Below are 93,140 nucleotides of genomic sequence, written 5' to 3'. Positions count from 1 at the left end.
GGGCCTCTTCGTATTTGGCTTGGGCTGCATCGACGTTCGCTTGCATGGCGGGAAGGGGTTCCCTCCGTTTGGCGGCTTCCGTCACCACCATGTCGTAGATCTCTTGAAATGCGGCAATGTCATCATCGATTTCCGCAATTTTCTCGCGACTTGCGGCGTCATTTGCGGCCTCGAGGTTTTTGAGCGCTTCCTGCATGGCTGCATACGCTTTTTCTTTTGCGGCGGCCGCATCTTCCGTCTGCAAGGCAACTGCACCGGTGGGGGCGCTGGTTTCTGCCGCGATCGCCGTTGCGGGGGCGATTCCCGCGACAAGTGCCGCGGAAAGGGCGATGCCCACGGTTGCTCGTCTTGCTCTTCTTGCGAGAATGTCGTTCATCTCGGCACCTCATTTCAAGGGTCGGCGACTAACTTGGTAGCACTAATGTAAGTATATCAGGCGGTTTGCCCGCCATTGATCGGGCGTGCGCGTATATCCCTTGATTAACAGCCATTAAATCTATCCCTTAAGGAACGCGGCTTGCTAGTGTTGTCTGGGCATTGATGGCTACGTGGTTCAAGAGACGGCGGCGTTGGCATCTGTTTTAACAAGTAAAGAGGCCCGCTTCCTTCGTTTGAGTTGGGGAAGCGGGGCCTCTTTTGATTTTGGGCTTGCGGATTGGCAAAGGCGACGTTCGCTGGTAGCTACCTTGAGTTCTTGATGCGGCGCACACCCGCGGTGGCTATTCCGAGTCCTGTGACGGCGATGCCTGCGAGTGCGATTGCGCTCGGCGCTGTGTCGCCCGTATTTGCAAGCTTGCCGCCTGCATTTGCTTGCTTGGTGGAGCTCGGTCGAGCGTCTTTGCCTGATGTGGGCGAATTGGTGGGCAGCGTTGTTCCGGACGGCTGCGCTGAGCCGGCGGGCGGTGTCGTCTCTGCCGGTTGCGTTATCTCGGGCGAGGTGGCCTTGTCTGCTGCAGCTTTTGCCTCTTCGTATGCTTTGCAGGCGTCGTCATAGGCCGTTTGCGCCTTTTCCAAATTGTCGAGGAGCGCATCTCGCCAGGCTGTGAACTGGTCGATATGGGCTTTATACTTCTCTGCATCACGCTCACGGTCATTAACTTGTCTTTCCTGCCTTTTGAGGCGGTCCTGGGCCTCGCGGAGCTCCATTTCGCAAAAGTCAACTCGCGCTTTTGCCGTTACGATCTCTTGGTGCAACGACTTTATTTGCTGTTTAATAGTTTCGGCAAGCTCCTCGTCGCCGAGTGCTTCGACTGCCTTAAGCTCCTCAAGTTTCATGTCTAATTCTGCTTGGAGCTCGCTTACCCGGTTGATGGCCCCGTCGTATTTGGCTTGGGCTGCATCGATGTCCGCTTGCATGGTGGGAAGGAGTTCCCTCTCTTCGACGGCTTGCGCCGCCATCTTGTCGCGGAGCTCTTGAAAACGGGCAATGTCATCATTGAATCTCGCAATTTTCTCGGGACTTGCGGCGTCTTTTGCGGCCTCGAGGTTTTTGAGCGCTTCCTGCATGGCTGCATACGCTTTTTCTTTTGCGGCGGCCGCGTCTTCTGTCTGCGGGGCGCCCGAATTGCCGTTGGCGGCGCTCGTCTGCGAAACGGCCGCACCGGTGGGGGAACTGGTTTCTGCCGCGATCGCCGTTACGGGGGCGATTCCCGCGACAAGTGCCGCGGAAAGGGCGATGCCCACAGTTGCTCGTCTTGCTCTTCTCGCGAGAATGTCGTTCATCTCGGCACCTCATTTCAAGGGTCGGCGACTAACTTGGTAGCACTAATGTAAGTATACCAAGCGGTCGACCCGACACTGGCTGGGCGTGCGCGTGCCTTTCCGCTTCTTTGGAAACCGAATCCCATTAGAAATGACGAGTTGTTTACGCTTCTTTTGGGGTGGCGGTACTATCATGGTTCGAATTGAATGTGGATGATGATAGGGAGCGCCTATACATGATTGAGCTGCTCAGGCGTTTTGGCGGTAAGTTTCGCCGCTATATGGTGATTGGTCCTGCGTGCAAGCTGATCGAAGTGATCTTTGACCTGCTGACGCCGCTGGTGATTGCCCAGATGATTGATAAGGGTATCGGCGCACACGACGTGAACGCCGTCGTCCACTACGGTATGGTACTTGGCGCCATGGCTGTGATCGGCATCTCGTTTACGCTCGTCTGCCAAAAGATGGCGGCGCTCACCTCGCAGGGCATGGGCACCGACATTCGCGGCGCGCTCTACCAGCACATCAACAAGCTGAGCTATGCCGAACTCGACCGTTTTGGCACGCCGTCGCTCATCACGCGCATTACCAACGACGTCAACCAGGTGCAGCTCGCCGTGGCGCTGGGCGTGCGCATGCTCATCCGCTGGCCCTTCCTGGCGGCGGGCTCCATGGTCGCGGCCCTTGCCATCGACCTTAAGCTCGGCATCATCTTTTTGATTTGCACGCCCGCCATTGGCCTGGTGTTCTGGGTTGTCATGGCGCGCTGTATTCCGTACTACAAGCAGCTGCAGGCAAAGCTCGACCGCATCGCGCTTATCTGCCGCGAAGGCCTTTCGGGCGCTCGCGTGGTCCGTGCGTTTGTGCGTGAAGATCACGAGCGTGAGCGCTTTGCCCAAGCCGCCGATGACCAGGCCAATACTGCCATCGCGGTGGGCAAGCTCTCGTCGATTCTCAACCCCGTCACGTTTCTTGTGATGAACCTGGGCGTGTGCGCCATCCTGTGGGTCGGCGGCATCCAGGTCAACGTGGGCGAGCTCACGCAGGGTCAGGTCATGGCGTTCGTCAACTACATGACGCAGACCCTCACCTCCATCGTGTATGTCGCCAACCTGGTCGTGGTCTTTACCAAGTCGAGCGCCAGCGCGTCGCGTATCAACGAGGTGCTCAATTGCGTGCCGAGCATTACCGATGAGGGCAACCAGCCGGTCGCACTGCCCGAGCCGGGCAATGTCGCTCCCGTTCCTGCGTTGAGCTTTGACCATGCGAGCTTTTCGTTTGGCGTGGGCGCGGCAAATGCCGTGAGCGATGTGACGCTGGAGCTGCCGCTGGGCAAGACGCTCGGCATTATCGGCGGCACGGGCAGCGGCAAGTCCACGCTCGTTTCGCTTATCCCGCGCCTGTACGATGCGAGCGCTGGCAGCGTGAGCGTGATGGGCGCCGACGTGCGCGCCTGGCCGCTCGACCAGCTGCGCCATGTGGTCGCGACCGTCCCGCAGCGCGCGTCGCTGGTGAGCGGCACCATCCGCAGCAACCTGACCTGGCGTGACGAGTCAGCGACCGACGATGAGCTCTGGGCGGCGCTCGATATGGCGCAGGCCAGCGAATTCGTGCGCAACAAGCCGCAGGGGCTCGATGCCCCGGTCGAGGCGGGCGGTAAGAACTTCAGCGGTGGCCAACGCCAGCGCCTGACCATCGCGCGCGCCCTGGTGGGCTCGCCTCAGATATTGATCATGGACGACTCCGCCTCGGCGCTCGACTTTAAGACCGACGCGGCGCTTCGCCATGCCATCCGCGAGCGCAGCGTGCGCGGTGCCGCCGAGGGCGGGCTGCCGCTGACAACCGTCATCGTGAGCCAGCGCGTATCGACCGTGCGCGACGCCGACATGATCTGCGTGCTCGACCACGGCTCGGTCGCGGGCCTGGGCACGCACGATGAGCTGTACGCAAGCTGCCAACTCTACCGCGAGATCTGCCAGTCGCAGCTGCGCCGCGAGGAGCTCGAGGGTCAGCGGGGGAGTGCGTCGCCCGCGTCCGCTCCGACCGCCCCCGCATCCGTCTGCGCAAAGGAGGGCTGCTAAATGAATCCGTACACTTCCTCCGGTTCGGTCGCCACGATGACGGCCAACGTGTCCGGCAACGATAACCTCAACGACCTGGGTGACGGTCCGCGCCAGCCCGGCGACCCCGAGCGCTATCCCGCCGGTGCGGTGACTCGCCGCCTGCTGGGCTATGTTCGTCCGCACCGCGTCTCGTTTGCAGCGTCGTTTGTGAGTGCCGCCGTCTCGGTGATCCTGCAGCTCTACACGCCCATCCTCATTGGCGAGGGCATCGACCTGATCGTTGCCGCGGGCCAGGTGGACTTCGATGCGCTGCTGCCGCTCGTTACCAAACTCGCGCTCGTCGTGGTGGGAGCAGCGTCCTTCCAGTGGCTGCAGGGCTATTGCGTCAACCGCCTGTCCTACGAAACGGTGCGTGACATGCGCGTGGAGGCAAGTGACAAGCTCAGCCGCATGCCGCTCAGCTTTATCGACAGCCATGCCCACGGCGACCTTATGAGCCGCGTGGTCAATGACGTCGACCAGGTGGGCGACGGTCTGCTGCAGGGCTTCACGCAGCTTTTCACCGGCGTTATCACCATCGTGGGCACGCTCGCGTTTATGCTCTCCATTAACCTGGCCATGACGCTCGTGGTGGTGCTCGTCACGCCGCTTTCCATCTTTGCGGCCGGCGCCATCGCCAAGCTTTCCAACAAGAGCTTTACGGCGCAGCAGCGTATTCAAGGGCAGCTCGGTGGTCATATCGAGGAGTACGTAGGCGAGCAGAAGCTTGTCGACGCCTTTGCCTACGGCCCCAACGCCCAAGCGCGCTTCGACGCGCTCAACGCCGAGCTCTATACGGCAGGTGAGCGCGCGCAGTTCATGGGTTCGCTTTCTAATCCCGGCACGCGCTTTATCAACAACATCATCTACGCCGTTGTCGCTGTGATCGGCTGCGTGGGCGTGATCACGGGCGTGCCGGCGGCGTTCACGGTGGGCGGCGTGCAGATTTTCCTGTCCTACGCCAACCAGTACACCAAGCCGTTCAACGAGGTTACCAACGTCATTACGCAGATCCAGACCGCGTACGCCTCGGCGCGCCGCATTTTTGCACTGCTTGATGCCCGCGAGCAGGAGCCCGATGCGCCAGATGCCGTGGAGCTTGCCGCCCCGCAGGGCGAGGTGACCTTTGAACACGTGGACTTTAGCTACGTGCCCGACCGCAAGCTGCTGCAGGATATCTGCATCGATGCCAAGCCCGGCATGCGCTTTGCCCTCGTTGGCCCCACAGGCTGCGGCAAGACAACGCTCATCAATTTGCTGCTGCGTTTTTACGATATCGATGCCGGTCGCATTGCGGTCGATGGCCGTTCCTCGCGTGATTACACGCGCGCAAGCCTGCGCCGCGCCTTTGGCATGGTGCTGCAAGATACCTGGCTGTTCGAGGGCACCGTGGCCGAAAACATCGCCTACGGTTGTCCCGATGCCACACGCGAACAGGTTATCGAGGCCGCCAAGCGCGCGCATGCGCACAAGTTTATCGTGCAGCTGCCAGGCGGCTACGACACGGTGATCGGCGAGGACGGCGGCACGTTTAGCCAGGGTCAAAAACAGCTGCTGTGCATCGCGCGCGTCATGCTCACCGATCCGGCGATTCTGCTGCTGGACGAGGCGACGTCGAGCATCGATACCCGCACCGAGCTGCAGGTGCAGGCGGCATTTGACGAGCTCATGGCCGGTCGCACAAGCTTTGTCGTGGCGCACCGCCTGAGCACCATCCGCAACGCCGACTGCATTCTGGTGATGCGCGACGGCGAGATTATCGAGCGCGGCACGCACGACGAGTTGCTAGCGGCAGGCGGCTTCTACGCCGAACTCTACCGCAGCCAATTCGCCCAGTGAGCAAGCCCGTGGGGCAAATTAATCAGGTTTGTTTGACCCATAGAGCGATCTTGTTATATAGCGTTCTACCAGCGCGTGAAACATTTTGACGATACTCCGTGACACAATTTGACGGCGTTTTGTGAAACAGTTTTTCGGCCATTCGTGAAACGTTCTGCGGCGGTTTCAATCCGAAGTACATACTGTTCGAAATCTGTCCAAAGATGTCGTCTGCGTCGCCAATCGACAGACGGTGGTTTACATCTGTCACGTTAGTACTAAGATATTCATCTAATAAATTGCATTAGTGGCTTTAGTTTTGGGGGAAACGAGGCAACGTGACTATGACGTGCTCTTTGGTGGTTAACAGCAAGAGCGGTAATACCAGGATGGTTTCGGGTGCGATTAAGCGCGCTCTGCAGGCTGCGGGCGTTGAGTTTGTCCATGCCGCGGCGTTGAGCGACGATGCGGATGCAGATCAGGTTGCGCTCGAGGCGCAGGGCGCCTGCGCGGCCGACACGGTGCTCGTCGGTTTTTGGTGTGACAAGGGCGCGTGCACGCCTTCGGTCGCGGCGTTGCTCTCCGCCTTGCACGGTAAGCGCGTCTTCCTGTTTGGCACCTGCGGTTTTGGCGCCGACCAGAGCTACTATCAGCAGATTATTGATCGCGTAACTTCCAATTTGGCCGAGGATGCCGAGCTTGCGGGCTGGGCGATGTGCCAGGGCAAGATGGGTCCTGCGGTCAAGCAGCGCTACGAGGCAATGCTCGAGCAAGATCCCGACAACGCCCGATTTAAGATGCTGCTCGACAACTGGGTTGCCGCGAAGGACCATCCCACCAAGGAAGACCTGGACAACATGGCTGCAGCCGCCAAGAAGGCCGTGCTGGGAGAGTAGCTTCGCCGTTCGCGGTCCTTCGTGCAAAGCAATACAAATGTGAAAGCCTCGAAGTTCTCGAGGCTTTTTTCGTGACACGAGGGCGCCCCTTTATTGATGGAAGGCCTAATAAGCTGATTGCTCTATGCCCGGATGTGTGCGGAGTGGGATGGGATTTCCGGATGGGTGGAGTTGCGGAAGCTGCGTCCCGGAATTTGCCTTTGGAATGGGATGCGGTTTCCCGGTGAAGGGCTCTGTGGAAACTACATCCCAGCATTCGGTCGAGAAATGGGATGTAGTTTCCGGTTGAGGGTCTTGGCGGAAAGTGCGATCCGGAATTTGCGATCGGAGTGGGATGTGGTTTCCCAACGGGGCCACAAGCGGAAACCGCATCCCATTTCGCAAGCGAATTCTGGGACACGGTTCTCAGAGGATTATGGGCTGCGAACTAGATGGGGCTGTCATAAAACTCCGGCAAAGGGGGGTCGGAAATAAATGACACTTCCAGTAGTTTGTTTTAATGTGGGGGGGGGGGGTACCATTATTTTAGTTTCGCAAAAAACGAACCTTCTATGGGGAAGTTGCGTAGGGGGTTAGTCGTAAGTATTGGATAAAACAGACTAATTTGGGGATAAATGACCACTTACGCCAAAATAAGTAGCATTTAGCGATAAAACATTGAAAAATATGTAGCACATCGCTATGTTTTTATTACGAAAAGATTCCAAATTGGCTTATTTCGGACTCACTTTTCAAGCGCCTTGCGGTTCCTGTTGAAACTTGCTGACCTTTGGATGGGTCGAATAGGTCCTCAAGGGGGATGAATTATCACTTTGACGGCGCGTAGACTCAAACGATTTATTACGCTTTTGAGTAGCTTGGCGTTCGCGCTTGTCATAGCCCTTGCCGTTGTTTCTTTTGTGCCTCGCGCATTTGGATACACGCCCTTTGCTGTGCTTTCGGGCTCTATGGAACCCGAGCTTCCCGTTGGCTCCATGGTGTTTGTCCGCCAGGTTGAGCCAACGGATATTGCCGTGGGCGACAATGCAACCTTTTACCGATCGGACGGCGCCGTGGTGACGCACCAGGTGTACGAGATCGACCCTGTGGCGCAGATGATCGGCACGCAGGGAATTGCGAACAAAAATGCAGACGGAAGCATCATGCACGATGCCGAGCACACGCCTTTTTCGAGTGTTATCGGCACTGTTTCTTTTTGTGTCCCTTACCTAGGCTTCGTTAACGCATATTGCACGACGATGCCCGGTTTGCTTGTTGTGGTGGCCGTTCTGGCGCTGCTGATCGCGGCGTCGATAGTGCTCGATCGGATGGTTCCCGACGAGCCTGCGGGCAAGCATACCCGCGTGCATGCGAGGGAGCGGCGTTCATAGCGGCAGGGAAAAGCGTCGGCGGCGGTAGGGGCCGTTGCCGGGGAAACGATTCTCGAAAGGAAGAGAACGATGGAAAACAAGAAGAAAAAGCGCTACGGCATCATTGCCGCCCTGCTGCTGTTGGTGCTGGCTGCCGGCGTGGGTACCTATGCATGGCTGACGGCTACGCAAAGCCTGGAGAACGTGTTTACGGTGGGCAGCTTTGGCCCTACGGACAAAAAACCCGATCCGACCGATCCCGAGAAGCCCGGCACCGAAGTGAATGACGGCAAAGCCTACCTGTTCGAGACCAAGTGGGTTAAAAACTCCAAGATCGTTCCTGGCGCCACCACCGACAAGAACCCCAACGTTGGCATCAAGAAGGGTTCCGACGACGCCTTTGTGTTCATCTATGTAAAGAACGCAATTGTGAAGACAGGCGCCGAAAACGCCCTTAACAAGACCCCGTACTTCACGCTTAACACTACTAACTGGAAGCCGGTTGAGGATGCCGCCGTGGGTGCTAAGACCAACGGTAACGAAGGCCAGTATGTGAGCGGTCTGTTCATGTATGCCAAGAGTGCTACGAGTGGCCCCGCGGTTCTGGGTGCCAAGGACGCCATCGAGGACGTCTACACCGGCGAGCTCTTTAGCCAGGTGATGATTCCCGGCGCAATGACGAGCGAGGATGTTGTCTCGGGCCAGGACGGTGCGGGCAAGAAGATTGAGCCTAAGATTGTCGTTTCCGCCTACATTTTCGGCGCTGACCAGAAGGGTAACGAGACCGACGCTGCCGCTAACGCCCTTAAGCAGGCCAAGGAATGGGCTAAGACTCAGGCTCAGGCTTAATCCCCCCCCACTGAGATCCCGGCCCGCCCCCACCCCTATATTCGGGCTGGGATCTCGGTCCCCCTTTTTATCGACGACTGGCGAACGTAATGCTCAATTATCTTTCCGACAATCAGAAACGCACCTTGGCGCTTGCCGCGATGGCGCTGTTGGCCCTGGCATGCCTGTGTGGCACGCTGGCTTTTACCGTTGATATGGTTCCGGCGAACAACGTTCTATCATTTGGCAGCGTGAAGGTACGAGTCTGCGAATTTACCCTCAACGAGCAGGGCGAGGAGATTCCGTTTGAGGCCAACGAGCACGGGGACTATCCCGACACCAAGGCCAGTGGCTCTGACATCAGCCGCATTGTGCGCGTGGAGAACGCCGGCGCGCAGCCTGAGTACGTTCGCGCTCGTCTATGCATGACGTCAGTGGCACCCGACGGTTCGAGTGCGGATGCCTCGGGCAACGTTGCCTTTAACGTGAACGCGGGCGAGGGGTCCCCGTGGATCGATGGCGGCGATGGGTGGTACTACTACCGCGGATTGGCTGGTCGTGGCGGCATGCTCGACCCCGGCGCCATGACGGAGAGCCTCATGGATTCGTTGCGCTTTGTGGGCGACTACAACGAGGCCGCGCGCGGTGGCTCATTCAAACTCGATATCGACGTTCAGGCCGTGCAGGCCAAAAATCAGCAGGCAAACGATACCGTCCTCGATGTGCTCGACGTCGTGGGCTGGCCGGAGGCGAACTAGCCCATGAAGATTAAGATTGTGAACCGAGGTGTGCTTAGCAGGCTGATTGCCGTGGCGACAATCGCCCTTTGTTGCGTTATGGTGCTGCCGGCGGTGGCGCATGCCGAGGATGCGCCCGAGGCCAAAACCGAATTCCACATCAAAAACGAGGCTGACTTTTTGTCGTGTGTGGCGCTGTCGCGCGAGCGCGATACGTCCGGCTGGCACGTTTATCTCGATAACGACATTGAGCTCGACAGCGACGACATGAAAGACATCGTTGCAAACACCGTTAAGCATCTGTCGTTTGGCAACAAGGAGCATCCGTTTAAGGGCGTGTTCGATGGTCAAAACCACACCGTTGAGGGCCTGAACTACGATAAAGACGCTTTTGACCCCGAGCGCGATACGGGATTTTTTGCCGAGACCAACGGTGCCACCATCAAAAACTTCCTGGTTAAGGACGCCAACGTGTGGGCGGACTTCCGCGGTGGCATTATCGTGGGCAAGGCCGTCAATACGCGCTTCGAAAACGTTATGGTCATGGAGAGCACGCTGCACGTGACCTGCGCCAACAATGCTCTCAACCTCATTACCAACGCAGGCTTTGAGGGCGGTCTCATCGCCGGCGAGCTCGACGGTTGCACCCTCTACAACTGCGAGGTCCGTGGCGGCCGTGCCGTCAACAATACGACCTCGGGCGTGCAGGCGCTCGGCGGTGAGGGCCTGTATATGGCGGCGTTTGCCGGCTACGTTACGAACTCGACTATCGAGTACTGCCGCGTGACGCCGACGCGTAAGGACGACGGCTCGATTGCCGAGAAGGGCATGACCGACGTCACCAATAAGTACGACGTGGCCGTTGGCGCTCTGGGCGGCAATAACGTGTATGCCTCGGGTTTTGTGGGCTGCATGGCGGGTAACGCCAAGATTATCGACTGCTTCTCGACGGCGCAGTGCTACAGCTATGCCGCGTCATATGTGGGCGTCGTCGCCGTGACGCGTGCGTGGACGGGTGGCTTGGCGGGTCGTATTCTAACCGAAAAGGGCAATGAGCTCGTTCGAAGCCATTTTGCGGGCGACTTGAGCTCGCGTCAGTACAATCCCATCGCCGTGATCCCCATCATTCAAAACGATGTGAACCTGGGCGGCATTGCCGCACGTGCCAACAAGGATGATGCCACGGTTACCGAATGCTACTTTAAGCCGAGCGTGAGCCTGAAAGGCAGCAGCCAGGGCAACCCTGCCAAAAAGAAAATCCCCTCGTTTGGCGGCGACGGCACCACCAAGGGCGATGGCTATGGTCCGTGGGATGACGAGCGCTACACCACGCGCGAGCTGTGGGAAGAGCACGACTACGACTTTTGTGCCGGCACCAAGCGCTCGACTGCTAACGACGGGGCCCTGCGTGGCCCGCACACCAATGAGTGGGCGATGGATTACAAGCTGAAAATTCCCGTGCATGGCCAAAGCGTTAAGGCGACGATCGATTTTCCCGGTGCGGGTACCGCGACAATTGCGGCAACCAAGCTCGGTAGTGATCAAGCGACCTCGGATCCGTACGCCTTTGCCGTGAGCGCCGTGCTGGCGGGAACGGCTCAGGGCTTGGCCCAGGGCGATACATCGGTGACGTTTAGGCAGGATACCTCCGCAAAGCCTGATGGCCTGACCAAGGAGAACGGCGGCTACCGTTTTATGGGCTGGTTCCGCGAGCCCGGGGTTAAAGTGAACCGCATCGATCATGACAACAGCTGGTTTAACGGCAAGACCGATGACGCTGCGGTGACTGCCGGCAAGCAGGTCCAGAAGAGCGAGGCGCACGAGAAAACGTCAACCTATACCGCCGATAATGCCAAGGGGGTCGACGGTTTTAAGGGCAATGACCTGTTTATCGCTTCGTACGAGGCGCAGGTGCTGTTCTATAACGTCCAGGGCGAAACGCTCGATTGCCAGAGCGGCACTGCACACGACAAATCGGGCGATTGGTATCGCTACGGCGCGAAGCTCAACCCCGCCGCTCCTACCGATCGTGGCACGCTGTCTTCCAGCGCCACCTTTATCGGTTGGACAACGAAGCCGAGCGAAGAGGCTCAGATGAACGGTGGCTATGCAGCCATTACCTCGACCCAGCTCGCCGAGCTAAAAAATGCCGGCGCGTTCTATCCTGCTGGTACCGAGATTACCGTGCTTGGCCCGACCGACTTCTATCCGGTGTACAGCGACTACGTCTCGAACATCATGACAGTGTTCGAGGGCAATGAACAGGATGAGCTTGAAGATAAGACCCAGCGTGTCGGCGTGGGCAACACCCATGTCGATGTCCAGACTTCCGAGGATGGCGCCAGTGTCTATACAGTGCAGGTGCGCGGTGTAGACAATAAGCCCTTGTCCGATGGGGGCGCGTTGCCTGACGGCTACCGCTTCCTGGGCTGGTACGAAAACAAGCAGACTGCCGATGGGTCCGAGGTCGAGGTGCGCGTAAGCCGCGACCCCAGTTACACGCTTCCCGACAATGTGGACCTGACCGTTCCGCATACCTATACCGCGCGCTTTGAGTACCGCGTGGATTATTACGTCAAGTCTATGACGAACGATGCCTATAAGGAATCCAGACTCCTCTGCTCTGTGTGGAACGGGTACCAAACTTCGTTCAACGAGCAGGTCGGATCGAGCTACGTGCGGGAGAATATCGTGCACTGGGGTCCCGAGCACGTCTATCACGGACTGAAGGAAAACTATAAGGACGAATGCAATGAGGGGCGCTTTGGGGCAGAGACACTCATCGTGGCGCCTTTGAAGGCGTATTCGCATACGGTCAAAAACGATACAGGTGCGGATACCCGAAAAAATGTCATTGCCGATACGGATTTCCCGGGTTCGGGCACGCTGGATGACGAGTGGGTCGCAGGAGCGCTGAAGTTTTACTTTAGGCCGGCGAGCGAGCGATACCGCTTAAATTTCTGGACCCTCGAGCGTCAAGGCGGATACTGGACCTGCGTGGGCAACCCCGTTCAGAGCGAGATTGGCATCGATTCGGAGTATTACATGCGCGCCATGGTGACGACAAGCGTCAGCTTTTATGGCAAGGGCGGTGCCTCGGTTAAGAGTGTCACGCGGCGCTATGAGGCCCCGTTGCTGCTGGGCTCCGATAGCACCTACACCTATAAATATCCGTTTATCCATACCAATCAGACGGTAAACGACAAGCCCGAGGGCGGAAAGAAGGGCGACGTCAATCCCAATCTGACGCTTGAAGCCTCTCCGACCGATGCCGACATGGCCGTGGATGGCTATAAGTTCCTTGGTTGGATTTCGACCGCCGAGGTCCAGAAGGATTCTGACGTCTGGAACTATATCTATGATGTTGCCGGTGACCCCTATGTGACAAGTGATCCGGAAAAAGCGACGCCGTACTTGGCGACCAACGCGTCCAAGGTTACCCAGTGGCAGGATGCCTATCCCGTGTACGTAAAGTACGACGTTAGCTACACCACCAACCTGCACCGCAAGGGCTTTGATGGAACGCCGGGCATCAATGTTCCGCGATTCGACATTACGCCCAAACTTGATCCCCAGCAGAACGGTGACGTGGTGGCTACGGTGAGCCCCGACATTACGACGACGGTGTATGCCGACGGTACTGGTGGCGCCTATCAGCTTAAGAAGCTCGAGATCGAGCTTCCCGACGGAACGGTAAAGAAGCTCGATCCGACGGGCGAAGGCGGCAATACCTATTCCTATACCGTGGAGCCGGGTAAACCCTATACGTTTGTGGCCTACTACACGCCCATTGCGGTGGTGTATCACCTGAACGACACCGATATCGATGGCAAGCTCGCGCAGGAGGGCAATACGCTCGGCAGCCTTAAGGATGGCATGCCGCTGCCGACGTATAACGTTGGCGACATCGATGCTGCAACGAACGCATACAATGCCTTCGTAGGCTGGACGGAAACTAAACCGGCATCCGGCAACGGTTATGTCGTTTGGTCGGACGGCCTCCCCATGGTGAATACAAACACTGTGGTTAACGCCCCCATGGAGCTGTACCCGGTCTACCGTGCCAGCGCGGTAATTGTCCAATCGAATATCGATGCCAATCTGGATAACCCCGATTCCGTGCGTTCTCTTTCGCGCACCGACTCTGGCGATCAAATTTCGCTGGAAGTAAGAGCTGCAGCTGAGGTTGTCGGCAAGGATGGCACCAAGTACGACTTTGTCGGCTGGTCGCGTGACTATGAATCCGATAGTAAATACACTCTGATGACCGAAGACGATAAGTATCCCCTCGAGGGTAGTGAACCCTTTAAGGGCGCGACGTATACCGCGGTGTACAAGGTCACGCCGTATAAGGTGCGCTATCACAGCGTCGACGGGGCGGTCATCTTTACGGCGACGGTCGACTCGGGCGACGAGCGCGCGCAGGACGGTAAGCCTGGCTTTGTCTACACGGTCGATGTTCCCAAAATGGACGAGAGCGGCAACCCTGTGATGGAGCAAAAATCCGTGGCGTACGACCCGGACGCCCACTCCAAGATCGTCGCGCTGCTCGATGAACAGGCTGCTGCCAATGGCGATAAGCGCGAGCTCTTCTTGGAGTGGCGATATGTGGGTGCCGATGGCACTGCAAAGTCTTGGGATGAGTTCAAGGGCGAGCCAGTCAAGGGCGACATGGACCTGTATCCTGTGACGTATCGCGTGGTTGCCAACGATACGTCTGATCCCGCGAGCCCCGTAACTATGACCGCGCAGCTTAAGTGGCTGCTCGATCCCGCCGCGGCCAACACCGTCGGTGACAGTGCCGACAATGCGCCGTTTAAGGTCTGCTTTGCCAAGCCGTTTATGGGGACGCAACTGACTGTTACGGTAACGCAGGCAAGCTACGGCCCTGGTGCAGAGGGCGTTTCTGCGGCGGAAAAGCCTGTGAACGGCAAGTTTGTCTCGCTCTACAGTCTGGGTTCGGGTGGCGGCTCGTTCGACCTGGTCAACCGCCTGGAGTCCAAGAAGACAGGCGAAGGCGAGCAAGGTCCCGGTAATGCCGTGTTCAAATTTACCCAGACTCATGCGCTGACGATCGTTAAAAAGACTACCGACGCCAGCGCAATGGGGCAAACGTTCCGCTTTAAGGTAACGCGAAAGGCGTCGGAGGGTTCTCCTGCCGAGACGCGCATGGTCGAGGTGAAAGTTAGCGAGCAGCGCGACGAAAACGGTGAGGTCTGGTATGTCGGCAGCGTGCAATTTGCTGCTCCGGCGGGCGCCTATACCGTCGAGGAAGACACGGCTTGGGCATGGCGCTACGAGGGTGAACTGAGTACGCCGGGCAAGGCGCCCGGCAAATCTGCCGAGCTCATCATCTCGTCTGCCTCGAGTGCGGGCGACACCGTGGTGACGTGCGTCAACACGCGCGCGAATGACAAATGGGTCGATGGTGGCTCGCGTGCCAAGAATGTTTGGAAAAACGGCACGCTGAAGAAGGAGGACTAGGATGACTAAGCGCAAGCAAATCGTCGCCCTCCTTGTTGGCGTCCTTCTGTTGGCTGGCGCTGCCGGTACCTTTGCTTGGCTTTCGGTTACGGGCGTGCTGGTCAACGAGTTTGGTTTTGGTTCGGTGGCGCCCTCGGTAGATGAGAAGCTCGATGGCAATGTGAAGAGCAACGTCATGATTACAAACAACGGCTCGGCCCCGGCATACCTGCGTGTTGTGGTGGATATCTACTGGCAGGACCAGAATGGCGCGCGCCTGTGGGATGAACCAGTTGCCGGCACCGACTACGTCATTGCGTGGGGCAGTGTGTCCAATGCCTCAACTACTGGCAGTGCCTCGTCTTGGGTTCGCTCGGCCGACGGGTTCTACTACTGGACGTCTCCTGTTGCGCCGCTCGACAAGACGGGCGTGCTCATCAAGGGCGTGTCCGAGAAGAAGGCAGATGGTAAAAACCTAGTTGTTGACATCTCGACCCAAGCGATTCAGTCTACGCCCGACGATGCGGTCACCGAGGCATGGAACTGTACGGTCAAAGATGGCGTGCTGGTGCCGCCGCACGGAGGTGCGTAAGCATGGCTTTACCGATTTTCAAAGACGTTGCGCGTTCCTTGCGTTGTGTGGTCGCGGCCATTTTCTGCGTGGTCGCGCTCGCCGTTCCTGCCCGTGCGTTCGCCGATACGCCCTCGATTGCCTATGACGGAAATGCACGCCAGCTAACGGTATCGGGAGCGACGGACTCCTCGGGGGAGCCCGATCTGTTTCCAGCCTTTAAAGATCTAATGCCCGGCGATGTACGCGAGCAACAGATTGGGGTTCGTGCCACGGGTGTAAAGTCCCAGGTACGTGTGTTTGTGCGGGCTGTTGTCGATCACGAGACGGCACATCTGCTGTCGCCCATTACCCTAACGGCGTCGGCGGCCGATGCGTCTGCCGGTTGGCTCCAGACGGGAACGCCGGGCAGCGTGTTTGCCTATCCCACGCAGGTCGCAACGTTTACGAGCGATGGCAGCACGGTACTCAATTTGCAACTAAGTGTCCCGACGTCGGTGGGCAACGAGCTTGCCGACGCAAACAAGGCAATTCGCTGGGAAATCACCGCCGAAGACGATGGCGAGAAGATCCCCGTACAACCTGCTGGCAGCAAGAAGCCCGGCTTGCTTGGTCTGGCGGCAACGGGCGACAACACGCTCGCTTTGCTTTTGGTGTTGCTGGCGCTTGCCATCATCGCTTTTATAGCCGCGCTTCTTTTGTCCCGGAGGAACAAGCGCTAGGTCCATCTTCTAAACGCAACGCCCTCCTGGGCGGCGGGCACGAAGTTCCCAGCTCTACAGTCCTGCGCAAGACGAAGGCCACATTAAGTGGTCTTCTTTGCGTGCGGAACTCGCGATGAACTTCGTGCCCGCCGCCCGGGAGGGTGTCTCTTTATTGATAGAAGGCCTAATAAGCTGATGATTTCATGCCTGGATGTATACGGAGTGGGACGGGCTTTCCGGATGGGCGGGGTTTCGGAAAGTGTGTCCCAGAATCGGCGCTCAGAGTGGTCCCCACTTTCCGGTTGATGTCTTGTCCGGAAACTATGTCCCGGAATTAAGGCTTGGAATGGGATGCACTTTCCGGTTGAGAGCCTTAGCGGAAAGTGCGACCCGGAATTTTCTCTTGAAGTGGGATGCGCTTTCCCAACAGGCCCTCAAGCGGAAACTGCGTCCCATTCCGAAGGCAGATTCCGGGACACACTTTCCGAATATAAAGAAGGCCACTTAATGTGGCCTTCAACTTATATATGTTGCGGATGCTTTCATGACAAGCCGCGCTTCAACACCGAGGCGTCTGCCTGGCGACGCGGAATGTAAGGTTCATCGCGAGTTCCGCACGAGCCGGAGAGCACTTAATGTGCTCTCCGTGCGAGCAGGACTGTCCGAGCAGGGAACCTTACATTCCGCGCCGCCAGGCAGACGAACCAGTTAAGACGTGTCGCTACTTAATCTTGGTCGTGCCCGGCGCCAGGTTGGGGTCGGTCTCGTTGGCCTCGGTCTGGAAGTGCTCCGTATAGACGTTCTTGCCGTCGCGGAACATCTCGTAGTACTGCATCTTGGCGTAATCCTCGCGCGCCTTGGTGGCGGCTGCGGCAGCGGCGTCGTCACCGGTGACGTTGGAGGAGAGCGCCCAGCGCAGGCTGGCGTCCTCGTAGCCCACGGAGTTGATGGCGGGCAGCGACTCGCGCAGCGTCATATGCGCCTTCTGGTAGTCGGTCAGCGGTGCGCCGATCAGCTGCATGAGCTGGGTGGACAGGTAGTTGGTGGACAGGTCGTCGGTCTCACTCGTCTGGTCGCAACCGGCAACGTCGTAGTTAGCCCAAATGATGTAGTCGGTCTGCCACAGGCGTTCCTGGTGCGTGGCATCATCCTCGCCGGTAAACCACTTGTCGTTGAACTTGGACGGGAAGAACGGCTGATGGTCGCCCCAGAACACCACGACCACTTTGCGGTCGAGCTTGCTCAGGGCGTTGAGGAAGTAGCGCAGCGCCTGGTCAGACTGCTCGATGCACGAGACATACTCGTCGACATCGGAGAGCGTACCGTCCTCGACGGTCTTGGCGTCCAGGTCGGTCGTGTCGATGTTCAGGTGCATCTGCTTGTCGACCGGCAGCAGGCCCGTGTCGTAGCCCGAGTGGTTCTGCATGGTCACGTCGAAGATAAACTGCGGATCGGCGTTCTGGTCGAGCAGCTCCAGAATCTTGTCGTAGGTAGCCTGGTCGGTCACCATGCCGCGCAGGGTATCGGCGCCCTGGAAATCGTTGATGGACAGGAACTGGTCAAAGCCAAAGTCCTTATAGACGTTCTCGCGGTTCCAGTTGGTGGCGTGGTTGGGGTGCATGGCCGTGGTGGAATAGCCGAGCGATTTGAACTGCTCTGCCAGGTTCCCGGTCGTCTCCATGTTGTAGATGGTGTAGGGGTACACGCCCGAGCCCAGGTTGGCCATGGAGTTGCCGGTCATAAACTCAAACTCGGTATTGGCGGTACCGCCGCCGTAGGCGCTCACATAGAGCTTGCCGCGGCTGAGGCAGTTGGACAGGTTCTTAAAGTACTGCGGGCCCTCGTAGCCGGCGCGCATGTTCTGGTAGATGGACAGGTCCGAGAACGTCTCGTTCATGATGGCGATGACCGTGGGCTTCTCGCTGTCGAATTGCTCCTTTGCGGCGGCGCGCTCGTCGCTCTTGGCCGCGTCGGACTTGTCGTAGGCCTTGGCGTACTTTTTGAGCGTGGCCTTGGCATCGTCGACGGAGTAGTCGGCGGGTTTGGGCGGCTTAATGGACTGCGCTGCACTAATAAAGGCAGGCAGGTAGCCCTCGCGCCAGTAGCTCTCGAGCGGGCGCCAGGTGTAGACGGTGATGCCGAGAGTGTTGTAGTAGTCGATGAGCGTGACATGCGCGGTCACGCCGCCCAGGCACAGCACCGCTACGAGCAGGTTGGTGAGCAGCATGCGCTTGGCGTTGGCGGCACCCTTCTGACGGTGCGGTGCCACCAGGCCGGCGTACTCGCACAGCAGCATGGCGATGGCGGTAAAGCCCATGGACAACACGCAGAACAGCGAGATGGAGAAGGTGTAGCCGTTGCCGGCGACCGCGGCGGCGGTGGAGATGGCCGAAAGGTCGCCCGGCTGGATGGGCATGGATTTAAACGTGATGACGAAGAACTCGGCAATGCCCAGGACAAAGAGGGCAAAGGCCAGGACCGCGGGAGCTGCGCCGTGGCGCTGGAATAGGAAGAACAGGCCGGTCATGAGCACGGTGATGATGGCCCACTCGAGCAGGATGCACAGGGGGTAGACCCAGGTAAAGTCGTGGTTGGACGAGACCTCCATGCCCAGCAGCGCAAAGACGCCGGCGAGCAGCAGGCACAGGACGGCGGCGACGAGCGGTTTGCCCACAAAGGCGCCGCGCAGGCGGGCGAGCTTGCCAGTGGGGGCGGGAGCGTCGGCCGAGGCGAACGCAAAGACGCGCGGGGCGATGCGGTCGCGGGCGATGCTGGCCCAAGCGCAGCCGGTGAGGATGGCGTTGGTCAGGATGAGCATCACAAAGGCGAGCGGCTCGTTTTGCGCGACGAGACCAATAGCGCCCCAGACAGTCAAAAAGAGCTGGAACAGGCCAAAGGCGACGCTCCACCCAAGAGCGCTTTTGGCAACGGTGCCCGACTTTGCGCAAACGGCCTTGGCCTCGCGCAAGACAAGGTAGACGGTCGCCGCAAGACCGACGAGCGAGATGGCGGCAGCGAACATGCTGAGACTCCTCACAAACTAAAACCTACGAAAGCGGGGATTTACCCGATTGTTACCAAGATATGCGCAGCAATTGGTGGCTGCGCACACCAACCAGCCATATTAACGCGCGCGTGTGGCGGTGTGGCGCAATGTAGTGGCGACCTGCGCGATAATGGACGGGAATTACACGGAAACGTAAAGGCTTCTTGAAGAAATGGCGAGGGTAGGGCGATGAGCGAGCAGGTTTGCGAGGCGGACATGGGCGGCGACGGAGCTGCGGGCGTGGATACGTACGGCTATCCGGTCGAGACTACGGGCAACGCGGTACTGGACATTTTGGAGCACCGCTCGTCCACGCGCGCTTTTGCGCACGATGACGACGGCCGTCCCGTGGCGGTGACCGACGAGCAGCGGGCGGCGATCTTGCATGCGGCGAGTCGCGCGCCGTCGGCGGGCGCCATGATGATGTATTCCATCGTGAGCATTCGCGAGCAGGCTACGCTGGACCGTCTGGCCGACCTGTGCGATCACCAGCCCATGATCGCCAAGGCGCCCTGGGCACTTATATTTGTGGTCGATTATGCCAAGTGGATCGATCTGTTTGAGCACGTGGGCTGCTTTGAACCCGAGTTTGTCGAGCGCACGGGCAAGGCGCCCCGCCGCGCGCCGGGTTTGGGCGACTTTGCCATCGCGGCGCAGGATGCCGTGATCGCCGCTCAAAACGCCGTGGTCGCCGCCGAATCTCTGGGGCTGGGGAGCTGCTATATCGGCGATATCGTCGAGAACGCCGAGGAAGTTGCCGCACTGCTGGACTTGCCTGCCTATACCATGCCGCTGTCGATGCTCATCATCGGCACGCCCCGTAAGGAGCGCCCGGCAATCGCGCATCCCGTGGTGAACCTGGTGCACGAGGAGCGTTATTGTCGTGCCGACGCCGCGACGATGGATGCGCAGGTGGCCGAGATGGATGCGATGTTTCGCCCGCACGCCCGCGAGGTGGGCGAGCGCGTCATCGACATCTACACCCGTAAGCACACGAGCCCCTTTATGGCCGAGATGAGCCGCTCTATGGAGTGGTGGCTCAAAAACTGGCTCGGAAAATGACGAATGTGACAAAGGGGGCGTCCCTTTGTCACATTCCATATCGCCGCGGTGGCCTAAAGGCCGCATAAATGTTTATCTAGCTGGGAAAACGGTGCCATTAAAATATGGGCTGATTACATATAATCCCGTCGAACGTTAAAATTGGGAGGAAACCGGCTTATGGAACAAAAGGCAAAGGAAGTAGCCTCGCACGCTGCGATTCCTGTGAGCATCTCGGCGATGCTCGTCACGCTGGGCGTGGTGTATGGCGATATCGGCACCAGCCCCATGTATGTAACCAAGGCGCTCGTTGCCGGCAACGGCGGCATCGGAAGCGTCACGCAGGAGTTCGTGCTCGGCGCGCTCTCCCTTGTCGTGTGGACGGTCACGCTGCTGACGACCGTCAAGTACGTGCTGATCTCGCTGCGCGCCGACAACCACGGCGAGGGCGGCATCTTTGCCCTGTACAGCCTGGTCAAGCGCTGCGGCAAGTGGCTCATCATCCCCGCCATGCTGGGCGGCGCGGCGCTCCTCGCCGACGGCATCCTGACGCCTGCCGTTACCGTCACCACGGCCATCGAGGGCCTGCGCACCATCCCGGCGGTCCATGCCGTGCTCGGTGACGACCAGGGTCGTGTCGTCGCCATCACGCTTGCCATCATCATCGCGCTCTTCTTGGTGCAGCGCATCGGCACGGCCAAGATCGGTCACGCCTTCGGCCCCATCATGACGCTGTGGTTTTTGTTCCTGGGCGGCACGGGCCTGTTCTTTGTCTGCCAGTATCCCGCGGTGCTGCTGTGCCTCAACCCGTTGCGTGGCATCGCTTTTCTGCTGAGCCCCAACAACCATGCGGGCATCATGATTTTGGGCAGCTGCTTCCTCGCTACCACCGGTGCCGAGGCGCTCTATTCCGACATGGGCCATGTGGGCCGCGGCAACATCTATGCCACCTGGCCGTTCGTTAAGTGCTGCCTGCTGCTGTCCTACATGGGCCAGGGCGCGTGGCTTATCAACAACGCCGGCAACCCGGAGCTCATGGGTATCGCCGACCTCAACCCCTTCTACCAGATGCTCGCCCCGGGTCTGCGCCCCTTTGCCGTCGGCCTTTCCACCGTCGCGGCCATCATCGCCTCGCAGGCGCTCATCACCGGCGCATTCTCGCTGGTGTCCGAGGCCAGCCGCCTGGACCTCATGCCGCATATGCAGGTCTTCTATCCTGCCGAGACCAAGGGCCAGCTCTACATCCCCATGGTCAATAACGTCATGCTCGTGGGCTGCGTCGTCGTGGTGCTGCTGTTCCAGAACTCGGCGCACATGGAGGCCGCGTACGGCCTGGCCATTACCCTGACCATGATGTGCACGACAATGCTGCTCTTCTTCTATCTGCACGTGGAGCGCAATCTCAAGGTCGCGCCGTGGATCTTTGCTGCCTTCTTCCTTTTGCTCGAGGGTTTCTTCTTTGTGAGCTCGCTCACCAAGTTCTTCCACGGCGGCTACTTCACCATCCTTATGGCCGCACTCATCATGGGCATTATGGTGTGCTGGTACAACGGCACGGCGGTCGAGCAACGTCAGTTTACGCTGCTGCCGCTGCGCAGCTATCTGCCGCAGCTCAAACGCCTGCGCGACGACGATCGCTACGAGCTCATGAGCGACAACATCGTGTACCTGACCAAGGACACCAACACCGACTATATCGACCGCGATATCGTCTACTCGATTTTGGATAAGCACCCCAAGCGCGCTCGCGCCTGGTGGTTCGTGAATGTCGAGACCATGGAGGAGCCGCATACCTTTGCCTACTCGGTCGAGACGTTCGGAACCGACTACGTATTCCGCGTGCATCTGTACCTGGGCTATAAGATCAACCAGCGCGTCAATGCTTACCTGCGCCAGGTTGTTCAGGACCTGGCTGCCAGCGGCGAGCTGCCGGCGCAGACGCACGATTACTCGGTCTACAAGGATCCGGGCAACATCGGTACGTTTAAGTTCGTCATGATCCGCAAGCTGCTGGCGCCCGAAAGCGACGTGGAGCCCAGCGAGCGTACGGCCATCACGCTCAAGTACATCATCCGCCGCGCCGCCGGCACGCCTGCGCGCTGGTACGGCCTGGAGAACTCCAACGTGAGCTTTGAGTACGTGCCGCTGTTCACCAAGTTTAAGGCCGTGAGCAAGATGCAGCGCCTGGCTCCCGACGAGCGTCCGTAGTCGACGTCTGCTGTTTGTCTAGCGACCGCAGGCTGTAAAGGCTATACACTTGGAACCACCACAAGGGGAAACCACCACAAAGGTGCCTGTCCCCTTTGTGGTGGTTTTTGTTTTTGAGAGAGGGGCGGGGCGCTGATGGACGTCCATGCGGACGGCGATATTGCCGAGAACTTTTGGTGGCGGCGCACGACGCTGACGCGTCGCAGCCCTCTGTATGACGCCTGCGTATCGGCGGGGCTGCTGGTCGCGGCGACGATTGCGGGCGCGCTGCTCGACCATCCGGGTCTCGCGCCGAGCATCATGATCGTCTATGTGTTCGCCGTGCAGCTGTGCGCGTTCTTTACCTGGAGCCGCCTGTATTGCCTGCTGAGCTCGGCTGCCGCCGTGGCGCTCTACAACTTCTTGTTTGTTGACCCGCGCTACTCGCTGTCGTTTATCGACCGTGTTTATCCCGGCATGTTCTTCATCATGTTTGCGGTCTCGCTTGTGTCGAGTTCGATCGCGTTGGCCCTGCGCCGCGCCTTGGCGCAGGCCGCCGCCAGCGACCGCCGCACGCAGATGGTGCTCGAGACCAACCGCATGCTGCAGCGCTGTGCCGATCAGCAGCAGATTGTGCACGCCATGGCAACGCAGCTGGCGCGTCTTTCGGGCTGCCCGGTCGTGTGGTACAGCGATGATGCCGATGATGATGACCTGCTGCCGCGCGCGACGTATACGGCCGTGGGCGATGCCGTGCCGGTGCACGAGCTGGCGTCGCAAATGCCGCCGCGGCTCTCGGCGTCCGCCTATGTGGGAACACCACTCGATGCCACCTATGGCGGCTCGGCGTTCTTTGGCATCTACTTGACCGTACGCTCGGGCGACACCATGGTGCGCGCGGGCGACCCCGCCTCGGTTGTGGGCGTGCTGGCTATCGTTGCCGAGTCCGACGTGCTGACGCACGAGGAGCGGACACTTGCCGATGCCATCGTGAGCGAAGGCGAGCTGGCACTCGATCGCGCCCGCGCCATGGAGGCCCGCGAAGAGGCGGCGGTGCTTGCCAAAAACGAGCAGTTGCGCGCCAACCTGCTGCGCTCCATTTCGCACGATCTGCGCACGCCGCTTACCAGCATTTCGGGCAATGCCGACGTGCTGCTCGACCAGGGCTCGACCGGCACCGCCGAGCTCGACGACCAGACGCGCCGCGGCATGCTCCTGTCCATTCGCTCGGACGCGCAATGGCTCAACGCCACCGTCGAGAACCTGCTTGCCATCACCAAGCTCGAGGGCGGCGGTATGCATCTGGCGACTACGCTCGAGCTCATGGACGATATCGTCGAGGAGGCGCTGCGCCACGTAAGTCCGGCCGTGCGCGAGCACGACCTTAAGGTGGTGGCGTGCGATGAGCCGGCGCTCGTTAACGTCGACGCGCGTCTGATGGTACAGCTCGTGGTGAATCTGGTGAACAACGCCATCACGTATACGCCCGCGGGTTCGCATATCGTGATTTCGATTGGCGTCGACGATGGGCACGTGACGTGCTCGGTGGCCGATGACGGGCCGGGCATTGCGCCCGAGGACCGCGAGCGAATCTTTGAATCGTTCTACACCGCCAACCACGGTCTTGCCGACAGCCATCGCAGCGTGGGCCTGGGTCTTTCGCTCTGCCGCTCCATTGCGTTGGCGCATGGCGGTAGCATAGAGGTTGCCGCGGCGGACCCGCAGGGCTCGGTCTTTACGATTGAGCTTCCCGTCGCCGATGTTTCGTTTGATAAGGAGTAGCGCCGTGCCGAACTCTGCCGTAAAACCGCTCATCTTGGTCGTTGAGGACGATCCTGCCGTTCGCAACCTTATCGTTGCCGCGCTCGAGGCGCACGGCCTGCGTCATATGGCTGTGGAGACCGCCCATGCCGCCATCGCCGCCGCCTCGTCGCAGGCACCGAGCATTGTGCTGCTCGATCTGGGCCTACCCGATATGGATGGCGTCAAGGTGGTGGAGTCGGTGCGCGCATGGTCGGGCATGCCGATCATTGTGGTCTCGGCGCGCAGCGAAGACGCGGACAAGATCCGCGCACTCGATGCCGGTGCCGACGACTACCTGACCAAGCCGTTTTCGGTCGAAGAGCTGCTCGCGCGCATTCGCACGACGCTCAGGCGCCTTTCGTATGCGCAAACGGGCGGTGTTGCCTCCGAGGGCTCGTTCGATACCGGTGAGCTGCATATCGATTTTGACGCCGGCATCGCCACGATGGATGGCGAGGAGCTGCACCTGACGCCGATCGAGTACAAGTTGCTCTGCTTGCTGGCACACAACGCCGACAAGGTGCTGACGCACCAGTTTATATTGCACGAGATTTGGGGTACGGCGACCAAGAGCGATCTGGCGAGCCTGCGCGTCTTTATGGGCACGTTGCGTAAGAAGATCGAGTCCGACCCCGCGCATCCGCGCTATATCCAAACGCACGTGGGCATTGGCTACCGCCTAGTCATCCAAGGCTAGATCGCCAACCACCATCCCAATATGAGTTGCGGTGAAATACGGTCTAAATTTGCCTAATTCCAGGCAAAACAGTCCGTATTCCACCGCAACTTTGTTATTTGCCCTTGGGCTTGCTGGCGTAGAACTTCTTCTTTTTGGGCTTGCCGGCGGGGGAGGGTTTGCCGGCAAAGTTGGACTTGCCGTTGCCGGCCTGCGCGTGCGCGGGTACTGTCACACGGGGCTTGCGGGCCTCGGGGTTGCGCAGTTCCTCGACGCGCTCGGCAATTTCCTCGGCGCTAAAGCCGACCTCGGCCATGGCGTCCTCGATGGGCAGGCGGCGCACGATATAGCAGTGGTGCACCTTCTGGTTGCGTGCGAAGTCCTCGGGGATGGTCTGCGCCGTAATGTCCTCCAACACCACGCCCGCGCGGGCGAGCTTGCGCGTCTCGGGGCGGAAGCCACGCAGGTTGCAGCTAAAGATGGCATGGCCGCCCTGCGCGAGCAGGCGCGATACGCCGGCCAAAAGCTCAATATGGTCGCGCTGAACATCCCAGGTGCGACGGCCCATCTTGGACGAGTTCGAGAACGTGGGCGGGTCGACAAAGATCAGGTCCCAGCGGTTGCGCGTCTGGCGCTGGTCGCGAATCCAGGCGAGCACGTCGTCGCGCACAAAGTGATGCTGCGGCCCCACAAAGCCATTCTGGCGCATGTTGCGCTCGGCCCAGTCCAGATAGGTGTTGGAGAGGTCGACCGTCACGGTCTCCTCGACGCCGCCGTCTGCCGCATAGCAGGTGGCGGTGCCGGTGTAGGCAAACAGGTTGAGGAAGCGACGCGCATGCTTGGCGTGCTCGCGCACCAGGTTGCGCGTGACGCGGTGATCCAGGAAGATGCCCACATCCAGATAGTCGTCAAAGTTGACGGCAAAGGTGAGCCCGCCCTCTTCGATGAGCGGGAGGCGACGGCGCGCGATATTGGCGCGCTCGCCCGATGCGCCCTTGCCGGCGCCCTGCTTGCCGTACTGCGAGCCGCCGCGCGAGCGCATGCGGGCCTTGGCGTGCACATGCTCGGCTGGGACATCTAGGATACGCGGCGCGATGGCCAGAATATCGAGCATACGGGCCTGGGCCAGTGCGGGGTCGATGGTCTTGGGCGCGGCGTATTCGGCGATGACGAGCCAGCGGCCCGGAGTCTGTGGACAACCCTCGTACAGATCGATGGCGGCGGAGTAATCGGGCAGGTCGGCATCGTAGACGCGGTAGCAGCTCACGCCCTCGCGCTTTGCCCACTTGCGACGCAGGCGGGCGTTTTTGCGCAGGCGGTTGGCGAACTGCTCCGACTCGGGGATGAGCACGGGCAGCGGCTTGCCGTCGCCCAGGTCGAGCATGGCGGCAGGCTCGGGCATGGGGATATTGGCGGCTTCGTCTTGGGCATCCGCGGTCTGCTCCTCGGCATCTGCGCTGGTCGCAGCTTCGAATGTCGCGGCGGCGTGGTCGAGCGAGGGCCAAACCTCAATAGTCGCCTCTTCGTTGTTGGGCATGACGGCAATGGAGCGCGCGGGCTCGGCATGGAGCGCGCGGGCCAGTAATCCGTCGCGGGTGAGCGCGGCGACCGGCGCCGAGGCAAGCTCGGGCGCGCGGCGCAGCTCGCCGACCAGCGTCATGGCGTCGTGCATGAGCGAAAGCGGCGTTTCGGTGGTGTCTGCGACCACGGCGGCGCCGGCGACAGCGCCCGCATGGTCCAGTACGGTGGCGGACTTGGCGGCGCAAAATTCGACAAAGCGCTTGTAGCCGGCACACTTGACCATGCGCTCAGCGGTCTTGCGGGCGGCGGGGTCGATGTCCACGGCCACGATGCGCACCTGGCGCTCGCGCGCTGCCGCCTCGCGCTCGCGCGCCTCGGCACGCAGCTGCTCCCACAGGGCGGCGTCGTGCAGCTGCCAGCCCTCAAAGCCCCAGTGCTCGCGGGCGGCGCCCGGAGCGCGGTCGGTTAGGATATTCACGGCCTCTAGCAGCAGGCCGCCGCCGGCGCACGAGGCGTCGACCAGCGTGGGCAGGGCTTCGTTCTCGTAATCGTCGGCCGTCAGCTCGCGCTCGCACAGCGCGGTCCAGCCGACCTGCGCCAACACCAGGGCGGCGTAGTCGGGGCGTAGCACGTGCGCGCCCTCGCCGGCGCGAGTCGCGGCGGGCGGCAGGCGCTTGAACAGCGGGTCGCCCGAAAGGTCCAGGCTTATGCTCGCACGGCGCTGGCGTAGCGAAAGCAGCAGGTGGACATCGGGGTCGGCAGCATCGACATCGGCGCGACGGCCTGTGGTCTCGGCCAGGCGATCGCACAATGCGTCCTTGGCGCGCAGGGCAGAGAAGCGCGTGTTGCGCAGCTGCTCGGTCACACCACGGGCAGTGATGGCAATGGTGGCGCCGCAGCGGACGATGTTTTCCCAGGCAATGTCGTAAACGGCATCGTACAGCTCGTCGGCATCCTGTGCCTCAAAGCGTCCGAGCACCACAAACACGCGGCTGGCCAGGCACGACCACAGACAGGCGCGGTAGCCTTCTTCGAGCTCGCCCTCAAACGTAGCGCGGCCCTTCAGGCGGCGGACATGCGAAAGCCCGAGCCACTTGAGCTCGTCGGCGAGTGCGGATTCAAAGCCCTCGGGGCAGCTTGCATAAAATTCCATGGGTGACCTCTCTGGTTGCGTCGCTCCATTATATGATGGATGCTTCGTTTGCCATCGACCTCGAAAGGAACCCATATGATTGATGCGTGCCCCGATTCCGCTGTGCTCTTTTTTGACGTGGACGGCACGCTGACGTCGTTCGACCCCGACGATATGACCGATAAGGACTTCAATGCAATCCATCCGTCGAAGGCTGTTGTCGATGCATTTGGTCGTCTGCGCAATGCGGGTCACCAGGCATTTATCTGCACGGGCCGTCCCTTGTGGCTGGTTGCCGATGGCCTGCGTGCGCTGAACCCGGCGGGAATCGTTGCCATGGCGGGCGCCACGCTCGAGGTCGAGGGACGCGTGGTGCACGAGGATTGCATTGACGAAGGCATTGTTGAGGAGCTCGCGCGCCGCATTACTGTGGCGGGCGGCGAGGCGTTGTTCGAGACGAACGGTGCCACCTATTCACTTGAGCCAGTTGGTGTCGAACAGTCATTTCTGCTAGGCGCCGGCGTGGTGCATGGCGTTGATCAGATGCGCGTCGATGGCCGCTTGCACGTAGGCAAGGTGTGCATTAACGCGTGCAACCTGGCTCGCGTAGCCAACGATGACGGCTTTATCGATCGCAACTTTGAGCTGTGCAATACTGGCGGCCAGAACCGCGAGCTGAGTCCCAAGGGCATCGACAAGGGCGTGGGCGTGGCGCGAGCGCTGGAATACCTAGGTCGCACCGGCAACGCGCGCACCTTTGGCTTTGGCGATTCGGGCAACGACCTGGGCATGCTCGCTGCCGTCGAGACGGCTGTGGCCATGGGCAACGCCATGCCCGAGGTCAAGGCGCTCGCCGACTACGTGACCGACGATGTCGCACACGACGGTACCGTCACAGCGATGCAGCATTTTGGGTTGATTTAATAAATGGCCGGGTCGCCCGCAGTGGGGGCGACCCGGCCATTTGAGCTATTTTGCAATATAGAGCTTGGGATGACTGCGACTGCTCTCGATCGCCGCCGTCATGATGCCCTCGTCGTCTCCATCAACGATGATGCCGTCGAGGTCATCGATCTGCGCGGACTGATAAAAACTGGTTTTGTTGAACTTTCCCTGGTCAACCATCATGTAGCCCTGGTTTGAGTTGGTAAGGTACATATGCTTGATCATGGCCGAGAAGTCGTGCTCGACGGTAAAACCGTGGTCGGGGTGGAATCCGTCGGCACTGACAAACGCCTTGTCGGCATGTAGTTTGCTCATGCAGTCGAGCGTTAGTGCGCCCGCGAGATAGAGGTGGCCCTTGCGCACGGAGCCGCCCAGCAGCACTACCGAAGCATTGGGGAGATTGAAGCTGGCGTAGTTCGCGATTGCAAGATCGCCGGTGATAATGGTGATCTCACGCTTGTCCATGAGGGCCTTGGCGAAGTAAAAGCCTGTGGTGCCGATATCAATTACCAGAACATCGCCATCATCAACAAGAGTTGCTGCGGTTGCGGCGATGGCCTCCTTGGCCTCGACTTGGACATTGATGCGCTCCTCGGGATACGAGATTGCGTTGGAGCGAGAAAGCGATACCGCTCCGCCGCGTACGCGACGCAGCTTGCCTTCGGATTCCAACGAGATGAGGTCGTGTCGTGCGGTGACTTCCGAAACCGAAAAACGGCGAACGATGTCGGATACCGAGATATTTGGCTTTTCGGCCAGCCAATTCATGATAAATCGCTGACGCTCGGCCGGTGAAAGGTCTGAAGTAGATGCCATATGCCGCTCCTTTTGAACAAAAGGTAAAAAGATGCGCCTTTCGTAATCGAAATATAACGTATCGATATGAAAAGAACAAGGCAAATTCGAATGAATCAAAAGAACGGAATGGCATGTCATAAATGCATGCGTAGCAGATAGTTCGCACGTAAACGGGCTATAAAGAGTCTCATTCTGAAGGTGCCGCCCAAAAGAAGTACGTTCACGCCCGATATTCGACCGTTCACGGAAAGTTGACAATTGAGCTTTCGATGGCTTTTGAAATAGTTTATAAAAGAAAGCCGAAAAGCTTTTGAAACAAAGAAGAAAGCTTTCGATAGCAATAGTGCTAGATGAGAAAGGACCGAACATGGCGATTAAGGTGTTTGCCGACGGCGCTAACCTCGAAGGCATGCTTGACATGCATGACAATGGCAACGTTCAGGGCTTCACGACCAATCCTTCCCTTATGAAGGCCGGTGGCGTGACTGACTATCGCGCTTTTGCCAAGACGGTTCTTGAGCACATTACCGATGTGTCGGTCTCTTTTGAGGTATTCGCCGACGACGAGGCTGGTATGGAAGCCGAGGCTCGCGAGATTGCAACCTGGGCAGACAACGTCTACGTTAAGATCCCGGCGCTCAACACCAAGGGCGAGTCCACTGCCGCGCTGGTCAAGCGCCTTTCTGCCGACGGCATCAAGGTGAATGTCACCACGATCTTCACGCCCGAGCAGGTCGACGAGTTTGTCGATGCCGTCTCTGCCGAGACCCCCTCTATTCTGTCCATCTTCGCCGGTCGCATTGCCGATACCGGCGTCGATCCGCTGCCCCTCATGGCGGAGTCCGTAAAGAAGGCTGCCGTTAAGCCTGCTGCCGAGGTTCTCTGGGCGTCTACGCGCGAGGTCCTCAATATCTTCCAGGCGGAGTCCGTTGGATGCCAGATCATTACGGTCCCCAATGCCCTTCTTGCCAAGCGCAAGAATTTCGGGAAAGATTTGCTTGAGTACTCGCTTGATACGGTCAAGGGCTTTGCCCGCGACATCCAGGCACTTGGTTTCCATATCTTGCCCGAGGAGTAGGGGACGAGCATGCTGACCGATCTTCTTAAGCCCGAGCTTGTTGCCTGCCACGTCGAGGCCTCCGATTGGGAGGAAGCGATCAGGGCATGCGGTAAGTTGCTCGTAGGCGCTGACAAATGCGACCAGAGCTATGTTGACGCCATGATTTCATCGGTTCACAAATTCGGCCCCTATATGGTCTTGGAAGAGGGCATCGCCATGCCCCACGCTCAGGCAGATGGCAATGTGAGTGAAGCGGGAATCTGTATCGTCACGCTTGACCCAGCCGTTGCGTTTGGACACGAGGATTTCGATCCGGTTCACGTGCTCGTGGGTATTTGCGCGCCCGACCCCAAGGCTCATCTTGGCTGCTTGGCGGAGCTTTCGCAGATGTTCGAGGACGAGGACTGCGTTGCCAAGCTCAGCGCATGCGATACGCCCGAGCAGGTTTTGGAGACCATGCGTTCATTCTTTTAGGCCTTAATGGCACGGCGATGCGTCGCCGCTTTTGGATAGACGGAAAACCGTCACGTGTAGGAGAGGAAGGTTGCCATGCATATCATCACCGTATGCGGAAACGGCATCGGGTCCAGCCTGATGCTCGCTGGCAAAGTCGAGGAGCTTTGCGAGGAGGAGGGCATCAAGGCCGACGTTGAGTCTATGGACCTGAACGGTGCTTCTTCCGCAAATCCGGATCTGTTCATCACCGTTAAGGAGCTCGCCCCCGAGCTCCACGGCAACGTTGTGATCGTTCGCAGCTATGTGAACAAGAAGAAGATCCGCGAAGACGCCCTCGAGGCAATCAAGGCGGCCGCCGCTAACGCCTAAAGCGGCACAAAAAAGGGCGGTTCCCTGTGGAAGAGGGAAACGCGCCCACGTTAGAGAGAAAGGAAGCGCAGATGCAAGCCATCCTTCCCATACTTGAGTTTATCCAATCGATTCTGACCAAGCCAGCGTGGATCATGGGTCTGTTTGCCTTTGTGGGCCTTGTTGCGCTCAAGCGCCCTGCCCACAAGGTGATGACGGGAACCCTGAAGCCCATTCTTGGTTACATCATGCTGTCTGCCGGCGCTGCTGTTGTCCAGGAGAACCTTGCTCCGCTGGGTACCTTCATCGAGACCGGCTTCCATATCACCGGCGTCGTGCCCAACAACGAGGTCGTCGTTTCGATGGCTCAGAGCGTCCTCGGCGTTCAGACCATGATGATCCTGATTCTCGGCTACGTCGTGAACATTATCATTGCCCGCTTTACCAAGTTTAAGTACATCTTCCTGACGGGCCATCACAGCATGTTTATGGCTTGCCTGCTGTCTGCCGTTCTGCAGGCATCTGGCTTCCAGGATGTCCAGCTTGTCATCGTGGGCGGCATGTTCCTGGGCCTCGTGAGCGCTATGCTTCCCGCCGTTGGTCAGCGTTTCACCGAGAAGGTTACCGATGGCGATGAAATCGCCATGGGCCACTTCGGTTCACTCGCCTATTACATCTCCGCTGCAGTCGGTACGCTTTTTGCTAAGGACGCCGAGGAGAACAGCACCGAGAAGATCGAGGTTCCCGAGAAGTTCTCCTTCCTGCGCGACACCACCATCTCCACGGCTCTTACCATGGCCTTCTTCTACTTGGTTACCGCTTTCGCCGCTTACATCGCAGATCCTGCGGTCGTTACCAAGACCGCTGGCGGCGACGATGTAATCGTCTATGCCCTGACCTGTGCTCTGTCTTTCGCCGTTGGTGTCACCATCGTCTACAACGGCGTTCGTATGATCCTCGCCGACCTGGTCCCGGCTTTCCAGGGCATCTCCAACAAGCTGATCCCCGGTGCCATCCCCGCCGTCGACTGCGCCGTCTTCTTCCCCTATGCTCCCACCGCCGTTATCCTCGGCTTTGTCGCTTCCTTTATCGGTGGCGTGGTCGGTATGTTCATCGTGGGCGCTACCCTGGGCATCTTCATCATCCCGGGCATGGTTCCCCACTTCTTCTGCGGTGCTACCGCAGGCATCTACGGCAATGCTACCGGCGGTCGCAAGGGCGCAGCTCTTGGTGCTTTCGTCAACGGCCTGCTCATCACCTTTGCCCCGGCCCTGCTCCTGCCCGTTCTTGACGTCTTTGGCTTCAAGAACACTACGTTCGGCGACTTCGATTTCTCCGTCATTGGTATTACGCTTGGCCGCGCTGCCGAGGCCTTCGGTACCACTGGTGTCTACGCGATTCTCGCTGTCCTTCTGATCGTCGCCTTCGTCCCCAACTTTATCCACACCAAGGGCGCTGTGATCAATCACGTTGAGGAAGAGTAATCCAGGCATACGTTAAGCCCTAATCGGGCGGAGCTCCGATAACCGGCTCCTGCACGGAAGCGGTGACGTCTCAATCGAGGCGTCACCGCTTTTTGCTTTGGAGCGATTGTGAATATGAGCCGGCGAGGCGCTGCTTCTGTTCCGTGAACGGAATCAAACGCAATGATCGGCAAAAACGTTTTGCCGCTGGGGCGTCGATATAAAAATGGTAAATCTGCAAAACCGTTCGCCGAGAAGATAAAAAACCGCAGTTCACGCCTTGATAAACGTAGATAAAGTGTTTAGCAGTTTATCGGCCGTATGCTAACGAAAGGAATCAGGCAGATGGCAATCAAGGTGTTCGCTGACGGTGCAAACCTCGAGGGCATGCTCGACATGTACGAGAGCGGCAACGTTCAGGGTTTCACGACCAACCCGTCCCTTATGAAGAAGGGCGGCGTGACGGATTACCGCGCGTTTGCCAAGGAGGTCCTGGCCCACATCACCGATGTGTCCGTGTCGTTTGAGGTCTTTGCCGACGACGTCGAGACCATGGAGGTCGAGGCTCGCGAGATCGCTACCTGGGCCGAGAACGTCTACGTCAAGATTCCGTGCGTGACCACCAAGGGCGAGTCCACCGCCGAGCTGGTGCACAAGCTTTCGGCCGACGGCATCAAGGTCAACGTCACCACCATCTTTACGCCTACGCAGGTCGACGAGATGGTCGAGGCCGTTGACGCCGAGACGCCGTCCATCATCTCGCTCTTTGCCGGTCGCATCGCCGACACCGGCGTCGATCCCATTCCGTTTGTGACGGAGTCGGTCAAGACGGCCGCCGCCAAGCCCAACTGCGAGGTCCTGTGGGCATCCACGCGCGAGCTCATCAACATTTACCAGGCGCAGGCCTGCGGTTGCCAGATCATCACGGTGCCCAACAGCATCCTGGCCAAGCGCAAGAACATCGGTCGCGATCCGTACGAGGTCTCGCTCGATACCGTGCGCGGCTTTGCCAAGGATATCGCCGCTTTGGGCTTCCATATCTTGCCGTAACGCGAACACTGGCTGCGCCGCGGGTTGTTCGCCCCGGCCTTTCCTTTCCCTATCGCTCACACGCTTCGCGAGGGTCGCGCTAGGTAAAGGAAAGGCCGGGGCTGCCGACACGAGCTTGCCGGCAAGTTAGCACTCGGCTTCCATATCCTGCCGTAGGCAAAGGTACCCCCGCCTGCGACGTGCAAAATTGAGAGTATTCAGCAAGGTAAAGGCTTTTACCAGCTGGTTGAAGCACGGAACAGCCCCCGTTTTGGCTCTGACGACGCTAAAACGGGGGCTGTTTGTGACTATATTGCCTCTGAGGGGCGTTCGGAGCGGCGGAAATTGCAGAATACTCGCGATTTTGCACGTCGCTACAGGGGGTACCCTTGCTTTGGCGGTTTATTTCCCCTGCACCATGGTGAGCGAGATCTTCTTGCGGTCGCGATCGACCTTTTCGACCCACACCTTGACCGTGTCGCCGACGTGCACCACGTCGCTTGGGTGCTTGACGAAGCGGTTGGCCAGTTTGGAGATGTGCACGAGGCCGTCCTGATGCACGCCCACGTCGACGAAGGCGCCAAAGTCGACGACGTTGCGCACCGTGCCCTTGAGTTCCATGCCGGGTTCCAGGTCGTCGATGGAAAGCGCTGAGCGGCTAAAGACCACTTCGGGCGCGTCGTCGCGCGGGTCGCGACCGGGCTTCTTGAGCTCGTTGACAATGTCGATGAGCGTCAGGGTGCCACAGTCCAGGTCGCTTGCCAGTGCCGAAATGCTGCCCAGACGGCGCTCGATATCGGGCACGCCGCCACGGCTGAGCTCGCTGGTGGCAACGCCGGCGCGCTCCAGGACGGCCGTGGCCACCTCGTAGCTTTCGGGGTGGACGCTTGTCGCGTCGAGCGGGTTCTTGCCGCCGCTGATGCGCAGGAAGCCCGCGGCGTTGAGATATGCCTTGGGTCCCAGCTCGGGGACCTTCTTGAGCTGGCGGCGATCGGTAAAGGCGCCGTTTTCCTCGCGGTACGCCACGATGTTCTTGGCCACGCTCGGCGTGATGCCCGATACGTATCCCAGAAGGCTCGCGCTCGCGGTGTTTACGTCGACGCCCACGCGGTTGACGACGTCCTCCACCACGTGGCCCAGGGTGCGCGAAAGCTCGGCCTGGTCAAGGTCGTGCTGGTACTGGCCCACGCCGATGGACTGGGGCGGAATCTTGACGAGCTCTGCCAGCGGGTCTTGCAGGCGGCGGCCCAGGCTCATGGCGCCGCGCACGGTGACGTCCAGGTCGGGATATTCCTGGCTGGCGAGTTCGGAGGCGGAGTACACCGACGCGCCGGCCTCGTTGACGATGGTGTAGCGAAGGCTGGGCGCCTGCTCGGCAATGAACTCCGAGACGACTTCCTCGGTTTCGCGGCTGGCGGTGCCGTTGCCGATGACGATGGTGTTGACGCCGTCCTTTTTGACGAGGCGGGCGAGCTCGCGCTTGGTGCCGGCGACGTCATGGCGCGGTTTGGTGGGGTAGACCACGCCGTGGTCGAGCAGCTTACCGGTCTCGTCCATGACGGCGACCTTGCAGCCGGTACGGTAGCCCGGATCGAGCGCGAGCACGCGGGCGCCGCGCACGGGGCGTGCCGAGAGCAGGCCTTCGAGATTCTTGGCAAAGACGTTGATGGCCTCGGTCTGAGCGCGGACGGTGAGCTTGGCGCGGGCTTCGCGCTCAAGCGAGGGAGCCATGAGGCGCTTGTAACCGTCGGCGATGGCAACATCGAAGATGGGAGCAAACACGCCCTGGCGTCGGGGCCAACGGCTGCCGAGGCGCTCCGTGGCGGCAGCGCCGTCGACGTTCACGCGCACGCGGAGCTTGCCCTCGCGCTCACCGCGGTCGATAGCCAGCACGCGGTGGTTAGGGATGCGGCGCAGCGGCTCGTCAAAGTTGTAGTAAGGCTCGTAGGGGGTCTTCTCGGCGGGGTCGGTGGCCTCGACGACGATGTCGGCGGTGTTTTGCGTAAAGGCGCGTAGGTCGGCGACGTTCTCGGGGTCCTCGGCCACCGTCTCGGCCACGATGTCCGCAGCGCCGGCGAGCGCCTTTTCGGGCGTGTCGAAGCCGGCCTCCTCATTGACGTATGCCGCGGCGGCGTCGAGGGCGCTGCCCTTGGCCGAAGCCTGCATGATGATCATGTTGGCGAGCGGCTCCAGGCCTGCCTCGCGGGCCTTCTGCGCGCGGGTCATGCGCTTTTTGCGGTAGGGCTTGTAGAGGTCCTCGACACGCTGGAGCTGCGTGGCCTCGCGGATCTGTGCCTCGAGCTCGGGCGTGAGCTTGCCTTGGGCGTCGATGAGCAGAATGACGTCCTCTTTACGCTGCTCAAGATTGCGCAGGTAGGACAGGCGCTCGTCGAGTGCGCGCAGGGCGACGTCGTCCATGCCGCCCGTGGCTTCCTTGCGGTAGCGCGAGATAAATGGGATGGTGTTGCCCTCGTCGATGAGCTTGACGGCCGCCTCGACGTTGGCGGCCTTAAGGTTGAGCTCGCGGGCGAGCTGGGCGATAAGATCCATGGGACTCCTTGCGTTTAAGGTGCGTTTGCAGCACAGGGCTACCAAGGATACCACCTGCTACTTCGCTCAAAAAAGACTGTTTTGGCGCGGAACCACGAAAGCGGCCTATCTACTACGTTTGAACCGTGTGGGTCGACCATCCCCCGGTTTTCCGAAAATGCGCAACCCGTCTACCTGCGGTTTTTATTCCGCGAAATTTGGCATGGTTAAGGGCGATCGGTTAAGCGTAGTAGATAGGCGCGTTTCGTGGCGAACGAATCAAGCCGAGGTGCAAAATAGCCCCCGCCCCAGAAAAATCGTCGGCAAGGTAGCAAAATGCCCCGCGGGCAGGAGGCTGCTCACGGGGCAAAGAAGAGGGGCTTATTTGTGGCGGACCGAAGGGTTCGGCATGGGGCTTCTGCCGCGGTCGCTCTTAAGGCATTACAGCTCGACGAGCTGGCCGGTCTCGGCGGCCTCCTTGATGGCGTTAAGCAGCGTGAGCGTCTTGACGTTGTCGGCCGGCGTCACGACGGGCTCGACCTCGCGGCGGACGACCTTCACAAAGTGCTTGAGCTGCATCTTGTGGGGAAGCGCCGGGTCGACGGCCGGGATCTCCATCTGCAGCGGCTTGTGCCAGTTGGATGCGCCGTCGTAGGAGAACTGGTGCAGGCGGGGCAGCGACAGGGCACCCTTAGTACCGCCGATAAAGTAGGCGTCGGCGTCGAAGGGACGGTACTGCGGGTCCTCGCGAGCGGTTGCCTCCCAGTTCCAGGGGCTGGCGGTGGCGTCGGAGATGGTCATGCTCGCGAGCGCGCCATCGGCAAAGCGGACGTTGACCACGGCGGAGTCCTCGGTCTCAAAACCGCGGGCAGCGCTGGATTGCATGCCCTGGACGGCAACGGGCTCGCCCAACAGGTAGCGGAGCAGGTCAACATCGTGCACCAGGTTGACCAGGATCGGGCCGGCACCCTTCTTGCGGCGCCACTCGACATCAAAGTACTCGTCGTTCTTATAGATCATGTAGTGGAAGCTCGACACGGTGAGCTTGCCCAGTTCGCCGGACTCGATGATCTCCTTGGCCTTGTTGACAAACGGGTTGTGGCGACGGTGCTGGCCCACGAGCACGGGCACGCCGGCGGTCTCGGCCTCGGCGGCGAAGGCCTGGGCATCCTCGAGGTCGTTGGAGATTGGCTTTTCGACCAGCGGCACGATGTTGCGCTTCACGGCCTCGCGGGCAACGCCCAGATGCAGGTCGTTGGGGGTGGCGATGATGACGGCCTCGGGCTTGACCTCGTCCATCATCTGGGCCGGATCGGTAAAGAACGGCACGCCGGCGGCCTCGGCCGTGGCGCGGGCGCCCTCAAAGGCGTCGGCGATGGCGACGAGTTCGGCCTCGGGCTCCTCGGTGACAAAGCGGATGTGGTTGCGGCCCATGGCGCCGGCGCCGATGACGGCAATGCGGACGGGGTTGAGCTGAGACATTTCGACTCCTTAATGCTGGTGGCTTGGAATGTGACAAAGGGACAGCCCCTTTGTCACATCGGTATAACTAGGCGGACTTCTTCTTGCTGTCGGAGACCATCATGTAGACGGTGAGTACGACGGCGATGGCGGCAATCACGATGGCGCCGTAGAAGGACTGCTGGTAGGCGGCGCTGCCGGCCTCGGCGTGATACAGCACGGCGGTGATGGGCTGGCTGATCCAGGTAGAAGCGGCGTAGCCCAAAAACATGATGCCGTAGTTGACGCCGATGTTGCTGGTGCCAAAGGCACCACCGGTGAGCGGCGGGTAGATGACGAGCAGGGCGCCAAAGCTAAAGCCGAGCAGGGCGAGTGCCACAAAGAACATGCTCTGCGTAAAGCTCATCGACATGATGACGAGCGCGACGATGGTGACGACAAGGCTGATGAGCAGCGACTTATAGGCGCCGAGCTTGTCGATGATCTGGCCAAAGGACAGGCGACCGACCAGGTTGGCGCAGGTGTTGACGGAAACCACCACACCGCCGAGGGCGACGGCTGCGGCGCTCGTGGGGTCGGCGAAGAGCTGGACGGCGGCGATGGAGGCAACCTTGCCCACGAGCAGGGTGCCCGCAGTGGCGGCGCAGGCGAAGGTGACGATGAGGACCCAGAAGCGCGGGGTCTTGACCATCTCGCCCGGGGTGAGGTCGCCGAAGGTACCGGCATGTGCGCCGCCCTTGGGGGCTTCGAAGCCCTCGGGCAGCCAGCCGGCCTCGGGGGCCTTCAGGAACAGGGCGGAGGCGGCGATCGTCACAAAGAAGATGACGCCGAGTGCCTTGAGGGCGCCAAAGATGCCCAGGCTCGGGATGAGCAGCGAGGCGAGCACCGGGGACAGCACGGCGGGGCCGGCGGTCGAAGCAGCGAGCGTAATGCCGGAGGCGAGGCCCTTCTTGTCGATAAACCACTTCTGACCCGTGGTGAGTGCCGGGTTGTAGCCCAGGCCGTTGCCGACAGCGGCGACGAGCGAGAACCACAGGTAGAACTGCCAAGGCTCGGTGACGGTGCCGGACATGAACCAGCCCAGGCCGTAGCACACGGCGGCGGCGATCACGACGTTGCGGGGGCCGATCTTATCGGAGATGCGACCGGCGAAGATACCCGTCACGGCCATGATGGTCTGAAAGACCGGGAAAGCCCAGGTCAGGGCACTGGACCACTCGGGGTAGACGGCAAGCAGGTTCTTGCTCACGACGGAATACAGCGCGATGGAGCTGATGAAGAACATGGTGACGCACGCGGCGGAAAGCACGACGGCGCGACCCTTGTTGGAGTTGGTGGAAGTCATGGGACTCTTTCTAATCGATGCGGGGGAGGGGCGGGGCAAACGCCGCTGAGGTGCTTGCCCCGCGCCCCTTTCTACCGGGCTGGTTTACTGATCGGTCGGCTTTGCGACGCCGGACTCGTCGGACCAGAGCTCGACACCCTTGTTCTTAAGATAGTTGTCGGCAAAGGCTCGACGGCCGCCGGGCTTGGCGGTGAGGTCGCCCATCATATTGGAGAAGCCGCCATCGACCTTGATGGCGTCGCCGGTGGTAAAGTCCGAGCGCTTGGACGCCAGGAACATCACGGCGTTGGCGATATCGCTGACCTCGCCGATGCGGCGCGTAGCGATAAGGCGGCTGCGGCTCTTTTCGACCTCGGGGTCGGCGTAAAAGCTCGCCGACATGGGGGTCTTGACAAAGCAGGGCTCGACGCAGTTGGAGCGGACGCCGTAGGGCCCCCACTCGGCGGCGAGCATCTTGGACATCATGTTGACGCCCGCCTTGGTGGAGCTGTACACGCCCGAGAATGTCTCGGGGGAGTGGCTGGCAACGGTCGAGATGTGCACCAGGCGACCCTGGCCAGCCTTGATCATCTCGCGGCCAAAGCGCTGCGAGGTGATGAAGTAGCCGGTGAGGTTGACGTTGATGACCTCGTTCCAGTCACTCAGCGGCAGGTCCTCCATGGCGGCGAAGCGCAGGATGCCGGCGGTGTTGACGAGGACGTCGACGCGGCCGAACTCGGCGATGGTGGCATCGACGGCGGCCTGAACCTCGGCCTCGTCGGTGGCGTTCATCTTGTAGCCCTCGGCGTGGATGCCAAACTCGGCGGCGAGGTCGGCAGCTGTGGCCTTGACCTTCTCCTCGTCCAGGTCGAGCAGGACAACGTTGGCGCCGTTGCGGGCGAACTCGCGGCAGATCTCGACGCCCATGCCGCCGAGCGCGCCGGTCACAGCGCAGACATCGCCCTCGAGCTTAAGCCAGTTGCTCATAGGAACTTCCCTTCTTGTGCCTCCCTGTGGGCCGCTCCCATTAATCGACCCACGTGGTTTTCGCTGGTTATCGTATGCTTTGCATTTGCGCAGGTGAATTGCATATTTGTTAGAATGGCGTTAACCGTAGGTTTACGCCGTGCGATGCAGTTTATTCTCAATTGAGTGTGTGACCTGCCAAAACAACCCCCTTTGGCAACGCATGGCCATATGTCTGGAAACGGGAGATTGACGTGTACGATCGACGACTTGAGGCCATATCGGCCGCCGCGGAGCTGGGAAGCTTCTCGCGCGCGGCGGCAAAACTGCGGGTGTCGACCCCGGCGCTCGTCAAACAGGTGTCGGGGTTCGAGGCCGAGTTTGGCATCACGCTGTTCGAGCGGTCGCACTCGGGCGTCAAGGTGACGCCGGCGGGCGCTCTGCTGGTGGACGACGCGCGCTCGATCATGCGCCAGTCTGAGGACGCACTGCGTCGTGCCCGGCGCGCGGCGGGCGATGGCGGTGCGGTGCGCCTGGGCGTGTCGATGATGTGCCCGGGGCGCCAGACACTGTCGATGTGGACGGGCGTGCACGAGCTGGAGCCATCGCTGCGCTTCGAGATCGTGCCGGTGAACGATCTCTATGACGAGCGTGAATCCGTCATGCGCAGCTTGGGGCGCGAGGTGGATGTAGTGCAGTCGAGTTTTTCGACCCCGCGCTGGGGTGACGCCTGCCAAAAGCTCCGCATCGTTACCGTGCCGTTTTATATCGACGTGCCGCGCACAAGCCGGCTTGCGCGCAAGACGCGCATCACGGTTGCCGACTTGGAGGGCATGCGCCTGCGCGTGCTTCGTCACGGCAACGACGCCATGGACAGCCTGCGCATCGACCTGTTGGCCGACGGCGGCGTGGACGTGATCGACGTGGACAGCTTTGACTTTGCGCTCTTTAACGAAGCGGAGGAAAAGGGCGATGCGGTGCTCACCTGCGGAGCGTGGTCGGGCGTGCACCCGGCCTTTGTGGGCGTACCGTTCCTATGCGGCCGCGAGGTGCCGGTCTATTTGCACTACCCGCTCGAGCCCACCCTCCAAGTCCAAAAATTCGTCAACGCCATTGCCCAACTCCTCAAGTAGCTCACACAAAACGAGGCCCTGGCCAAACGGCCAGGGCCTCACTAACCTTTATTCCGTTTTAAACGACGGGCTGATCACGCGTAGGAGGGTGCCCCGTGGACGGCGGTGTATTTCCTCCGCGCGCAGTTTCGCAGCGCAGCGAGAATGTTTGAGCACGGAGGAGTTACCCCGCCGCCCCGGGGAACCCTCCGTCAGTAATCGTTCCTACTCTAGCTCAAACGCACCCGTGTAGAGCTGGTAGTAATACCCGCGCTTGGCGATCAGTTCGTCGTGGTTGCCGCGCTCGATGATGCGGCCGTGGTCCAGGCAGATGATTGCGTCGGAGTTGCGCACGGTGGAGAGGCGGTGCGCGATGACAAACGTCGTGCGGCCCTCCATGAGCTTATCCATGCCCGCCTGAACGATGGCCTCGGTGCGGGTGTCGATGCTCGACGTTGCCTCGTCCAGAATCATTGCCGGCGGATCGGCGACGGCGGCGCGGGCGATCGAAATCAGCTGGCGCTGGCCCTGCGACAGCTGGGCGCCGTTGCCGGTGAGCATGGTGTCGTAGCCGTCGGGCAGGCGGGTGATAAAGTCGTCCGCGCCCGCGAGCTTGGCCGCCGCGATGCACTCCTCGTCGGTGGCATCCAGGTTGCCGTAGCGGATGTTATCCATCACGGTGCCGGTGAACAGGTTCACGTCCTGCAGCACGACGCCCAGGCTTCGGCGCAGGTCGGCCTTGCGGATCTTGTTGACGTTGATGCCGTCGTAGCGGATCTTGCCGTCGGCAATGTCGTAGAAGCGGTTGATGAGGTTAGTGATGGTCGTCTTACCGGCACCGGTGGCGCCGACAAACGCGACCTTCTGGCCCGGCTTGGCAAACACGGACACGCCGTGCAGCACCTCGTGGTCGGGCGTGTAGCCAAAGTCGACGTTGTCCATGACCAGGTCGCCGCGCAGCGGTACGTACTCGATCTCGCCGGTTGCACGGTGCGGATGCTTCCATGCCCACATGCCAGTGTGGTGGTCAGCCTCCTCGAGCTGCCAGGTGTCAGGGTTGACCTGCGCGTTGACGAGTGTCACGTAGCCTTCGTCGGCCTCGGGCTCCTCATCGATGAGCTCAAAGATGCGGTCGGCGCCGGCCAGACCCATGACCACGGCGTTGATCTGCTGCGAGATCTGGCCGATCTGTCCGCAGAACTGCTTGGTCATGTTAAGGAACGGCACCACGACGGCGATGGACAGCTCCATGCCCGAGATGCTCAGGTTGGGCACGCCCAGCGCCAGGAAAATGCCGCCGGCAAGGGCCACCAGCACGTAGAGCAAGTTGCCCAGGTTCATAAGGATGGGCATGAGGATGTTGGCGTACATGTTGGCCTTCTGGGAGACCTCGAAGAGCTTTTCGTTGCGCTCGTCAAAATCGGCCTCGGCGGCAGACTCGTGGCAGAACGCCTTGACGACCTTCTGGCCGTTCATGACCTCCTCGATATGGCCCTCGACCACGCCGAGCTCGGTCTGCTGCGCAATGAAGAAGCGCGCGGAGTTGGAGCCGAGCAGCTTGGTCATAAAGGTCATAAAGGCGACGCCGGCGATGATGACCAGGCACATCCACATGCTGTAGTACAGCATGATAAAGAACACCGTGACGATGATGATGATCGTCATGAGCAGGTTGGGCAGCGACTGGCTGATCATCTGACGCAGCGTGTCGATGTCGTTGGTGTAGTGGCTCATGATATCGCCGCGCTGGTGCGTGTCGAAGTAGCGGATCGGCAGGTCCTGCATGCGGTTGAACATCATCTCGCGCAGCTTCTCCAGCGAGCCCTGCGTGACGATAGCCATGGCGCGGTTCCAGAACAGTGAGGACAGGACACCGACGCCGTAGATGCAGGCGAGGGTGGTTACGAGCTGCAGAATCTTGGGCTGTGCGGCTTCCCAATCGCCCGACTGCCACGATTCGCTAATAATCTGCAGGGCGCTCTGCAGGAAGGTCGCGCCGATGGAGTTGATGATGGCGCAGAGCACCACGCCGGCGACGACAAGGGGCAAAAGCACGGGATAGAAGCCAAAGAGCGTCTTGATGAGGCGCGACATGGTGCCGCCCTTACGGTTGAGCGCGCGCTCGGCGGTCGTTGCCTTACTCATGTGCCTCGCCTCCTTCCTGGGTCTGAGCTTGCGTTGCGGATGCCTCGGTGTCGGCCTCGACGGCCCCTTCGCCCTCGGCAGACATCTTGTTTTGCGAGGTAAAGGTCTCGCGGTAGATCTCGCTCGTCTTGAGTAGCTCGTCATGGTTGCCGATCTGCGCGATACGGCCGCCCTCCATGACGATGATGCGGTCTGCGTCCTGCACGGAGCTGATGCGCTGGGCGATGATGAGCTTGGTCGTGTTGGGCAGATAGCTTGCCAGCCCTGCGCGGATCTTGGCGTCGGTCTTGGTGTCGACGGCGCTGGTGGAGTCGTCCAGGATCAAGATCTTGGGGCGACGCAGCAGGGCGCGTGCAATGCACAGGCGCTGCTTCTGACCGCCCGAAACATTAGAGCCGCCCTGTTCGATCCAGGTGTCGTAGCCCTTGGGGAAACCGTCGACAAACTCGTCGGCGCAGGCCAGATGCGCTGCCTCGCGGACTTCCTCGTCGGTGGCGTTCGGGTCGCCCCAACGCAGGTTCTCGGCGATGGTGCCGCTAAACAGCACGTTTTTCTGCAGCACCATGGTTACCTGGTGGCGCAGCGCGTCCAGGTCGTAGTTGCGTACGTCCACACCGCCGACGCGCACGGTGCCCTCGGTGACATCGTACAGGCGGGCGATCAGGTTCACGAGCGTGGACTTGGCCGAGCCGGTTCCGCCGATGATGCCGATGGTCTCGCCGCTCTTAATATGCAGGTCGACGTCGTCGAGCGCCTGGCGCTTCGCGTGCTCGGAATACTTAAAGCTCACGTGGTCAAAGTCGATGGAACCGTCGGCAACCTCGAGCACGGGCTCGGCGGGATCGGCGATCGTGGGCTCGGCGGCCAGCACCTCGGCAATGCGGTGTGCCGATTCGTCGGCCATGGTCACCATGACAAAGATCATCGACAGCTGCATCAGGCTCATGAGAATCTGGAAACCATAGGTAAAGGTCGAGGAGAGCTGGCCCACGTCGAACAGCGTGCCCTGGCTCGTGATGATGAGCTTGGAGCCCAGGTAGATGATGACGACAAACGCGCCGTTGACGCAGATGTTCATCATGGGGTTGTTAAAGGCGAGCAGCTTCTCGGCGCGGGTGAAGTCCATCTGGACGTCGCGCGCGGCGGTCGCGAACTTCTCCTTCTCAAAGTCTTCGCGCACATAGCTCTTGACCACGCGCATGCCGGTGACGTTTTCCTCGACGGACTCGTTAAGGGCATCGTACTTGTGGAACACGCGCGAGAAGATGGGGCGCACCTTAAAGATGATAAAGAACAGTCCAAAGCCCAGCAGCGGAATGATGACCAGGTAGACCATGGCGACGCTGCCGCCCATGATAAATGCCATGGTAAAGGCGAAGATCAAGACCAGCGGCGCGCGCACGGCGATACGGATGATCATCATAAAGGCCTGCTGAACGTTGTTGATGTCGGTGGTCAGACGCGTGACGAGTGAGGAACTCGAGAACTCATCGATGTTGGCAAAGCTGAACGTCTGGATCTTGTAGAACAGGTCGTGACGCAGGTTCTTGGCGAACCCGCAGCTCGCATGGCTGCAGGTGACGCCGGCCGCGGCGCCAAAAGCAAGCGACGTCAGCGCGATGAGCACCAAAAAGCCTGCGGTGGGAAGCATCTCGGCTACGGTGGCGCCGTCTTTGATAGCGTCGATCAGGTTGGCGGTGATGAATGGAATCAGCATCTCGCAGAGCACCTCGCCAAGCACGAGCAACGGCGTGGCAACGGTGACTTTCATATAGTCGCGGATGCTGCCCATGAGGGTTTTAATCATCCAGTTCCTCCCAGGTTACGCGGATTTTATCGAGCATTTCGGCGAGGTCCTCGCGCTCGTCATGGGTGAGCGCGCTAAAGGCCTGCTCTCTAAAGCGAATGCGGGCTGCCTGGTCGATGCGGGCGTTTTCCCGGCCGGTTTCGGTCAGGCGAATGGTGAGCTGCCGTCGATCCTTGGGGTTACGGCTGCGCTCGATGAGGCCGTTGAGCTCGAGCTTGGACAGGATCTCGGAAAGCGATCCCGGCTTGAGGTCGAAGTGCATGCCGAGCTCCTGCTGCGACATCTCGCCGCCGGGTTGCTTGGCCAGCAGGCAGATGATGGGCGCCTTGCCGGACACGCCTCCGCCATGAAAATGCATGTAATGGCCGCAAAAGCCCAGGCCGCTCAGGATGCGCTTGGCGAGTTTGTCTTCGGCGCTGACCGCTTCGGGTACATCCGCCGGCTGTGACGGGTCGCCGCCGGGCTCGTGCGAACAAAGGCTAAGAGGTTCATCGCACATGAATTAGTGCCGCTCCTTTCTTTATTTAGGTAGTTGAATTGTTTTGTGCCTAACTAATCTAGGAGCATGAGAAATGAATGTCAAGGTACCAAACTTATTATGTTCGAGCGGCACTTGGGGACACTCCTTGCGCCATTTACCGGTGATTCGTAGGGGGGCGGAGGTAAACGGAGCAATTTCGAAACCTTTCCGCAACAATTTGCCCTTCGTACCGCTCGACTCCGCTCGCAACGTTCCCTGCGCTACACTTAGTCGCACTGTGGCGCTGCGCGCCGCGCCCGAAACAAGGGAGACCCTCATGAAGAACACTCAGCTGCTGCTGATCAACGATATGTGCGGCTACGGCAAGGTCGCGCTTTCCGCCATGCTGCCGGTGCTGTCGCACATGGGCTACCGTATCCATAACTTGCCGACGGCGCTCGTTTCCGACACGCTCAACTACCCCAAGTTCTACATCCACGACACCACCGAGTACGTGCGCCAAAGCCTCGCTATCTGGGAGGAGCTCGGCTTTGAGTTCGACGCCATCTCGACCGGCTTTATCGTGACCGAGGAAGAGACGCGCATCATCTCGGACTTTTGCCACCGCCGTGCGCAAAAGGGCACCAAGGTGTTCGTCGACCCCATCATGGGCGACAACGGCAAGCTCTACGCTGGCGTGCCCGAGTCCACGATCGGCCTCATGCGCAGCCTGCTCGAGTGCGCCGACTACGCGGTGCCCAACTACACCGAGGCATGTCTGCTTACCGATACGCCCATTGCAGAGCAAATCACGCCCGACGAGGCTCGCGTTCTTGTGAACGCCGTGCGTGAGCTGGGTGCCAAGTCGGTGGTCATTACGAGCGCCGTAGTCAATGGCACGAACGCGGTTATCGGTTACGACCATGTGGCGGGGGAGTACTTTACGATTCCCTTTGAGCTCATTCCGGTCTATTTCCCGGGCACGGGCGACACGTTCTCGGCGGTGCTCGTCGGCCGCGTTATGGCAGGCTGGAGTCTGCAGCGCGCGACGTTCGATGCCATGCGTGTGGTGGCTGAGCTTATCGAACGCAATGCCGACCAAGAGGACAAGTCGGCCGGCCTTCCCATCGAGGCCTGCCTGGACGTGATCGACCATGAGTAACATTGGCGAGGGCGGCGTCAAGCCTGCGGGCGAGAACAGGCCGCTCGGCGCGCCGCGTGGCAAGCGGCCGCGTATCCGCGTGAGCTGCGTGGACCAGCTGGGGACGTGCCGCTGCCACCACGGTCACAAGCCGGGCGACGTTTTTGACTTTGACCGCGATCGCGGCAAGATGTGCGCCATGGCCTGCCATGTGGGCTTTCCCTATATCGATATCCTGCGCTATGGCGGAACCGTGCCTGGCAACGAGCCTGGCACGGCAAAGTTCTGCTGCCCCGAGGTCGATACTCTGAACGTCTGGCTTGCCGAGATCGTCGACGAGTAACCGAGCGAGGATTTTCTCCCGTCGAAATATCGAGCGTGGATTATCTCCCGTTTTGGGCGCAATTTCGCACTCAAAGTGGGAGATAGTCCTCGCTCGATTTGTATGCGAGAATCCCGACCTCACTTATGCCCATGCTTAGGCGCACGCGTCGTTGTTCTATGCGCGAGTAAGCTCAAATTTCTGCATTTCATCAAATTTCGGTACTAAAAATCTCTGCATTTCATCGATAATAGTCGATATAAATATCTGCATTTCATTTATCGAGGCGATGGGAGAGCTTATGTTGCGCAGGAAAATCGCTGATGAGCTTGATTGTTGGCAGAGATCCATTGAACGAAAGGCGTTGTTCGTCACGGGTTCTCGCCAAATCGGTAAGAGCTACTCGATTCGCGAGTTCGGTAAGTCAAACTACGCAACCTATATCGAGCTCAATCTCGCGGAAAATCGCCAGGCAAAAGATGCTCTTCTCGAGGCACGGGATGCCGACGATTTCATCAGCAGGGTGACGCTTCTCTCGGGAAAGCCGATAGCACCGGGCAAAACGCTCGTGTTTATCGATGAGGTCCAAGAGGCCCCCGACATCATGACGATGGCAAAGTTCCTTGTTGAGGACGGGAGGTGCCGCTGGGCGTTTTCGGGGTCAATGCTCGGGACCCAGTTCAAGGGCGTTAGGTCCTATCCCGTGGGATATGTTCACGAGCTTAGGATGTTCCCGCTCGATTTTGAGGAGTTTTGCTGGGCGATCGGGGTGAGCGAGGGAGCTCGCCAAACGATACGCGACGCGTGTATCAGCGAGAAGCCCATTCCTGATTACATTCACGACGCGATGATGGCAAACTTCAGGACCTATACCGTTGTCGGTGGAATGCCAGAGGTCGTGCAGCGTTTCCTTGACACGCGGGGCGACCTTGCCTCTGTTCGTCAGCTACAGTCAGAGCTCAACGAACAGTACCGGCGGGATATCTCCAAGTATGCAAGCGGGCGAGCCCTTCAGGTGCAGAGCATTTACGATCAGCTCCCTATTATGCTCGAGGGCGAAAACAAACGCTTCGTGCTCAATTCCATTGACCCCAAGGCGCATTACGACAAGTACCAGCGAGATTTTGTCTGGCTTGTCGATGCCGGCGTTGCTCTCAAGGCGGATATCGTAACCGAGCCAAAGTCGCCCCTGCTCAAGACGGCACGGCCATCGCAGTTCAAGCTATACCAATCGGATACGGGCATGTTGATGGCGCGCTACCCCGTTGGCGTCGCCCAGGCGGCGTATCTTGATAGCAAGGAACCCAATCTGGGCGGTATTTACGAAAACGTGGTGGCCCAGCAGCTGGCTGCCCAAAATCGCCAGCTTTACTACTATCAGACAAAGAAGCGCGGCGAAGTGGACTTTGTGGTCGACGGACCGGATGGAACAGCTGTTCCGATCGAGGTTAAATCGGGTTCCTATTACCACGCGCACGCCGCGCTCGGCCATGTGCTTGATACGGCCGAATATGGTGTAAGGCTCGGGATTGTTTTCTCGAGAGGCAACGTTGAACGCAGCGGAGCTGTTCTTTATTTGCCGCTATATGCGACCTGGGCCCTTTCGGATGTTTTGGGTGACTCCTGTGCCGAGGGGATAAAGCTGGAGGTCAAGCCGGTCTAGGGACAGTCCCCGACGCGACAAAGGGATAGTGCCTTTGTCGCATCCGCTATCCGAGATAATGAGCGTGGATTTTCTCCCGTCTAGAGCGCACTTGAATGCTCAAAGTGGGAGAAAATCCACGCTCGATCTGTATGCCGATGACGCGGCTCGCGAGGTTCGTGCCTCCGCGAACCTACAGCTGCTCGAGCATAGCGGCGCAACTGGCGAGCACGTCGCGGTAGGTGGCATCGAAGTTGCCGGTGTACCAGGGATCGGCCACGTCGCCGGGGCGCTCGGTCCAATCGAGCAAGCGCGTAATCTTGCCGTCGGGGTCGTCGCCGAAGATGCGACGCAGACCGCGCGCGTTCTCAGCATCCATATAAACAATGTGATCCCAGTTGCCATACTCCGCGCGCCGCACCTGACGTGCGCGATGTGCGACGACGGGAATCCCGACTTCGCGCAGCTTGGCAACGGTACCGTGGTGCGGCGGGTTGCCGATCTCCTCGGTCGAAGTCGCGGCGGAATCGATGACAAACTCGCCCGCGCGCCCAGCGCGGTGCACGAGCTCGGCAAACACCGACTCAGCCATCGTCGAGCGACAGATGTTCCCATGGCAGATAAACAGTACACGTTGCATGCGCGGTTCCTTTCATATAGAGGGCTGCTAAGGAGTCGAAGCCGGGCGCATGCCAAGTTTTATTTCTTGGCCAGTTTGAAGTAGCGCTCAAATATCAATTCGAAAACGTAATAGAACATCAATCGACTGTCGAGGTCCATACTGCCCAAGCGGATTTCTTTTTGCACGGTGTAGATAGGGTAGTCGGCTAGTTTCGAGAGAGAATTTCGAGAAAAGCCGGTGAGCGTGACGACCTTGCATCCGCGTGTTTTGGCTATCGATGTGGCGTCAATAGACACCTGCGTCTCGCCGCTTACGGAAACGCTGAAGACCAGGTCGTTTTTGCCGAGGAGCTCTGCGTAATGCCTCATGACGTGGCGTTCACTGAGCGTATCGGTGTTCTTGCCCATTATTTTGAGCTTTTCAGCCATCTCGAGGCACGGGTATTTCGAAAAGCCCGAGCAGAAGAACACGATATGCGAGGCGTCCTGGATAAGACTCACAACCGAATCGATGACCCGGTCGTTAAGCAGATCTTTGGTCTGTACGAGCTGGGTATCAAGAGGAAGCGTCTCGATAGTGAATCGATTGCGGTCGAGCGAGGCGGAATACGATTGTTTGAGCTCCGTAAACCCCGAGAAGCCAAGCTTGTGGGCAAGCCTGACGATTGTATTGGGAGCGACGAAGAACCGTTCAGCAACGCTCTTAAGCGTGACATCGTCAATATCATCACGCAGCTCGATGATGTAGCGCATGATCTCGCTTTCGAGATCGTTGAGCTTGCTCTCGCCAGCTCGCACATGATCATAAAAAGATTCTTGATCTTTCATAAGATGTTTCAGCCCCTCGCACCTCGTCGTACATATGGTACCGCTTTGTGTAGCCAGGTGAGAAATCGGTAATCGGTCAAGATTGCCTATTGCCCATGAACTGGGCAAACGCGCGTGTTTGCCTACACATATCTGTGTCGTGAGCGAAATCATGTGTCCTCGTTCCGCTTTGGCTCGTGCGGGGCTCGCAAATGGCTTCAGGTCGCAAAATGACAATCGAAACGAAGCAAGCCGAGGACAACCGCGGAGCCCAAGGTCTTCGAGAACACCGATCAGCCAACCCTGGAGGGACGGAACATGAAGGATAAGCTCAATATTGTGATCGTTGGCGGCGGCTCTACGTGGTGCCCTGGCATTCTTAAGGCCCTGACCAAGCACATGGACATTCTGCCGCTGAACCGCGTGATGCTTTATGACATCGATGCCGAGCGTCAGCGTCCGATCGGCGAGTTTGGCAAGATCCTCTTCGCCGAGGAGGAGCCCGGTGTGGAGTTTGGTTACACCACCGATAAGGACGAGGCTTACACCGACGTCGACTTTGTGCTCTGCCAGATTCGTACCGGCGGCTACGAGATGCGTAGCAAGGACGAGAAGATTCCGCTGCATATGGGAATCATCGGCCAGGAAACGGTGGGCCCTGGCGGCATGGCTTACGGTATGCGCTCCATGCATGACATGGTTGAGATCGTCAACGACGTTCGCGCTCATAGCCCGGAGGCGTGGATTATCAACTACACCAACCCGGCTGCTATTGTGGCATATGGTCTCGAGCGCGTCCTGCCCGATGAGCATCGCGTCCTCAACATCTGCGACCAGCCTGTCAACCTCATGCGCTCTTACGGTCGCCTGCTCGGTCGCGATATGAGCAAGACGGAGCCCGTGTACTTCGGCCTCAATCACTTCGGTTGGTTCAAGCACATCTACGATGAAGAGGGCCATGACCTCGTCCCGCAGATTAAGGAGTACACGGAGAAGAACGGCTTCCTTCCTGCCGATGCCGAGCAGCGTGACCAGTCCTGGCTTGATACCTACGCCATGGTCAAGGACATGCTCGAGGACTTCCCCGACTATCTGCCCAACACTTATCTGCAGTACTATCTGTATCCCGAGTACAAGGTCGCTCACCTCGACCCCGACTACACTCGCTCCGACGAGGTTATCAACGGTCGTGAAAAGCGCGTGTTCGCCGAGTGCGAGCGTGTTGCCAAAGTCGGCACCGCAAAGAACTCCTCGGTTGTGCAAAACGACGCTCATGGCGATATGATCGTGGAAATCACCTCGGCCATTTATCGCAACACCAACAAGACCTTCATTGTCATCGTGCCCAACAACGGCATTATCGAGGGCATGCCCGATGACGCCATGGTCGAGGTCGCGGCAAGCGTGGGCGCCAATGGCCCGCAGCCCTATGCTGTTGGCAAGATCGGTACCTTCTATCGCGGCCTTATGGAGAACCAGTACGCCTATGAGCGCCTGACTGTTGAGGCTTGGATGGAGGGTTCCTACGAGAAGGCTCTGCAGGCACTCACGCTTAATCGTCTGGTCGGTGACGCAAAGAAGGCCCGCAAAGTGCTCGACAAGCTCATCGAGGCCAATAAGGATTACTGGCCGGAGCTTAAGTAGCTAGTTCCATAGCGCTTGATAACTGTTGTTATGGGGCGTGTGGGCTGTGGAGCTGCACGCCCCGTTTCTTTAAGAGGGGTATCCCATGAACAAAGATGAGCTGCTGGCAAAGTTCCAGCGCCTGGGCAAAGTCCTCATGACGCCTGTCTTGATCCTGCCAATCGCCGGCATCCTTCAGGGCTTTGGCAATGCCTTTACCAGCCCCACCCTTACGGCAGCTGTTCCCTGGCTTGCTGCTCCGGGCTTTGCGATCTTCTTTTCGATTCTCAAGGCCGCTGCCAGCATCGTTATGAACAACATCCCGGTTATCTTCTCGATTTGTCTCGCCTATGGCTTCGCCAAGTCCGAGAAGGCTACCGCGGCGCTTTGTGGCTTTTTGGGCTACATGTGCATGAATTCCGTGATGGGCACGTTCCTTACGGCGACTGGCGTCATCGATCCCGCGAATCTTACGACGGGCCAGAGCACGATCCTCGGCATCACCACGCTCGACACTGGCGTTATCGGCGGTCTTCTGGTGGGCGCAATCGTCGCATGGTTGCATAACCGTTACTACAAGATTGAGCTGCCTGCCGTGTTCTCCATCTTCAACGGCACGCGCTTTATCCCAGCGGTGACGCTGCTCTCATGCAGCATCCTCGCATTGGTCATGTCCTTTGTTTTCCCGTTTATTCAGAACGCTCTCGGTGCGCTGTCCGAGTTCATCAAGACTACGGGTGCCTTTGGTGCATTTGTCTACGGCGCCGGCGAGCGCATGCTCCTGCCTTTTGGCCTGCATCACTTTGTCTATTTGCCGTTCTTCTTCACGTCGCTCGGTGGCGTCGAGACCATCGACGGCCAGACTGTTCAGGGCGCTATCAATATCTACAACGCGATCCTGGGCTCTCCCAGCACGCCGTTTAACATCGAGGTCAGCCGTTTTGTCATGAACGGCAAGGTTATCTTCGCCATGTTCGGCCTGCCTGGCGCTGCACTCGCCTTCTACAAGACGGCGCTTCCCAAGAACAAGAAGAAGACCGCAGCACTCATGATCGCCATCGTGGTGCCTTGCATCCTCTCCGGCATTACCGAGCCGCTCGAGTACTCCTTCCTGTTTATCGCGCCCATCCTCTACGTGTTCCACGCTCTTATGGCTGGTCTTGCTTATGCGCTGACCTATATCCTGCAGTTCAACGTGGCTGGCTCCGCGTCCTTCGGCGGCCCGCTCTTGTCGTTGATCTTTAACGGCATTATGGGTGCAGCCAAGGGCTCCAACTGGCAGGTTATCCTGTTCCTCGGCCCCATCTACTTCGTGGTGTACTACTTCGTCTTCAAGTTCATCATTCTTAAGAAGGACCTTAAGACCCCTGGCCGCGAGGAAGAGTCCGACGATGAAGCCGAAAAGGCTCCCAAGACCGTGATTAGCGACCTCATTCCCGCCATCGTTGAGGCAGTGGGCGGCGACAACAATATTAAGTCTGTCGAGGCCTGCTTCACCCGTCTGCGCATCCAGCTCAATGACTGTGACAAGGTGGTTGATGACGCCGAGTTTACCGAAAAGCTCGAAGCGCGTGGCATCGTGCACGTCAACGGCGGCGTGCAGATTGTCTACGGCAACATGGCATCTAACTACGCAACTCAGATGCGCGAGCTACTGGGTATGGAGTAAACGACTCAAACACACAATCAAGATTAATACAGGTTGGCGTCCGATTCTTCAATCGGGCGCCAACCTGTGCTGTTTTGGGGTGAATGGGCAAGTACATGACGTGCCCGTTGCTCTCTTTTGGCGCTGCCTATCGTGTATTCGGACGCCTTGCGACGGTGAGGTGCGTTCTTTTCGGTTCTAGCGTGTTTGCGGCTAGCGCTGCGCCCGAAGTCGATTTGCACAGCTGATATACAGAGCGTTAACCGCGCTTTGTAGGCTCATGCCCTCAACCAAGGCGGTCGAGTACTCGCTGAGTGACTCCGCGCTCACGGGTAGCAAGAGCTCGCGCGCCCCGTTGTTATCGAATGCCATGTTGCTCGATATCCAAATAACGCGGCAACCTCGCCGCTTGGCCTCAACGTAAAGATTGAAGATATGGCTCGTCTTCCCTGAGAACGATACAAAGATGGCTAGATCGTCGGGTTGGAGCAGACAGAGCGACGTTTCCTGTCCCTTGACGGAGCCAAATGAGAAGCACAGTCGGTTTACGCGGCTCAGCTTTTCGCAGAGTGAGCGGGCGGCGAGATTGGAGAATGAGCTTCCGTATACGTAGACATTTTGCGCATCGAGAAGCCAGTCAACGGCCTGCTCGAGTCGATCCTCGGTGAGCAGACGTTTTGTTTCAAGCAAAGAGGTCTCTACGATATCGAAATACCAGGGTATATCGATTTGCTTATGCGCCCTTGCCTCGGTTGTCTCGCGCTGGAGCCAAGCGTTGAAGTCGTCAACTTGCTCTTTGAACGATCGAAAGCTCGAGCCGTTTACGCGCCTGCAGAAGCGCGAGATGGTCGCGGGCGATGTATTGCACGCGCGGGCAAGTTCTTCTATTGAGAGCTCTGGGATCTCGTCGTGATGGGAAAGGGCATAGAGTGCGATGTGGGCGTCAAGGCTGCCGCCCTTCTCGACGTCTTCGATACAAGACCTGAGGTTCGAATAGACCTCGTACATCGACATTCAAATCACTCCAAACAATAATGCCCCGGAGCGGATATGCCATCTCCGGAGCATTGTGGTGAAGCTGTGGGACGGATTTATTCCATGCCCAAGTATTCTCTCATTTCGACTTTGTAGACAGAAGCTTTATTGCCGTAAACGATCTGAACACCGCCGCCAACGTGCACGATGGCGCTGGCGCCGAGGTCTTTGGTGAAGACACTATCGTCCTTGACCAGGGCGGTGTCTTTGAGGCTGAGCCTCAGGCGAGTGAAGCAGGCGTTGACACCCGAGATGTTATCGGCGCCGCCCACGGCTTCCACGATCTGCGGGATGAGCTCGCTTACCTGGACAGGTGCTTTGGAGTCGATGGCCGACATGTCATCCGCTGCCTGCGTGTCATCATCCTCGCGGCCCGGGGTTTTGAGGTCAAATTTCTTGATAAAGGTGCGGAACAGCACGTAATAGATCCCGAAGTAAGCGATGCCGAGCGGAATGAGCCAGAACCAGTTGGAGCCCTTATCGGCGTTCATGATGCCGTTGAAGATCCACGAGAGGAGCGGTCCGCCGAAGGCGGAAGGCCCGGGCACATTGAACTGTACCAGGTAGGTGAGTACATACGCGATGCCGCACAGCAGGGCGTGGACCACATAGAGTACGGGCGCTACAAAGAGGAAGGAGTACTCGAGCGGTTCGGTTATGCCCATGATGGCGGCCGGGATAACGGCGGCGATCATGAGGGAGCCGACCTTCTTCTTATTCTCGGGACGGGCACAGTGGTAGATGGCGAGCGCCGCCGCGGGCAGGCCGCACATGGCGAACAGCACCTTGCCGTTCATGACGTATTTTGAGATGTCGATGTCGTACATCATGCCGGGCGTGTTGAGCATGGCGTTGTAGATGTTGACAGCACCCTCGACGGTCTGGCCGTCAACCTGGATGCTACCGCCCAAAGAAGTGAAGAAAAACGGCAGGTAGATGAAATGATGCAGGCCGAAGGGCAGAAGCATGCGCTCGGAGAAGCCATAGATGAACGCGCCAAACACCCCGGTGGAATCGATGAGTGTCGAGGCGGCCTTTAGGCCGGTTTGCACAAACGGAAACACGAAGGCGAGCGCAACGCCCACTAGGCTTGCGAAAACGACGGTGAGGGCGGGGACGCAGCGTGTGCCGTTGAAGATACCGAGCACCGGCGGAAGCTGCACCTTATAGAATCGGTTGTGGATCCACGCGACTACCAAGCCGATGATGATGCCGCCGAATACGCCGGTGTCGAGTGTGGTTACGCCCAGGATGGCGTTCTGACCGGTCTGCAGGTTGGCGGGATCGATGGTGCCCAGCAGGATAAGCAGCTGACCCATGATCGTGTTCATGGTCATGTAGCCGATGAAGCCTGAGAGTGCGGCGGTCGCCTTCTCGGCCTTGGCGTAACCGTAAGCGATGCAGATCGCAAAGAGAACCGAGATGTTACCATTGATAACGTTGCCGGCTGCTTTGATGAGCGTGCTAAAGATCACCATCGGCTCGGTGCCCAAAAACGGGCAGAGCGAGATGAGGTTAGCATTGGAAAGGGCGGAGCCCAGGCCGACCAAAATGCCGGAAACGGGCAGGAGGAGGACCGGCGCCATGAGCACCTTGCCGAGTCTCTGGAACTCGCTGTAGAGCTTGCTTTCTTTCATGATGTTCCTTCGATGCGCGGGGAGTTAGGACAGGGTCGGCCAATAATCGCCGTTCGCTTCGATCAGGTCGTCGAGGATTTGGCGCGCGACGGTAGTCGAAGGGACGGTCTTGTTGATTGCGATGGCTTCGAGCGCCTTCTGGTAGGAATGCTCGTAATATGCGTCGACGGCGAGCTTCTCACTGGCATTCTGCTCTTCGATAAGCCCCTTGTAGAAGGTGGGGATAGCAGGCTGGCTGATGGGTTCGGGGCCCCAAGAGCGCAGGTAGGCAGGGACCTCGACCATGGCGTCGTCGGGCAGATTGGGGATGGCGCCATTATTCTCGACGATTACGAGATAACGTTCGCACTTGTTGTAGGCGATAGAGGCGGCTGCGTCGACGATAAAGTCGCCAAAGACCGTGAAGCTCTGTACGGGGCTCTTGTAATTGGCGGGATCTGCCAGGTACTTGTCGTGCTCGGCAAACATCTCCTTCTCGCGTCCGTTGATGACGTTGTCGGCGCGCGTCCAGTTGGGGTCCATGTCATCTGCCATGTCTTTGGAGTACAGGTAGTACTGCAGGTAGCTGTTGGGCAGATACTCGGGATAGTCCTTCACAATCTTGACGTATTGACCCCAGGTGTGCATCCAGTCCTTGTCCTTGTGATGCTTGTCGCTCACGGCCATGCCGTGCTCGAGAATCATCTGACGGAGCTCCGGCAGACGATCGCGCCCCTCCTTGTCGTAAATTTTGGTAAACCAGCCAAAGTGATTGAGTCCAAAATACATGGGGTCGATATCGCGCCAGCTGGGAAGTCCGAGCATCTTAGAGTACGAGAGCAAGATAGCCGTGGGCATATCGCAGATGTTAAGGATATGGTCGTTGCCAAACTCGCGACGTGTGGCCTCGGCGACAACTGCGGCGGGGTTGGAATAGTTGAGGATCCAGGCGTCTGGACTATATTTCTTGGCGTAGCGTACGAGGTCGAAGACGCCGGGGATGGACCTGATGCCATAGGAGATCGAACCGCCGGCGCCGCAGGTTTCCTGTCCCACGCAACCGTACTTGAGAGGGATGCGCTCGTCCTGGCGACGCATCTGAAGGCCACCCTGGCGGATTTGCGCGAAGACGAAGTCGACATCGGTGAATGCCTTTTCGGGATCGGTCGTCACGACAACTTCGATGTCAGGAGCTTCCTGCTCGATGAACTGCTTCATGATGTCGTAGACGAGATGCATGCGCTTCTCGTCGATGTCGTACAGGGCGAGTTTGCGCAGCGGTAATTCGTTTTTCTTCTGCAATAGGCTCTGGATGATGCCGGGAGTGTGGGTGCTGCCGGCCCCGGCGATTACAACTGCTTTCTTGTCCATGTGGTAAACCCCTTTCGTGTGGATTGACCATTTCAGACTACGAAAGCTTTACCTGCGATTCTATCGATTTTCAGATTGCGAAAAACGATAGCGATAATCTTAACAGGATGCGTTTTGCGTGGTTAAATAGCGCCGGGAAAGATGCTGAACTGGGCGGCAGACGACGTGTTGCATGGCTGCAGGAGCGAGCGCCAGGCGGTCAAAAGATGGTGGGCGGTGCTGCGGCTTTTGGCTGCAATTGCGCTACCCGCGGTGGCGCTCCCAACGTGCCAGCTTAATCGTCACCAGCGTAAGCGCCCAGGCCACAAGCGAGAACGCGGCGCCCACGGCGCCCACGTGTGCAATGCCAATGCTGCTCACCACGGCTCCGCCTACCGCGGTGCCAAACGAGATGCCGACGTTAAACGCCATGGGCTCAACCGAACTTGCGAGTACCATCGACTTGGGATGGCGGCTGCGTGCCACGTCCATAAAGTGCGTGATGCACGACACCGAGAACAGGTACATGAGCAGCGCCAAGCTAAAGACAAAGACCAGCGCGAGCGGCATGGTGCCGCCCACGGCAAACAGCCCGAGCAGCGCCGCAGCCTGCAGCACAAACGTCACAAGCAGTGCCTTCATGCCAAAACGTGCGTCGATCCATCCGCCCAGGATGTTCGAGATCAGGCAGAACACGCCGTAGGCCATAAGCGTGGTGCTGGCTTCTACCGTGCCCATACCCAGCACTTGCTCAAGATAAGGCGTCACGTAGCCGTAGAATACGTAGACCGACCCCACGCCAAACAAAAAGATGAGCATGCCGGTGATGATGCTCGGCTCGCGTAGAAGCCCCGCCTGCTCGCGAAAGGTGGCAGGCTCGTCGGTTTGCCCAGCGCGCGGCATAAACGCCACGAGCGCTCCGCAGATCAGAACGGCAAAGGTCAGCGTGCCGTACATGGCCACGTGCCAATCGAGCGTGTCGGCCACAAACTTGCCGATCGAAGTGACAAAGACCATTGCCACGGAAAACGCACCGTACACGACCGAGATGGCAAGCGAGGTTTGCTGCGGGGACAGCAGCTCGGGGATGTACGTCACACCCACGGCGAGCAGCGCACCCGAGACAGAGCCCAGGACAATGCGCGAGATAAACAGTACCTGGAAGTTGGGCGCCAACGCCATGACCAGGTTGCCGAGCACAAAGACGATGCTATAGCACACGAGCAGCTGGTAGCGGCGAAAACGCCCCGTGCTGAGCGCGAGCACCGGCGTCGCGATGGCGTAGACGAGCGCGAACACGCTGATGAGCTGGCCCGCAGTGGCAAGCGAGATGCCGAGCTCCGTTGCCAAGTCGCTCTCGATACCGATGACCACGAACTCGGAGCAGCCGAGCGAGAATCCCAACAGCACGAGCAGCGCCAGGCAGAGCTTGGTGCGCGCGGGGGAGAGCGCGGCGGCGGTTGATTTACTTTTAGACGTGGTTGCGGCGGTCAAGGTTGTCACTCCAATGTCGCATGAATAAGCGGGATTCAATCCCTGCAACTCTAGCAGAATGTGTCAGGTGCCTGCCCCCCTTTGTCGCAGGCTGCGCTTGCCTGTATAGTCGCAATACAGGCGAAGATGGTCTCAGGCACATCGCGGGTGACAGGAGATCCCATGGGTATGCACACGATAAAGATTGCGGTGGGCGAGGGCAAGTTTGCGCTCGAGGCCCAGCTGACGGTGACGCCGCGGGGCATGGCGGTGTACGCTTGCTCGCCCGAGTTCGCGCACCTGGGCGCCACGGCGCAGGCCATTCCGCGCCCTGAGCCCGGTCGCACGGCGACCGTGAGCATCCTGGCCGTTCCGTGCCATCGAGACGAGATCCCGGCGCACGATATCGCGGCGGCGCTGGCCACGCGCTTTGGCGTGCCGGTAGTTGCAAGCACGGGTTTTCATGTTGAACAGGCGAGCGGGGACGACCTGCAGCGCGTGCTCGACACCACCAAAGAGCTCATCGCCGCGCTCGAGGAGGCCGCAGCCCGCATTCTGCGCGCCGGCTGGGATGAGGGCGGCGCAGGTGCCGAGGTCGTGGCGGTCGATGCCGCGACCGGCGAGGTGCTCGGCCACGTCGACCGCATCGAGGCCCATACCGGCGAGGGCATCCTGCATCAGGCATTTCTGACGCTTTTAGTCGAGGGCCGGGGCGAAGACGCGCGTCTGCTGCTCTGTCGCCGTAGTCCGCTCAAGCGCCTGTGGGGCGGGGTGCTGGCCGATAGCTGCGCCGGCCATCCGCTCCCCGGGGAAGACGTCGCGGCCGCCACGGCGCGCCGCATCAACGAAGAGCTTGGCATTACGCGCGATCCCGATCAGCTCAAGCACCTCGGACACGTGGTGTACCGTGAGGACCACGGCGACGGCCGCTGCGAGTGCGAATGGTGCGAGGTGTTCGCAGCCCATGTTGAGCCGGGCGAGCTATGCATCAACCAAGAGGAGATCTCGGAGGTGCGCCGCGTGGCCCCGTCCGAGCTCGACGGCTACCTGCAGGGTCGCCCCGAGCAGCTGGCCCCCTGGCTTCGCGAGGCCCTCAGCGACCCATCCATCCGTACGGCCCTCGCTATGTAACAAAGGTACAGCCCCTTTGCCATATCCAAACCGTCACAACATTCGATGAAAATCTCGAAAGCGAGGAAAAGCGTCGAATGATGTGATGGTTTTTGTCCAGGGGATCGCTTCTCATCCAAAAAATCCCGCTTGACTGTATTGCAACAACACAGCGCAACGTAGGGAGTGTCCAATAACGGGCACTCCCTTTTGCTGTAGCGGCACACGCCGCGGCGCCGGGTGCCCCCAACAAGAAAGGTGGGGAGATGGAAGCGGAAAAGAAGGCGTTTAAGATCACCAAGCGCGAAATTGGCTTTGTGCTGGGTATCGTTGTCTTTTTGCTGGTGAAGTTTCTTCCTTTGGCGGAGCTGAGCTCGACGGTCGAGCTCACGGTCGGCGCCCAGACCTGTCTGGCGTTGACGCTCGCCACGGTGGTGTTCTGGGCGTGTGGCGTGGCACAGCCGGGCTTTGTGGGCCTGCTCTACTGCGCGCTGCTCGTTCTGTTCAAGGTGTGCGTGGACGACACGGGCGCCGCGAGCATCTCGGCGACGGTCGCCTCCACGTTTAGCTCGTGGACCAAAGCCACCATGTGGCTCGTCATCGGCGCCTACCTCATCGCCAGCGCGGTCAAGGAGTCGGGCCTGGGCGAGCGCATCGCCTATGCGTTTATGCTCAAGTTCGTGCGCGATGCCAAGTCGCTCATCATCTCGATCTTCGCGCTCACCTTTGTGCTGTCGCTGCTGATCCCGCACCCGTTCCCCCGCGCCTTCCTCATCCTCGCCGTCGTCTCGGTCATCGCCGAGTCCGCCGGCTACGGTGACGACGACCGCGGCAAGCTCGGCTTCCTCGTGTTTGCCGCTGCCGCCCCGGGCTCTATGTTCTTCCTGACGGGCGACTCCACACTCAACCCGCTCGTTGCGCAGTACAGTGCCGAGGCCGGCGGCATGAGCCCGTCCTTTGTCGACTGGTTCCTGTACATGAGCGTGCCCATGCTGGTCGCGCTGCTGTGCGCCCTGTTCCTAGGCCTCTTCCTCTTTAAGCCCAGCAAGGAGCTCGTTTACGATCGCGAGCAGATCGTGGCCAAGCAGGCCGCGCTCGGCAAGCTCTCCGTCAAGGAGATTCGCACCATCGTGTGGCTTGTCATCGCCATCGCGCTGTGGCTTACCGTCTCGGGCGATTACATCGGCTGGGTGACACTTGCCATCGGTGTCGCGCTCGCCATGCCCATCATCGGCGAGGTTCTCACTCCTGCCAGCTGGAACGCTGTCGACATCAAGTCCCTCATGTTCCTGACGGCCGCCATGGCCGTGGGTTCCGTGGGCGGCGCCACCGGCATGAACGCCTGGATCGCCGACGTCGTACTCCCCAGCTCCGTGCCCGAGAACATCTTCCTGTTCGCCCTGCTTGTCGCCGCGCTCTCCATGGTCATCCACATGTTCATGGGCTCGGTCATGGCCGTGCTCGGCGTGTGCGTGCCGGCGTTCATCAGCTTCGCGGCCGGCTCCAGCGTGAGCCCGCTCGCCGTGGCGCTCATCGTCTTTACGTCCATCAACATCCACTACATCCTGCCGTTCCATAACCTGCCGATCCTTATCGGCGAGGGCAAGGACGCTGGCGGCTACACCTCCAAAGAGGCTATGCGCATGGGCATTCCCCTCACTGCGGTCGTCTTTATCGTCGTGCTGGTCGAGGCCGCCTGGTTCCACCTCTTTGGCCTGATGTAAACGGTTGAGCGCTTGGGCTGTAAGCAGCCGAGTGCTCGAACTGCGAGTGGCCGAGCGCCTCATCTATGAGCGCCGCGGCCCCACTACGTTACCCAGCCCGGCGGCACTCCCGCCGCCGGGCACTCTCCCGAAAGGAGTACGCTATGTCCACCACCGATGCTTCCCAGATCCACGACCTGCGCTCCGCGCTCGACTTTTTGCGCGAGATGCCGGGCCAGCTGCTCGAGACCGACACCCAGGTCGACCCGGACGCCGAGGTCTCGGGCGTCTATCGCCACGTCGGTGCCGGCGGTACCGTTATGCGTCCGACCAAAGAGGGTCCGGCGATGGTCTTCAACAACGTCAAGGGCTTTGACGATGCCAAGGTCTGCATCGGCATGCTTGCCAGCCGCAAGCGCGTTGCCGCCCTGCTCGACCTGGACGAGGAGCACCTAGGCCTCGAGATCGGCAAGCGCTTCGAGAACCTGATCGCGCCCAAGCAGATCGCCGAGGGCGCGCACATCGACTGCCAGGAGGTTGTGTACAAGGCGACCGACGAGGGCTTTGACCTGCGCAAGATCGTCCCCGCTCCCACCAACACGCCCGTCGACGGCGGCCCCTACATCACCATGGGCCTCGCCTACGGCACGAGCCCCGACGGCTCCCAGTCCGACGTGACCATCCACCGCTTCTCCTGTGTCGACAAGGACAAGCTCGCCATGTGGATCACCCCGGGCAGCCGTCACCTTGGCGCCTTTTTTGACGAGTACTGCCAGCGCGGCGAGGACATGCCCATCTCCATCTCCATCGGCTTGGACCCCGCCGTGTACATGTGCTGCGGCTTCGAGGCTCCCACCACGCCGCTCGGCTTTAACGAGCTGCAGATCGCCGGCGCCCTGCGCGGCCACGCCGTCGAGCTTGCCGACTGCATCACCGTTCCGCAGAAGTGCATCGCCAATGCCGAGTACGTGCTCGAGGGCTACCTCATGCACGACGAGACCATCAACGAGGACGTCAACGGCCACGGCTATGCCATGCCCGAGTTCCCTGGCTACACCGGTGGCGCCAAGGTCTGCCCGGTGATCAAGATCACCGCCGTCACCACACGCGTCAATCCCATCATGGAGAGCTGCATCGGCCCTTCGCACGAGCACGTGTCCATGGCGGGCATCCCCACCGAGGCTTCCATCTACAAGATGGTCGAGACCGCTATTCCGGGCCGCCTGCTCAACGTTCACGCCGCCCCCTGCGGCGGCGGCAAGTTCGTTGCCATCATGCAGTTCAAGAAGTCGAGCAAAAATGACGAGGGCCGTCAGCGCAACGCCGCCATGCTCGCCTTCTCGGCATTCTCCGAGCTCAAGCATGTGATCCTGGTTGACGAAGACGTTGACATCTTCGACATGAGCGACGTGATGTGGGCCATGACCACGCGCTTCCAGGCCGACGTGGACCTCATCACCATCCCCGGCTGCCACTGTCACGTGCTCGACCCGTCCAACGACCCCGCGTTCGATCCTTCGATCCGCGAGCACGGCATCGCCTGCAAGGCCATCTTCGACTGCACGGTTCCGTTCGACCTCAAGAAGAACTTCATCCGCTCGCAGTTCATGGAGATCGACCGTGACAAGTGGGCCGCGGAGCTCGCTTTCTAGTAAGTAACCCTGCCGAGTAACTAAGTAAGGAGTTGTCATGCCTGAGTCTTCTGTCCGTCCCCGTCGCATTGTCGTTGGCGTATCTGGTGCCAGCGGCGCTGCGCTGGGCCTCGAGTGTCTCAAATGCCTGCGCCAGGCCGGCGCCGAATCGGCGCTTGTCGTCACGCGCGGGGGAGAGATCACCATCGAGCAGGAGCTCGGCATGACGCTCGACGAGTTTGCCACGCATGCCGATGTGGTCTACGACAACAAGAACATCGGCGCTGCCATCGCAAGCGGCACCTATCCGGTCGACGGCATGATCGTGGCGCCCTGCTCCATGAAGACGCTCGCCGGCATTGCGAGCGGTTACAGCGAAAACCTGTTGCTGCGTGCGGCCGACGTGCAGATGAAAGAGCAACGCCGCCTGGTACTCATGGTGCGCGAGACGCCCTTCAGTGCGATCCATGTCGATAACATGGCGCGCTTGGCGCGCGTACCGGGCGTCATGCTCATGCCGCCCATGCTCACGTTTTACAACGGCCCCGCCACGCTCGACGATGCGGTGCATCACATCGCCGCCAAGGCGCTCGAGGCCGTCGGCGTGTCATGTGCAAACTATAAGCGCTGGTCATAGGCGCTTTTAGGGTAGGATACGAGGAGTGTTTGAACCCGCTGCCCCTGTGGGCGGCGGGCTTTTCGCGTCAAAGGATGTGTCGGGAGGACCTATGCAGACGGGTATGTATGCGATTAGCGAGATGGCGAGCTTGTTTAACGTTTCGCGCCAAACGCTCATCTACTACGACAAGATCGGCCTGTTTAAGCCCGCCGTGGTTAACGAAAAAGGCTACCGTTTCTATTCGCCCACGCAGATCCCGCTCATGCGTCTGATCTGCATGCTGCGCGACCTAGGGCTCGAACTCGACGAGATTGACCGCCTGACCTCGACGTTCGACATTGGCGAGATGACCGATCACCTGCGCTCGCGGGTTCAGGCGCTCGATGGGCAGATTGCCGGGCTCAAAGCCGAGCGTGCGAGCGTGCAGGAGCGACTGAGCTTTTACGACGAGGCGGTTTACTGGCGCGAGCGCGAGGGCAAACCGGAGCTCAAGCAGTTCGAGCGCCGCTTCGTGGTCTTTGAGGAGTTCCCGGCCGATATCGAGCGCGGCCGTTCGATGCTGCACCCCACGCTCATGCGCGCGATTCTGCGCATGCGTGCGCTCACGGGCACGCGTCCCATGCGCGGCTGGGGCGCCATGCTGCGTCGCGAGGCGCTGCATTCCGACGACCCCATCGCCGGTGCCGGCTCCTTTGCCGTGCTGCCGCGCGGTGCCGGGGAGCTGCTGCCGAGCGATCCTGCCGAGCTGGCAGAGATTGGCGTCGAGGTGTTGCCCGAGGGCACATACCTGTGCATGAGCCGCTGGGGCATGCCGTACGAACCCGAGGGCATTCGTGCCATCGTGGCCCGCATGGACGAGCACGCACTCCAGCCCATCGGCGATGCCTTCGATTTTTGCTACCTCGATACCACCAGCTACGACGAGTCCCACCAAGAGGACTTCTGCTGCATCCAAATCCCCGTAGCCCTCCAGATGTGACAAGAGGACAGTCCCTTTGTCACATTCGCGGCATGGCTGCCGCCCAAACCGTCACAACATTCGATGAAAATCTCGAAAACGAGGAAAAGCGTCGAATGTTGTGATGGTTTTCCTATCTGTGCCGGCGAGCCGCCGTGCCGTCTGGGGGTATAAGGCTAGCAAGTGTTTATTTGCGAGGCCAAGGGGGCGCCCCGTATGGATATCGATAGCTTTGAATGGTGGTACAGCGAGGGCGAGGCTCCGGATGAGGTGTGGGACGAGCCCTTGCCAAGTGATGAGTTGAGCGACGGGACCGATGTGGACTCCGATGCTGGCGATGCGCTTGACTCGGATGCCGATTCCGACCCCGCCGAACCCCTAACCTTTGAACAGGCTTGGGCCCAGGCCGAGGCCGACGAGGCAAAGGCCGATGCCACGGCCACGCTGGGTGAGCCAGCCGACATGTCCATCTCGCCGGCAAAGACCCCGCAGCCGCGCCACACCATCGACCCCGACAGCACGGCATCCTTCAGCATACTCGACGTGCCCGCGCAGGGTGCCCAGGCGCCCGCCCCCACGCGTCGCCCCAACCTGGCTCGCGAGGAAGACGCGGTCCGCCGCTCACCGCTCGGCCCCATCCTCATCGCCTTCATGGCCGGCGTCATCGCTTGCTCGGCGATCGGAAATGTCTGGAGCCACGTGGAGCAACAGCGCAAAGACGCCGCCAAGGTCGAGATGTCTGTCGAGCAATCGCTCAGCCGCACGCGCTCGGTGCATGTGTCGGTCGAGGTTAAGGACGGCGCGACGTGGGATACCGCGCGCGGCGATAGCCAAATGCTCGTCCATATTGTGGGCCGCACGCTCAGGGGACAAGCAATCGACGAGTATCAATACGTCAATTCCGAAGGTGACGGTATCGAGCTCAAGCCCGGCGACTACGAGCTCACGGTTGATGAGCCGCCCGTCGCCACCGACGGCACGCGTTACCGCGCCTCAAAGCGCATGGTTCCCGTGAGCTTTAACTCGCAGGCGCCCGATACGGTCGACAGCACGCCGCAGGGCGGGTTCGACCTTTACGCAATCGTTCAATAACTGTGCCTGTCGCTTCTCCTTGCCGTCAAGAGTGGGACAATAGCCCTCGACACTGTTGTTTACTTTTGGAGGAAGTAGCATGTCTACCGTCACTACCATCAAACGCGGCGGCCTTACCGCTGCCATCGATTCCATGGGCGCCCAGCTCACGAGCCTTGCCCTCAACGGCAACGAGTACTTGTGGCAGGGCGACCCCGCCTTTTGGGGCAAGCATGCGCCCATCCTGTTCCCCATTGTGGGCTCGCTGCGCAACAACACGGCAACGTCTGCGGCCGGCACCTGCGAGATGCCGCGCCACGGACTCGCGCGCATCGTCGAGCACAAGCTGGTCGAGGTCTCCGAGGACGGCTCGTCTGTCACCTACGAGATCGCCGACACGCCCGAGTCGCTCAAGGCCTTCCCGTTCCACTTTAAGCTCAACATGACCTATGCTCTGACCGGCGACGCCACGCTCACGCAGACCTTTACCGTCACCAACACCGGCGACGTTGACCTGCCGTTCTCGGTGGGCGGTCACCCCGCATTTAACGTGCCCGCTCCTGGTGCCGAGGACGAGGCATTCGAGGACTACGAGCTGGCATTTACCGAGGCTTGGACCAACGAGGCTCCCATCATCACGCCCGATGGCCTCATGACGTTCGAGGGCAGCTACAAGGCGCCCGATAACTCGGACGTGCTGCCCATCACGCACCGCAGCTTCGATAACGACGCCATCATGTTCACCGATACCCCGGGCTCCACGCTCACGCTGCGCGGTCGCAAGTCGGGCCACGGCGTCAAGATCGACTTTGAGGGCTTTAAGTACATCGGCGTGTGGTCTGCCGCCAACGACGCCCCGTTTGTGGCGCTCGAGCCCTGGACCGGTCACACCACGATGGACACCGAGGACGACGTCTTCGAGCACAAGGTCAACACCATTGCGCTGGCGCCGGGCGAGACGGACGTTCGCAGCTTTAGCGTCACCCTGCTCTAGAGGTTCCGCCGTTCTAGCGAACGGCGGACCGGTCGACGCTACGCGCCGCCCAGAGCGACAATTTGTCATTCAAAAGGCAAGGCATGACCAGAAGGTCTATGCCTTGCTTTTTTATGCCAAGCGGTGCATGGGGGGACAGGCTGCTTTGCGCCAATCGTCCTCGTGTGTCTATTAATTTTTCGCGCACATGCCGCGCTGCTGGTTGCGGGCGTATATCCTGTCTTATTGTCAGTAAGGCAAAATAGGGAAGGCATCAGATGCAACCTCGACTACAGCGCGACGCGCAGGCCCAGCCGGTGTGCAGTCGTCGCATCTTCTTGGGTGGCGCCCTCGCTGCGAGCGCTTCCGTCGTCGCCGGCGCGCTTGCCGGCTGCCAGCGCCCGTCCACGCTCAAGGTGGTTCAGCCCACGACGGGCGGCGGTCGCGACGACCTGTCCGATTCCGTAATCGGCAAAGACAAGATCCGCATCGGCATGGAGGCGGCCTACGCCCCGTACAACTGGCAGGTATCCGAGGCCAGTGAGTACACCATCCCCATCGATAACGTGCAGGGCGCTTATGCCGACGGCTACGACGTGCAGATCGCCAAGATCGTCTGCAAGGCCCTTGGCGGCGAGCCCGTTGCCGTCAAGCAGAGCTTCTCGGGCCTCATCGATTCACTTAACAATGGCCAGATCGACCTCATCATTGCCGGCATGAGCGCCACGCCCGAGCGCGAGGAGTCCGTCGGCTTTTCCGATCCGTACTTTATCGGCTACTTTGGCCTGTTCGTAAAAGAGGGCTCGCCCTACCAAAACGCGACCAAGCTCAGCGACTTTAGCGGCGCCACGGTGCTCGGCCAAAAGGACACGATGCTTGACACCGTCATCGACGAGATCCCGGGCGTCGTCCACAAAAATCCGGTCGATTCGGTGCCCACGGTGTTCTCGAACCTGCTGCAGGGCACTTGTGACGCCGTGACCTACAACACCGAGAACGAGAAGGGCTATATGGCCCAAAACCCGGGTATCGTCCCCGTTCATTTTGCCGAGGGCGAGGGCTTTAAGCAGGAGGTCACGACAAACGTCGGCTGCCGCAAGGGCTCGGACAAGCTGCTCAAACTTATCAATAAGACGCTCAAGGGCGTTAGCCAAGAGGAACGCGACCAGATGTGGGACGCGTGCCTCGACCGTCAGCCGGCATAGGGAGGCAGCATGAAAGCTATCAATCGTCTGGCCTCCTTTATCAAGGCCGACCACCGTTATGTGTATCTAGGCACGAGCGCCATCGCGGCGCTCGGTCTGGCGTTTAGTCAGCGCAACCCCACGCCGCTGAGCTTCTTGGCGCCCACGGGTGTGTTCCAGGACTGCCTCTGGGCGATTCTGTGGGCTTGGATTGTCGTATCGGCGGCAGCGCTCGTCACCAAGCTCATGCATTGGAATGACTATCGCCAAAAGTCGCCGTTCGCATCTGAGCGCTTCCGTCGTAGCGCGCGCCTGGGCAGCTATGTCGTGGTTGCCATCGCGGCGATCTTCTTTATCGACCGTTGCGTCATGTCGTTTATCGACTTGGTGCAGGTGAGCATTGTCTCGGACTCCAATCCCAGCGACTTTCTGTCGAGCTTGGTCTACATGACCTACAAGAGCAGCGACTTCTTTATCCGCGGCATCGAGATCACCATCGCGCTTGCCACCTTCGGCACGGTCATCGCCTTCTTTTTGGCGCTGCTCTTTGTGTTCTTGCGCACCCAGACCTTCGACCGCGTCGACAACGACTTGGTGCGTTTCTTTAAGAGCATTGGCCGAGGCTTTGCGACCGTCTATTCCACCGTCGTGCGCGGCACGCCCATGATGGTCCAGGGCTTGCTCATCTATTACGCGGGCTTTACCGTTCTGCGCAGCATGGGCTTCGAGACCGCCCAGGCCAACCAGATCTGGAGTACCTTTACCGCGGGCCTCGTCACCATCTCGCTCAACTCTACTGCCTACATGATGGAGGTCCTGCGCGGCGGCATCGAGTCGATCGACCCCGGTCAGGCCGAGGCGGCGCGCTCGCTGGGTCTGTCGCAGTGGCAGGCCATGCGCAAAGTCGTGTTTCCCCAGGGCATTAAAAACGCGATCCCGGCGCTCACCAACGAGCTCATCATCAACATCAAGGACTCGTCGGTGCTCTCGGTCATCGGCGTGTTCGACCTCATGTACGCCACCACCACCGTCGCCGGCGTGTACTACCGCCAGATGGAGGTCTACTGCGTAGCGCTCGTGGTCTACCTGATCCTGACGTTCGTGGCAGGCCGCCTGCTCGAGGCCTTTGGTCGCCGTCTGGGTGCCGAGGCGCCCCAGACGCTGCCGAGCTCTAATTAGGAGGAGCAACCATGACTCAGAATAACTCCGCGGTCGCAGACGCTTGCGAGCCGCTTATCCGCGTCGAGGGCCTGCGCAAGAGCTTTGGCTCACTCGAGGTGCTCAAGGGCATCGATCTGTCCATCAATCCCGGCGAGGTCGTCACCATCATCGGCGCCTCAGGCTCGGGCAAGTCGACGTTTCTGCGCTGCCTTAACCTGCTCGAGACCCCGGACGCGGGCCACATCTGGTTTCACGGCCAAGACCTTACCGCCGAGCGCTGCAACATCAATAAACTGCGCGAGGACATTGGCATGGTGTTCCAGGGCTTCAACCTGTTCAACAACATGGACGTGCTCGACAACTGTACGCTCGCGCCCGTTATGCTCAAAAAGATGAGCAAGGCCGAGGCCGAAAAGGTCGCGACGGAGCATCTGGCGAGCGTGGGACTCGAAAAGTTCGCGCACGCCGCCGTGGGCCGCCTGTCCGGTGGTCAAAAACAGCGCGTGGCCATTGCCCGTGCCCTGTGCATGAATCCGCAGATCATGCTGTTTGACGAGCCGACCTCCGCACTCGACCCCGAGATCGTGGGAGAGGTGCTCGAGGTCATGCGCAAGCTCGCGGCCGACGGTATGACCATGGTTGTCGTCACGCACGAGATGGCCTTTGCCCGCACGGTGTCCGACCGCGTGGTCTTTATGGACAAGGGCGTGGTGCTCGAGGACGCCGCGCCGGCCGAGCTCTTCGGCAACCCCAAACACCAGCGCACTCGCGAGTTCCTCTCTCGCTATCTCGAAGACAAATAACCGGCGCAAACGCTTACGTTGCAGGGCCGCTCCCGTGGGGCGGCCTTTGTCGTCACAATCGAAAGGATGTCATGGCCGAGGTTTGGCGCTTCTTTGCGCATGAGGACGATTTTGCCGATCTGGACGAGGCCAGCGCGTGCGAGCGCCTGGGCCGCGTGCTGTCGTTTCCGACCGTCTCGAGCATGGATGCCGAGGCGGTGGACTGGCAGCCCTTCGATGACCTGCGCGCCTATATGCAGCAGGCCTGGCCGCGCGTGTTTGCGGCGGGCGAGGTCGAGCTTATCGATCATTCGCTGCTGGTGACGCTTGGCGGTTCCGACCCCGCCCTCAAACCCGTCATGCTCATGGGCCACATGGACGTGGTCCCCGTGGTGCCGGATACCGAGGCCGACTGGACACATGCCCCCTTTAGCGGGCACGTGGACGACACCTACATCTGGGGCCGCGGCGCGATCGACATGAAGGATCAGGTCGCAGGCATTCTCGAGGCTGTCGAGTATGCGCTGGCGCACGGTTGGCAGCACGAGCGCACGCTGCTCCTGGCCTTTGGCCAGGACGAGGAGACTACGCAGTACGGAGCAGGCGCCATCGGCCGTGCGCTCAAGGGGCGCGGCATTGAGCTTGAGTACCTGATCGACGAGGGTGACTACCGCATCGTTCCGGCTGCCGAGTATAGCGCGGGCGAGGGTTGGCTCATGCACGCCGACCTGGCTGAGAAAGGTTATGCCGACATTGTGCTCAAGACAAAGAGCGCGGGCGGGCATTCTTCCAACCCCTACGGCGACACGTCGCTTGAGGTGCTCAGCCGTGCCATCACCGCAATCTGCGATATCGAGTGGCCGACGCGCGTGACCGATCCGCTTGCCGCCCAACTCGTCGAGTTGGGGCTCTACACGGCCGATGAAATTGCCGCCAACGGGGACGCCATTGTCCGTGATTGCCTCGCCAGCAAAAAGCTCTATCCGCTGGTGACGACTACCTGCGCGCCCACGCAGATCGAGGGTGGCAGCACCGGCGCCAACGTAATGCCGCAGGATATGTGGGCCAACATCAACTTCCGCATGCTCGAGGGCACGAGCGTGGCCGATGTCGCTGCTCGCTGCCGCGAGGCCGTTGCCGCGGCGGGCCTTGCCGGGCGCGTGGAGGTCGAACTCGGCCCCGGCAGCTCCGAGCCTTCGCCGTCTCCGCGTGTCGGCGGGCCGGGGCTCGAGGCCGTCCGTGCCATCGCCGCCCACTATTTCCGTGAGCCTTTGGGGACGGAGGAAAACGGATCATCGGCGGCGGGTGGGGTTCCTGTCAGCATCGTCCCCTCAACCGTGATCGGTGCGACCGACGCTGCCAACTACCAGCACATTTGCCCTGAGTGCATTCGCTTCTCGGCCTTTGTGGTCGACGATGACGAGTGCGAGCGCGGTGTCCACGGTACCAACGAGCGCATCACCCGCCGAGCCTACCTCCAGGGCATCCGTTTTCTCATCTCCCTGCTCCAAACGCTCTTGAATTCGACAAAGCGACAGTCCCTTTGTTGGCCGTTGGGAACGTTCTTAAACGACTAGCCGTTAAGGAACGTCCCCAACGGCTACGTCCGCTCATTCCGTGCGGGTTATATGCAGGTTTGCCTGCGCACGCTATCATGTATGGGTTAGACCGCAACTATGTACCCCATACGCGAAGGGATGCGCATGTATCTGAAGATCGACATGTTCTAGCCGGGCTTACCCCCGCAGTGGCGCCGCGCGCCCCATCAACTCTGCCGATTTTCACCTTCACGCATATAAAGGAGTCCCGCCATGCGCGACAAGCTCGAAAAGATTATCAAGGCCTACGAGGAACTCGAGAAGAAGCTCTCCGACCCGGCCGTCGCCTCCGATATTAAGGAGTTCACGCGTCTCAACAAGGAGTACGCGCACCAGTCTGACCTCATCGCCGCCTCGCGCGAGTACATCGGCGCGCTCGATGACATCGAGGCTGCCAAGGAAATGCTCCACGATACTACCGATGCCGATGAGAAGGAGATGCTCCAGATGGACATCTCCGAAAACGAGGCCAAGCTTCCCCAGCTCGAGGAAGACATTAAGTACATGCTCATCCCAAGCGACCCCAATGACGACAAGAACACCATCGTCGAGATTCGCTCCGCCGCCGGTGGCGACGAGGCGGCCATCTTTGCCGGTGATCTGTACAAGATGTACCAGCGCTTCTGCGAGTCGCGCGGCTGGAAGACCACCGTGCTCGACTCCAGCCCCAGCGAGGCCGGCGGCTTTAAGTCCATCGAGTTCAAGGTCGAGGGTGACCGCGTCTACTCCGTCATGAAGTACGAGTCCGGCGTGCATCGCGTCCAGCGCGTCCCCAAGACCGAGTCCCAGGGTCGCATCCAGACCTCCACGGCAACCGTCGCCGTGCTTCCCGAGGCCGAGGAGATTGACGTCCAGATCAACCAGTCTGACCTGCGCATCGACACCTACTGCGCCTCCGGCCCTGGCGGTCAGTGCGTTAACACCACCTACTCCGCCGTGCGCATCACCCACCTGCCCACCAACACCGTGGTGCAGTCGCAGGAACAGCGCTCCCAGATCCAGAACCGCGAAGTCTGCATGCAGATGCTGCGCGCCCGTCTGTACGAGATGGAGCTCGAGAAGCAGCAGGCAGAGCTCGGTGCCGAGCGCCAGAGCCAGATCGGCCACGGCAATCGTTCCGAGAAGATTCGCACCTACAACCAGCCCCAGGACCGCGTGACCGACCACCGTATCGGTTTCAACTCCACCTACAACGGCGTCCTCCTGGGCGACCAGCTCGGCACCGTCATCGAGGCACTCGCCGCCGCCGAGCGAGCCGAGAAGCTGGCACAAGCTGTTTAAGTTACGGCGTTTTACCAAACGCCGTAACTGCTCGACGCTGCGCGCCGCCCAGAGCGACAATTTGTCATTCAAAAGGCAAGGCATGACCAGAAGGTCTATGCCTTGCCTTTTTCATGCCAACTTGTTCGCTCTGGACGTCGCTCGCTGACATTGCCAAAACATCGGCGTTTCCTTGGTTGTCAAATGATCCGTAGGGAGTCATTGGTGACATTGCCTTGATATTTTATTCAGTCGGCTGTGATGTCATTTGAGCTGCTTACCTGCTTAAGGTAATTGACGGCATAAGTCCGCTATCGAAAATATTGCTCAAAATATCGTTCAAGAAGTCGCGGAGCGATTTTTGATGGGTCGCGCGTCAAGTGATTTGGCAAGTTCTTGGTTAGATATTGGTCAGTTTTGGGGCAACCTTGCCAAAAGCTTGACGGATGCAGATTTAGACGTCGACGAATGAACATTTCGATTGCGATCCAAGCAAAATTCTGGGCTGATTCTCGATAATCGCCTTCAATCGTCCCTTGCCAAGCGCTGGCCTCGCTTACAATCTGCTCCGACATTCGCGCGCCGCCCGGCGCTTAAGAGGGGAGGGCCCCATGGCAAACGAGATCTGGACCATCAAGCGTTGTCTCGAGTGGACCAAGGAGTACCTGGCCGAGCGCGGCGAGGAGCACCCCCGTCTTTCTGCTGAGTGGCTGCTCTGCGCTGCCACGGGTCTGGCACGCATCGACTTATATATGCGCATGGACGAGATGCTTGACGCGACCCAGCTCGAGACCATGCATGCGGCCGTCGTCCGTCGCGCCAAGGGCGAGCCGCTGCAATACATCACCGGCAGCACGCAGTTCCGCATGATCGACGTCGCGTGCGCCCCTGGCGTACTCATTCCGCGTCCCGAGACCGAGATGCTCGTCGAGGAAGTCCTCAATTATCTGGATGCCGAGGTACTGAGCCCCGAGGCTGCCACCCGCCAGCGCGCTGAGCTGCCCTGGAACGACGAGGTCGAGCAGGCGCGCAAGGCCGAAGCTGCATTGGCCGACGAGCGAGCGACAGCCGAGCGCCGTGCCGAAAACTTGACGGCTGCCGACGAGGCGGCGCTGGGTGGCGATGTGCTGGGCAGTCGCGCCTATGCCGAGGAACTGGCTGATCGCGAGGCCGAGGAAGCCGCTGCGCAGGCCGAGGAGGCCGAAGCTGCGGAAGCTGAAGAGCTCGCTGAGCCCGAGCTCGACGAATACGGCATCGCCATCGAAGGTGCCGACCAGGAGACGACCCCGGCGCAGGATGCCGCGGTCGATGCCGCCGACCCCCGCGTCGCCCGCGTTCTCGAGGTCGGCTGCGGCACGGGCTGCATCTCGCTCTCCCTTGCCTGGGAGCGCCGCGGCCACGTCACCTGCACTGCTACCGATATCGAGCCGCGCGCCATCGACCTTGCTACCAAAAACCGCGACGCGCTCGGGCTCACGTCCGATGAGGTCGCCTTCAGCCTCACGAACCTGGTGAGCTCTATCCCCCGCGAGGAATGGGGTACGTTCGACGTGCTCGTCTCCAACCCGCCTTACATCCCGACCGACGTCATGCGCTCACTGCCGCACGAAGTAAAGGACTTTGAGCCCGACCTGGCGCTCGAGGGCGGTGCCGACGGCCTCGATATTTTCCGTCGCCTGCTCAACGCGGCGCCCTATATGCTGCGCGCCGGCGGCCTGTTTGCCTGCGAGCTCTACGAAGGCGCCCTCGACGCCGCCGCCGAGCTCTGCCGCCAGGCGGGTCTTTCGGACGTGCGCATCGTCCGCGACCTTACCGATCGCCCCCGCATCGTCCGAGCCATCGTCACCGAGCCCAAACAGCGCCAGTAATATTTATTAACTGGTTAGCAAAAATTATAAAGTAGTTTATAATTAGGACGGCTGAAAGAGGTCGGCCCATGCAACCTCCTACCTTTCGAGAAATCATTGCCCTACTCAAGCACGATGGATTCGTGAAGGTCGCGCAAGTCGGTAGTCATGCTAAGTATGTTTCTGGTGACCGTGTTGTCACCGTGAACGGCTCTGGTGGTGACCGACCAAAGAAGGGCATGTGGGCAAGTATTCGTCGCCAAGCTGAATGGTAGTTGGAGGCAAAATGAGGCAGCGATTTACCTATGACTGCGTTCTCATAAAGGAAGACGACGGTTACTGCGCCAGCTTCCCGCAGATTCCCGGCGCCTTTGCCGATGGCGATACGCGCGAAGAAGCGATTGCCCATGCCACCGAGGCACTGATGGCGTTTTTGGCCGACGACCTCAACAACGGTTTGGCTCCGGCAGGGTATGAACGCTCGGCCGAGGTCGTGGCCCTTTCAGTCGAAATCGACCACGAGGACGCTCGGGAAGCGGCGTGCCGAACATTTAAAGACGCAGCGCTGGACCTCAAAGTCTCCGCTCCGCGGATTACCGCGCTGGTCAAAGCCGGAAAGCTCGATGTTGAACTCGTCGACGGCCGTCGGATGATAACGATAGACAGCATCGAGCGCTACGCCGCCCAAGAACGCCACGCCGGCAGGCCAAAGAAGTTCGTAGCCGTCCAATAACCCCCTCACTTTCACCGACTACTAGAGCCGCTCACCAAACCAACATGCGCTCTGGGCAAATAGGTTGAACGTTTCGTGCGAGAATGCCCCACAGTAAACAAACTTGCACCAGAGCGTAAGGGGCTGGCATACACATGCAGACGGTCTATCGGGTATACGAGGGAACGCGCGAGCCGCATCGGCTTGCCGTCGAGCGCACGGCCGAGGTGCTCGGCCGCGGCGGCCTGGCTTTGATCCCGACCGAGACCGTCTACGGTGTCGCCGTGGCAGTCAACGCCTTCTCGGACGCCGTGCCCCAAGATACAAGCGAATTCCCATCGTGGCCGCGCGATCCGCAGGCTGCCGTCAATGGCGCCGCAGTTCCTGCGCTCGGCACCGGCTATCGCCGTATCTTCACTCTCAAGCAACGTGAACTCACGCAAACCGTCGCTTGGCTGGTCGATGGCGTCGAAGCACTCGACCGCTATGGCGTGGATATCCCGGAAGATGCCCGCATACTCGCGCGACGATGCTGGCCGGGAGCCCTGACTATCGTGGTCAAGGCAGCCCCCTGCGTGCCGACCTTTATGCGCGCTGCCGACGACACGGTGGCACTTCGCGCTTCGGCCTCGCCCGTGGTGCAGGCGCTCATTCGCGCCTGTGGCAGCCCCCTTGCCTGCACCAGCGCCAACACGCATGGCGCGCCCGCGCCGGCAAGTTTTATCACGGTGGAGGGTCGCATCCTGGAGGGGGTCGATGTTGCCGTCGACGCCGGTGAGACCCCGTGTCGCGACGCCTCGACCATCGTGTCGTTTCAGCACGGCGAGCTCCAGCTCCTGCGCCAAGGCGCACTTCCCGCATCAGAGATCGAACGGGTCCTGTCCGACCCGATGCAATAGAAAGGTTTAAGCGATGTCGTTGAATCTGGGCAGCCTGGGCATGGAAGATGCCTCGTTTGACTTTGGCGGTTCCTACATCATGGCGCTCGACTGCGGCACCACCTCGGTACTTGCGACCATCGTCGACGAGTACGGATGCATCGTCGCGCAGGCACGTCGCAGCGTCAAAACCAGCTTCCCGCGTCCCGGCTGGGTGGAGCAAGACCCCATGGCGGTCCTTGCTAGCCAGATCGCCGTCATGATGGAAGTCCAGTTTAAGAGCGGTATCCACTCCGACCGCATTGCTGCCATCGGCATCTCCAACCAGCGCGAGACCACGGTGGTCTGGGATCGCGTGAGCGGTCAGCCGATCTATAACGCTATCGTATGGCAGTGCCGCCGTACCGCACCTCTGATCGACGAGCTTGTCGAGCAGGGCGCAGAAGGGCTGGTGCGCTCCCGCACGGGACTCACGCTCGACCCGTATTTCTCGGCCTCCAAGGTGCAGTGGATTCTCGACAACGTCGACGGCGCACGCGAAAGCGCGGCGGCGGGCGACCTCATGTTTGGCACCATCGACACCTGGCTCATCTACAACCTCACCGGCGGCCAGGTCTTTGCCACCGACTACACCAATGCCAGCCGCACGGCACTCTTTAATATCCATACGCTCGATTGGGACGACGACCTGCTGGCACTCTTTGACGTTCCACGTTCCATGATGCCCGAGGTTCGCTGGAGCTCGGGCGACTACGGCCGCGTCGCGAGCGACATCATGACCAACATGCCGCCCATCATGGGCGTGGCGGGTGACCAACAGGCGTCGCTGTTCGGCCACTGCTGTTTCCGTCCCGGCCAGACCAAAAACACCTATGGCACGGGTTGCTTTATGCTCATGAACACCGGCGACGAGATCGTCGAATCCAAGAATGGCCTGGTCTCCACCATCGGTATCGCTGCGGACGGCAAAGTCAGCTATGCGCTCGAGGGCTCTATTTTTGCCGCCGGCTCAACGATGAACTGGCTTCGCAACAACATGGGCATCATCTCGAGCGTGAGCGAGTCGGCACAACTCGCCGCTTCGATTAGCGACAACGAGGGCTGCTACTTCGTTCCGGCCTTTGCGGGTTTGGGTGCTCCCTGGTGGGACCCGCATGCTCGCGGTATCGTGTGCGGTCTGACCGGCGCCTCGAGCCGTGCGACCATCGTACGTGCCGCCTGCGAATCCATGGCATATCAGAGCTACGACGTGCTGCGCGCCATGGAGCAGGACGTGGGGCTTTCGATTGAGCGCCTGTCTGTCGATGGCGGTGCCTCGCGCAACGAGTTCATCATGCAATTCCAGGCCGACCTGCTGGATATCCCCGTGCTGCAATGCGAGACGGTGGAGACCACGGCAATCGGTGCCGCGTACTTGGCGGGTCTTGCCGTCGGCTATTGGGAAGACCTGGAAGAGCTGGAGCAAAATGCCCAGATCGTTAGGACCTTCCTTCCCCACATGTCCGCCGAGCGCCGCGAGCAAAACCTTGCGGGCTGGCGTGATGCAGTCAGGCGCTCGCTCAGCACCTCACAGTAGGGCTGCGATGGGCTGCTCGATACAACAAACCGCTAAACTAATGCATGGCGTGCGGCGGCAACATTGCTGCGCGCCTTGTCAGCAAGGCCGTTTTGCGGCCGCAACGAAAGGGGCAATCAATCCATGACCGTCACCTACGATGCGTCCCGTGTGACGCTTGTCGATCACCCGCTCGTCCAGCACAAGCTGTCGATCCTGCGCGACAAAAACACCGGCACCAACCAGTTCCGCCAGCTCGTGCGCGAACTCGCGCTTTTTGACGGCTACGAGGCCATGCGCGACCTGCCTATGGAAGACGTCGAGGTCGAGACCCCCATCACTACCGCCACGTTCAAACAGCTTGCCGGCAAGAAACTCGCCATCGTGCCCATCCTGCGTGCGGGCCTTGGCATGGTCGACGGCATCCTCGACCTGGTGCCCTCCGCTCGCGTGGGTCACATCGGCATGGAGCGCGACGAGGTCACCCACGAGCCGCACGAGTATTACTGCAAGATGCCCAAGGATATCGACCAGCGCATCTGCCTGGTTGTCGACCCCATGCTTGCCACGGGCGGTTCGGCCGAGATGGCCATCAGCTACCTGCGCGAGCGCGGTGTCAAGGACATCCGCATGCTGTGCATCGTCGCGGCCCCCGAGGGCCTCAAGTCGCTGACCGAGAAGGACCCAGATGTGCATATCTATACCTGCGCCATCGACGACCATCTCAACGAGGCTGCCTACATCGTTCCCGGCCTCGGCGACGCCGGCGACCGCATCTACGGCACGCTCTAGTCGCTGGGCTAAACGGCCGCGGCTGCAAATACGAAGAAACGGTGCGCGCGGACGAACAAAAGGCGACCGCGCGCACTCCTGTTAACGGACGTTTTGCCCTGCAGGGTTCGAGAAAAACGTATTACCGTACCTGCGGCATAAAGAAGGTCTTAAGAAAACGAACAGGTGCGTATTAACCGATGCTTTTTCGGTTGTACTTTAGCGATTGGCTCGTACAATAGTCACCAATGTTTGGCGGGAACTGTTCTGTGAAGCGTTAAAAAGGAAAGTGAGGACGCCAGTGTTTCAGATAGCCGATCTGCTCGCTATCGTTGCAGGCGCCATCGCGGGCGCAATTGCCTTCCTTCCCTTTGTCTTTACGCTCAAGCCGGTTCTTGACGATAAACAGAATGCGGACATGCTCAAGGGTATGGTGAGTCTGGCGGTCTCGGCAATCGCCCTGCTCGTCTTTACCTTGGTTGTGTTTGTGTTGTTCGGAGAGGCATTTCGCATGTTCCTCCTGGGCGAGGCGATCGGCTTCGTGGCCTTTATGGCCGCCTGCGCGGTTCGTGTCGCCAAGGCGCTGCGAGATCCTCATGAGGTCGAAAGGTAAGTCGTGGAAATTTTTGAAAAGCTGCCTGATGAGATTAATCATCTGGTCAGCGAGTTCAGCTCCACCCCTGTCGTGGGCGATCTGAGCTGCGGCATCACGCAGTACTCGTTTTGGCTGATCGTCTCCACGATCGTGCTCCTGATCGTCCTGGCCGTGTTCAAGAAGAAGCAGACCCTGGTTCCCAAGGGCTTCTTCGTCAACGGTTTCGAGTACATCATCGAGTACGTCGAGAACGATATCGGCAAGGGTGTCGTGGGTGAGAACTGGAAGAAGCACTTCCCGTTCCTGTGCTCGCTTTTCCTGTTCATCCTGATCAATAACATGATCGGCCTGATTCCGGGAATGAAGCCCGGCACCGGCGCAATCGGCTCCACCGCCGCACTCGCCATTTTCGCCTTCGTGTACTTCATCTACTACGGATGCAAGGCTCACGGCGTGATCGGCTACATCAAGAGCCTCGCCCCGCAGGGCGTGAGCTTCCCGATGAACGTGCTCGTGTGGGTCGTCGAGCTTTTCTCGACCTTCCTGCGCCTCATCACGCTCGCCGTCCGTCTGTTCTGCAACATGTTCGCAGGACACGTGGTCATGGGCTCGTTCGCCATCATGGCGAGCATGTTCATGCAGCCGCTGCTTCAGCAGGTTTCCGCGGCCCACGCCGTTGGCGCCCTGCCTTCGCTGGCCTGGCTTGCCATCCTCATCCTGATCTATGCGATCGAGCTTGTGGTCGGCGCCATCCAGGCTTACGTCTTCACGGTCCTTACCGCCGTGTATGTCTCCGAGGCAGAGGAGGTCGCGGAGGAGGAGTAGTCTTCCGTTCGCGCCTTAAAGGTAAGGCAATTCGTTAAACCGCCGGTGCCCGTACCCATGGAGCCCGGCAGTTATAAAAAGGTTATCCTGCGTGAAATAAGACACGCACGACAAAGGAGGAATCGTGGGAGTTATCGGTTACGGTCTCGGTGTTATCGGCGCTGGTCTTGCTATCGGCCTGTCTGCTCTGGGTGCTACGGGTGCTATGGCCCGTCAGCCTGAGGTCCAGGGCCGCGTGTTCACCGTCTTCATTATGGGCTCCGCCTTCGGCGAGGCTCTGGCTCTGATCGGCTTCGTTGTCGCGCTGATCGTTAAATAGCACGGAGCGTCAAGTATGAATCTTTCATCCCAGAAGAGCGCGATCGCACTCTCCGCGTCCGCGGCCGCGCTGCTCATGCCGGTTTCCGCGTTCGCCGAGGACGGCGCTGCCGGTGCGGACATCCTCATCCCTAAGATGGCGGAGTTCATCCCGGCGCTTATCGCCTTCCTGATTATCTGGATCGTGCTGGCCAAGGTCGCCCTGCCGGGCATCATGAAAACCATGGAGGAGCGCGGCAAGAAGATCGAGGAGAGCCTCGACGAGGCCGAGAAGACCAAGCAGGAGGCTATCGCCAAGCGCGCTGAGTCCGACTCGATCGTCACCGACGCCCGTCGTCAGGCTGCCGACATCGTTCTCGAGGCCCGTAAGGACGCCGAGTCCGAGCGCGCCCGTATCATCGAGGCTGCTCACAAGGAGGCCGAGGAGATCATCGCCAAGGCCCATACGACCGTCGAGGACGAGCGCAAGTCCATTTACGCCGGTGCCGCGAGCTCCATCGCCGACCTGTCCGTTGCCGTCGCCACCAAGATCGTGGGCGAGGCACTCGAGGACGATGCCGAGCAGAAGAAGCTCATCGAGCGCTACATCCAGGAAGCAGGTAGCCTGAATGCCGACTAGCCGCTATCAGGACAAGGTGCTCGAGACCTACGCGCGCTCCCTTCTGGAAGCCGCTAAGGCCGAGAACCATGTGTTCGAGGACCTCGAGATGATCGAGCGCTTGGCTTCTGCCAGCCCCGAGATCATCGCCGTGCTCGACACCATGTCCAAGCGCGACCAGCTCGACCTTCTTCCCAAGGTGGCAGCTGCCTTTAAGTATGTTGCCGAGGAAGACGAGGATGTAGTGGGCGTGACCGTCACCACGGCGATCCCGCTCGACGACGAGCTGCGTCAAACCATCACTAAGAAATGCGAGCAGGACTTCGGCCGCAAGGTATTCCTTATCGAGCAGGTTGACCCGTCTATCGTGGGCGGCCTGGTGCTCGAGGCCCGCGGCGAGCGTCGTGACATTTCCGTCAAGACGCAGCTGCGCATCGCGCAGGAGACCCTCGCAAACTCTGCTAATTCGTACGGAGGTGAAGCCTAATGTCCGAAACCCTCAATGCCCAGGATATCGCCAAGAAACTGCAGGAGCAGCTCACGAGCCTCTCCGCGACGGTCGATACGCATGAGGTTTCAACGGTCGACGAGGTAGGCGACGGCATCGCGCGCGTCTCCGGCCTCAAGAGCGCCATGGCAGGCGAGCTTCTGGAGTTCAAGAGCTCCGATACCGGTGAGACCGTCTTCGGCCTTGCCCAGAACCTTGACCGTGACGAGGTCGGCGCCGTTCTGTTCGGTGCCGTCGACTCCATCAAGGAAGGCGACGAGTGCCGCACCACTGGCCGCATTATGGATATCCCCGTGAGCCGTGCCATGCTCGGCCGCGTCGTCAATCCGCTCGGCCAGCCCATCGACGGCCTGGGCGACATCGTCGCCACGCACCGTCGCCCCATCGAGTTCAAGGCTCCCGGCGTCATCGATCGTACCCCGGTGTGCGAGCCGGTTCAGACCGGTCTGCTCGCTATCGACTCCATGGTGCCTATTGGCCGCGGTCAGCGTGAGCTCATCATCGGCGACCGTAAGACCGGTAAGACCGCCATCGCCATCGACGCTATCCTCAACCAGCGCGGCAAGGGCATGGTCTGCATCTATGTCGCCATCGGCCAGAAGGCCTCCACGGTTGCCAACATCCGCGAGACCCTCGCTCAGCACGGTGCGCTCGACTACACCATCATCGTTTCGGCCACCGCTGCCGATTCCGCCCCTATGCAGTACATCGCGCCTATGGCCGGTGCCGCTATCGGCGAGTTCTTCATGTACAATGGCGAGGACGGCAAGCCCGCCAGCGAGACCAACCCCGGCGGCCACGTGCTCGTCATCTACGACGACCTGTCCAAGCAGGCTGTGGCCTACCGTCAGATGTCGCTGACGCTGCATCGTCCGCCCGGACGCGAGGCCTATCCTGGCGACATCTTCTACCTGCACTCTCGTCTGCTCGAGCGTGCCGTCAAGATGTCCAAGAAGAACGGTTACGGCTCCATGACGGCACTGCCGATCATCGAGACCCAGGACGGCGACGTCTCGGCCTACATTCCGACCAACGTCATTTCCATTACCGATGGTCAGATCTACCTGCAGTCCGAGCTCTTCTTCCAGGGTCAGCGCCCGGCAGTCGACGTGGGCATCTCCGTGTCCCGCGTCGGTGGCGATGCGCAGACCAAGGCTATGAAGCAGGTTGCCGGCAACCTTCGCCTGGACCTCGCTTCGTACCAGGAGCTCGCTGGCTTTACGCAGTTCGGCTCCGACCTCGACGAGGCTACTCAGAAGCAGCTGACCCATGGTGCTCGCATGACCGAGCTCCTGAAGCAGCCGCGTTACAAGCCGTTTGAGGTTGGCGAGCAGATCGTTACGCTGTTCGCTGGCAACGAGGGCTTCCTGGATGACCTGGAGATCGCCGACGTGCTGCCCTTCCGTGCCGAGCTCATCGAGTACATGGACAATGGCTTTGGTTCGCTGCTCGACAAGGTTCGCGCCAAGAAGATCGATGATGACACCAAGGCTGAGCTCTTGCGCGTCATCGGCGACTTCAAGCAGCAGTTCATGGCCAAGCACCATTCGGATGTTTCTGGATCAGAGGAGAACTAAGCCCCATGGCCAACCTTCGCGACATTAAGAAGCGAATCTCCTCGGTTACCACGACCAAGCAGATCACGCGCACGATGGAGATGGTCTCTACGGCCAAGATCCGTCGTGCCCTCGATCGCTCCAAGCAGGCCGAGCCCTATAAGGAGGCGCTGACCGACGTCATGTTGACGGTCGCCGGCGACGCCTCCTGTTCGGGCACCGATCCCATGCTGCAGAAGCATGAGAGCGTCAAGCATGGCCTGATTGTCGTTATTGCCTCGGACCGCGGCCTTGCCGGCGGTTTCAATACGACGGTGGAGCGCACGGCCGAAAAGCTCGCCGCTTCTTGGGCGAACGACGGCATCGAGTGCGAGATCATCGCGTGCGGGCGTAAGCCGGCCACGTATTTCCGTGACCGCGCAAACGTCGTCATGCACTTTGAGGGCAACTCCTCTGAGCCCGATTTCAATCAGGCCCGCATGATCTCCTCTCATATCTGCGATGCGTATCGTGCCGGTGAGCTTGACCGTGTCGAGCTTGTCTACCACCACGCCAAGAACCGCGTGGATCAGGAGCTTCGCGTCGAGCATCTGTTGCCGCTCGACCCCGAGATGATCGCTATGGCCCACGGTCCGCGTAAGAACGAGACCGACGCCCCTAAGCGCATCTCGTCCACGTTCGAGTTCGTGCCCTCTCCCGAGCATGTTCTCGGCAAGCTTGTGCCGTCTTATATCCTGACGGTCATCTACCAGGCCCTGATCGATTCGGCGGCTGCCGAGCAGGGTGCACGCCGCAAGGCCATGCACTCCGCGACGGAAAACGCCACCGCGATCATCTCGACCCTTACCCGCACGTATAGTCGCGTGCGCCAGGCTTCGATCACGACCGAGATTAACGAGATCGTCGGCGGAGCCTCAGCATTGGAGGAACAGTAATGGCTAATAACACCGTAAAGCTTGCGGTCGAGGAAGCCACCAAGAAGACGACTGCCGGTGATGGTCGCATCGTGCGAATCATCGGCCCTGTCGTCGACGTCAAGTTTGACGGCGCGGTGCCCCCGATCTACAACGCGCTCACGGTCGAGGCCGAGACCCCGATCGGTCATCTGAGCACGATCCTCGAGGTCGAGAGCCAGCTTCCGGGCGGCGTCGTCCGCACGGTCGCCATGTCCTCGACCGACGGCCTGCAGCGCGGCCTCATCGCCACCGATACCGGTGAGCCCATGAAGATGCCCGTTGGTCCCAAGACGCTCGGTCGCATTTGGAACGTCATGGGCAAGCCCGTCGACGGCAAGCCCATGCCCGAGGTGGAGGAGTTCTACCCCATCCACCATGCAGCGCCCCGCTTTGACGAGCTCACCACCAAGACCGAGATCTTCGAGACCGGCATCAAGGCCGTCGACCTGCTCGAGCCCTACATCCGTGGCGGCAAGACCGGCCTGTTCGGCGGCGCCGGCGTCGGCAAGACCGTTCTGATTCAGGAGCTCATCAACAACCTCGCCCAGGAGCACGGCGGCACCTCGGTGTTCACCGGCGTCGGCGAGCGTACCCGCGAGGGCACCGACCTTTATCTCGAGATGAGCGAGTCTGGCGTTATCGACAAGACCTGCTTGGTCTATGGTCAGATGAACGAGCCGCCCGGAGCGCGTCTGCGCATCGGTCTGGCCGGCCTTACCACCGCTGAGTACTTCCGCGATCGCGGCCAGGACGTTCTGCTGTTCATCGACAACATCTTCCGCTTCTCCCAGGCGGGTTCCGAGGTTTCCGCACTGCTGGGCCGTATGCCGTCCGCCGTTGGTTACCAGCCCACGCTGGCAACCGAGATGGGCGACCTCCAGGAGCGCATTACCTCGACCAAGACGGGCTCCATTACCTCCGTCCAGGCTGTCTACGTCCCCGCAGACGACCTGACCGACCCGGCGCCTGCCACGACGTTTACTCACCTCGATGCCACCACGGTTCTTTCGCGTAGCATTTCGTCGCTCGGCCTGTTTCCGGCTATCGACCCGCTTGCGTCTTCCTCCGACGCTCTCGATCCCTCGATCGTTGGCGAGGAGCACTACCGTGTCGCCGTCAAGGTCCAGGAGCTCCTGCAGGAGTACTCCGACCTTCAGGACATCATCGCCATTCTGGGTATGGACGAGCTGTCCGAGGAGCAGCGCCTTACGGTCAACCGTGCCCGTAAGATTCAGCAGTTCCTCTCGCAGTCCTTCCACGTCGCCGAGAAGTTCACCGGCAACCCCGGTGTCTACGTCCGCGTCGAGGATACCGTCCGCTCCTTCGCCGAGATTGTCGACGGCAAGGCCGATGACCTGCCCGAGCAGGCTTTCCGCTATGCTTCCACGATTGAGGACGTGCGCGAGCGCGCCCGCAAGATGGGGGAGAAGTAGGTTATGCGTATCCGCATCGTGTGCCCCGTGAGCTGCGCCTATGAGGGCGACGCTGCGTTTGTGTCGATTCCGTCCACGGATGGCGAGTTTGGCGTCCTGCCTGCTCACTCCAGCGAGATCTGCACGATCGACCGCGGTTACGTTCGCGTTTCCGATAAGGCCATGGGCACTGTCGACCACACGTTTGCCGTGGCCGGCGGCTATGCCCAGGTTGCGGACGATGTCGTGACCGTTCTCGCCGAGCGCGCTTGCGATTTGGCGACCGTCGATGCCGACAAGCTTAAAGCTGATATTCAAGGTTTTGAAGAGAAGCTGGGTAATTTGTCGGAGGATGATGCACGCCGCGCCTACCTCTATAATGAAATCGCATGGTGTAAGCTCAAGCTTGCCCAATAGTCAAACGATTTAGCGTTCGACCATTTGCGAACACATCATGCCCGGGATGGCCCAGCCACCCCGGGCATGCTTTTTGAAAGGGTAGACCTTGGATATTATCCGCGTTGAGGGTGGCCACGCCATCGGAGGCTCCGTGCCCGTCTCGGGCGCCAAGAACTCCGCGCTCAAACTCATGGCGGCAACGCTTCTGGCGCCGGGCAAGACGACGCTGCAGAACGTGCCCGATATTTCCGATGTCCACGTGATGGGCAAGGTGCTCAAGGGCATGGGCGCTACGATCGATGTTCTCGACGAGCACACGCTCGAGATTGATACCTCTCAGGTCGATTCATGGGAGGCCCCCTACGAGCTCGTTGCCAAGATGCGCGCTTCCACCGCCGTCATGGGGCCCCTGCTGGGCCGCTTCCATCGCGCCAAAATTGCCATGCCGGGCGGCTGCAACCTGGGTGCTCGTAAGATCGATATGCACATTCTTGGTCTTGAGGCCCTGGGCGTTGAGTTCGATACCGCCCACGGTTACATCAACGCTAATGCGCCCCAAGGTCTGCGCGGTACCACCGTCACGCTCGAGTTCGCCAGCGTCGGTGCGACCGAGAATCTCATCATGGCCTCTGTGCGCGCACAGGGCACCACGGTTATCGACAATGCCGCCCGCGAGCCCGAGATCGTCGATCTCGCTAACATGCTCAACGAGATGGGCGCCAAGATTGTTGGCGCCGGTACGCCCGTCGTGACTATCGAAGGCGTGGAAGAGCTCCATCCCGTTATCCATCGCGTGGTGGGCGACCGCATCGAGGCCGGTACCTTTATCGTCGCCGGTGCGTTGATGGCGGACGATCGCGGTGTCGATGTCACGGGCTTTTGCCCCATTCATTTGGGCATGGTGCTCAAGAAGATGGAGCTCATGGGTATCGACTGCGAGCGCGTCGAGGATGGCGTCCATGTGAACCGTGCCGAGCGTATCAAGCCGGTCGACATCCAGACGCTTCCGTTCCCCGGTTTCCCGACCGACATGCAGGCGCAGATTATGGTGCTCTCCGCCCTTGCCGACGGCAGTTCCGTTATTACCGAGAACATCTTCGAGAATCGCTTTATGTTTGCCTCTGAGCTGGTGCGCATGGGTGCCGACATTCGTATCGAGAGCCATCATGCCATGATTCATGGCGTCAAGGGCTTCTCGGGTGCACAGGTTACCTCGCCCGATCTGCGCGGCGGAGCGGCCCTCGTCGTAGCGGGCTTGATCGCCGACGGGACGACCGAGGTTTCGGCTATCCATCACATCAAGCGCGGCTACGAGCAGTTTGTCGAAAAGCTGCAGGCGCTCGGCGCGCATGTCGAGCATGCTACCGTCCCCGATCCCGTCATCTACTAATACAGGTTGCCTATGTTTAATAAAAAGCCCCTCGCAGATACCACCACCCGAAGACCCTCAACTGGTGCGCAGGCCAAGATCTACAGTCGCGATAACGTGGCTCGCTATTCCGAGCGCGCTCGCCAACGTAGTCGTAGCCACACGATTCGTCACGTCGCGCTCATTGTCGTGCTTGGCGTGCTGTTGAGTGCCACTACCGCTGCCGGCCTGTGGTTTGCCACCATTATGGGCAAGCTCGGCGATTCTAATGTCATTACCGACAATCTGCGTCGGGTTCTGGTTGACACCGATGAGGCAAAGGATCCGTTCTACGTGCTGCTTCTTGGTACCGACGGCCGTCCGGGCGAGGATACGTATCGTGCCGACTCGATTATCCTGGCACGCATCGACCCCACGCAAAAGCAGGCGACGCTCATTTCCGTTCCGCGCGACACCAAGGTCGAGTACAAGGGCGAGACCATGAAGATCAACGCCTGCCATACCGTTGGCGGCGCCGAGGCCATGGTCGAGGCGGTCAACGAGCTGTGCGGTGTTCAGATTTCCCACTATGCCGAGGTCAGCTTCGACGGTATGCAGGCGCTGATTGATTCGGTTGGCGGTATCGACATTAACGCAACCGATGATGTTGACGACCCCGAGCACCTGGATATTAAGATTACCGCTGGCCAGCAGCATATGGACGGTGCCACCGCCCTTACCTATGCCCGCTGCCGCTACACCTATGCCGACGGCGATTACACGCGCATGCGCCACCAGCGTCAGGTGCTTGGCGCCCTTGCCAACCAGATTCTCAATAACTTCGATGCCACGAAGATCTTTGGCCTGGTTAATTCGCTGTCCGATATGCTCGTAACCGATATGAGCGTTCAGGATATCGTGGCTACGGTCAACGCCATGCGCGGTATGGATGTCGACGGTATCTACTCGGCCAACCTGCCCTCGTACGCCGACGACAGCACCATGATCGACGGTGTGAGCTACGTCTTTGTCTACGAGGACGAGCTCAAGGAAATGATGGAGCGCGTCGATGCTGGCAAGGATCCCAAGGGTCCCAACACCATGGGTCTTTCCGACGGTTCCAGCTCTACGATCGGCGACCTGAACAACAACACGTCTGACGATTACGCAAACGGTACCGCAACCTCATCGGTCAGCTCTGACGATTCCGATGGCTCAAGCGATTCGAGCGATTCGGACTACTACGAACAGCCCACCGGCGACGGCAACGGCTACGAAGCCAATTATTAGGGTTACGCGGGCTTACCAGCCTGTGTAACCAGTTGACGCTGCAAACCCGCCAGAGCGGCAATCTGCCTTTCAACTTCGGCGGCATGATCAAAAGATCAATGCCGCCTCGTTTCAAGGCACCTTGCTCGCTCTGGCGGGTTTTCGCTGTCGTTGCCAAAACATCGGCGTTGCCTTGGTCCGGACTAGTCGTTGGGTAGTCATTGGGGACGTTCTTAGACGACTAGTCAAACAAGAACGTCCCCAATGACTACCCACAAAGCGAGAGTGGATCTCGTCATTTTGCGGCACTTGGGGACGTTCCTTTTCTGCCGGCAGTTAGGGACACTCCCTGTACAAAAACCGCCCCGTCCTCTGTAGAGGACGGGGCGGTTTGTCTTTTAGGCTTGAGCGGCCAGGCTTATGCAAAGCGGGCGACGAGCTCCTGGAGCACGTCGGTCATCTTGACGAGCGAACTGACCGGGACAAACTCGTTGACGCCGTGGTAGCAATAGCCGCCGGTGGAAAGGTTGGGGCAGGGCAGACCGCGGAACGACAGCTGCGCGCCGTCGGTGCCGCCGCGAATCGGCAGCACTTGGGGCTCAACGCCGCAGGCAAGGTAGGCTTCCTTGGCAACATCAATAAGCTCGGGATAGTCACGAACGATCTCGGCCATATTTCGATACTGCTGCTTAATCTCGACCGTCACGCGCTTGTCACCCAAGCGCTGGTTGAGCATCGAGGCGGCGGCATCAATAAGGTCGAGTTTCTGCTGGAACTTGGCTGCGTCATGGTCGCGGACGATATAGCGCGCTGTGGCGTGATCGACGGTTGCAGATACACCCTCAAGGTGATAAAAGCCCTCGTAGCCTTCCGTATACTCCGGGCGCTGCACGTAGGGGAGCAACGCGTTGAAGTCGCAGAACAGATTGCCTGCGTTAACCATACGGCCTTTGGCGTCGCCCGGGTGGATGGACTGGCCCTCAAAGCAGACGGTCGCCTCAGCGGCATTAAAGCACTCCCACTCCAGCTCGCCGATGGGGCCACCGTCGACCGTGTAGGCATACTTGCAGCCAAAGGTATCGATATCCAACAGCTCGGCTCCGTGGCCGATCTCCTCGTCAGGGCAGAAGCAAATGCCGAGTGCGGGATGGGGCAGAGAAGGGTCCTGAGCGATACGCGCGACAAGCGACATGATCTCGGCGACGCCTGCCTTGTCGTCCGCGCCCAGCAGCGTGGTGCCATCGCTGCAGACCAGGTCCTCACCCGCGAGGTCGTTCAGGGCGGGAAGCTTGGCGGTACTCATGGCAACGGGCTTACCGTCAACCGTGCCGCAGACCAGGTCGCCGCCTTCGTAGTGCACGATGTGCGGCTTCACGCCGGCGCCCGGTGCAACTTCGGTGGTGTCGAGATGGGCGATCAGGCCCAGGGCGGGCTTGTCCTCAGCGCCCACACTTGCGGGGATATGCGCGCAGACATAGGCGTGCTCGGTCACGTGGGCATCTTCCGCACCAAGCTCGCGCAGCTCTTCAGCCAGCACGTTGGCAAGGTCAAACTGAACGGCGCTCGAGGGTACCTGGTCGCAGTTTGCATCCTCGGACTGCGTGTTGATCTGGACGTAGCGCAAAAAGCGCTCGAGGACATCGGGGTTCGTGGTGGTGTTTTCCATAAAGACCGCTCCAATCTTGGTCGTCGTGTGCAACAAGAACTCTAGCACGGTATGCCACGGCATACCGCGACGCTTGGATGGGGTAGAATCAGCCAATGAATGCAGAAGGGACGGAAGATCATGGATACGACAAATAGCTCGCGCGAACTACATCTGACGGTGGCGAACGAAGACTACTTGGAGTGCATGGTTCGCATTGAAAGCGAAGAGGGGGAAACCAACGGCGTGCGATCGGTCGACATCGCGCAGCGCCTTGGCGTCTCCAAGGCATCGGTCAATAAAGCGGTTTCGGCGCTCAAAGCATCCGAACTTGTCGAGCAATCGCACTACGGCAAGGTAGTCCTGACCGATCGCGGCCGCGAGGTTGGTACGGCTATCTGGTACCGTCATCGCCTCATCCGCACGTTTTTGGTTCAGGAGCTTGGTGTCGAATTTGAGCGAGCCGATTCCGAGGCCTGCATGATGGAGCATGCGCTATCCGAGGACACGATGAACCGCTGGCTCGCCTATCTCGAAAAGCAGGGAATCAGCGTCGAGGAATAGCGGGATATATATGGATACGAGTTATTACAACCGCTTTGGTGCCGAGGAACTTACGCGCCGCTTGTCGAGCGAGACCTTGTTGGCGCAGGGCCCCATGGGCAGTGTTCTGTTGAGTGAGTACGATGCCGCCGACATTCCACCGGCGTTTTGGAATCTGGCAGAGCCGCAGACCGTTTCTCGTATTCATCGCTTGTATGTCGCCGCCGGCGCGCAGGTGCTCATTACCAACACCTTTCAGGCATCGAGCTATGCCCTCAAGCACGATCAGATTGCGCCGTCCGTGGCGGAGGTCAATCGCGGGGCCGTCGACGATGCCCGCCAGGCGCACCCTCAGCTGCTACTGGGCTCGATGGGCCCGATCGGTATTGAGTGGTTTGCCGAAGACTCTGTCGAGTATCGTGAAATCCGAGGCATTGCGCGCGAACAGGCGCACGCCTTGCTCAATGCTGGTGTTGACGGTCTGCTGATCGAGACGGTGACGTCTATCCGTAATTTGCAGCCCACGCTTGCCGGCGCCCGAGATGCCGCCGACGGCATGCCTGTCCTGGTGAGTTTTGTCGTTGACGATAAAGGCGACCTGTTGGGCGATGGCCTCAACATCGAGGCAGCCGTTTTGTACGCCGAAAAACACGGCGCAAACTCGGTTGGTGTTAATTGCTGTTCGCTTGCGGCCGCGAACGCGGCGGTGCCCAGGATGGTTGCATCGGCGACTACTCCCGTCACGGTGCGTCCCAACGTAGGCGATCCGGTCCAGACTCAGGATGGCCCCGTATGGCACGAGAACCCCGAAGCTTTCGCGCGCGCATGCATCGAATGGAGACATGCCGGTGCCGCAATGGTGGGCAGTTGCTGTGGAACCACGGCAATCACTACGGCAGCGATGGCCGAGGCGCTCGATATATAAAGGGCAAAACCGCTCCATACGGGGCGGTTTTTTTATTGCCTGCATGTCCTCGGCAGCATTTGCCCAAATGGTGAATGCTGGTACCGGCAGGTTGCCGGGTGCGTGCTGCGGGTATACCTCATGCGTACCATGATCCAAACACTGCGAGGTGTCTGCGCGTGTGCGCGATAATTCATTTTGGAACTGACGGTTGGCGCGCTCGCGTCGATGAGGACTTCACTGCCGATAACGTTGCCCGTATCGCCGATGCCGTCGGCGAGTTGTGGCAAAAGACCAATCCGGGCAAAACGGTATATATAGGGTTCGACACTCGGCCCTTAGCGCGCGAGTTCGCTGAGCTTGCGGCAGGCGTGCTTGCCGCTCACGGATTGGACGCAGTGCTCGCATCTCGGCCTGTTCCGACCCCCGCCCTTACGTGGGCGGCGGCGTATGACGGCGAGGCCTGCGGTGCGCTCATGGTGACGGGATCCCATCATCCGCAGGGGTATCTGTGCCTTAAGCTTCGCATGGGAGATGGCTCGACGGCCAATCAGGATGTCATCGAAGAGCTCGAAGAGACTATGGCCCCCGAGCCGATGGGGATCGAGGAACGCTATCGCACCGCGGATATTATTCCTGACTATATGCAGGCGGTGGCATCGTTTGTCGATGCCGAGGCCATTCGAGCCGCTCACCTGCGTGTGGTAGTTGACCCCATGGGCGGCGCGGCCCAGGGATATCTTGCCGACCTGCTGCGGGAGCTAGGCGTCGAGGTGCACGAGATTCATGCCGGACAGTCGTCCGATCAAGAGGACATTTGCCCCGACCCTGTTGAGCCGTGGGTGGACGCTTGCGAGCGTGCGGTTGTCGAGGACGGGGCGTGCGCAGGCCTGGTGACCGACGGCGATGCCGACCGTATCGGTGCGGTCGACGAACGCGGTAGATATATTCATCCGCATCAAATCATGGCGCTTGTTTTGGGCGACCTCGTTCAATTCCGCAATTTGGAGGGGCGTGTCGTCGTCAATCTCTCGTGCTCGACGCTAGTGCGTCGCATTGCCGAGGCGCTTGGCTGTCGTGTGACCGTTAAGCCGGTCGGTTTCAAATATATAGCTGCAGAGATGAAGAAGGGCGGCGTCCTCATGGGAGGCGAGGAGGCCGGCGGTATCGGCATCGCCGCGCATATGCCTGAGCGTGATGGAATCCTTGCTTGTCTGATTCTGTGTGAGCTTATGGCAAAGACGGGCGCGCCTTTGGGCGTTTTGGTCGATCAGCTCGAGGCCAGTTTTGGTAAGACGAGCTATGGGCGTCGCGATTTGCGCCTTGAGGCCGAAGACGCCGAATCGCTGCGAACGCTGCTTCCTGGCATGAATCCTAAATCGATTTGCGGCAAGGCGCCGCAGGCTGTAAGCCATATGGATGGTTTACGTTTGGCATTCGAGGATGACACCTGGCTGCTGATCCGCCCCAGCGGGACCGAACCGGTGGTTCGCGTATACGCCGAGGGGTTCTCGGTGGAGGAGCGCGATGAGTTGCTCGATGCCGGCTGTGCCTTGGCTAAGGGAGCCTATCAGCTTTAGCCATATGACGCTTCACTATAAAGAGGCCCTCGGTGAGCGGTAGAGAACGGCTGGCAAACGTAAGCAGGGTTTTAATATGTGTAGGAAATGTGTACGCCCAGATTCCCGCCCCCGG

76 protein-coding genes are annotated in these 93,140 nt (G+C 60.0%); 57 read left to right on the top strand and 19 right to left on the bottom strand.

The annotated features are described in order from the left end of the window. Both DW151_RS10495 and DW151_RS05840 read right to left on the bottom strand, forming a co-directional pair. Positions 1–376, bottom strand: a 376-nt coding sequence (locus tag DW151_RS10495) for a hypothetical protein (RefSeq protein ID WP_199579903.1), incomplete at its 3' end; no start/stop codon positions are given. Between the two features lie 305 nt (positions 377–681). Beyond that, positions 682–1,722: an LPXTG cell wall anchor domain-containing protein gene (locus DW151_RS05840; protein ID WP_118334874.1), complete on the bottom strand. Its 1,041-nt coding sequence runs from the start codon at positions 1,720–1,722 to the stop codon at positions 682–684. A gap of 215 nt (positions 1,723–1,937) precedes the next feature. Here DW151_RS05840 and DW151_RS05835 point away from each other — a divergent pair, with 215 nt between their 5' ends. The 9 genes from DW151_RS05835 to DW151_RS05795 all read left to right on the top strand — a co-directional run bounded on the left by DW151_RS05835 (position 1,938) and on the right by DW151_RS05795 (position 16,187). Continuing rightward, positions 1,938–3,782 (top strand): ABC transporter ATP-binding protein, encoded by a 1,845-nt coding sequence (locus DW151_RS05835; protein WP_118334872.1) that lies wholly within the window; start codon positions 1,938–1,940, stop codon positions 3,780–3,782. Further along, entirely contained in the window at positions 3,783–5,642 is a 1,860-nt protein-coding gene (locus tag DW151_RS05830) for an ABC transporter ATP-binding protein (RefSeq protein ID WP_118334871.1), read from the top strand. A 323-nt stretch (positions 5,643–5,965) separates the two neighbouring features. Then, positions 5,966–6,517 (top strand): flavodoxin family protein BilS, encoded by a 552-nt coding sequence (bilS, locus tag DW151_RS05825; protein ID WP_118334869.1) that lies wholly within the window; start codon positions 5,966–5,968, stop codon positions 6,515–6,517. A gap of 812 nt (positions 6,518–7,329) precedes the next feature. Further along, the gene (locus DW151_RS05820; RefSeq protein ID WP_370448021.1) at positions 7,330–7,887 is read left to right on the top strand and encodes a signal peptidase I; all 558 of its coding nucleotides are present in this window, start codon (positions 7,330–7,332) and stop codon (positions 7,885–7,887) included. 69 nt (positions 7,888–7,956) lie between these two features. Further along, the gene (locus DW151_RS05815) at positions 7,957–8,715 is read left to right on the top strand and encodes a SipW-dependent-type signal peptide-containing protein (RefSeq protein ID WP_118334865.1); all 759 of its coding nucleotides are present in this window, start codon (positions 7,957–7,959) and stop codon (positions 8,713–8,715) included. 89 nt (positions 8,716–8,804) lie between these two features. Further along, positions 8,805–9,452, top strand: coding sequence for a hypothetical protein (locus DW151_RS05810; protein ID WP_118334863.1), 648 nt, complete (start codon positions 8,805–8,807; stop codon positions 9,450–9,452). 3 nt (positions 9,453–9,455) lie between these two features. Further along, complete coding sequence (locus tag DW151_RS05805) at positions 9,456–14,915, top strand: hypothetical protein (protein WP_118334861.1); 5,460 nt, start codon at positions 9,456–9,458, stop codon at positions 14,913–14,915. Between the two features lies 1 nt (position 14,916). After that, the gene (locus tag DW151_RS05800) at positions 14,917–15,486 is read left to right on the top strand and encodes a hypothetical protein (protein ID WP_118334860.1); all 570 of its coding nucleotides are present in this window, start codon (positions 14,917–14,919) and stop codon (positions 15,484–15,486) included. A gap of 2 nt (positions 15,487–15,488) precedes the next feature. After that, positions 15,489–16,187 carry a hypothetical protein gene (locus DW151_RS05795; protein WP_117635587.1) on the top strand — a complete coding sequence of 233 codons (699 nt, stop codon included), beginning with the start codon at positions 15,489–15,491 and terminating at the stop codon, positions 16,185–16,187. A gap of 703 nt (positions 16,188–16,890) precedes the next feature. Here the strand turns inward: DW151_RS05795 and DW151_RS05790 are convergent. Then, positions 16,891–19,191 carry an LTA synthase family protein gene (locus tag DW151_RS05790; protein ID WP_118334858.1) on the bottom strand — a complete coding sequence of 767 codons (2,301 nt, stop codon included), beginning with the start codon at positions 19,189–19,191 and terminating at the stop codon, positions 16,891–16,893. A 213-nt stretch (positions 19,192–19,404) separates the two neighbouring features. Here DW151_RS05790 and DW151_RS05785 point away from each other — a divergent pair, with 213 nt between their 5' ends. The 4 genes from DW151_RS05785 (at position 19,405) to DW151_RS05770 (ending at position 24,943) form a co-directional block, all read left to right on the top strand. Next, positions 19,405–20,277, top strand: coding sequence for a nitroreductase family protein (locus tag DW151_RS05785; RefSeq protein WP_118334857.1), 873 nt, complete (start codon positions 19,405–19,407; stop codon positions 20,275–20,277). Between the two features lie 159 nt (positions 20,278–20,436). Further along, a complete protein-coding gene (locus DW151_RS05780) occupies positions 20,437–22,464 on the top strand; it encodes a KUP/HAK/KT family potassium transporter (RefSeq protein ID WP_117638035.1) in 2,028 nt (675 codons plus the stop codon). A gap of 135 nt (positions 22,465–22,599) precedes the next feature. Beyond that, a complete protein-coding gene (locus DW151_RS05775) occupies positions 22,600–24,225 on the top strand; it encodes an ATP-binding protein (protein WP_118334855.1) in 1,626 nt (541 codons plus the stop codon). Between the two features lie 4 nt (positions 24,226–24,229). Further along, positions 24,230–24,943, top strand: coding sequence for a response regulator (locus tag DW151_RS05770; RefSeq protein WP_195919844.1), 714 nt, complete (start codon positions 24,230–24,232; stop codon positions 24,941–24,943). Positions 24,944–25,037: 94 nt separating this feature from the next. Here DW151_RS05770 and rlmKL read toward each other — a convergent pair whose 3' ends face one another. Next, on the bottom strand, positions 25,038–27,596 hold the full coding sequence (rlmKL, locus tag DW151_RS05765; protein ID WP_118334853.1) for a bifunctional 23S rRNA (guanine(2069)-N(7))-methyltransferase RlmK/23S rRNA (guanine(2445)-N(2))-methyltransferase RlmL: 2,559 nt from the start codon (positions 27,594–27,596) through the stop codon (positions 25,038–25,040). A 75-nt stretch (positions 27,597–27,671) separates the two neighbouring features. Between rlmKL and DW151_RS05760 the strand changes: the two genes are divergently transcribed. Continuing rightward, positions 27,672–28,499, top strand: a complete 828-nt coding sequence (locus tag DW151_RS05760; RefSeq protein WP_158571661.1) for an HAD hydrolase family protein — start codon at positions 27,672–27,674, stop codon at positions 28,497–28,499. Positions 28,500–28,544: 45 nt separating this feature from the next. Here the strand turns inward: DW151_RS05760 and DW151_RS10490 are convergent, their stop codons facing one another. Next, complete coding sequence (locus tag DW151_RS10490; protein ID WP_158548938.1) at positions 28,545–29,336, bottom strand: DeoR/GlpR family DNA-binding transcription regulator; 792 nt, start codon at positions 29,334–29,336, stop codon at positions 28,545–28,547. 349 nt (positions 29,337–29,685) lie between these two features. Here DW151_RS10490 and DW151_RS05750 point away from each other — a divergent pair, with 349 nt between their 5' ends. From DW151_RS05750 to DW151_RS05730, 5 genes are all read left to right on the top strand, one after another. Further along, entirely contained in the window at positions 29,686–30,396 is a 711-nt protein-coding gene (locus tag DW151_RS05750) for a transaldolase (RefSeq protein WP_117564350.1), read from the top strand. Positions 30,397–30,405: 9 nt separating this feature from the next. Beyond that, a complete protein-coding gene (locus DW151_RS05745) occupies positions 30,406–30,852 on the top strand; it encodes a PTS sugar transporter subunit IIA (RefSeq protein WP_118334850.1) in 447 nt (148 codons plus the stop codon). 75 nt (positions 30,853–30,927) lie between these two features. After that, positions 30,928–31,203: a PTS sugar transporter subunit IIB gene (locus tag DW151_RS05740; RefSeq protein ID WP_022094539.1), complete on the top strand. Its 276-nt coding sequence runs from the start codon at positions 30,928–30,930 to the stop codon at positions 31,201–31,203. 71 nt (positions 31,204–31,274) lie between these two features. Then, positions 31,275–32,666, top strand: coding sequence for a PTS ascorbate transporter subunit IIC (locus DW151_RS05735; protein ID WP_118334848.1), 1,392 nt, complete (start codon positions 31,275–31,277; stop codon positions 32,664–32,666). 324 nt (positions 32,667–32,990) lie between these two features. Then, on the top strand, positions 32,991–33,695 hold the full coding sequence (locus tag DW151_RS05730) for a transaldolase (RefSeq protein ID WP_233543358.1): 705 nt from the start codon (positions 32,991–32,993) through the stop codon (positions 33,693–33,695). A 381-nt stretch (positions 33,696–34,076) separates the two neighbouring features. Here the strand turns inward: DW151_RS05730 and DW151_RS05725 are convergent, their stop codons facing one another. From DW151_RS05725 to DW151_RS05710, 4 genes are all read right to left on the bottom strand, one after another. Next, positions 34,077–36,224 (bottom strand): Tex family protein, encoded by a 2,148-nt coding sequence (locus tag DW151_RS05725; RefSeq protein WP_118334845.1) that lies wholly within the window; start codon positions 36,222–36,224, stop codon positions 34,077–34,079. 420 nt (positions 36,225–36,644) lie between these two features. Beyond that, positions 36,645–37,685, bottom strand: coding sequence for a Gfo/Idh/MocA family protein (locus DW151_RS05720; protein ID WP_118334844.1), 1,041 nt, complete (start codon positions 37,683–37,685; stop codon positions 36,645–36,647). 67 nt (positions 37,686–37,752) lie between these two features. After that, on the bottom strand, positions 37,753–39,009 hold the full coding sequence (locus tag DW151_RS05715) for an MFS transporter (RefSeq protein WP_118334842.1): 1,257 nt from the start codon (positions 39,007–39,009) through the stop codon (positions 37,753–37,755). An 84-nt stretch (positions 39,010–39,093) separates the two neighbouring features. Next, positions 39,094–39,975: an SDR family NAD(P)-dependent oxidoreductase gene (locus tag DW151_RS05710; protein ID WP_118334841.1), complete on the bottom strand. Its 882-nt coding sequence runs from the start codon at positions 39,973–39,975 to the stop codon at positions 39,094–39,096. A 233-nt stretch (positions 39,976–40,208) separates the two neighbouring features. Between DW151_RS05710 and DW151_RS05705 the strand changes: the two genes are divergently transcribed. Beyond that, entirely contained in the window at positions 40,209–41,087 is an 879-nt protein-coding gene (locus DW151_RS05705) for a LysR family transcriptional regulator (RefSeq protein WP_118334839.1), read from the top strand. A 204-nt stretch (positions 41,088–41,291) separates the two neighbouring features. Here DW151_RS05705 and DW151_RS05700 read toward each other — a convergent pair whose 3' ends face one another. The 3 genes from DW151_RS05700 to DW151_RS05690 are packed head-to-tail and all read right to left on the bottom strand — an operon-like array spanning position 41,292 to position 45,517. Continuing rightward, on the bottom strand, positions 41,292–43,211 hold the full coding sequence (locus DW151_RS05700) for an ABC transporter ATP-binding protein (RefSeq protein ID WP_118334838.1): 1,920 nt from the start codon (positions 43,209–43,211) through the stop codon (positions 41,292–41,294). Next, positions 43,204–45,018 (bottom strand): ABC transporter ATP-binding protein, encoded by a 1,815-nt coding sequence (locus DW151_RS05695; RefSeq protein WP_118334836.1) that lies wholly within the window; start codon positions 45,016–45,018, stop codon positions 43,204–43,206. The genes DW151_RS05700 and DW151_RS05695 overlap by 8 nt, the downstream gene beginning before the upstream one ends. Then, complete coding sequence (locus DW151_RS05690) at positions 45,011–45,517, bottom strand: MarR family winged helix-turn-helix transcriptional regulator (RefSeq protein ID WP_117637687.1); 507 nt, start codon at positions 45,515–45,517, stop codon at positions 45,011–45,013. The genes DW151_RS05695 and DW151_RS05690 overlap by 8 nt, the downstream gene beginning before the upstream one ends. Positions 45,518–45,815: 298 nt before the next feature. Here DW151_RS05690 and DW151_RS05685 point away from each other — a divergent pair, with 298 nt between their 5' ends. The 3 genes from DW151_RS05685 to DW151_RS05675 all read left to right on the top strand — a co-directional run bounded on the left by DW151_RS05685 (position 45,816) and on the right by DW151_RS05675 (position 48,604). Continuing rightward, positions 45,816–46,640: a PfkB family carbohydrate kinase gene (locus DW151_RS05685; protein ID WP_118334835.1), complete on the top strand. Its 825-nt coding sequence runs from the start codon at positions 45,816–45,818 to the stop codon at positions 46,638–46,640. After that, positions 46,633–46,962, top strand: coding sequence for a TIGR04076 family protein (locus tag DW151_RS05680; protein WP_192934508.1), 330 nt, complete (start codon positions 46,633–46,635; stop codon positions 46,960–46,962). Before DW151_RS05685 ends, DW151_RS05680 begins: the two co-directional genes overlap by 8 nt. 151 nt (positions 46,963–47,113) lie before the next feature. After that, complete coding sequence (locus DW151_RS05675; protein WP_199579901.1) at positions 47,114–48,604, top strand: ATP-binding protein; 1,491 nt, start codon at positions 47,114–47,116, stop codon at positions 48,602–48,604. A 172-nt stretch (positions 48,605–48,776) separates the two neighbouring features. Here DW151_RS05675 and DW151_RS05670 read toward each other — a convergent pair whose 3' ends face one another. Continuing rightward, the gene (locus DW151_RS05670) at positions 48,777–49,223 is read right to left on the bottom strand and encodes a low molecular weight protein-tyrosine-phosphatase (protein ID WP_118334833.1); all 447 of its coding nucleotides are present in this window, start codon (positions 49,221–49,223) and stop codon (positions 48,777–48,779) included. Positions 49,224–49,282: 59 nt separating this feature from the next. Next, on the bottom strand, positions 49,283–50,032 hold the full coding sequence (locus tag DW151_RS05665; RefSeq protein WP_158571660.1) for a MurR/RpiR family transcriptional regulator: 750 nt from the start codon (positions 50,030–50,032) through the stop codon (positions 49,283–49,285). Positions 50,033–50,329: 297 nt separating this feature from the next. Between DW151_RS05665 and DW151_RS05660 the strand changes: the two genes are divergently transcribed. Both DW151_RS05660 and DW151_RS05655 read left to right on the top strand, forming a co-directional pair. Beyond that, entirely contained in the window at positions 50,330–51,655 is a 1,326-nt protein-coding gene (locus DW151_RS05660) for a 6-phospho-alpha-glucosidase (RefSeq protein ID WP_089573127.1), read from the top strand. 85 nt (positions 51,656–51,740) lie between these two features. Continuing rightward, the gene (locus DW151_RS05655; protein ID WP_117803927.1) at positions 51,741–53,303 is read left to right on the top strand and encodes a PTS transporter subunit EIIC; all 1,563 of its coding nucleotides are present in this window, start codon (positions 51,741–51,743) and stop codon (positions 53,301–53,303) included. 192 nt (positions 53,304–53,495) lie between these two features. On the opposite strand, the gene DW151_RS05650 is transcribed toward DW151_RS05655, so the two are convergent. The 4 genes from DW151_RS05650 to DW151_RS05635 all read right to left on the bottom strand — a co-directional run bounded on the left by DW151_RS05650 (position 53,496) and on the right by DW151_RS05635 (position 58,777). Next, positions 53,496–54,296, bottom strand: coding sequence for a MurR/RpiR family transcriptional regulator (locus DW151_RS05650; RefSeq protein ID WP_117716371.1), 801 nt, complete (start codon positions 54,294–54,296; stop codon positions 53,496–53,498). Between the two features lie 77 nt (positions 54,297–54,373). Continuing rightward, entirely contained in the window at positions 54,374–55,954 is a 1,581-nt protein-coding gene (locus DW151_RS05645) for a PTS transporter subunit EIIC (protein WP_118334830.1), read from the bottom strand. A gap of 24 nt (positions 55,955–55,978) precedes the next feature. Continuing rightward, the gene (locus DW151_RS05640; RefSeq protein ID WP_118334829.1) at positions 55,979–57,304 is read right to left on the bottom strand and encodes a 6-phospho-alpha-glucosidase; all 1,326 of its coding nucleotides are present in this window, start codon (positions 57,302–57,304) and stop codon (positions 55,979–55,981) included. Positions 57,305–57,547: 243 nt separating this feature from the next. Next, entirely contained in the window at positions 57,548–58,777 is a 1,230-nt protein-coding gene (locus tag DW151_RS05635) for an MFS transporter (protein WP_233543357.1), read from the bottom strand. A gap of 162 nt (positions 58,778–58,939) precedes the next feature. Between DW151_RS05635 and idi the strand changes: the two genes are divergently transcribed. The 29 genes from idi (at position 58,940) to DW151_RS05490 (ending at position 88,374) form a co-directional block, all read left to right on the top strand. Continuing rightward, the gene (gene idi, locus DW151_RS05630) at positions 58,940–59,887 is read left to right on the top strand and encodes an isopentenyl-diphosphate Delta-isomerase (protein ID WP_158571659.1); all 948 of its coding nucleotides are present in this window, start codon (positions 58,940–58,942) and stop codon (positions 59,885–59,887) included. 245 nt (positions 59,888–60,132) lie between these two features. Next, complete coding sequence (locus DW151_RS05625; RefSeq protein ID WP_199579900.1) at positions 60,133–61,590, top strand: SLC13 family permease; 1,458 nt, start codon at positions 60,133–60,135, stop codon at positions 61,588–61,590. 143 nt (positions 61,591–61,733) lie between these two features. Then, positions 61,734–63,221, top strand: a complete 1,488-nt coding sequence (locus DW151_RS05620) for a UbiD family decarboxylase (RefSeq protein ID WP_118334826.1) — start codon at positions 61,734–61,736, stop codon at positions 63,219–63,221. 37 nt (positions 63,222–63,258) lie between these two features. Next, positions 63,259–63,837, top strand: coding sequence for a UbiX family flavin prenyltransferase (locus tag DW151_RS05615; RefSeq protein WP_117582985.1), 579 nt, complete (start codon positions 63,259–63,261; stop codon positions 63,835–63,837). 91 nt (positions 63,838–63,928) lie between these two features. Beyond that, positions 63,929–64,798, top strand: coding sequence for a MerR family transcriptional regulator (locus DW151_RS10655; RefSeq protein ID WP_199579899.1), 870 nt, complete (start codon positions 63,929–63,931; stop codon positions 64,796–64,798). Between the two features lie 195 nt (positions 64,799–64,993). Continuing rightward, complete coding sequence (locus DW151_RS05605) at positions 64,994–65,869, top strand: hypothetical protein (RefSeq protein WP_118334824.1); 876 nt, start codon at positions 64,994–64,996, stop codon at positions 65,867–65,869. Between the two features lie 79 nt (positions 65,870–65,948). Next, complete coding sequence (locus DW151_RS05600) at positions 65,949–66,842, top strand: aldose 1-epimerase family protein (protein ID WP_118334823.1); 894 nt, start codon at positions 65,949–65,951, stop codon at positions 66,840–66,842. A gap of 257 nt (positions 66,843–67,099) precedes the next feature. Continuing rightward, positions 67,100–68,026, top strand: a complete 927-nt coding sequence (locus tag DW151_RS05595) for a transporter substrate-binding domain-containing protein (protein WP_118334821.1) — start codon at positions 67,100–67,102, stop codon at positions 68,024–68,026. Between the two features lie 9 nt (positions 68,027–68,035). After that, positions 68,036–69,184: an amino acid ABC transporter permease gene (locus tag DW151_RS05590; RefSeq protein WP_118334819.1), complete on the top strand. Its 1,149-nt coding sequence runs from the start codon at positions 68,036–68,038 to the stop codon at positions 69,182–69,184. 11 nt (positions 69,185–69,195) lie between these two features. After that, positions 69,196–69,969: an amino acid ABC transporter ATP-binding protein gene (locus tag DW151_RS05585; RefSeq protein ID WP_118334818.1), complete on the top strand. Its 774-nt coding sequence runs from the start codon at positions 69,196–69,198 to the stop codon at positions 69,967–69,969. 71 nt (positions 69,970–70,040) lie between these two features. Continuing rightward, a complete protein-coding gene (locus tag DW151_RS05580; protein WP_118334816.1) occupies positions 70,041–71,525 on the top strand; it encodes a M20/M25/M40 family metallo-hydrolase in 1,485 nt (494 codons plus the stop codon). A gap of 234 nt (positions 71,526–71,759) precedes the next feature. After that, the gene (gene prfA / locus DW151_RS05575) at positions 71,760–72,827 is read left to right on the top strand and encodes a peptide chain release factor 1 (protein WP_035138783.1); all 1,068 of its coding nucleotides are present in this window, start codon (positions 71,760–71,762) and stop codon (positions 72,825–72,827) included. Positions 72,828–73,417: 590 nt separating this feature from the next. Further along, on the top strand, positions 73,418–74,674 hold the full coding sequence (locus DW151_RS05570) for a HemK/PrmC family methyltransferase (RefSeq protein WP_118334815.1): 1,257 nt from the start codon (positions 73,418–73,420) through the stop codon (positions 74,672–74,674). A 68-nt stretch (positions 74,675–74,742) separates the two neighbouring features. After that, positions 74,743–74,928, top strand: a complete 186-nt coding sequence (locus tag DW151_RS10910) for a type II toxin-antitoxin system HicA family toxin (RefSeq protein WP_118334813.1) — start codon at positions 74,743–74,745, stop codon at positions 74,926–74,928. Between the two features lie 11 nt (positions 74,929–74,939). After that, entirely contained in the window at positions 74,940–75,386 is a 447-nt protein-coding gene (locus DW151_RS05560) for a type II toxin-antitoxin system HicB family antitoxin (RefSeq protein WP_158571658.1), read from the top strand. A gap of 134 nt (positions 75,387–75,520) precedes the next feature. Next, on the top strand, positions 75,521–76,264 hold the full coding sequence (locus DW151_RS05555; protein WP_118237612.1) for an L-threonylcarbamoyladenylate synthase: 744 nt from the start codon (positions 75,521–75,523) through the stop codon (positions 76,262–76,264). Positions 76,265–76,277: 13 nt separating this feature from the next. Then, positions 76,278–77,819, top strand: a complete 1,542-nt coding sequence (gene glpK / locus DW151_RS05550; protein ID WP_089573103.1) for a glycerol kinase GlpK — start codon at positions 76,278–76,280, stop codon at positions 77,817–77,819. A 123-nt stretch (positions 77,820–77,942) separates the two neighbouring features. Beyond that, the gene (gene upp, locus DW151_RS05545) at positions 77,943–78,590 is read left to right on the top strand and encodes a uracil phosphoribosyltransferase (protein WP_040359658.1); all 648 of its coding nucleotides are present in this window, start codon (positions 77,943–77,945) and stop codon (positions 78,588–78,590) included. Between the two features lie 280 nt (positions 78,591–78,870). Beyond that, entirely contained in the window at positions 78,871–79,182 is a 312-nt protein-coding gene (locus DW151_RS05540; RefSeq protein WP_035138788.1) for a hypothetical protein, read from the top strand. A 3-nt stretch (positions 79,183–79,185) separates the two neighbouring features. Continuing rightward, positions 79,186–79,989: a F0F1 ATP synthase subunit A gene (gene atpB, locus DW151_RS05535; protein WP_022094263.1), complete on the top strand. Its 804-nt coding sequence runs from the start codon at positions 79,186–79,188 to the stop codon at positions 79,987–79,989. 124 nt (positions 79,990–80,113) lie between these two features. Beyond that, on the top strand, positions 80,114–80,308 hold the full coding sequence (locus tag DW151_RS05530; protein WP_022094262.1) for an ATP synthase subunit C: 195 nt from the start codon (positions 80,114–80,116) through the stop codon (positions 80,306–80,308). A 15-nt stretch (positions 80,309–80,323) separates the two neighbouring features. Further along, the gene (gene atpF / locus DW151_RS05525; RefSeq protein ID WP_006235712.1) at positions 80,324–80,926 is read left to right on the top strand and encodes a F0F1 ATP synthase subunit B; all 603 of its coding nucleotides are present in this window, start codon (positions 80,324–80,326) and stop codon (positions 80,924–80,926) included. Next, complete coding sequence (locus tag DW151_RS05520) at positions 80,916–81,392, top strand: FoF1 ATP synthase subunit delta (RefSeq protein ID WP_006235713.1); 477 nt, start codon at positions 80,916–80,918, stop codon at positions 81,390–81,392. The genes atpF and DW151_RS05520 overlap by 11 nt, the downstream gene beginning before the upstream one ends. Continuing rightward, positions 81,392–82,990: a F0F1 ATP synthase subunit alpha gene (gene atpA / locus DW151_RS05515; protein WP_035138794.1), complete on the top strand. Its 1,599-nt coding sequence runs from the start codon at positions 81,392–81,394 to the stop codon at positions 82,988–82,990. The genes DW151_RS05520 and atpA overlap by 1 nt, the downstream gene beginning before the upstream one ends. A 5-nt stretch (positions 82,991–82,995) precedes the next feature. Continuing rightward, positions 82,996–83,904, top strand: coding sequence for an ATP synthase F1 subunit gamma (gene atpG, locus DW151_RS05510; RefSeq protein ID WP_006235716.1), 909 nt, complete (start codon positions 82,996–82,998; stop codon positions 83,902–83,904). Then, positions 83,904–85,358: a F0F1 ATP synthase subunit beta gene (atpD, locus tag DW151_RS05505; protein ID WP_055286334.1), complete on the top strand. Its 1,455-nt coding sequence runs from the start codon at positions 83,904–83,906 to the stop codon at positions 85,356–85,358. The genes atpG and atpD overlap by 1 nt, the downstream gene beginning before the upstream one ends. Positions 85,359–85,361: 3 nt before the next feature. After that, on the top strand, positions 85,362–85,754 hold the full coding sequence (gene atpC / locus DW151_RS05500; protein WP_006235718.1) for an ATP synthase F1 subunit epsilon: 393 nt from the start codon (positions 85,362–85,364) through the stop codon (positions 85,752–85,754). Positions 85,755–85,842: 88 nt separating this feature from the next. Next, a complete protein-coding gene (gene murA, locus DW151_RS05495; protein WP_089573101.1) occupies positions 85,843–87,126 on the top strand; it encodes a UDP-N-acetylglucosamine 1-carboxyvinyltransferase in 1,284 nt (427 codons plus the stop codon). Positions 87,127–87,138: 12 nt separating this feature from the next. Beyond that, positions 87,139–88,374 carry an LCP family protein gene (locus DW151_RS05490; protein ID WP_118334810.1) on the top strand — a complete coding sequence of 412 codons (1,236 nt, stop codon included), beginning with the start codon at positions 87,139–87,141 and terminating at the stop codon, positions 88,372–88,374. A gap of 397 nt (positions 88,375–88,771) precedes the next feature. On the opposite strand, the gene pepT is transcribed toward DW151_RS05490, so the two are convergent. Next, positions 88,772–90,019 carry a peptidase T gene (gene pepT, locus DW151_RS05485; RefSeq protein ID WP_117766202.1) on the bottom strand — a complete coding sequence of 416 codons (1,248 nt, stop codon included), beginning with the start codon at positions 90,017–90,019 and terminating at the stop codon, positions 88,772–88,774. A gap of 120 nt (positions 90,020–90,139) precedes the next feature. On the opposite strand from pepT, the gene DW151_RS05480 reads away from it, so the two are divergent. The 3 genes from DW151_RS05480 to DW151_RS05470 all read left to right on the top strand — a co-directional run bounded on the left by DW151_RS05480 (position 90,140) and on the right by DW151_RS05470 (position 93,025). After that, positions 90,140–90,562, top strand: coding sequence for a metal-dependent transcriptional regulator (locus DW151_RS05480; protein ID WP_035138800.1), 423 nt, complete (start codon positions 90,140–90,142; stop codon positions 90,560–90,562). A gap of 10 nt (positions 90,563–90,572) precedes the next feature. Continuing rightward, positions 90,573–91,466, top strand: coding sequence for a homocysteine S-methyltransferase family protein (locus DW151_RS05475; RefSeq protein WP_117766200.1), 894 nt, complete (start codon positions 90,573–90,575; stop codon positions 91,464–91,466). A 158-nt stretch (positions 91,467–91,624) separates the two neighbouring features. Beyond that, positions 91,625–93,025, top strand: a complete 1,401-nt coding sequence (locus tag DW151_RS05470; RefSeq protein WP_117766198.1) for a phosphoglucomutase/phosphomannomutase family protein — start codon at positions 91,625–91,627, stop codon at positions 93,023–93,025. Positions 93,026–93,140 lie beyond the last annotated feature (115 nt).

Origin of the sequence: Collinsella sp. AM13-34, assembly GCF_003473055.1 — a bacterium.
In the GTDB taxonomy this organism is placed as follows: Bacteria; Actinomycetota; Coriobacteriia; order Coriobacteriales; family Coriobacteriaceae; genus Collinsella.
This window is presented reverse-complemented; position numbering and strand designations above follow the sequence as displayed.

What these genes read in the sequence shown, in the direction of transcription:
- DW151_RS05840 (WP_118334874.1), bottom strand. Translation starts at nt 1,722, where the DNA reads ATGAACGACATTCTCGCGAGAAGAGCAAGACGAGCAACTGTGGGCATC.
- DW151_RS05835 (WP_118334872.1), top strand. Translation starts at nt 1,938, where the DNA reads ATGATTGAGCTGCTCAGGCGTTTTGGCGGTAAGTTTCGCCGCTATATG.
- DW151_RS05830 (WP_118334871.1), top strand. Translation starts at nt 3,783, where the DNA reads ATGAATCCGTACACTTCCTCCGGTTCGGTCGCCACGATGACGGCCAAC.
- bilS (WP_118334869.1), top strand. Translation starts at nt 5,966, where the DNA reads ATGACGTGCTCTTTGGTGGTTAACAGCAAGAGCGGTAATACCAGGATG.
- DW151_RS05815 (WP_118334865.1), top strand. Translation starts at nt 7,957, where the DNA reads ATGGAAAACAAGAAGAAAAAGCGCTACGGCATCATTGCCGCCCTGCTG.
- DW151_RS05810 (WP_118334863.1), top strand. Translation starts at nt 8,805, where the DNA reads ATGCTCAATTATCTTTCCGACAATCAGAAACGCACCTTGGCGCTTGCC.
- DW151_RS05805 (WP_118334861.1), top strand. Translation starts at nt 9,456, where the DNA reads ATGAAGATTAAGATTGTGAACCGAGGTGTGCTTAGCAGGCTGATTGCC.
- DW151_RS05800 (WP_118334860.1), top strand. Translation starts at nt 14,917, where the DNA reads ATGACTAAGCGCAAGCAAATCGTCGCCCTCCTTGTTGGCGTCCTTCTG.
- DW151_RS05795 (WP_117635587.1), top strand. Translation starts at nt 15,489, where the DNA reads ATGGCTTTACCGATTTTCAAAGACGTTGCGCGTTCCTTGCGTTGTGTG.
- DW151_RS05790 (WP_118334858.1), bottom strand. Translation starts at nt 19,191, where the DNA reads ATGTTCGCTGCCGCCATCTCGCTCGTCGGTCTTGCGGCGACCGTCTAC.
- DW151_RS05785 (WP_118334857.1), top strand. Translation starts at nt 19,405, where the DNA reads ATGAGCGAGCAGGTTTGCGAGGCGGACATGGGCGGCGACGGAGCTGCG.
- DW151_RS05780 (WP_117638035.1), top strand. Translation starts at nt 20,437, where the DNA reads ATGGAACAAAAGGCAAAGGAAGTAGCCTCGCACGCTGCGATTCCTGTG.
- DW151_RS05775 (WP_118334855.1), top strand. Translation starts at nt 22,600, where the DNA reads ATGGACGTCCATGCGGACGGCGATATTGCCGAGAACTTTTGGTGGCGG.
- rlmKL (WP_118334853.1), bottom strand. Translation starts at nt 27,596, where the DNA reads ATGGAATTTTATGCAAGCTGCCCCGAGGGCTTTGAATCCGCACTCGCC.
- DW151_RS05760 (WP_158571661.1), top strand. Translation starts at nt 27,672, where the DNA reads ATGATTGATGCGTGCCCCGATTCCGCTGTGCTCTTTTTTGACGTGGAC.
- DW151_RS10490 (WP_158548938.1), bottom strand. Translation starts at nt 29,336, where the DNA reads ATGGCATCTACTTCAGACCTTTCACCGGCCGAGCGTCAGCGATTTATC.
- DW151_RS05750 (WP_117564350.1), top strand. Translation starts at nt 29,686, where the DNA reads ATGGCGATTAAGGTGTTTGCCGACGGCGCTAACCTCGAAGGCATGCTT.
- DW151_RS05745 (WP_118334850.1), top strand. Translation starts at nt 30,406, where the DNA reads ATGCTGACCGATCTTCTTAAGCCCGAGCTTGTTGCCTGCCACGTCGAG.
- DW151_RS05740 (WP_022094539.1), top strand. Translation starts at nt 30,928, where the DNA reads ATGCATATCATCACCGTATGCGGAAACGGCATCGGGTCCAGCCTGATG.
- DW151_RS05735 (WP_118334848.1), top strand. Translation starts at nt 31,275, where the DNA reads ATGCAAGCCATCCTTCCCATACTTGAGTTTATCCAATCGATTCTGACC.
- DW151_RS05730 (WP_233543358.1), top strand. Translation starts at nt 32,991, where the DNA reads ATGGCAATCAAGGTGTTCGCTGACGGTGCAAACCTCGAGGGCATGCTC.
- DW151_RS05725 (WP_118334845.1), bottom strand. Translation starts at nt 36,224, where the DNA reads ATGGATCTTATCGCCCAGCTCGCCCGCGAGCTCAACCTTAAGGCCGCC.
- DW151_RS05720 (WP_118334844.1), bottom strand. Translation starts at nt 37,685, where the DNA reads ATGTCTCAGCTCAACCCCGTCCGCATTGCCGTCATCGGCGCCGGCGCC.
- DW151_RS05715 (WP_118334842.1), bottom strand. Translation starts at nt 39,009, where the DNA reads ATGACTTCCACCAACTCCAACAAGGGTCGCGCCGTCGTGCTTTCCGCC.
- DW151_RS05710 (WP_118334841.1), bottom strand. Translation starts at nt 39,975, where the DNA reads ATGAGCAACTGGCTTAAGCTCGAGGGCGATGTCTGCGCTGTGACCGGC.
- DW151_RS05700 (WP_118334838.1), bottom strand. Translation starts at nt 43,211, where the DNA reads ATGAGTAAGGCAACGACCGCCGAGCGCGCGCTCAACCGTAAGGGCGGC.
- DW151_RS05695 (WP_118334836.1), bottom strand. Translation starts at nt 45,018, where the DNA reads ATGATTAAAACCCTCATGGGCAGCATCCGCGACTATATGAAAGTCACC.
- DW151_RS05690 (WP_117637687.1), bottom strand. Translation starts at nt 45,517, where the DNA reads ATGTGCGATGAACCTCTTAGCCTTTGTTCGCACGAGCCCGGCGGCGAC.
- DW151_RS05685 (WP_118334835.1), top strand. Translation starts at nt 45,816, where the DNA reads ATGAAGAACACTCAGCTGCTGCTGATCAACGATATGTGCGGCTACGGC.
- DW151_RS05680 (WP_192934508.1), top strand. Translation starts at nt 46,633, where the DNA reads ATGAGTAACATTGGCGAGGGCGGCGTCAAGCCTGCGGGCGAGAACAGG.
- DW151_RS05670 (WP_118334833.1), bottom strand. Translation starts at nt 49,223, where the DNA reads ATGCAACGTGTACTGTTTATCTGCCATGGGAACATCTGTCGCTCGACG.
- DW151_RS05665 (WP_158571660.1), bottom strand. Translation starts at nt 50,032, where the DNA reads ATGAAAGATCAAGAATCTTTTTATGATCATGTGCGAGCTGGCGAGAGC.
- DW151_RS05660 (WP_089573127.1), top strand. Translation starts at nt 50,330, where the DNA reads ATGAAGGATAAGCTCAATATTGTGATCGTTGGCGGCGGCTCTACGTGG.
- DW151_RS05655 (WP_117803927.1), top strand. Translation starts at nt 51,741, where the DNA reads ATGAACAAAGATGAGCTGCTGGCAAAGTTCCAGCGCCTGGGCAAAGTC.
- DW151_RS05650 (WP_117716371.1), bottom strand. Translation starts at nt 54,296, where the DNA reads ATGTCGATGTACGAGGTCTATTCGAACCTCAGGTCTTGTATCGAAGAC.
- DW151_RS05645 (WP_118334830.1), bottom strand. Translation starts at nt 55,954, where the DNA reads ATGAAAGAAAGCAAGCTCTACAGCGAGTTCCAGAGACTCGGCAAGGTG.
- DW151_RS05640 (WP_118334829.1), bottom strand. Translation starts at nt 57,304, where the DNA reads ATGGACAAGAAAGCAGTTGTAATCGCCGGGGCCGGCAGCACCCACACT.
- idi (WP_158571659.1), top strand. Translation starts at nt 58,940, where the DNA reads ATGGGTATGCACACGATAAAGATTGCGGTGGGCGAGGGCAAGTTTGCG.
- DW151_RS05625 (WP_199579900.1), top strand. Translation starts at nt 60,133, where the DNA reads ATGGAAGCGGAAAAGAAGGCGTTTAAGATCACCAAGCGCGAAATTGGC.
- DW151_RS05620 (WP_118334826.1), top strand. Translation starts at nt 61,734, where the DNA reads ATGTCCACCACCGATGCTTCCCAGATCCACGACCTGCGCTCCGCGCTC.
- DW151_RS05615 (WP_117582985.1), top strand. Translation starts at nt 63,259, where the DNA reads ATGCCTGAGTCTTCTGTCCGTCCCCGTCGCATTGTCGTTGGCGTATCT.
- DW151_RS10655 (WP_199579899.1), top strand. Translation starts at nt 63,929, where the DNA reads ATGCAGACGGGTATGTATGCGATTAGCGAGATGGCGAGCTTGTTTAAC.
- DW151_RS05605 (WP_118334824.1), top strand. Translation starts at nt 64,994, where the DNA reads ATGGATATCGATAGCTTTGAATGGTGGTACAGCGAGGGCGAGGCTCCG.
- DW151_RS05600 (WP_118334823.1), top strand. Translation starts at nt 65,949, where the DNA reads ATGTCTACCGTCACTACCATCAAACGCGGCGGCCTTACCGCTGCCATC.
- DW151_RS05595 (WP_118334821.1), top strand. Translation starts at nt 67,100, where the DNA reads ATGCAACCTCGACTACAGCGCGACGCGCAGGCCCAGCCGGTGTGCAGT.
- DW151_RS05590 (WP_118334819.1), top strand. Translation starts at nt 68,036, where the DNA reads ATGAAAGCTATCAATCGTCTGGCCTCCTTTATCAAGGCCGACCACCGT.
- DW151_RS05585 (WP_118334818.1), top strand. Translation starts at nt 69,196, where the DNA reads ATGACTCAGAATAACTCCGCGGTCGCAGACGCTTGCGAGCCGCTTATC.
- DW151_RS05580 (WP_118334816.1), top strand. Translation starts at nt 70,041, where the DNA reads ATGGCCGAGGTTTGGCGCTTCTTTGCGCATGAGGACGATTTTGCCGAT.
- prfA (WP_035138783.1), top strand. Translation starts at nt 71,760, where the DNA reads ATGCGCGACAAGCTCGAAAAGATTATCAAGGCCTACGAGGAACTCGAG.
- DW151_RS05570 (WP_118334815.1), top strand. Translation starts at nt 73,418, where the DNA reads ATGGCAAACGAGATCTGGACCATCAAGCGTTGTCTCGAGTGGACCAAG.
- DW151_RS10910 (WP_118334813.1), top strand. Translation starts at nt 74,743, where the DNA reads ATGCAACCTCCTACCTTTCGAGAAATCATTGCCCTACTCAAGCACGAT.
- DW151_RS05560 (WP_158571658.1), top strand. Translation starts at nt 74,940, where the DNA reads ATGAGGCAGCGATTTACCTATGACTGCGTTCTCATAAAGGAAGACGAC.
- DW151_RS05555 (WP_118237612.1), top strand. Translation starts at nt 75,521, where the DNA reads ATGCAGACGGTCTATCGGGTATACGAGGGAACGCGCGAGCCGCATCGG.
- glpK (WP_089573103.1), top strand. Translation starts at nt 76,278, where the DNA reads ATGTCGTTGAATCTGGGCAGCCTGGGCATGGAAGATGCCTCGTTTGAC.
- upp (WP_040359658.1), top strand. Translation starts at nt 77,943, where the DNA reads ATGACCGTCACCTACGATGCGTCCCGTGTGACGCTTGTCGATCACCCG.
- atpF (WP_006235712.1), top strand. Translation starts at nt 80,324, where the DNA reads ATGAATCTTTCATCCCAGAAGAGCGCGATCGCACTCTCCGCGTCCGCG.
- DW151_RS05520 (WP_006235713.1), top strand. Translation starts at nt 80,916, where the DNA reads ATGCCGACTAGCCGCTATCAGGACAAGGTGCTCGAGACCTACGCGCGC.
- atpA (WP_035138794.1), top strand. Translation starts at nt 81,392, where the DNA reads ATGTCCGAAACCCTCAATGCCCAGGATATCGCCAAGAAACTGCAGGAG.
- atpG (WP_006235716.1), top strand. Translation starts at nt 82,996, where the DNA reads ATGGCCAACCTTCGCGACATTAAGAAGCGAATCTCCTCGGTTACCACG.
- atpD (WP_055286334.1), top strand. Translation starts at nt 83,904, where the DNA reads ATGGCTAATAACACCGTAAAGCTTGCGGTCGAGGAAGCCACCAAGAAG.
- atpC (WP_006235718.1), top strand. Translation starts at nt 85,362, where the DNA reads ATGCGTATCCGCATCGTGTGCCCCGTGAGCTGCGCCTATGAGGGCGAC.
- DW151_RS05490 (WP_118334810.1), top strand. Translation starts at nt 87,139, where the DNA reads ATGTTTAATAAAAAGCCCCTCGCAGATACCACCACCCGAAGACCCTCA.
- pepT (WP_117766202.1), bottom strand. Translation starts at nt 90,019, where the DNA reads ATGGAAAACACCACCACGAACCCCGATGTCCTCGAGCGCTTTTTGCGC.
- DW151_RS05480 (WP_035138800.1), top strand. Translation starts at nt 90,140, where the DNA reads ATGGATACGACAAATAGCTCGCGCGAACTACATCTGACGGTGGCGAAC.
- DW151_RS05475 (WP_117766200.1), top strand. Translation starts at nt 90,573, where the DNA reads ATGGATACGAGTTATTACAACCGCTTTGGTGCCGAGGAACTTACGCGC.